At 41.1% G+C, this 115,343-nt stretch carries 97 protein-coding genes (1 of these 97 running past the window's edge); 62 read left to right on the top strand and 35 right to left on the bottom strand.

What is annotated here, in order from left to right:
* The first annotated feature begins 1,517 nt into the window (after positions 1-1,517).
* From LDO51_RS15425 to LDO51_RS15440, 4 genes are all read left to right on the top strand, one after another.
* Positions 1,518-2,093: a fimbrial protein gene (locus tag LDO51_RS15425; RefSeq protein WP_225575266.1), complete on the top strand. Its 576-nt coding sequence runs from the start codon at positions 1,518-1,520 to the stop codon at positions 2,091-2,093.
* Between the two features lie 88 nt (positions 2,094-2,181).
* On the top strand, positions 2,182-2,883 hold the full coding sequence (locus LDO51_RS15430; protein ID WP_225575267.1) for a fimbrial biogenesis chaperone: 702 nt from the start codon (positions 2,182-2,184) through the stop codon (positions 2,881-2,883).
* Between the two features lie 8 nt (positions 2,884-2,891).
* Entirely contained in the window at positions 2,892-5,366 is a 2,475-nt protein-coding gene (locus LDO51_RS15435; protein ID WP_225575268.1) for a fimbria/pilus outer membrane usher protein, read from the top strand.
* Positions 5,357-6,367: a fimbrial protein gene (locus tag LDO51_RS15440; RefSeq protein ID WP_225575269.1), complete on the top strand. Its 1,011-nt coding sequence runs from the start codon at positions 5,357-5,359 to the stop codon at positions 6,365-6,367. Before LDO51_RS15435 ends, LDO51_RS15440 begins: the two co-directional genes overlap by 10 nt.
* Positions 6,368-6,598: 231 nt before the next feature.
* Here the strand turns inward: LDO51_RS15440 and LDO51_RS15445 are convergent, their stop codons facing one another.
* A complete protein-coding gene (locus tag LDO51_RS15445; protein ID WP_225575270.1) occupies positions 6,599-6,910 on the bottom strand; it encodes a helix-turn-helix domain-containing protein in 312 nt (103 codons plus the stop codon).
* A gap of 594 nt (positions 6,911-7,504) precedes the next feature.
* Between LDO51_RS15445 and grxB the strand changes: the two genes are divergently transcribed.
* Positions 7,505-8,149, top strand: a complete 645-nt coding sequence (gene grxB / locus LDO51_RS15450; RefSeq protein WP_225575271.1) for a glutaredoxin 2 — start codon at positions 7,505-7,507, stop codon at positions 8,147-8,149.
* Positions 8,150-8,231: 82 nt separating this feature from the next.
* On the opposite strand, the gene LDO51_RS15455 is transcribed toward grxB, so the two are convergent.
* Complete coding sequence (locus tag LDO51_RS15455; RefSeq protein ID WP_225575272.1) at positions 8,232-8,669, bottom strand: META domain-containing protein; 438 nt, start codon at positions 8,667-8,669, stop codon at positions 8,232-8,234.
* A gap of 14 nt (positions 8,670-8,683) precedes the next feature.
* Positions 8,684-9,682, bottom strand: coding sequence for a 2-hydroxyacid dehydrogenase (locus tag LDO51_RS15460; RefSeq protein ID WP_225575273.1), 999 nt, complete (start codon positions 9,680-9,682; stop codon positions 8,684-8,686).
* Between the two features lie 845 nt (positions 9,683-10,527).
* On the opposite strand from LDO51_RS15460, the gene LDO51_RS15465 reads away from it, so the two are divergent.
* The 3 genes from LDO51_RS15465 to LDO51_RS15475 are packed head-to-tail and all read left to right on the top strand — an operon-like array spanning position 10,528 to position 13,720.
* Positions 10,528-13,170 carry a YdbH family protein gene (locus LDO51_RS15465; RefSeq protein ID WP_225575274.1) on the top strand — a complete coding sequence of 881 codons (2,643 nt, stop codon included), beginning with the start codon at positions 10,528-10,530 and terminating at the stop codon, positions 13,168-13,170.
* Between the two features lie 41 nt (positions 13,171-13,211).
* The gene (locus LDO51_RS15470; protein ID WP_423810985.1) at positions 13,212-13,394 is read left to right on the top strand and encodes a YnbE family lipoprotein; all 183 of its coding nucleotides are present in this window, start codon (positions 13,212-13,214) and stop codon (positions 13,392-13,394) included.
* Positions 13,391-13,720, top strand: coding sequence for a YdbL family protein (locus LDO51_RS15475; RefSeq protein ID WP_225575276.1), 330 nt, complete (start codon positions 13,391-13,393; stop codon positions 13,718-13,720). Before LDO51_RS15470 ends, LDO51_RS15475 begins: the two co-directional genes overlap by 4 nt.
* Positions 13,721-13,819: 99 nt before the next feature.
* Here LDO51_RS15475 and LDO51_RS15480 read toward each other — a convergent pair whose 3' ends face one another.
* A complete protein-coding gene (locus tag LDO51_RS15480; RefSeq protein ID WP_225575277.1) occupies positions 13,820-14,419 on the bottom strand; it encodes an FMN-dependent NADH-azoreductase in 600 nt (199 codons plus the stop codon).
* A gap of 222 nt (positions 14,420-14,641) precedes the next feature.
* On the opposite strand from LDO51_RS15480, the gene hrpA reads away from it, so the two are divergent.
* A complete protein-coding gene (hrpA, locus tag LDO51_RS15485) occupies positions 14,642-18,541 on the top strand; it encodes an ATP-dependent RNA helicase HrpA (RefSeq protein WP_225575278.1) in 3,900 nt (1,299 codons plus the stop codon).
* A 212-nt stretch (positions 18,542-18,753) separates the two neighbouring features.
* Here hrpA and LDO51_RS15490 read toward each other — a convergent pair whose 3' ends face one another.
* From LDO51_RS15490 to ydgH, 3 genes are all read right to left on the bottom strand, one after another.
* On the bottom strand, positions 18,754-18,999 hold the full coding sequence (locus LDO51_RS15490; RefSeq protein WP_225575279.1) for a hypothetical protein: 246 nt from the start codon (positions 18,997-18,999) through the stop codon (positions 18,754-18,756).
* A gap of 155 nt (positions 19,000-19,154) precedes the next feature.
* Positions 19,155-20,546, bottom strand: a complete 1,392-nt coding sequence (locus LDO51_RS15495; RefSeq protein ID WP_225575280.1) for an amino acid permease — start codon at positions 20,544-20,546, stop codon at positions 19,155-19,157.
* Between the two features lie 333 nt (positions 20,547-20,879).
* Positions 20,880-21,830: a DUF1471 family protein YdgH gene (gene ydgH, locus LDO51_RS15500; protein ID WP_225575281.1), complete on the bottom strand. Its 951-nt coding sequence runs from the start codon at positions 21,828-21,830 to the stop codon at positions 20,880-20,882.
* A gap of 387 nt (positions 21,831-22,217) precedes the next feature.
* Here ydgH and pntA point away from each other — a divergent pair, with 387 nt between their 5' ends.
* Positions 22,218-23,747 (top strand): Re/Si-specific NAD(P)(+) transhydrogenase subunit alpha, encoded by a 1,530-nt coding sequence (pntA, locus tag LDO51_RS15505; protein WP_225575282.1) that lies wholly within the window; start codon positions 22,218-22,220, stop codon positions 23,745-23,747.
* 13 nt (positions 23,748-23,760) lie between these two features.
* On the top strand, positions 23,761-25,149 hold the full coding sequence (gene pntB, locus LDO51_RS15510; protein ID WP_225577288.1) for a Re/Si-specific NAD(P)(+) transhydrogenase subunit beta: 1,389 nt from the start codon (positions 23,761-23,763) through the stop codon (positions 25,147-25,149).
* A 171-nt stretch (positions 25,150-25,320) separates the two neighbouring features.
* On the opposite strand, the gene uspE is transcribed toward pntB, so the two are convergent.
* Positions 25,321-26,265 carry a universal stress protein UspE gene (gene uspE, locus LDO51_RS15515; protein ID WP_225575283.1) on the bottom strand — a complete coding sequence of 315 codons (945 nt, stop codon included), beginning with the start codon at positions 26,263-26,265 and terminating at the stop codon, positions 25,321-25,323.
* Between the two features lie 126 nt (positions 26,266-26,391).
* On the bottom strand, positions 26,392-27,147 hold the full coding sequence (locus LDO51_RS15520) for an FNR family transcription factor (protein WP_225575284.1): 756 nt from the start codon (positions 27,145-27,147) through the stop codon (positions 26,392-26,394).
* Between the two features lie 341 nt (positions 27,148-27,488).
* Here LDO51_RS15520 and LDO51_RS15525 point away from each other — a divergent pair, with 341 nt between their 5' ends.
* From LDO51_RS15525 to ahpF, 11 genes are all read left to right on the top strand, one after another.
* Positions 27,489-28,499, top strand: coding sequence for an NAD(P)H-quinone oxidoreductase (locus LDO51_RS15525; protein ID WP_225575285.1), 1,011 nt, complete (start codon positions 27,489-27,491; stop codon positions 28,497-28,499).
* Between the two features lie 402 nt (positions 28,500-28,901).
* Complete coding sequence (locus LDO51_RS15530) at positions 28,902-30,842, top strand: pyridoxal phosphate-dependent decarboxylase family protein (RefSeq protein ID WP_225575286.1); 1,941 nt, start codon at positions 28,902-28,904, stop codon at positions 30,840-30,842.
* Positions 30,843-30,924: 82 nt separating this feature from the next.
* Positions 30,925-32,073: a tyrosine transporter TyrP gene (gene tyrP / locus LDO51_RS15535; RefSeq protein WP_263869906.1), complete on the top strand. Its 1,149-nt coding sequence runs from the start codon at positions 30,925-30,927 to the stop codon at positions 32,071-32,073.
* A 249-nt stretch (positions 32,074-32,322) separates the two neighbouring features.
* Positions 32,323-32,919, top strand: a complete 597-nt coding sequence (locus tag LDO51_RS15540; RefSeq protein ID WP_225575287.1) for a PadR family transcriptional regulator — start codon at positions 32,323-32,325, stop codon at positions 32,917-32,919.
* A gap of 1 nt (position 32,920) precedes the next feature.
* Entirely contained in the window at positions 32,921-33,139 is a 219-nt protein-coding gene (locus tag LDO51_RS15545; RefSeq protein ID WP_225575288.1) for a DEAD/DEAH box helicase, read from the top strand.
* Between the two features lie 612 nt (positions 33,140-33,751).
* Positions 33,752-34,228 (top strand): GNAT family N-acetyltransferase, encoded by a 477-nt coding sequence (locus tag LDO51_RS15550; RefSeq protein ID WP_225575289.1) that lies wholly within the window; start codon positions 33,752-33,754, stop codon positions 34,226-34,228.
* Between the two features lie 400 nt (positions 34,229-34,628).
* Positions 34,629-35,699 (top strand): HlyD family secretion protein, encoded by a 1,071-nt coding sequence (locus tag LDO51_RS15555; protein WP_225575290.1) that lies wholly within the window; start codon positions 34,629-34,631, stop codon positions 35,697-35,699.
* Positions 35,696-38,452, top strand: a complete 2,757-nt coding sequence (gene rbbA, locus LDO51_RS15560; RefSeq protein ID WP_225575291.1) for a ribosome-associated ATPase/putative transporter RbbA — start codon at positions 35,696-35,698, stop codon at positions 38,450-38,452. Before LDO51_RS15555 ends, rbbA begins: the two co-directional genes overlap by 4 nt.
* 2 nt (positions 38,453-38,454) lie before the next feature.
* Positions 38,455-39,582, top strand: coding sequence for an ABC transporter permease (locus tag LDO51_RS15565; RefSeq protein ID WP_225575292.1), 1,128 nt, complete (start codon positions 38,455-38,457; stop codon positions 39,580-39,582).
* Between the two features lie 205 nt (positions 39,583-39,787).
* Positions 39,788-40,351: an alkyl hydroperoxide reductase subunit C gene (gene ahpC / locus LDO51_RS15570; RefSeq protein WP_006659869.1), complete on the top strand. Its 564-nt coding sequence runs from the start codon at positions 39,788-39,790 to the stop codon at positions 40,349-40,351.
* Between the two features lie 126 nt (positions 40,352-40,477).
* Complete coding sequence (gene ahpF, locus LDO51_RS15575) at positions 40,478-42,052, top strand: alkyl hydroperoxide reductase subunit F (protein WP_225575293.1); 1,575 nt, start codon at positions 40,478-40,480, stop codon at positions 42,050-42,052.
* Positions 42,053-42,160: 108 nt separating this feature from the next.
* Here ahpF and LDO51_RS19795 read toward each other — a convergent pair whose 3' ends face one another.
* The 3 genes from LDO51_RS19795 to LDO51_RS15590 all read right to left on the bottom strand — a co-directional run bounded on the left by LDO51_RS19795 (position 42,161) and on the right by LDO51_RS15590 (position 44,897).
* Positions 42,161-42,487, bottom strand: coding sequence for a hypothetical protein (locus tag LDO51_RS19795; protein ID WP_225575294.1), 327 nt, complete (start codon positions 42,485-42,487; stop codon positions 42,161-42,163).
* Between the two features lie 245 nt (positions 42,488-42,732).
* Complete coding sequence (locus tag LDO51_RS15585; protein WP_225575295.1) at positions 42,733-43,314, bottom strand: YebB family permuted papain-like enzyme; 582 nt, start codon at positions 43,312-43,314, stop codon at positions 42,733-42,735.
* Between the two features lie 95 nt (positions 43,315-43,409).
* The gene (locus LDO51_RS15590) at positions 43,410-44,897 is read right to left on the bottom strand and encodes a PLP-dependent aminotransferase family protein (protein ID WP_225575296.1); all 1,488 of its coding nucleotides are present in this window, start codon (positions 44,895-44,897) and stop codon (positions 43,410-43,412) included.
* A gap of 102 nt (positions 44,898-44,999) precedes the next feature.
* Here LDO51_RS15590 and LDO51_RS15595 point away from each other — a divergent pair, with 102 nt between their 5' ends.
* Positions 45,000-45,458: a GNAT family N-acetyltransferase gene (locus tag LDO51_RS15595; protein ID WP_225575297.1), complete on the top strand. Its 459-nt coding sequence runs from the start codon at positions 45,000-45,002 to the stop codon at positions 45,456-45,458.
* 62 nt (positions 45,459-45,520) lie between these two features.
* On the opposite strand, the gene LDO51_RS15600 is transcribed toward LDO51_RS15595, so the two are convergent.
* The gene (locus LDO51_RS15600; RefSeq protein WP_225575298.1) at positions 45,521-46,060 is read right to left on the bottom strand and encodes an NADAR family protein; all 540 of its coding nucleotides are present in this window, start codon (positions 46,058-46,060) and stop codon (positions 45,521-45,523) included.
* Positions 46,061-46,276: 216 nt separating this feature from the next.
* Here LDO51_RS15600 and LDO51_RS15605 point away from each other — a divergent pair, with 216 nt between their 5' ends.
* Positions 46,277-47,185, top strand: a complete 909-nt coding sequence (locus tag LDO51_RS15605) for an AEC family transporter (protein ID WP_225575299.1) — start codon at positions 46,277-46,279, stop codon at positions 47,183-47,185.
* Positions 47,186-47,263: 78 nt separating this feature from the next.
* Here LDO51_RS15605 and LDO51_RS15610 read toward each other — a convergent pair whose 3' ends face one another.
* Complete coding sequence (locus tag LDO51_RS15610) at positions 47,264-47,596, bottom strand: MliC family protein (RefSeq protein ID WP_225575300.1); 333 nt, start codon at positions 47,594-47,596, stop codon at positions 47,264-47,266.
* Between the two features lie 368 nt (positions 47,597-47,964).
* On the opposite strand from LDO51_RS15610, the gene LDO51_RS15615 reads away from it, so the two are divergent.
* The 12 genes from LDO51_RS15615 to LDO51_RS15670 all read left to right on the top strand — a co-directional run bounded on the left by LDO51_RS15615 (position 47,965) and on the right by LDO51_RS15670 (position 59,360).
* A complete protein-coding gene (locus tag LDO51_RS15615; RefSeq protein ID WP_225575301.1) occupies positions 47,965-49,431 on the top strand; it encodes an AMP nucleosidase in 1,467 nt (488 codons plus the stop codon).
* An 18-nt stretch (positions 49,432-49,449) separates the two neighbouring features.
* Positions 49,450-49,977: a GNAT family N-acetyltransferase gene (locus LDO51_RS15620; RefSeq protein WP_225575302.1), complete on the top strand. Its 528-nt coding sequence runs from the start codon at positions 49,450-49,452 to the stop codon at positions 49,975-49,977.
* A 1,325-nt stretch (positions 49,978-51,302) separates the two neighbouring features.
* Positions 51,303-51,833 carry a fimbrial protein gene (locus LDO51_RS15625; protein ID WP_225575303.1) on the top strand — a complete coding sequence of 177 codons (531 nt, stop codon included), beginning with the start codon at positions 51,303-51,305 and terminating at the stop codon, positions 51,831-51,833.
* 172 nt (positions 51,834-52,005) lie between these two features.
* Positions 52,006-52,446 (top strand): fimbrial protein, encoded by a 441-nt coding sequence (locus LDO51_RS15630; protein ID WP_225575304.1) that lies wholly within the window; start codon positions 52,006-52,008, stop codon positions 52,444-52,446.
* A 100-nt stretch (positions 52,447-52,546) separates the two neighbouring features.
* Positions 52,547-55,117 carry an outer membrane usher protein gene (locus LDO51_RS15635; protein ID WP_225575305.1) on the top strand — a complete coding sequence of 857 codons (2,571 nt, stop codon included), beginning with the start codon at positions 52,547-52,549 and terminating at the stop codon, positions 55,115-55,117.
* A 155-nt stretch (positions 55,118-55,272) separates the two neighbouring features.
* The gene (locus LDO51_RS15640) at positions 55,273-56,046 is read left to right on the top strand and encodes a fimbria/pilus periplasmic chaperone (RefSeq protein WP_423810942.1); all 774 of its coding nucleotides are present in this window, start codon (positions 55,273-55,275) and stop codon (positions 56,044-56,046) included.
* 50 nt (positions 56,047-56,096) lie between these two features.
* Complete coding sequence (locus LDO51_RS15645) at positions 56,097-56,705, top strand: fimbrial protein (protein ID WP_225575306.1); 609 nt, start codon at positions 56,097-56,099, stop codon at positions 56,703-56,705.
* A 6-nt stretch (positions 56,706-56,711) separates the two neighbouring features.
* On the top strand, positions 56,712-57,251 hold the full coding sequence (locus tag LDO51_RS15650; protein WP_225575307.1) for a fimbrial protein: 540 nt from the start codon (positions 56,712-56,714) through the stop codon (positions 57,249-57,251).
* Positions 57,252-57,266: 15 nt separating this feature from the next.
* Entirely contained in the window at positions 57,267-57,764 is a 498-nt protein-coding gene (locus LDO51_RS15655) for a fimbrial protein (RefSeq protein WP_225575308.1), read from the top strand.
* 10 nt (positions 57,765-57,774) lie between these two features.
* The gene (locus LDO51_RS15660) at positions 57,775-58,272 is read left to right on the top strand and encodes a fimbrial protein (protein WP_225575309.1); all 498 of its coding nucleotides are present in this window, start codon (positions 57,775-57,777) and stop codon (positions 58,270-58,272) included.
* A gap of 62 nt (positions 58,273-58,334) precedes the next feature.
* Positions 58,335-58,793 carry a fimbrial protein gene (locus LDO51_RS15665; RefSeq protein WP_336432171.1) on the top strand — a complete coding sequence of 153 codons (459 nt, stop codon included), beginning with the start codon at positions 58,335-58,337 and terminating at the stop codon, positions 58,791-58,793.
* Between the two features lie 24 nt (positions 58,794-58,817).
* Entirely contained in the window at positions 58,818-59,360 is a 543-nt protein-coding gene (locus LDO51_RS15670) for a fimbrial protein (protein WP_225575311.1), read from the top strand.
* Between the two features lie 595 nt (positions 59,361-59,955).
* Here LDO51_RS15670 and LDO51_RS15675 read toward each other — a convergent pair.
* The 3 genes from LDO51_RS15675 to LDO51_RS15685 all read right to left on the bottom strand — a co-directional run bounded on the left by LDO51_RS15675 (position 59,956) and on the right by LDO51_RS15685 (position 61,538).
* Positions 59,956-60,423 (bottom strand): DUF1456 family protein, encoded by a 468-nt coding sequence (locus LDO51_RS15675; RefSeq protein WP_036948092.1) that lies wholly within the window; start codon positions 60,421-60,423, stop codon positions 59,956-59,958.
* A gap of 102 nt (positions 60,424-60,525) precedes the next feature.
* On the bottom strand, positions 60,526-60,840 hold the full coding sequence (locus LDO51_RS15680; RefSeq protein WP_225575312.1) for an AzlD domain-containing protein: 315 nt from the start codon (positions 60,838-60,840) through the stop codon (positions 60,526-60,528).
* Positions 60,837-61,538 carry an AzlC family ABC transporter permease gene (locus tag LDO51_RS15685; protein ID WP_225575313.1) on the bottom strand — a complete coding sequence of 234 codons (702 nt, stop codon included), beginning with the start codon at positions 61,536-61,538 and terminating at the stop codon, positions 60,837-60,839. The genes LDO51_RS15680 and LDO51_RS15685 overlap by 4 nt, the downstream gene beginning before the upstream one ends.
* Positions 61,539-61,998: 460 nt before the next feature.
* On the opposite strand from LDO51_RS15685, the gene leuE reads away from it, so the two are divergent.
* From leuE to ddlA, 4 genes are all read left to right on the top strand, one after another.
* Positions 61,999-62,640 (top strand): leucine efflux protein LeuE, encoded by a 642-nt coding sequence (leuE, locus tag LDO51_RS15690; protein ID WP_225575314.1) that lies wholly within the window; start codon positions 61,999-62,001, stop codon positions 62,638-62,640.
* Positions 62,641-63,012: 372 nt separating this feature from the next.
* Positions 63,013-63,612, top strand: a complete 600-nt coding sequence (locus LDO51_RS15695) for a tetratricopeptide repeat protein (RefSeq protein ID WP_225575315.1) — start codon at positions 63,013-63,015, stop codon at positions 63,610-63,612.
* Positions 63,613-63,926: 314 nt separating this feature from the next.
* Positions 63,927-64,358 (top strand): hypothetical protein, encoded by a 432-nt coding sequence (locus tag LDO51_RS15700; protein ID WP_225575316.1) that lies wholly within the window; start codon positions 63,927-63,929, stop codon positions 64,356-64,358.
* A 182-nt stretch (positions 64,359-64,540) separates the two neighbouring features.
* The gene (gene ddlA, locus LDO51_RS15705) at positions 64,541-65,644 is read left to right on the top strand and encodes a D-alanine--D-alanine ligase (RefSeq protein WP_225575317.1); all 1,104 of its coding nucleotides are present in this window, start codon (positions 64,541-64,543) and stop codon (positions 65,642-65,644) included.
* 69 nt (positions 65,645-65,713) lie between these two features.
* Here the strand turns inward: ddlA and LDO51_RS15710 are convergent, their stop codons facing one another.
* Positions 65,714-66,502 (bottom strand): GNAT family N-acetyltransferase, encoded by a 789-nt coding sequence (locus LDO51_RS15710; RefSeq protein ID WP_225575318.1) that lies wholly within the window; start codon positions 66,500-66,502, stop codon positions 65,714-65,716.
* Between the two features lie 765 nt (positions 66,503-67,267).
* Between LDO51_RS15710 and yqfB the strand changes: the two genes are divergently transcribed.
* Positions 67,268-67,606, top strand: a complete 339-nt coding sequence (gene yqfB, locus LDO51_RS15715; protein ID WP_225575319.1) for a N(4)-acetylcytidine aminohydrolase — start codon at positions 67,268-67,270, stop codon at positions 67,604-67,606.
* Positions 67,607-67,751: 145 nt separating this feature from the next.
* Here yqfB and LDO51_RS15720 read toward each other — a convergent pair whose 3' ends face one another.
* The 3 genes from LDO51_RS15720 to LDO51_RS15730 all read right to left on the bottom strand — a co-directional run bounded on the left by LDO51_RS15720 (position 67,752) and on the right by LDO51_RS15730 (position 71,405).
* On the bottom strand, positions 67,752-68,741 hold the full coding sequence (locus LDO51_RS15720) for a D-cysteine desulfhydrase (protein ID WP_225575320.1): 990 nt from the start codon (positions 68,739-68,741) through the stop codon (positions 67,752-67,754).
* A 15-nt stretch (positions 68,742-68,756) separates the two neighbouring features.
* Positions 68,757-70,184 (bottom strand): Na+/H+ antiporter NhaC family protein, encoded by a 1,428-nt coding sequence (locus LDO51_RS15725; RefSeq protein ID WP_225575321.1) that lies wholly within the window; start codon positions 70,182-70,184, stop codon positions 68,757-68,759.
* A 321-nt stretch (positions 70,185-70,505) separates the two neighbouring features.
* A complete protein-coding gene (locus tag LDO51_RS15730; protein WP_225575322.1) occupies positions 70,506-71,405 on the bottom strand; it encodes a LysR family transcriptional regulator in 900 nt (299 codons plus the stop codon).
* 107 nt (positions 71,406-71,512) lie between these two features.
* On the opposite strand from LDO51_RS15730, the gene LDO51_RS15735 reads away from it, so the two are divergent.
* On the top strand, positions 71,513-72,697 hold the full coding sequence (locus LDO51_RS15735) for an MFS transporter (RefSeq protein WP_225575323.1): 1,185 nt from the start codon (positions 71,513-71,515) through the stop codon (positions 72,695-72,697).
* Between the two features lie 223 nt (positions 72,698-72,920).
* Here LDO51_RS15735 and ydeE read toward each other — a convergent pair whose 3' ends face one another.
* From ydeE to LDO51_RS15750, 3 genes are all read right to left on the bottom strand, one after another.
* Complete coding sequence (gene ydeE / locus LDO51_RS15740) at positions 72,921-74,108, bottom strand: efflux MFS transporter YdeE (protein ID WP_225575324.1); 1,188 nt, start codon at positions 74,106-74,108, stop codon at positions 72,921-72,923.
* Between the two features lie 235 nt (positions 74,109-74,343).
* Entirely contained in the window at positions 74,344-74,817 is a 474-nt protein-coding gene (locus LDO51_RS15745) for a hypothetical protein (protein ID WP_225575325.1), read from the bottom strand.
* A 186-nt stretch (positions 74,818-75,003) separates the two neighbouring features.
* Complete coding sequence (locus tag LDO51_RS15750; RefSeq protein ID WP_225575326.1) at positions 75,004-76,161, bottom strand: iron-containing alcohol dehydrogenase; 1,158 nt, start codon at positions 76,159-76,161, stop codon at positions 75,004-75,006.
* A 370-nt stretch (positions 76,162-76,531) separates the two neighbouring features.
* Between LDO51_RS15750 and LDO51_RS15755 the strand changes: the two genes are divergently transcribed.
* On the top strand, positions 76,532-77,416 hold the full coding sequence (locus LDO51_RS15755) for a 4Fe-4S binding protein (protein ID WP_225575327.1): 885 nt from the start codon (positions 76,532-76,534) through the stop codon (positions 77,414-77,416).
* A 63-nt stretch (positions 77,417-77,479) separates the two neighbouring features.
* Here the strand turns inward: LDO51_RS15755 and LDO51_RS15760 are convergent, their stop codons facing one another.
* From LDO51_RS15760 to LDO51_RS15775, 4 genes are all read right to left on the bottom strand, one after another.
* A complete protein-coding gene (locus tag LDO51_RS15760) occupies positions 77,480-78,373 on the bottom strand; it encodes an alpha/beta fold hydrolase (protein ID WP_225575328.1) in 894 nt (297 codons plus the stop codon).
* A gap of 228 nt (positions 78,374-78,601) precedes the next feature.
* A complete protein-coding gene (locus LDO51_RS15765; protein ID WP_225575329.1) occupies positions 78,602-79,231 on the bottom strand; it encodes a helix-turn-helix transcriptional regulator in 630 nt (209 codons plus the stop codon).
* An 85-nt stretch (positions 79,232-79,316) separates the two neighbouring features.
* A complete protein-coding gene (locus LDO51_RS15770; RefSeq protein ID WP_225575330.1) occupies positions 79,317-80,285 on the bottom strand; it encodes a threo-3-hydroxy-L-aspartate ammonia-lyase in 969 nt (322 codons plus the stop codon).
* 44 nt (positions 80,286-80,329) lie between these two features.
* Positions 80,330-80,761, bottom strand: a complete 432-nt coding sequence (locus LDO51_RS15775) for a RidA family protein (protein WP_225575331.1) — start codon at positions 80,759-80,761, stop codon at positions 80,330-80,332.
* A gap of 388 nt (positions 80,762-81,149) precedes the next feature.
* On the opposite strand from LDO51_RS15775, the gene LDO51_RS15780 reads away from it, so the two are divergent.
* The 5 genes from LDO51_RS15780 to LDO51_RS15800 all read left to right on the top strand — a co-directional run bounded on the left by LDO51_RS15780 (position 81,150) and on the right by LDO51_RS15800 (position 91,906).
* A complete protein-coding gene (locus LDO51_RS15780) occupies positions 81,150-84,884 on the top strand; it encodes a DUF4132 domain-containing protein (protein ID WP_225575332.1) in 3,735 nt (1,244 codons plus the stop codon).
* A 38-nt stretch (positions 84,885-84,922) separates the two neighbouring features.
* The gene (locus tag LDO51_RS15785) at positions 84,923-86,032 is read left to right on the top strand and encodes an ATP-binding protein (protein ID WP_225575333.1); all 1,110 of its coding nucleotides are present in this window, start codon (positions 84,923-84,925) and stop codon (positions 86,030-86,032) included.
* A gap of 81 nt (positions 86,033-86,113) precedes the next feature.
* Positions 86,114-88,672, top strand: coding sequence for a DUF5682 family protein (locus LDO51_RS15790; RefSeq protein WP_225575334.1), 2,559 nt, complete (start codon positions 86,114-86,116; stop codon positions 88,670-88,672).
* On the top strand, positions 88,665-89,825 hold the full coding sequence (locus LDO51_RS15795) for a VWA domain-containing protein (RefSeq protein WP_225575335.1): 1,161 nt from the start codon (positions 88,665-88,667) through the stop codon (positions 89,823-89,825). The genes LDO51_RS15790 and LDO51_RS15795 overlap by 8 nt, the downstream gene beginning before the upstream one ends.
* The gene (locus LDO51_RS15800) at positions 89,822-91,906 is read left to right on the top strand and encodes an SWIM zinc finger family protein (protein WP_225575336.1); all 2,085 of its coding nucleotides are present in this window, start codon (positions 89,822-89,824) and stop codon (positions 91,904-91,906) included. The genes LDO51_RS15795 and LDO51_RS15800 overlap by 4 nt, the downstream gene beginning before the upstream one ends.
* 49 nt (positions 91,907-91,955) lie before the next feature.
* Here LDO51_RS15800 and LDO51_RS15805 read toward each other — a convergent pair whose 3' ends face one another.
* Positions 91,956-92,441: a MarR family winged helix-turn-helix transcriptional regulator gene (locus tag LDO51_RS15805; RefSeq protein ID WP_225575337.1), complete on the bottom strand. Its 486-nt coding sequence runs from the start codon at positions 92,439-92,441 to the stop codon at positions 91,956-91,958.
* Between the two features lie 84 nt (positions 92,442-92,525).
* Here LDO51_RS15805 and LDO51_RS15810 point away from each other — a divergent pair, with 84 nt between their 5' ends.
* The 3 genes from LDO51_RS15810 (at position 92,526) to LDO51_RS15820 (ending at position 95,240) form a co-directional block, all read left to right on the top strand.
* Positions 92,526-93,404, top strand: coding sequence for an EamA family transporter (locus LDO51_RS15810; RefSeq protein WP_225575338.1), 879 nt, complete (start codon positions 92,526-92,528; stop codon positions 93,402-93,404).
* A 66-nt stretch (positions 93,405-93,470) separates the two neighbouring features.
* Complete coding sequence (alkB, locus tag LDO51_RS15815) at positions 93,471-94,112, top strand: DNA oxidative demethylase AlkB (protein ID WP_225575339.1); 642 nt, start codon at positions 93,471-93,473, stop codon at positions 94,110-94,112.
* A 102-nt stretch (positions 94,113-94,214) separates the two neighbouring features.
* The gene (locus LDO51_RS15820; protein WP_225575340.1) at positions 94,215-95,240 is read left to right on the top strand and encodes a threonine aldolase family protein; all 1,026 of its coding nucleotides are present in this window, start codon (positions 94,215-94,217) and stop codon (positions 95,238-95,240) included.
* Positions 95,241-95,297: 57 nt separating this feature from the next.
* Here the strand turns inward: LDO51_RS15820 and LDO51_RS15825 are convergent, their stop codons facing one another.
* On the bottom strand, positions 95,298-95,885 hold the full coding sequence (locus tag LDO51_RS15825) for a TetR/AcrR family transcriptional regulator (RefSeq protein WP_225575341.1): 588 nt from the start codon (positions 95,883-95,885) through the stop codon (positions 95,298-95,300).
* 111 nt (positions 95,886-95,996) lie between these two features.
* Between LDO51_RS15825 and LDO51_RS15830 the strand changes: the two genes are divergently transcribed.
* The 3 genes from LDO51_RS15830 (at position 95,997) to LDO51_RS15840 (ending at position 98,488) form a co-directional block, all read left to right on the top strand.
* Positions 95,997-97,202 carry an MFS transporter gene (locus LDO51_RS15830; RefSeq protein WP_225575342.1) on the top strand — a complete coding sequence of 402 codons (1,206 nt, stop codon included), beginning with the start codon at positions 95,997-95,999 and terminating at the stop codon, positions 97,200-97,202.
* A 70-nt stretch (positions 97,203-97,272) separates the two neighbouring features.
* Positions 97,273-97,731, top strand: a complete 459-nt coding sequence (locus tag LDO51_RS15835) for a YaiI/YqxD family protein (protein WP_154603793.1) — start codon at positions 97,273-97,275, stop codon at positions 97,729-97,731.
* A gap of 112 nt (positions 97,732-97,843) precedes the next feature.
* Positions 97,844-98,488, top strand: coding sequence for a homoserine/threonine efflux transporter (locus LDO51_RS15840; RefSeq protein ID WP_225577291.1), 645 nt, complete (start codon positions 97,844-97,846; stop codon positions 98,486-98,488).
* A 256-nt stretch (positions 98,489-98,744) separates the two neighbouring features.
* On the opposite strand, the gene mnmH is transcribed toward LDO51_RS15840, so the two are convergent.
* A complete protein-coding gene (mnmH, locus tag LDO51_RS15845) occupies positions 98,745-99,839 on the bottom strand; it encodes a tRNA 2-selenouridine(34) synthase MnmH (protein ID WP_225575343.1) in 1,095 nt (364 codons plus the stop codon).
* A gap of 144 nt (positions 99,840-99,983) precedes the next feature.
* Between mnmH and LDO51_RS15850 the strand changes: the two genes are divergently transcribed.
* Positions 99,984-100,247, top strand: a complete 264-nt coding sequence (locus tag LDO51_RS15850) for a DUF3811 domain-containing protein (protein WP_132495964.1) — start codon at positions 99,984-99,986, stop codon at positions 100,245-100,247.
* 173 nt (positions 100,248-100,420) lie between these two features.
* A complete protein-coding gene (gene gss, locus LDO51_RS15855) occupies positions 100,421-102,298 on the top strand; it encodes a bifunctional glutathionylspermidine amidase/synthase (RefSeq protein ID WP_225575344.1) in 1,878 nt (625 codons plus the stop codon).
* 70 nt (positions 102,299-102,368) lie between these two features.
* Here the strand turns inward: gss and LDO51_RS15860 are convergent, their stop codons facing one another.
* Complete coding sequence (locus tag LDO51_RS15860) at positions 102,369-103,463, bottom strand: porin (protein ID WP_225575345.1); 1,095 nt, start codon at positions 103,461-103,463, stop codon at positions 102,369-102,371.
* Positions 103,464-103,755: 292 nt separating this feature from the next.
* Between LDO51_RS15860 and LDO51_RS15865 the strand changes: the two genes are divergently transcribed.
* The 3 genes from LDO51_RS15865 (at position 103,756) to LDO51_RS15875 (ending at position 107,126) form a co-directional block, all read left to right on the top strand.
* The gene (locus LDO51_RS15865; RefSeq protein ID WP_225575346.1) at positions 103,756-104,505 is read left to right on the top strand and encodes a DUF4184 family protein; all 750 of its coding nucleotides are present in this window, start codon (positions 103,756-103,758) and stop codon (positions 104,503-104,505) included.
* A gap of 377 nt (positions 104,506-104,882) precedes the next feature.
* A complete protein-coding gene (yjjJ, locus tag LDO51_RS15870; protein ID WP_225575347.1) occupies positions 104,883-106,196 on the top strand; it encodes a type II toxin-antitoxin system HipA family toxin YjjJ in 1,314 nt (437 codons plus the stop codon).
* Between the two features lie 48 nt (positions 106,197-106,244).
* Positions 106,245-107,126 carry a LysR family transcriptional regulator gene (locus LDO51_RS15875; RefSeq protein ID WP_225575348.1) on the top strand — a complete coding sequence of 294 codons (882 nt, stop codon included), beginning with the start codon at positions 106,245-106,247 and terminating at the stop codon, positions 107,124-107,126.
* Here the strand turns inward: LDO51_RS15875 and LDO51_RS15880 are convergent.
* Positions 107,115-107,831, bottom strand: coding sequence for a sulfite exporter TauE/SafE family protein (locus LDO51_RS15880; protein ID WP_225575349.1), 717 nt, complete (start codon positions 107,829-107,831; stop codon positions 107,115-107,117). The genes LDO51_RS15875 and LDO51_RS15880 overlap by 12 nt on opposite strands.
* Positions 107,832-108,287: 456 nt before the next feature.
* Here LDO51_RS15880 and LDO51_RS15885 point away from each other — a divergent pair, with 456 nt between their 5' ends.
* The 3 genes from LDO51_RS15885 (at position 108,288) to LDO51_RS15895 (ending at position 112,363) form a co-directional block, all read left to right on the top strand.
* Complete coding sequence (locus LDO51_RS15885; protein ID WP_225575350.1) at positions 108,288-109,688, top strand: ISNCY family transposase; 1,401 nt, start codon at positions 108,288-108,290, stop codon at positions 109,686-109,688.
* 86 nt (positions 109,689-109,774) lie between these two features.
* Complete coding sequence (locus LDO51_RS19800; RefSeq protein WP_225575351.1) at positions 109,775-111,010, top strand: phosphoribosyltransferase-like protein; 1,236 nt, start codon at positions 109,775-109,777, stop codon at positions 111,008-111,010.
* Positions 111,011-111,199: 189 nt separating this feature from the next.
* Positions 111,200-112,363: a reverse transcriptase family protein gene (locus LDO51_RS15895; RefSeq protein ID WP_225575352.1), complete on the top strand. Its 1,164-nt coding sequence runs from the start codon at positions 111,200-111,202 to the stop codon at positions 112,361-112,363.
* 79 nt (positions 112,364-112,442) lie between these two features.
* Here LDO51_RS15895 and LDO51_RS15900 read toward each other — a convergent pair whose 3' ends face one another.
* Positions 112,443-114,365, bottom strand: coding sequence for a UvrD-helicase domain-containing protein (locus LDO51_RS15900; RefSeq protein ID WP_225575353.1), 1,923 nt, complete (start codon positions 114,363-114,365; stop codon positions 112,443-112,445).
* A 10-nt stretch (positions 114,366-114,375) separates the two neighbouring features.
* A protein-coding gene (locus LDO51_RS15905; RefSeq protein WP_225575354.1) for an ATP-dependent nuclease crosses the window boundary here: on the bottom strand, positions 114,376-115,343 show its end. 991 nt of this gene lie beyond the right edge of the window; only the last 968 of its 1,959 coding nucleotides appear in the window; its start codon lies off the right edge, out of view; its stop codon occupies positions 114,376-114,378.

The following is a 115,343-nucleotide window of genomic DNA, read 5'->3' on the forward strand; positions in this document are numbered from 1 at the left end:
TTGTTATAAATAAGAAATCTGCACCTTGTGGATCCTATTAAAATAGATTTTTCAAAAACGAAAACTAATTTGGCTTATATTTAATCACCTTCAAAGGTTAAATATTCTTTAATAAAAAGCATATAAGTATTTAAATACTATTTAGTCAGCCTAATTCACACACATAGTGATTTTAAGTTTTAATTCGATAGAATATTGAAATAATATACTTTTCTTGTCCTGTTGTGCTCAAATATCATATTGTCATTCAAGAACTAATTTAATGAGCCAACGTTATCTAAATGGAATTATGATTAACGTTATTGTCACGTTAGTTCACTGAAAAGAGGGGTAGAATAGGTAGTGTTAAAATCGATTAGCACTTAACATTAAATGCTTTTTTGCTCAAAATGAAGACATAAGGCAAATCAAAAACCCATAAAATACGTTTTTAGGAATATTCCTAATATGCGTTTTTTAGGCAATTATTATAAATTTGGTCGAATTGTTATTTTTAAAAATAATCTTATATATCAATTTGTTATGTCAATGATTGAAATTTTGACCTAGATCAGATTTTTTTTAAAAAAGTACTACTTATTTAGTATTGCTAGATCATAAATGATTATTTCCGCTTACATAGCCTCATGCCTTGATACTCTTAATAAGATTGAATTGTCAAAATCTTATTATATGACAGGAGCATTATCTTGCGATATTTATGATTTTTTATCATAAATATTTACCCAGTCTCGTTACCGTGCTTTTTCTATTGCTTCTGCGATAGAGTTAGTCACTGAAAAGTTATTATTATATAACTTTTTATTTCACTCTAAATCACAATAAAGTTATAGGTAATCATTTTACGCACAATGAAGGTTAATTGTGCATTAGAATAATAATTCGATATTTAATTTTATTTATTGGCAAATGTTTCAATATGAACATCGAACAATTATATAAAAATAATTTATCAATAATGTGTTTTTAACACGTATTCCGTGAATCGGGTTTGTAATAAAAAGACTAGAAAAAGTGTCTAAATGTAAATAAAAATACAAAATTTAACTTATATTCCAGTTCTGAGATTTTCATGAAAGTCTGTTGAATAGAGCGATTGCGATATTAAATTCTGTATTTTTAAGAATGTATTATTCCATTATCTGATTTCATCTCTAAATATGACTTATTGAGTGTGATTAATATATTGATATTTTCGATTGATTGATAAACTGCAATAGGTTGCATCTATCAAAATGTTAATAAGCTAAGATAAAAACGATTTAATGAAACTTAAGTTTTTATGTATTCTTGGCTCCGAATTAAATGGTCATACAACTTGTTGGTCAAAAAACAGAATGCACTGAGCTATTTCTTGTTTGTGCATTACGGTGATCCGTTGACGCTCTATATATGCTGATTTCTGGCCGTATTTTAATACGGCCGGGCTCTGTTTTTGCTGCTACCCAAGACTGAATAAAAGACCTCTTAATAATTCGTATAAGCAATAAATAAAAAACTCATCTTAGGAATTGAAAATGAAAAAAGTTTTACTGACTGCTATCGCAGCAACAGTTCTTGGTTTCACAACAGCAAACGCAGCAACTTCAGTTGGCGGTGGCCAAGTTAACTTTAACGGTAAAGTTATGGATGTTTCTTGTAACGTTTCCGTTGATGGTCAAGGTAGCGATGCAACCGTGTATTTAGCACCGATTTCGTTAAACGAAGTCAAAAAAGGCGGTGCAGATACAATTTTAAAACCAAAAACATTTACTATTTCAATCAGCGAATGTGCTCAAGGTGAAAACGCAATTGCTGATGGCGAAAAATTAGGTGTTCGTTGGACTGGTGGTAACTTAGCCGCTAACACAAGCGGTAGCTTAGCTAACACACTGTCAACTGGTGCGAAAAATATCCAATTGGCACTGTCTATTGACGGAATGGCAAATAAGAAAATTTTCCCAGGTGATAACGAGCAACCAAAAACTAAAGGCTCAACTGTAGATGGCAATACTCTGTTTACTTACTATGTTGGCTATATCACTAACACGCCTGACACTGTCAGCGCGGGTGAAATCCAAAGCTACGCAACCTACGAAATTACTTATAACTAATTTTTCAGTCAGTTTTTATCGACATTTTCGATAAAAACATGAGTTAGTAAGCGGTGGGCAAACTGCCGCTTTTTGCTTTGAGGCCCACATGAAAGCCATTCTATTTAGCCTTTGCTTACTGTCGAGTGTGACAGCATTTGCAAATAACATCATCGTTAACGGTACTCGTTTTGTTTATCCTAGCGATGAGAAAGAAATCACTATCCAATTAAATAATACGGCTGACCGTCCGGCTATGGCCCAAGCATGGCTTGATACAGGTGATGCATCAGAAACACCTGATACCATTAAAACGCCATTTCAACTTACACCGCCGATTTCCCGAATTGAAGCGAAAGGTGGACAAACTATCCGCATTAAGCTGATGGATAAATCCGCCTTACCGCAAGACAGAGAATCCTTATGGTGGCTCAATCTGTTAGATATTCCACCAATGGTCAAAAATAAAGCAGAAGAAAATCAAAATGTGCTGCAATTGGCTATTCGTTCTCGTTTTAAATTTTTCTATCGCCCATCAGGCCTAGGCAGTCGCGAGCTTGCTCCTGAGCAGCTCGTTGTTAAAGCAGATGGCAGTAAGCTTAATATCGGCAACCCGTCGCCATACTTTATTACTATTACAAAAATTTCTACTGATGGTACTAACGGATTGAATAACGAAACAATTTTTTTAGAGCCTAAAAGCCAGTCAACAGTGACGCTCAAGCGAGCACTGACGTCAGGAACTAAGATTATTATGAACAATATCAATGATTACGGCTCAGATGTAGCGGTAAAAACTACCGTTAAATAGGATTTAGAATGAAGCAGAGAGAGTTAAAAAATAAATATATAAACTTACTCTCAGTGACAGGTTTAGTCACAGTCTGCGCTCTGCCGTCTTTTTATGCCTGGAGTGAAGAAGATACCACGTATGAATTTAACAGTGGTTTCATTATAGGTAGCCAAGAAAACGTTGATTTAGAAAGATTTAATACGACAGGGATCAGCCCAGGAAAATATTCCGTTGATGTGTATACCAATGGAAGTTGGAAAGGGCGATACGACCTTGATTTTGTCGCGAAAGAAAATGGACAGTTAGGAACCTGCTATACCCCAGCGCTGTTATCTGAGTTGGGTATTAATGTCGAAAAATTTGCACCGATGGCAAAACTCGATAGCAAAGAGTGCCTTTTTTTAACTCAGTGGAATAGTGACCCTGATGTTCGCGACACATTTCACTCATCAACATTACGAGTTGATATTTCTGTTCCTCAAATTTATGAGCAGAAATCATCTCGTGGCTATGTGTCTGAACAATTCTGGGAAACGGGGATCCCTGCGTTGAATCTAGGCTATATGAGTAACTATTATGATAGTCATTCAGATGGCAACAATAATGCGAGTGCTTATCTCGGATTAAATGCAGGATTAAGCTACGACGGCTGGCTATTAAAACATATTGGGAATTTAAGCTGGCAACATAACGATGGTACAAACTGGCACAGCAACCAAACGTATTTGCAACGCCCAATCGCCTCGTGGAAATCAAAAGCCACTGCGGGGCAGTTTTATACCGACGGTGACATGTTCGATAGCATCAGTTTATTAGGGGCAAAAATTGCCACTGACGATACGATGTATCCGGATAGCATGAGCACGTTTGTACCTGAAATTCGGGGTGTTGCACAAAGCAATGCCCTTGTTACCGTCAAACAAAATGATGTGGTTATTTATCAAACCTCCGTTTCTCCAGGGCCATTTAACCTCAATGATGTGTACCCATCCGGTTATGGTAATGACCTTGTCGTGACTATCAAAGAGGCAGATGGAAGTGAGTCTTCTTTTAGTGTGCCTTACACGTCGATGGCTCAGTTACTACGTCCCGGTTATACCCGCTATCAATTTTCAGGCGGTAAATCGGACGCTAAAGGTATCAGTAACCGACCATTTATTATGCAAGGTACTTTGCAGCACGGTTTAAATAACACCTTCACACTGTATGGTGGTGTCACGGCATTTGATGATTATCAGGCTTATTTATTAGGTGCAGGTGTGAACACGGTTATTGGCGCAGTTGCTCTGGATGTTACTCAATCAAGAGCGGTATTCAAGCAAAGAACGGATATGGGGCAAAGTTACCGATTCACGTTCAACAAATTGTTCTCTGAAACCGATACTAACCTTATGTTGGCGGCATACCGTTACTCAACAGAAGATTATTACAGCCTTTCAAATGCGCTTTATGCCATTGATGCAGATAAAAAAGGAAGAGATAGTTCATTAGGTCGCGAAAAAAACGGTTTTAGTTACACAATTAACCAAAACTTACCGTACGACTTAGGAAGTTTCTATTTCACTGGGCGTATTTCAAGCTATTGGAACCGCAGCGGCATCGAAAAACAGTATCAATTAAACTACAACAATCAATTTGGCCGTTTCTCTTACGGCATTTCGTTTATGCGGGTTTATTCAGATAACGCACAGGGAAGCCAAGATGATCGCATAAGTTTAAATGTTAACTTCCCACTCTATTTTGGGGATAACCGTTACGCGACGATTTCATCGAATACGACCTTTAATAACGATAAGTTTGACGTTTCGCAGGCGGGTATAAATGGCTCCTTTGATGCAGATAATAACTGGACTTACGGACTAAATACCTCAGTAGAAAATGGAGGCAACAAAAACCTTTCCATCACTACGGGTTACCAAACGCCGGTCGTGAGTACCAATGCCAACTACAGTCAGGGTCAAGGTTATCGTCAATATGGTGTTTCCGCTAACGGGTCAATGCTTGTGCACGCAGGTGGTGTGACTTTGTCACCAAATACCGCCTCGACCGTGGCATTAATTGAAGCCAAAGGTGCAGAAGGCGCAACGGTTATGGGCGCGCAGAATACCAAAATAGACAGTCAGGGTTATGCCGTAGCTCCATACGTTCGCCCTTATCGCATTAATAATGTAGAGCTTGATCCGAAAGGTAGCTCAGAAGATATCGTATTCATCAACACGACAGCACAAGTCGTACCTTATGAAGGCAGTGTGGTGAAAGTGACTTTTGGCACGAAAGTAGAAAAAAATGAAGTATATAACGTCGTGAGAGCAGGTAATAAACCGCTGCCTTTTGGTGCCAATGTCGTGAACGCAGGTGGCGATTATATTGGTATTGTAGGGCAAGGTGGTACGGTATTTATCACGAATAACGAATCTAAACTTGCAACCGTGAAATGGGACGGTGGTGAATGTTCATTCTCATTAACCGCTGGAAATAGTCAGGAGAGTCTATGTCAATAATCAAAAAATGGCGCTGGCTAATTGGGGCGAGTGTACTTTTTACAACACAATACGCCGCCGCATACTTTACAGGTTGGGATTATTGTGACAGAAGCAGTCAGCCCACTTATAAACTGAATATGGATATGGGACGAGTGGTTGTGAATGCAAACGTGCCAGTTGGTGGGGTTATCGCCAGTAAAACGTGGCCGTTGGATACCAGTAACCGTATTTATTTAACTTGTTACGGGCGCAATGTGATTAATGCGGATATTGTGATGCCGGGACTGCACGAAATTGAGAATAAAGTGTATCAATCCAGTGTTCCGGGTATTGGGATGAAATTTGAACGCGCAGGCCAAGTAAGTATGGTTTACCCCCATGAACATGTGGTCAATGGGGGGTGGGGAACAGACTACTATTTAGCAGGTTCTACATTCACGTTAAAGTTGATTAAAACAGCGGAGATCACCGGCTCTGGCACTATCGCAAAAGGGGAATATACCCAATATGGTTATAAAGGAAGCTCAAGACCCATTTTAACCACGTCGTTAAATGCCAATGCGATCACCATTGTTTCCCCTTCATGCATTATTGAAAGTGGTAAACAACAGAATGTGTATCTCGATACGATTAAGCGTTCCGATTTGACCACTCGGGATCATACGGCGGGACCGAAAAACTTTGATATTGTTTTGCGATGCAGTGGCGGAACAACGATGTCGGGGAATGCGGATATTAAGATGGACTTCAGTGCCAATAGTTCCGTCAGCGCGGTTGAAGGCGTATTAAAAAATGATGCGACGGGTTCTAGTGCTGCAAAAGGAGTTGGAATCCAAGTTATCGAAAGAGGTAGTTATGCGCCAGTCAACTTTGGTAAGCCTTTTCCTGTTGGGAAATTAACAAATTCTCAAGAAAGAGTATTTACCTTGCAGTTTATCGCGCGTTATTTCCAGTTTGCTGATTCAATTTCGGCAGGCGAAGTGAGATCTCACATGGTTTTCAATGTAACTTACGATTAAAAAGTATATTAAATTTCTATAGGAAATCGCATATTTTTAATAAAAGATGTGCGATTTTTTGTTTTTAAATTAATACTGGCAGTAGTGTGAGGTTAGATTTTTATTATATATATAATATGCAACTTTAATTTTTAGGAAGAAATAAAAATACCCATAAAGCTAAATTTAATCGATGAAGATTAATAGCTACATTAGCTTTATGGGTATTTTTTGATAATCAAAAAAAGATTATTATGTGTGATGTTTAGATGGAATAATTACACTTTCTGCTGCATATTGTAATTCTCTATTTGGAATATCGAATGAATGGTCATCACTATTATTAATTTCACTTCTATAACCGTTAAAAAACCATTCAATAGGGCACATTAAAATTTCAGAAATATCAAGGAGATGGTCAATTGGAATCTTGTTAATACCATTTTCATACCGTGATATTTGCTGCTGACTTAAATGTAACTTATTTGCTAAATTTGCACCTGACAAGCCTAGCTCTTTTCTCCGGGTTTTTATTCTAAGACCAATGACACTATGAATGTCCATATGACATGCTCAACTTATTATTAAGGTTATTATCAGTCGTTTTCACTATATATTATATTAAATTACAAGCTGTTTTAAAAGCTAATAATTAAAATTAACCTAAAATTAAAGTATTTAACTTTCAATGTCAGCCTTTCATTTAATGATAATCACATTCAAAATTTTTATGCTTGTTACTGTAATGTCATTTTGAATATTCTGAATTTAAATAACAATAAGAATATCCCGCTAGAATTATTCGGTTAAATCTGTCTATTTAATAAAATCGACAACTATTTATTTGTATGTTAATTGTTTAATAGATTGGTCAATTTGGTTAAATTGTTTCATTTTGGAACTTTCTTAATTTTGGGATGTTCCTCAATTTTTATTTTCATGGGGTTTCTTTGTTTTAAATTTAAATATAAACGTCAGGATTTTTTTTAAATTAAAGTTTAAATAATTTTTTTATTATCTTTTATTTTTATATTAAATATAACTAAATTTATTATATTAGATAATAAAAAGAAATTTCTTTAGCGCTACACTAAGTATAGATATCAAGTATACTTGAGTTAACTGAATTCGCTTTATCACTGAGTGTATGAGGGTAATATGAAACTGTATATTTATGATCATTGTCCATTTTTTGTTCGTGCCAGAATGATTTTTGGCTTGAAAAAGGTTGCGATAGAAGAGGTTATTTTGTTGGATAACGATATCGAAACCCCAACACGTATGATAGGACGTAAAATGGTACCTATTCTAGAGAAAGAAGATGGTCGCTATTTACCAGAGAGTTTGGACATTGTGCGTTATGTTGACCAATTAAGTGAACCTCGCCTAGCCGCAGGAGAAATTAGTCCTGAAATTGATAGCTGGTATAAAGCGGTTTCTTCGACGGTATCTAAATTAGTGACACCACGCTTTACGGAATCTGAATTTCCTGAGATAGCGACGGAGGAGGCTAAAGCTGCGTATATTCAGCGTGTTAGCAAGTTTCATGGCGATGACCTATCTGTGCTGCGTAAGGAAACACATACTCTATTGATTGAGTTAGAGCCGTATATGGATCGATTAGATGTATGGCTAGAAAAGCGTAACAAAGCACTTGTGGATATTAACGATTTTATTATATTCCCTGTGCTGCGTAGCTTAAGTATCGTGAAAGAAATAGGCTTTAGTACCACAATTCATGACTATATGGACCGTACATCAAAAGCGACGGGAATTAATTTGTTATTCAGCCAAGCCAAATAATATTTAAGTAACACCAATATAGAAAGATAAAAAAACCGCCAAATTAAGAATGGCGGTTTTTTATTTTGCAATAAAAGTAGAGTTACTGCATATAATCACTCAAAATATAAACAAGTTTATAATGCCCTTGCGTCAACGTTAAATGATCTTTGGTTAATGTTACTGTTGCACCATTTGTCAGCATACGGTTAATTAAGGTATCCCATCGTGAAAGATCTTCATCTACACACTCTAATTCTGTTTTACTTAATGTTTTAACTTTTAGTGTTGCATTATTAATTGCACCCATTCCGTTAAAGTCATTACACATAGAGGCAGAGACAAACATTTTTTCACCGAATGAAATGGACGGTGCGGTCTGTTTTTTGGCAATACGCTGACCATCCACTTCCGTTAAGACAAAATTATGATGCATCAGCTGCTGCTCAAGGGATTGCGGACTACTACCAGCATTTACTTGATGGGTTTGGCAAGCTGCAAGTAACAACCCAAAGAGCGTTAGAGGGATCAGTCTTTTCATGATGCAAGATCCAGCTAAGGCTTCACAACGTTCGGGCAATTTTCGCCACGACTGATCTGTTGAATATTACTCAGTGTTGTTAAGCTGATACTTGTTAAGGCTTCTTCGGTTAAAAACGCCTGATGGCCGGTAAATAATACGTTATGACAAGAAGATAATCGGCGGAAGACATCATCTTGAATTACATCATTAGATTTATCTTCAAAGAAGAGATCTCTTTCATTCTCATACACATCCATGCCCAATGCGCCAATCTTTTGGGATTTAAGTGCATTAATCGCGGCAGCCGAATCGACTAAAGCTCCACGGCTGGTATTGATGATCATCACGCCTGATTTCATGCGATTAAACGCATTTTCATCCAGCAAATGGTGGTTCTCTGGTGTTAAAGGGCAGTGCAGAGAAATAACATCAGATTCCCGATACAAGGTGTCTAAATCGACATATTCGGCACCCATATCAAGGACCGCTTGGTTAGGGTATGGGTCATGAGCCAGTAAGCGCATCCCAAATCCTTTTAAAATCCGTAAAGTGGCTTGGCCAATTTTGCCCGTACCAATAATGCCCGCGGTACGGTTATGCATATTAAAGCCAGTTAAACCTTCGAGAGAAAAGTTAGCATCACGCGTACGCTGATACGCGCGATGAATACGGCGATTCAAACATAGCATCATGCCAACAGCATGTTCTGCAACCGCTTCAGGAGAATAAGCCGGAACGCGAACGACTTGAATGCCCAACTCATTGGCGGCATCTAAATCAACATTATTAAAGCCGGCACAGCGTAAAGCGAGAATATGGACATCGAGAGCTGCGAGCTCTTCCAGCACCGCACGGTTCGCTTCATCATTAACAAAAATGCAAACTGCGTCAGCACCGACGGCATTTTTAGCTGTCTGAACCGTTAATGGAAAATCAAAGTATTCAATATTAAAATTAAACTCTGATTGTTGGTTGACCTGTTCCATATGTTTGCGATCATACTGTTTGGTGCTATAGGAAACAATTTTCATCAGAGGAACTCCATAATTTATAGGAACCAATAAATGACAAGCTGTAGGTAAAATAAACAAACCTACAAAAATATGCGTTCAGAATAAGACAATTAGTGGCGTAAATCACCTCTAAATTAAGAAAATATCTTACTGTTTACGTTTGATTTTCGTTTACACACTATCTTTAACAAAGATAGTCATTTTTAGTATTAAAATAATGCGATTATTAAGTTTTACTTTTTCTTTTAAAGAATAGATAGATTTTGGGTAATAGATAAAGCTAAGGAGCGGCGTGAAGTTTGCATAATTGGTCTATCAGGGGCAAGGGAAACAACGCTCGCTCAAAAGTTATCGGAAAAATTTAGTCTCCCTGCATAGGATTATGATGAAATTTATTGGGATAAACGCCAAATGAAGTATGTCAAAAACCTCAGGATAACATTAAATCTCTGGTCGCTGACATCAAGTATCAAGACAGCAGGATAGTGGAAAGGGCTTATGACAAGCCAATTTGATCAGCGATTGGATAAATTTTTTGCAGCTAATCCGGTATTTGCCGAAAAGATAAAGGTTGTGCATGATACACAATCATGTTCTTGTGAAATTGCCAACCATGCAGCATCACTAAGAACTGACTGAAAATAATGAAGTAACAGAGTGAACAGATAGGGTTAAGTTGTTCATTTCTGGTTTAAAAGATTAGAATATATTTATCTAAATAGAGAAAGTTATTATGGAAATGACCTACATCGCAATGCAAGTCGTCGAACTGCTCGTCCCAATGCATCCTTTCACTTTATTTTCGTCCATCTCATCAATGGTATTTATCGTTGCCTCATGAAGATGGTACTCAGAGAAGATTCATGAAACGGGCAATAAAAATACTGTTTTTCCTATTAGGGGTGAGTGTTGTGCTCCTAATCATATTATGGTCAACATTAACCCGTTGGGCGCCTGTTGTTGCTAAACATTTTTTACCTGAGCAGGTGACGCTGTCACTTTCTGAACCACAGTTTGTTAACCGCCAGATTAGACTTCCCAGCATAGGATTAAGTGCAAGTAATTGCTCTCTGGTGACAGTAACAGATGCTAGGGTCTCATTTTTCCCAATTAGAGCCAAAATTGATGAGCTTGATGTTAATGCGGAATGTTTGGATAGCATCAAAACAAGTGAGGAGTCACCAAGTTCTCCTATCAATATCACCGAGATACTGGATGCGCTCCCTCAATTTTCACTCGTCATTGATAAAGTCTCACTGCATTCTTGGGAACAATATCAAGGGAGTTTATGGTTACGCAGTACCGCTGACTCGCCACTTATGCTGGATTATCAAGGGGAAAATGTCCGGGTTTCTTCTTTTATTAATTTGCAAAATCAACTGATTGTGCAGCAATTTTCGGCTACGTTACCTCAGAGCACATTAGCGTTAGAAGAGTTGCAAGCGCTGGATCAACGTAAGCCACAAGAAGAGCCTCAACATATTGAATTAACCGCGCAATTGGCTTTACCTCTGACGACGGCTCAACTGCCTGAAACGGGAGATATCGAAGCTCAATTTAAGCTTATTGAGTTAAATAAACGCTTAAAGACAAAACTGCATTGGCAGCGCGACGAAGGCTTACTTACCGTTACGGATATTGAGCAGCAACAAGAATTATTCCATCTTCCATGGCAGGTTTCATCATCACAAGTGACCGTAACGGATGGTCGCTGGCGCTGGGATGATGCACAAATCCCGCTTCACGGTGGAATTGCATTTCAAATTGATAACTGGAATCAAACCCTGAGTGAGTTTGTGGTTTCAGGGCGTTTGAACATGTTGACTGATGCAAAAAAAGGAAAAGCTAACTTAGTCCTGACGCTTGAGCCTAGTCGTATCAATCTCCTCGATGCAGATATTGATTTTAGACTTAACGGTCAAGTGAAATACGATGACATGGTGCTGGATATCAATTTGCCAGCGAAAATTGCAGGTCAGCTGGTTTCACCCACCGTCGCATTTATGCCCGGTTCATTAATGAGAGCCTATGGGCAGGTTTCCCCGACAATTTTGTTACGGGAAATACGCTTGCCTTTGGCGGGGACGCGTTTAAATGCCGACGGAATTTCGGGGCGCTTACAAGCGATTTTAAAAGTAAAAGAACAGTATTGGGGTGACTTTGATATTCACCTCGATGGCAGTGCGAATAAGTTTAATATTGATAAAGGTAAATGGTTCTGGAATTACTGGGGAAATGCTCAGTTACCCGCGTTAGCCGCTCGTTGGGATGTGAAAGGTAACGGTAATTGGCAAGATACACAATTAACGCTCAATAGTTTAAATACCGGATTTGACCAAATTAAATATGGTTTACTCTCCATGTCTGCTCCGCGCCTTAAATTAACCTCGCCGTTGGTTTGGCAGCGAGATCAAGCAAAAGCTGATTTTTATGGTGTATTGCAATTAACCAGTGATCAAATGCTATTTGGCACAGACAGCTATTTACCTAAAATTACGGCGAATGCAGAACTTAAAGGAACATCCCCAGCCAGCTTTCAGTTAAAAGGGGATTTAAGTACTAAGCAAGTAGGGCCGATCGTCATATTTGGACGATGGGACGGTGAACGTCTGCGTGGTGAAGCGCGTTGGCCTGAACAGTCAGTTCAAGCATTTCAGACATTAATTCCGAAAGACTTAAATATTGAATTACGTGAGGGGAAACTATTTTCTCAAGCGGCTTTTTCCATGACGCCAGAAAATGGTTTTATTGCTGGTGGACATTGGCGAGTGCAAAATACGAGCTTATGGATGAAGGATGGTGAGCTGAATGGTTTGGATTTTGTCTTACCATGGAAATTACATAATAGTACGTGGACATTAGGTGAAAAATCACCCGTTGAATTACGTATCAAGCATATTTCGAATTTGTTTGAGTTTACCGATATTAAAGCGGATTTATCGGGAACATATCCTCCGACGGAAACCCACCCAATCCAACTGAGTAATGTTGGATTTAAAATGTTAGGCGGTGAAATCAATCTCGATGTACTTCGCTGGCCACAAAATAAACCCGCGACGATTAGTGTCCATCAAGTGGAGCTTAGCGAGCTATTCACAAAACTAAAAGTTTCACAATTTGCTGTTTCTGGTCGAGTAAATGGCGAGTTGCCATTTTACCTGAATAACCCTGATTGGATTATTAAAGGGGGGTGGATGGAAAATAACGGGCCTTTGACATTACGTTTAGAGACTAATTTTGTAGAGTCTATTGCCAAAGATAATATTTCAGCGGGATCGGCAATTGGATGGCTACAATACCTTGAAATTCAACGCAGCCGTACGGATGTGAATGTCACAAACTTGGGATTGCTCACGATGTCGACTATTCTTGAAGGGTATAACACCAAAGAAGCCAAGAAGCGTGAAGTTCACTTAAATTATCACCATGAAGAGAATATTTTTCAGTTATGGCGCAGTTTACGTTTTGGTACTAGCTTAGAAGAATGGCTCGAAAAGAATATATAAAAGGGAAAAGAACTAACGTGAAAACATTAAAATTGATCATAATGATGGCAATGGCATCGCTATTAACGGCATGTTTACGTGTAGAAGTCGCTACGCCAGATAAGCCAATTAACATCAATATGAATGTTAAGATTGAGCATGAAATCCAAATTAAAGCAGACCGACAAGTCGAAGAGTTATTAAAAGAAAACAGCGATCTATTCGGTGAGGTACCTGCGAAATGATGAACTGGTTTAAAGTCGTCACGTTATGTTCTACCTTAAGCATATTTTCTGCATTTGCACTGACGGTGGAAGAAGGTAAAACTCACGGTATTGTGGGGGAAACCTTATCAGGATATTTGGCGGTAATTGACCAAAGTAGTGCGGATGCAAAGCAATTGGTTGAACATATCAATGTCGAAAGAAAAAAACGATATACAGAAATTGCAGATAGAAATGGGCTTAAAACCAATGATGTCGCAAGAATGGCAGGACAGAAATTGATTGAACGTGCACCGACGGGAGAATATGTACGCGGTATTAATGGGCAGTGGATGCAGAAAAAATAAAAATGCGCACTATTTTCAATTCTAGATGCAACAAGTGCGCATTATTTTCGATTCTAAATTAAGAATGAGCAATCAAGCTTTATTTAACGAGGCATGCTGCTAAGCAATTAATGAATCAATATGGTTTTTCGCTTGTGATTGCGCTTTCTCTGCTGATTCAGCGCTTAATGCTGTACCTTCTGCGAAAACAAATTCAATATCTGTAATACCAATAAAATTCAAAAATAGGGTGATGTAAGGCACCATCGTATCGGTCGGAGTGTCTTTATAAATACCGCCACGGCTTGTCAGAACATATGCCCGTTTATTGTTTAATAAGCCTACAGGACCTTGCTCGGTATATTTAAAGGTATGCCCAGAGCGGGCGATAAAATCAAAGTAATGTTTCAGTTGAGATGGAACCGAAAAATTATACATCGGTGCGGTGATCACTAAAACATCGCTCTGTTTAATCTCATCAATGAGCTGATTTGATAGGTCTAAATGTGCTTGTTGCTGTTCGGTTTTAGTGTCAGTAGGTGCAAAAGCTGCTAAAATTTCGCCATCAATCGCAGGGATCGGCTGGTTAACTAAATCTCGAACTGTAAACGCATCATCGGGATTTTTTTCTTGCCACTGTTGGACAAAATAATCAGCCATTTTATTGCTGTGTGAATAATCTGCCAAAATGCTTGATTTCAATAGTAATACTTTACTCATTATTTTCCTCGAAACTCATGTGTCTATCTCATCAGATAATGATGATACTCGGTATATGGCAGATTAATAGGAAGAAATTTAGAAGTCATGCTTCAAAAAAATTGATGGTATTTGTATGAGATAACTAAAATCATAAAACAAACCAAAATATTATCTTTAGCCACCACATGATTATAGATTAACGAGTGGCGTTACAACGAATTGAAATATAAGGATTTAAGAATGGATCCCATTCTATCAGCATTATTTGCTGAAATTGAACAAACATCACTGCGTGATCAATGGCAACTGAAGAAGCGCCTTCACGGCATCGCAAAAATACAAGATCAAAAATCCCGCATGGCAGTTATCGAAGTCATCAAAGGGGATATTGAAAAGGCAAAACAGAAGGTTGAGAAAAAACGTCTGAATATGCCGAAAATTGTTTACCCTGAAAACTTACCCGTTAGCCAAAGAAAACAAGCTATTTTTGATGCGATTAATCAGCATCAAGTGGTGATCATTGCGGGTGAAACTGGGTCAGGTAAAACCACGCAGATCCCTAAAATTTGCTTAGAGCTGGGCCGCGGAGTGAAGGGCTTTATTGGTCATACTCAGCCAAGAAGATTGGCTGCACGCTCAGTGGCTTCGCGCCTTGCACAAGAGTTAGAGTGTGAGCTAGGTACAAATGTCGGTTATAAAGTCCGCTTTAGTGACCAAGTGAGTGATACCACCCAAGTTAAATTAATGACGGATGGTATTTTATTGGCGGAATTGCAGAATGATAAATTGTTGCTGCAATACGACACAATTATTATCGATGAAGCCCATGAACGCAGTTTAAATATTGATTTTATTTTAGGCTATTTGCGTCAATTATTACCTAAGCGCCCTGATTTAAAAGTCATTATTACATCAGCGACGATTGATCCAGAACGATTTTCTCGACACTTTGGTCATGCACCGATTGTTGAGGTTTCAGGACGGACATACCCGGTTGAAGTGCGTTATCGTCCAATTATGGGGGATGATAATGACAGTGAGCGTGACCAAATTGACGGTATTATCGATGCGGTTAATGAGTTAGGACGTGAAAGTGCCGGTGATATTCTGATATTTATGAGTGGTGAACGAGAGATTCGTGACACCGCTGATGCACTATCCAAGCTACAACTGCGTCATACGGAAGTCTTACCGCTGTTTGCACGGTTATCTAACAGTGAGCAAAACCGTATTTTTCACCCTCATGGTGGTCGCCGGATTATTCTTGCAACGAACGTGGCCGAAACCTCTCTGACGGTTCCGGGGATCAAATATGTGATTGATACGGGTTATGCGCGTATCAGCCGTTATAGTTATCGAACCAAGGTACAACGCTTACCTGTCGAAGCGATTTCACAAGCGTCTGCCAATCAGCGTAAAGGACGGTGTGGTCGTGTTTCAGACGGTATCTGTATCCGCTTGTATTCTGAAGAGGATTTCTTATCTCGACCAGAGTTTACCGATCCTGAAATCCTGAGAACCAACTTGGCATCGGTTATTTTACAGATGACCTCAATCGGGCTTGGGGATATCGCGGCATTTCCATTCGTTGAAGCGCCGGATAAGCGTAATATTCAAGATGGTGTCAAATTACTGGAAGAGCTTGGCGGGATCCAACCTCATAAAGATGCAGATAAAGGTTATCGATTAACCGATGTCGGGCGCCAGCTAGCACAATTACCCGTTGACCCACGTTTAGCGCGAATGGTGATTGAAGCCAGAAAGTATGGCGCGGTACGCGAAGCAATGGTGATCGTTTCGGCATTATCGATTCAAGATCCCCGAGAAAGACCGTTGGATAAGCAGCAAGCTTCTGATGAAAAACATCGACGTTTCCATGATAAGCAATCAGATTTTCTGGCGTTTTTAAATCTATGGGATTATTTAAAACAGCAGCAAGAGGAATTATCCAACGCACAATTTAGAAAAATGTGCCGTCAAGATTTCCTTAACTATTTGCGAATTCGCGAGTGGCAAGATCTCTACACGCAGTTGCGCCAAGTCGTGAAAGAACAAGGATTTGCTATCAACAGTGCCCCAGCAGATTTTCGCAGTATTCATGTCTCGCTATTGGCAGGGTTGCTCTCGCATATCGGTCAAAAAGATGCTGAAAAACACGAGTTTACAGGAGCAAGGAATGCTCGATTCACTATCTTTCCAGGTTCAGGTTTATTCAAAAAACCACCGAAGTGGACGATGGTCGCTGAACTGGTTGAAACATCAAAGCTGTGGGGACGAATTGCGGCTTCCATTGATCCTGAATGGATTGAACCACTCGCCGAGCATTTGGTAAAACATCACTATAGTGAGCCCCATTGGTCAAAATCAGAAGGTGCTGTGACAGCATCGGAAAAAGTGACTTTATATGGGCTGCCGATTGTGGCTTCACGCCAAGTCAATTATGGTTCGATTGATCCATTATTATGCCGCGAGCTATTTATTCGTCACGCGCTGGTGGAAGGTGACTGGAATACCCGTCACGCTTTCTTTAGAGCTAACCTAAAACTGTTATCAGAGGTGGAAGATTTGGAACACAAATCACGCCGCCGAGACATTTTAGTGGATGATGAAACGCTTTTTGCATTTTATGACCAACGTATCCCGAATGATGTGATTTCCTCTCGCCATTTTGATAAATGGTGGAAAACCGCATCAAAACAGCAACCTGATTTGCTCAGTTTTGAAAAAAATATGCTGATCAAAGAAGATGCAGGGAATGTATCGGCGCTTGATTACCCGAATTATTGGCATCAAGGTGACCTTAAATTCCGTTTAAGTTACCAGTTTGAGCCTGGCACTGACGCCGATGGAGTCACCATTCATATCCCATTAGCTATTTTGAATCAGGTGCAAAATGTGGGTTTTGACTGGCAAGTTCCGGGTCTGCGTCATGAATTAATCGTTGCGTTAATTAAATCATTGCCTAAACCTATTCGTCGTAATTTTGTGCCAGCGCCAAACTATGCCTCTGCATTTTTGGAGCGTGTTCCAACCCCTGAAGGCAGTGTGTTAGATAAGCTAGAGCGCGAACTTCGTCGAATGACGGGGGTAACGGTAGAGCGTGAGGCTTGGCAGTTAGATCAACTTCCAGTGCATTTAAAAATGACCTACCGAGTGGTGAATGACAAAAATAAAACCGTCGCGGAAGGGCAAGATCTGGATGCTTTAAAAGATAGCCTTAAGGAAAAAGTGCAAGAAACACTATCAGAGGTTGTGGATGATGGTATTGAACAAAGTGGATTGCATATTTGGAGTTTTGGTGAGTTACCACAACGTTATGAACAAAAACGCGGAGGATATTCAGTTAAAGCCTATCCTGCATTAGTGGATGAAAAGAACAGTGTGGGGATCCGTGTTTTTGAAACTGAATTCGAGCAACAGCAAGCAATGTGGGGCGGAGTTCGTCGGTTATTACTCTTAAATATTCCTTCGCCGATCAAGTATTTGCATGAAAAGCTGCCGAATAAATCCAAATTGGGGCTCTATTTTAACCCTTATGGCAAAGTGCTTGAACTCATTGATGATTGTATCGCATGCGGTATTGATCAACTGATTGCAACCTATGGCGGCGCGGTGTGGACGCAAGAGCAGTTCGAATCATTGAAAGAGTACGCGAGAGCGGAATTGAACGATGTGGTTGTAAATATCGCCAAGCAAGTTGAGCAGATCTTAACGGCGGTGTTTGCTATCAATAAACGGTTGAAAGGCCGCGTTGATTTTTCGATGGCGCTCGCATTATCTGATATCAAAGCTCAAATGTCTGGGTTGGTATTTAAAGGGTTTGTGACAGAGCAGGGCTGGAAACGATTACCGGATATTTTGCGCTACTTAAACGGTATTGAACGTCGGTTAGAAAAGTTAGCCATTGACCCAAATCGTGACCGTGCGCAGATGAGCAAAGTTGAACACGTACAAAGCATGTGGCAGCAGTGGATGAGTAAATTAACACCACTACAAAAGCAGTTACCGGAAGTACAGGAAGTTCGCTGGATGATTGAAGAGTTACGAGTGAGTTTGTTCGCCCAACAGCTAGGAACGCCATATCCGATATCGGATAAACGGATAATTCAAACTATGGAAAGTTTAACGCAGCAACTTTAGCTTGGGATCAATAGTAGCCTTAGGCTGACGATAATTTATTGGTTAATAAGATAAAAAATGCGCGATGTGGCAATGGTACCACTTGCGCATTTTTTATTGTGAAATTATGGCACTCAATTCTTATTTAGTTACAACATACTGTTGGGTTTCACTATTTCTACATTAACAGCCGAGTTGTCCGCAATATATAGCTAGCAAGTATTATTTTGGATTTATCGCTCAATGGCTGGTTCTATTCGCTGCTGAGTCGCTAATTTAAACTGAAAGCCTTCGGCACGCTCTTGCGCTTTAATTTCAGGTGATTTTTGCTGAAAGGGAGTTGGCTGTTGAGTCAGGAACGATTGGGTTACAGCCGCAATATTATGAGCCATTGAATGTGGCACTTCTGATGCTGAATGAATAAGAGCAGGGCGATCAGCAAATGTAACGGAACGCAGATTTGTTGGGGTTATGTGCATTTAAGTCTCCTCATTGGTGAATAGTCATTCAAAAACTACATCACAAAAAAGGATGATAATTGTAAAAAACGAGGCGGTTGAAAAGGTCAAAATAAAGATAATAAAAAATGAGCTAAATTCAATAGGTTAAATTTAGCTCATTAATAAAGAGTGGATCACGCTAATAGGGAATATAACGCCGGCACTGAGGCTATCGCAATCCCAAATGCTAAAATTTTCTCAATTAACTTCAGTGGCGCTTTTGCTGTTTGTTGTGAACGGGCATACAGAAAAATGATGATCCCCGGCGCATAGAGCACCACAGAGAGCATTAAGTTAATCAATCCTGACGCGTACAATAACCATAATCCATAGACCGCGGCAACAAAACCAACCGCAAGGAGGGCTTTACTATGACGTTGATAAGCAACTTTGACTAAGAAGGCGCCGACCAAAAAGTAAGGCACCAAAATCATCTCTGAAGCAATAGTCAGTAGAGTATTGTAGTTACTGCCACTTAACCAAATCAGCACTAATGATAGTTGAACCGCGCCGTTGGTTAACCATAAAGATGAAGATGGAGCATCATTCTTATTTAATTTATTGAAAATTTTAGGGAATGATTGGTATTGTGCGGCAATATACGGAACTTCAGCTGCCATAATTGTCCAGCTCAAATAGGCGCCACAAACAGAGATAATCAAACCTGCGGCAATAATGATGTCACCGCTAGAGCCAATCAAAGAGACCATTAAAGTTGCCATCGATGGGTTTTTAATTTCAGCCAGATCGGCGCGAGGCATGATCCCAAGTGATAAAAGCGTGACAAGAATATAGATAATTAACGCTGAACTTACCGCAAAAATGGTAGCTAGACCGACATCACGGCGATTTTTAGCTCGAGCAGAGACGACAACTGCTCCTTCAATACCAATAAAGACCCATAAAGTAATCAGCATGGTGTCTTTAACTTGCTCCCAAACGGGAATACCGAGGTCAATCCCGCTAAAATCGGCATCAAAAATATCGAGCTTAAAGGCAAAGAATGCGAGTACGATAAATAACCCAAGAGGGACTAATTTCGCCATCGTGGCGAGCTTGTTGATCCCCGCAGCAGTTTGTACACCGCGAAGAACTAAGTAATGCACAACCCACAGTAAGATAGATTCACCGATTAGAGCTTGCCAAGTATTACCATCGCCAAACACAATGTTATCCGGCGTGTCAGTAAAGAAGCTTATCGCGGCAAAGACAATCACTAAATAGGAAACGTTAGCGACAACAGCACACAGCCAATAGCCCCATGCGGAACAAAAGCCAATAAACTCACCGAATCCTACTTTTGCATAAGTAAATATTCCGCCATCTAGGTCAGGACGAATTCTGGAAAGGAGCAAAAGAGAGAATGCAAGAAATAAGATCCCGACGCCCGTGATGGACCAGCCGATAATTAATGCTAATGGGCTTGCCACTTCAGCCATATTCTGTGGAAGGCTAAATACACCAGCACCAACCATTGAGCTAAGAACTAGCGCGGTGAGTGCAGTAAGGCTTAATGTATTTTTCAATGTATATCCTGGTTGTTGTGCAATCAAAAGTTAAAATCACGTTAAGATAGCAATGCTATAAATGGATTCACTGTCACGGCTTTTAAATCCAGTTGGATCACCTGCTAAATTAGAGTGTGGATTCTACGAATGAAATGCGACAGATGCAATGGGAAAATATGCACAGAACAAGATGTTTTATTCACTTTCACTGCTTATGGTAAATAGGCACGCATTTTATAAAGTGCTAACTCGGGCTGTTCAGGAATAGGTATCAGGAAGTAGGGGGATTCAAACAAAAAAAGCCAGCTTGTGATATTTAAGCTGGCTTTCATAATAAAATAGAGCTATCGATTATTTGAATAGGTCTGCACTGATGGTGACGCTGCCACCATTAGACTGCCATTCACGAGTGATATGGTAGTATTTAGCACCTTTAGCTTCTGCGCGTTTGGCGATTTGATAACGAACTTCAGGGGTATTAGTGTAATAACCGGAGAAGGTAATGGAATCAAATGGAACCATCATAGCTGCTGCTGTTTTGTTCACTTCTTCAATGACATAGCCACTTGGTAATGTCACACTAGTACGACCTGGCTGGCTTGAGGAAGTTTCGAAGAAACGGCCAACCGCTTCGGTTGGTTCTTCAGAGCTTGCAACGCCTGGGATCAGAACTTTATCTGCAGCTTCACCACCTTGCGCTAACAGCGCACGACCAGATTCTGAATCAGCAGGAACAACCGCTTCCTCTTTTTGAATTTGGCGCTTAGGTGCATCTTTCTTATAGATATATGCGGTTGCTAAAGTGTTACCGCCATCATTCATGGCTACGTTGCGAACCACATAAAATGAGGCTGCATCTTTTTCTTTGGCTTTTTTCGCGATTGCTTCGTATAAGTCAGGTTCAGATGGGTAGAAACCACTTACAGTGACGGCATCAAAAGGTTGATACACTTTTGCGTCTGCTTTAGACATTTCTTCAACACCACCGAAAACTCGGCGAGCAGATTCTTCACGTTTTGATGCATCTTTTGCGTACACATCAGCAACAACACGCATGTTGCCACTGTCACCTACATCATCAAGGCTTTGAATGTAAAAGGCATAAGCCCCCATTTTATCAGCCCTACGGGAAACTGCATCGGATGCTTCATAGATAGCATTAAAACGCCCAGTGACGGTTATACGCTCATAAGGTTGTAATTCAGTAGCCTGTTTTGGCGTTAATTCAACAGCCGCCTGTGTAGCGGTTATACTAGTTAATGATAGCACCGCGGCTGCGATGACCGTAGTTTTCAGCTTCATACAAAATCCTTCCGCCTTGCGCAATTTATTATAAACATGCTGAATAATAGTTGTAACACATGGAAGTGATTATTACACGTAACTGCCCATGTTGTCGCACTATTTTATTTTTATAAGACACAAATAATGATTGACTAGTCAAATTTACCAGTTTTTTTAAAGTATCCAGTATTTTATTGACCTAAAACTAAGATTTTCACGGTGAATTCCATTTACTGTCTTAGAATCGTGATCAATTATGGATCAATAAGGCTAATTTCAGTAGGTTATTAGAACATTTTACAGCTGTTCAACGACAAAATAGGACTTTTCCTTTTGATAAGGCAGTCATTTTTTTGGCGAATAACCTACAACATAGATTACTTCGAGCTTTAAAAAGGGAATATTATGCGAATTGGTATACCAAGAGAACGACTTGCCAATGAAGCGCGTGTTGCCGCTACACCATCAACAGTTACCCAATTGTTAAAGTTGGGTTTTTCGGTGTGTGTCGAGCAAAATGCAGGACATTTAGCAAGTTTTGATGATGCAGCTTATGAGCAAGCTGGTGCAGAAATTGTCTCTCGTGAGAGTGCGTTTTCCGCGGATATTGTGTTTAAAGTGAATGCGCCATTAGCGGACGAAATTCCTTTATTAAAAGAAGGGGCGACTTTGGTCAGTTTTATTTGGCCAGCGCAGAATCCTGAGTTAATGGAGGCGTTAAAAGCCCGTAATATCAATGTAATGGCAATGGATGCAGTGCCGCGTATCTCTCGGGCACAATCACTCGATGCATTGAGTTCAATGGCAAATATCGCCGGTTACCGCGCGATTGTGGAAGCGGCTCATGAATTCGGGCGCTTCTTCACCGGACAAATTACTGCCGCAGGTAAAGTACCACCAGCAAAAGTGATGATCATCGGGGCGGGTGTAGCGGGATTGGCTGCGATTGGGGCGGCAGGTAGCTTAGGCGCGATTGTTCGCGCATTTGATACCCGACCTGAAGTGAAAGAGCAAGTTCAAAGTATGGGTGCCGAGTTCCTCGAATTAGATTTTAAAGAGGATGCGGGTAGTGGTGATGGTTACGCGAAAGTGATGTCTGAAGCCTTTATTAAGGCAGAAATGGCACTATTTGCTGCACAAGCAAAAGATGTGGATATCATTGTAACGACAGCACTTATTCCGGGCAGACCTGCACCGAAATTGATCACCAAAGAGATGGTTGAATCAATGAAGCCGGGCAGTGTGGTAGTTGATCTTGCCGCACAAACGGGGGGTAACTGTGAGCTGACTCAAGCTGATAAATTAGTTGTCACTGATAATGGTGTCAAAATCATCGGTTATACCGATTTACCAAGCCGTTTACCGACGCAATCTTCTCAGTTATATGGTACTAACCTTGTTAACTTGATGAAGCTGTTGTGCAAAGAAAAAGATGGCGAAATCACGATTGATTTTGATGATTTAGTCATTCGAGGAGTCACCGTTATCAAGCAAGGTGAGATCACCTGGCCAGCACCACCAATTCAAGTTTCAGCTCAGCCACAAGCGAAGCCGAAAGCCGTTGAAAAGGTGAAAGCGCCAGAGAAAAAAATGTCACCAGTAACCAAGATGGTGTTGATGGCACTGGCTATCATCCTGTTTGGATGGTTCGCCAATTCAGCTCCAGCAGAGTTTTTATCGCACTTTACTGTCTTTGCACTTGCTTGTGTGGTGGGGTACTACGTGGTGTGGAACGTCACCCACGCGCTACATACCCCATTGATGTCGGTCACTAACGCCATATCAGGGATTATTGTTGTTGGTGCATTGCTGCAAATTGGCAGTGGTGGCTGGGTAAGTTTCTTATCCTTTATTGCGATCTTGATCGCAAGCATCAATATTTTCGGTGGGTTCACAGTAACTCAACGCATGTTAAAAATGTTTCGTAAGGGATAAGGGGTAACTTATGTTGTCAAGTGGAGTTGTGACAGCAGCCTACATCGTTGCTGCTATCCTATTTATTTTCAGCCTCGCGGGGCTATCTCGCCATGAAAGTTCTCAGCGTGGGAACACATACGGCATTATCGGTATGGGGATCGCCCTGATTGCAACCATCTTAGGACCTCATAGCGCCAATGTGGGTTGGATGATTGTGGCAATGGTGATCGGTGCCGTGATTGGTATTCGTTTAGCCAAAAAAGTCGAAATGACCGAAATGCCTGAGCTGGTTGCTATTTTGCACAGCTTTGTGGGCTTGGCCGCGGTACTTGTGGGCTTCAACAGCTTTATTGCAAGTGAAGGTCATGCAAGCAGCGTGATGGAAAATATTCATTTAACGGAAGTTTTCTTGGGTATTTTCATCGGTGCGGTCACGTTTACAGGCTCAATTGTGGCTTATGGCAAACTGTCAGGAAAAATGTCATCGAAGCCGATGATGTTACCAAATCGCCATAAACTTAACCTTGCGGCCTTAGTTGTTTCATTTATTTTGCTGGTTATTTTTGTTAAAACTGACAGCGTTGGCTTGCAAGTGTTTGTTATGTTGATCATGACCGCGATTGCATTAGCCTTCGGTTGGCATTTAGTTGCCTCTATCGGCGGTGCAGATATGCCAGTGGTTGTTTCCATGCTGAACTCATACTCAGGATGGGCCGCCGCAGCGGCAGGTTTCATGCTTAGTAATGACTTGCTGATCGTGACAGGGGCCTTAGTCGGTTCTTCGGGTGCCATCCTTTCTTATATTATGTGCAAAGCGATGAACCGTTCGTTTGTGAGTGTTATTGCCGGCGGATTTGGTACTGATGGTTCCTCAACGGGCTCTGAAGAAGAGATGGGCGAGTACCGCGAAACTACGGCGGAAGAAGTTGCTGAAATGTTGAAAAACTCAACCTCAGTGATCATCACTCCGGGCTATGGTCTGGCGGTGGCTCAAGCTCAATATCCGGTACATGATATTACGGCAAAACTGCGTGAACGAGGCATTAAGGTTCGCTTCGGTATTCACCCTGTTGCAGGGCGCTTACCGGGACACATGAACGTACTGTTAGCGGAAGCGAAAGTTCCTTATGACATCGTGTTAGAAATGGATGAAATCAATGATGATTTCGCCGAAACCGATACGGTGCTGGTTATCGGTGCGAATGATACCGTGAACCCAGCGGCACAAGAAGATCCAAACAGCCCAATTGCAGGTATGCCTGTATTAGAAGTTTGGAAAGCGAATAATGTCATTGTGTTTAAGCGTTCAATGAATACAGGGTATGCAGGGGTACAAAATCCACTGTTCTTTAAAGAAAATACTCAAATGTTATTTGGTGATGCGAAAGCAAGTGTGGATGCAATTTTAAAAGCGCTGTAATTGCTCATCATTGACGGTATAAAATAAAACGCCCTGAATTCAGGGCGTTTTTATATTTGAATATTTTCTTTTTTATTATTAATTGAATTATGAGTAGTTAAGATAATAATAAAAAGTTCACAATAATATCTATTTACGAGCCTCTAAATTTGATTACTATTGCAAATTTAATTAATCATCTGCGGCACTAATAGGGCATACAAAACCGTCAGGTTTGATCGCTAATAAATCGCATTTTAGTTTATCAATAACATGTTCAGCTGTATTACCTAAGAACGCAGCAGAAAGCCCAGTGCGACCTAATATGCCGAGCACCACGACACCCGCATGTAGCTCTTCACACATGTCAGGAATGATTTTTTCAGGTAGCCCTTCACGAACATGCGTGTATTTTTCATCAATGGCAAACTTCTGCCGCAGGCTTTTCATGGCTATCAGATGCTGGCCGCGTAGGGCATTGTTATACAAGCTTGGGTCAAAATCAGGCAGTTCAATGGCAATATTCATTGGTGCAATTGGGTAAGCGCTGACTAAATGAATTTTCTGCTCTTTAATGATCCTTTGCGCGAGATCTTGGGTTTTTTCAACCAATTTGATATTTAGGTCATCATGGTAAGACTCTTCATTAGAAAGATTCACCGCAACTACCACAGAGCCATGATCTGGCCAAACTTTATCTTTCACCATCCAAACAGGACACGGGCATTTTCTTAATAAATGCCAGTCTAGCGGAGTAAAAATGATGGATTCTAAGTTGTCAGTTTGGTGTGCCATTTTCAGTAGAAGGTCATGTTGACCGCTAATCACTTCTTGAATGATGGCTTCATAAGGCTTGTTGTGCCAAATGACTTTAATTTCTATCTCAATACCTGCTTCTAAATAAAAATGGGCTTGCTGCTTGATCCAAGCGGCTTTTTGACTGATAACCCCTTTACGCATCGCATTGCGCTCTTCAGGAGAAAGCAGGGTGGTCATGTCATAAGATAGGTCATAGATAGGCAGGAAGGCTTTTATCCGTCCGCCATTACGCTGCACAATATAAACTGCACGCCTTAATGCCGGTTGATCATCCTGATTTGGGTCAATTGCTACTAAAAGATTTTTATAGTTAGCCATGCTGATATCCTCTCAATAAACGGATAGTTCCATCTCTCTAAACTATGTTATTGGGGATAAATACGCAAGAAATGTGATTGAAAAGTAACAACGGATCACAAAGTTTGTGACCCGTTTATAGGAATATTAGCAAGAAACAGAGGATACTTTACCAGCGATATCAGTCAGTTTTGCCATATCGTCGATGGTAATATATTTACCTTTAACGCTGAGCATACCGCTTTTTTGGAAGCGACCTAACAGACGGCTAATTGTCTCAACGGTTAAGCCAAGGTAATTACCAATATCACCACGAGTCATGGTGAGTCTGAATTCTCTTGGCGAGAAACCACGCTCAGCAAAACGATGAGATAGGTTAAGAATAAATGCAGCTAAACGTTCTTCCGCATTTTTCTTAGATAATAAGAGGATCATTTCTTGGTCCCCTTTAATTTCACCGCTCATCAGGCGCATAATTTGCTGGCGCAAGTTAGGCATTTTGCCAGATAAGTCGTCCAGTGTTTCAAATGGAATTTCACAAACCATTGAAGTTTCTAATGCTTGAGCAAAACTTGGGTGTTGCGTATGAATAATGGCATCAAAACCAACGAGGTCACCCGCTAAGTGGAAACCGGTGATTTGCTCATCGCCTTCTTCAGTAATGGTGTAGCTTTTAATTGTGCCAGAGCGAATAGCGTATAAAGAACGTAATTCATCGCCTGCTTTAAATAAAGCTTGGCCTTTTTGAATAGGTTTTTTACGTTCGATAATATTATCGAGTTGATCCAGTTCGTGTTCATTCAGTGTAAAAGGAATGCATAACTGACTAATACTACAATCCTGGCAATGAATAGCACAACCACCAGACTGGATGCGACGAACAACTCTTTTTTCTGGGATCATATTAAATGCTCAATCAGGTTAAAATTATTGATATGAGTCAATTTTAGCATAAGATAATTGAACAGGTAAGTGCTATATAAGACAGAAATGAGTTATTAAATAAAAAAGCAAAGAATGCTAAATTTACCAATCCAATAGATTCAGCAGATCATGCTAATTTACAGGATATTAGTAATTGCATGGTTTGACATACATTAAATACATAAATTTAATATATAAAAAGATGGATAAAAAACTTAATAAAATATGTTTTATTTTACGTAATTTATTAGCATTAAATTAACACAAGAATAAACAGAAAAATATCATTTTTTCCTATTAACCTATAAAAAGAGGTCATAATGAGTAACAATTTGATGTCGTTGCCCCCATTAATGACAGCTGTCGACATTATTGATCCGAGTGTTTCGGATGAACTGCAGCTAATAGAGATTCCGCTCCCTAAACTCCTTCCTGGACATTTAATCGTTAAAGTGGAAGCCGCAGGTGTTAACCGTCCTGATATTTTCCAACGAAAAGGCTCATACCCACCACCGCCAGATGCTTCGCCAATCATGGGGCTTGAGGTATCGGGTACGGTTGTGGCTAAAGCTGACGATGTGACTACATGGGCGATAGGCGACCGAATTTGTGCTCTAGTGGCAGGTGGTGGTTACGCCGAGTACTGCTTAGTGCATCAAGATATCGCTTTGCCATTAGGAAATTTATCCTTTGAAGACGGGGCGGCTATCCCAGAAAATTTTTTTACTGTTTGGGCGAATATGTTTCAGATTGGTCAGTTGAAGCAAGGGGAAACGGTACTTATTCATGGTGGTACCTCGGGTATTGGTAGTGTAGCCATCCAGCTTGCAAAAGCATTTGGGGCTACGGTGATAACGACGGTTGGTTCAGAAGATAAAGCGATAGCGGCGAAATCACTTGGTGCGGATTGTGTGATTAATTACCGAACAGACGATTTTGTTAAAGTCACACAGGAATATACAAATCATCATGGCGTGAATGTGGTCATTGATATTATTGGCGGTGATTATGTCAGCAAAAATTACGTGGTAGCAGCAAAATTTGGGCGGATCATCCAAATTGGCATGATGAAAGGAAACCCAACTCAGCTGAACATGATGCCAATGATGGTAAAACGTTTAACTCACACTGGGTCAACAATGCGCTCTCGTAGTAATGAAGAGAAAGCGCAAATCGCAAAAGAGCTGTATCAGCAAGTTTGGCGGATGTTACAGAACGGTAAGATAAAACCATTAATTAACAAAATATATATATTGTGTCAGGTGGAACGCGCACATCACTATATGGAATCGGGAGAGTTGATTGGTAAAGTTATATTAGTAAACAAATAGTTATTGCATATTTATTTTTTAAATTTTTATGTGATTAGATAATGGTTACGCAGGGTATTATTTTTATTTATAACAAATAATTTACATTATCAAGTCTTTTAAGCGTAAATATCTCTTTACAGATGATTAATTTTTGAATTTTTGTGCCTGTCCACAAATCCGAACAAAATTAAGACGAGTTTGTTAATGTTTTAATGAAGATGGATTATATCTATAGACAAGTTGGCTAATTAACGGCTTGTCTACTACTGAATATAAGTTAAGGATATAAGTGTAGTCATATCATTAACAAGTTGTCATTCGACACAGACATCCCCCCGTTATTGCACTTTCCAATGATAATAAGTTGAGTAACTTAATGCAGCTGGTGCCAGCCAGTTGTAGTTTGAAGGTGTAGTGAGAATGAATAATTTTAAAAATAAAAACATGAATGTAGATGCATTATTCCTCGGACCTAAATCTGAAAATGCGGTATTTTTCAGAGAAATGATGGAATACGCAGTGACTGAGCATATGCATTGGCGTTCTGGTTATCATCCCGAAGATCCCGATTTAATTACTACCGTCGATAGATATGCACCGGAATATCGGGATACGTTATATCGTACTGAAGGTATCCTTAATCAGCTGTCCTCGAAATTAAAAACTACGTCAGTGCCTTGGTTTTCACCGCGTTACATGGGGCATATGAACGCAGATACTCTGATGATCTCCAATCTCGCGTATGTCATGGCAATGATGTACAACCCAAATAACTGCGCTCAAGAATCTTCACCGACGACGACGGTATTAGAAATCGAAGCTGGGTTAGATTTATGCGGTATGTTTGGGTATGACGTGCAAAAATCTTGGGGGCACATTACCTCTGGTGGCACAGTAGCTAACTACGAAGGGTTATGGGTAGCAAGAAATATCAAAACCTTACCTTTAGCCATGGCATCCCATCCCCAAGCCAAACAACTTTTAACGAATGTTTCAGAAACCGCGTTACTGAATATGCGTACCAGTGATGTACTGGATCTAATTGATGAATTGAAAAAACAAGGGTTGTTTGAAGAGATCCGTAATCTGACTTGCCGAGGCACCGGTGTTGAACAAGGTAAACTCGGTAAATTATTAGTGCCGCAATCCAAGCATTATTCGTGGATGAAAGCGATGGATATCTTAGGGTTAGGGCAGCAAAACATTGTTCAACTTCCCGTTGATAAACGTTATCGTACGGATGTTTCGCAAATGAGGGACATTGTTTTCTCATTGATTGAAAAGGGCGAGCCTATTCTTGCGGTGGTGGCTGTTGTTGGGACTACTGAAACAGGTGCTATTGATAATGTCGCTGAAGTCATCAAATTACGAGAAGAATGTGAACAACGTTATGGCGTTTCATTCTATGTGCATATTGATGCCGCGTATGCAGGCTATGCCTGTGCGATGTTCCGTGATGAAAACAACCAATTCCTTGAATATGATGCACTTATTACGCGATACCATAACGAAGGGGTTTTCCCGCCAGATATCGTTTGGCCAAAACCCGATGTTTATCAAAGTTTCCGCGCTTTAAACCAAGCTGATTCCATCACAGTCGATCCGCATAAAGTCGGTTTTATTCCTTATGCGGCTGGGGCGATTTGTATGAAGGACAAACGCATTGTCGATTTGATTTCCTATCATGCGGCCTATGTGTTTGAAGAAGTGAAAGAAAGTAGCCGTAAAACCGATAAACAACAGAATGTATTATTGGGTTCATCAATTATGGAAGGCTCAAAAGCTGGCGCGACGGCAGCGGCAGTATGGGCTGCACATCGGTTAGTTCCGCTGAACTTATTGGGGTATGGCAAAGTCATCGCAGCTGGGGTAACAACTGCCAATTGGATGATTGAAAGAATCAATGCCAGCAAGCCGTTTGTTATTGATGGACGTGAGTTTACATTGGCGGCGATGCCTGCACCGGATTTCCACATGATCAACTTTATGTTTAGGGAAACAGGAAATACCTCATTAGAGAAGCAAAACCAGTTAAATAAACGTTTGTATGAACTTTGCTCTTATGCGGCAGGACGTACTTATACGAATGATTTTTTAACGTCGTCAACATCACTAACCTATGAAGAATACGGTGATAATCCTCAGAATTTGTGTCTAGAGGCGAATTTCAAGGAAGAGGAATGGCATAAAGTCCATTCAATTTATGTATTAAGGGCCGCAATTATGACCCATTGCCTGCGTGATAAACAGCACTTCGATAACTACTGGAATGAATTAAGAAACATCTTTGAAGACAAACTACAACAGCTCATTGATGAAGAAAATAAACGTAATCATTCCATTCAAAAAGTTAGTGTTTAATTAATTTTGTTAGGATCTCAATATGAAAAATCGCACACTTGGTAGTGTTTTTATTGTTGCAGGTACTACGATCGGCGCTGGAATGTTGGCGATGCCAATTGCAGCGGGAAGTAATGGGTTTTCAGTCAGTTTGGTGATGTTATTTGGCCTGTGGGCGTTAATGTGTTACACCGCATTATTGTTGGTTGAAGTTTACCAGCATGAATCCCATGAAACAGGGATAGGTAGTGTTGCTCAGCGCTATTTAGGCTCGAGTGGGAAGTTCATCACAGGTTTCAGTATGATGTTTTTAATGTATGCTTTAACCGCCGCCTATGTGACGGGAGCAGGGCAAATCATTACCTCTAATCTGAAAGGTAGCTTTGCCATTGAAATGGCAGACTGGATGGGCATTGTCGTCTTTACCATCATTGGTGGTGGGGTGGTTTGCTTTGGTACTTCATCCGTCGATTTTATTAACCGCATCTTATTTACTGCCAAGATTGTGTTCTTAGTGATCATTTTGGCGATGATGTTCCCACATGTTGAACAGTTAAATTTATTGTCAGCACCGACTGATAAAATCCTGATCCTCGCGGCTATTCCTGTCTTTTTTACCTCATTTGGTTTCCACGGAAGTGTACCAAGTGTCGTAAAATATATGGGCGGTGATGTCAAAAAACTGCGTATTATCTTTATATTAGGAAGTGCGATCCCGCTAGTTGCCTACATTCTATGGCAAATCGCAACACTGGGCAGCATTGGCACGAATACCTTTGTGGGGATTTTAGCTGAGAACTCTGGGTTAAATGGATTATTGGAAGCCATTAAAGCGGTTGCGCAGTCAGGTAAAACTGAATTCGTCGCACAAATGTTTATGAGTTTAGCATTAGCCACATCATTCCTTGGGGTTGCGCTAGGCTTATTTGATTTCTTAGCCGACTTGTTTAAGCGCCAAGATAACGCATCAGGGCGTCTTCAAACTGGGCTGATTACCTTTTTACCTCCGCTTGTTTTCGCATTATTTTACCCGAAAGGTTTCGTGATGGCGTTGGGTTATGCGGCAATCGCGTTATCTATCTTAGCGTTATTACTGCCAAGCGCGATGGCTCTGAAATCTCGTCATGTTAACCCTCGCAAATATCAAGTACTCGGTGGTAAGCCAGCATTAATGATTGTGTTCCTATGTGGTGTTGCCGTTATCGGAATCCAGCTCGGTATTGTCTTCAAGGTTCTGCCTGATATTGGCTAACACTAACGAGTTATTGTTTTGATTTAGAAAGCCAGTTCTCTCGCAGAACTGGCTTTTTTCACTTACAGGGATCACTAAAAACACTTTTTGTACGCTTAGACGTTAATTTTCTCGCTATCATAATGATAATGGTTATCATTAGCACGTAATGATAAAAACAGATATATCTAATTCTGGCATTATTTAAAAAACCGATTATGATATTAGATATATCGGTTTTTAACTTTTGCACATTCACTGAGAGATCAAATGGACAATCCAAAAAACCTCGATACATGTCTATGTGAGGGGAAAAGTGTTCGACGCATGTTTAATCCAAAACAACTGCGTATTTATATTTTGCATTTACTCTCAGGTGGCGTGAACTATGGTTATGAATTGATAAAAAAAATCAGTGAGGAAACAGCAGGATTTTATTGTCCAAGCCCCGGTGTGATTTATCCGACACTGACATTACTGGAAGAACTGGGTTTTATTTCAACCAGTAAGGAAACGGGCAAAGGGCGAAAATGTTTTGTGATCACACCAGAAGGTCGCTGCTTTTTACTTTTAAAAGCTCACATTCTGGCTGAAGTTAAAATGAAGCTAAATTATGCACAAGAGCTGAAAGCAGGTAACCAATTCGCCAATGAAATTGAGTTAGCGGTCGATAAATTCAAATCATTACTCCGGCATAAAATTGTGTTACAGCAGTTATCGAAACAAGAATCTACCCAAGTGGTGGATATTATCAACCAAGCCGTGAAGCGAATTGAGCAAGTGAACGAGGCGCTATTAGTATCCGAAAATAACGTCATCTCGGAAAATAATGCCGTTTTAGAAGAGAACGCAGTAGAAGGAAAATAACATGGCAAAAACCCGTCATATTATCCAAGTTAAAGAGCAAATTCAGATGAAAGAAACCGTACAGCCGGAACACGTTATTCAGCCCGAAGAAAACAAGCAAATTGAACAGGAAGAAAAGCACCCTGATTCAAAGGTGAAGAGCAAAGTAAAGTTTAAAGAAGTGGTCTGCCCAAGTGTACCAATGTCATACTTTAAACGAGCAAAGAAACAGAAATATTAAGCGAATATTATGGCAAAACAGTTATTCATAAACTGAGAGTAAATAGGGTGATTGGCCGCCATTTCACCGATAAGGATTTGCGTTACTTTATTAATAATTATTTTGTCACGGTATTGTTTTGTTATTGAAGCAATGAAAGCCCCTAGTGCACGTAGGCATCTAGGGGCTTGATTATTTTAGATCTCTAGTAAAGTTTGAATTCGTTTCATTTGCTCAATCCACTGCTGCTGAAAAAGATCATCTTCATGAGAATGATTTGAGCCTTTTCAGAAATTAAACTGGTTTGACTCTTTTCCAATTTGTTTTCTGAGAAGGCGGATTGTTTCTCTATCTTCTGGTAAATCCCTTCCAGACCCAGATACTCTTCCAAGCGATTATTATGAATACACCAATAACGCGAACGGCTGACCGTAATAACTTACGGAAATTGTAGGATGAAACTTTAGCTGTGTTTCATAACGCAGATCATTCACTCCATTTATCTGTTGCTGAGAGTCATTTGTTATAAATCATTCTTATAATGGCGTTACTTTGGTGAATAAAACTGCTGAGCGTTAGGGTTTAGCGCCATCGATGGTTAAAATTGAGCCTCAAACAACAAGAGAGATAATAATGGATATACAAATTAGAACGGCAACTCGTGAAGATGCCCCGCTGATTTTAGAGATGATTATTGAGTTAGCCGTCTATGAAAAAGCGCGTCATGAAGTAAAAGCCAGTGTTGCTGATATTGAAAACTCATTGTTCGCACCAGATTCCAAAACCGAAGCATTACTGTGTTACGTTGACGGTAAACCTGCAGGTTATGCCGTGTTTTTTACCAGTTATTCAACATGGTTAGGCAATAATGGGATTTATTTAGAGGATTTGTACGTTTCACCAGAATACCGTGGCGCGGGGGCAGGAAAAAAACTCCTCAAGCACATTGCTAAATTGGCTTTTGAACGTCAGTGCCAGCGCTTAGAGTGGAGTGTATTAGATTGGAATCAGCCAGCCATTGATTTTTACCAAAGCATCGGAGCACAACCACAAGACGAATGGGTGCGATATCGTATGGATGCTGAAACAATTGCGAAGTTTGCCAATTAATTTGCTAGCAAAGCGATATTAACTGCTAAAAAGTATTAACGCTTAAATAATATTTTCATCACCAAACTAAAGCCAGCAAATAACGTTGCTGGCTTTATTGTTACTTTTTTATATTCCTATCTACACTTGAAACAATCCCTTTTTTCGAGTGGGTGACTTTTTTGTGATATATAGCGACTTAACCTAAGCTAAATTCTGATAAAGTTATAATAAATAATAAGATAGCTTGGTGAAATGGCTGTTATATAGACTTTGTCCGTTATAAAAATAATAAAACAATAAAATGTAGATGATATTTATTTCAAGAAAAAACAGTTTTGTAATGTGACTAATTAATTTAATTAACGACCAAAAACAACTGTAGTTCACTAATTTATTCAATGAATAGAGAAGGGATGGTATGAAAATAAATAAGCGCAAAGTATCGTTTTATCTTATTTTGGTTCTGGCAATTATGGCTGCCGGATATTATTACTGGAGCCAAAATTCGAGTGGTCTTCCTGATGGTTTCGCACAAAGTAATGGCAGAATTGAAGCCACCGAGATAGATATTGCGACTAAAACAGCGGGGCGAATCGATACCATCCTTGTCAAAGAAGGGGATTTTGTCCAACAGGGGCAAGAACTCGCCCGTATGGATACCCGCGCGCTACAGGAACAACTCCATGAAGTACAAGCTCAGTTACGCCAAGCCATTAGTGCGGTTGCCACGGCAGAATCAGGATTAGTACAGCGCAAAAGTGAGAAATTGGCGGCTCAAGCCGTGGTTCGTCAACGTGAAGCTGAGTTAGATGCCGCACAAAAACGGTTAAATCGTTCTCGCGTCCTGGTTAAAACTAAAGCGGTCTCTCAACAACAAGTGGATGATGATACGGCACAAATGCAAGGCTCGAAGGCTGCTCTTGAAGCCTCAAAGGCTCAAGTTGCCGCATCCACTGCCGCCATTGACTCAGCGCAAGCGGGTATTGTCCAAGCGAAAAACCGTGTAGAAGCCGCAACGGCTACAGAAAGACGCATTACTGCTGATTTAGAAGACAGTATTCTAAAAGCACCGCGTAATGGTCGCATTCAATATCGAGTGGCGGAGCCGGGTGAAGTTCTAGGTTCTGGTGGTCGTGTGTTGAATATGGTGGATTTAAGCGATGTGTATATGACTTTTTTCTTACCAACGGAACAGGCTGGTAAGGTGGCTCTTGGAAGTGAGGTTCATATTATTCTCGATGCTGCCCCGAATATTGTGATCCCAGCCAAAACCACATTCGTTGCCAGTGTTGCGCAATTTACACCTAAAACAGTGGAAACCCAGAATGAACGATTGAAACTCATGTTCCGGGTTCGTGCACGCATTTCCCCAGAATTATTGGAAAAACACCTTGAATATGTCAAAACAGGTTTACCCGGAAAAGCGTATGTTCGCTTAGATGCACAAGTAGCATGGCCAACCGATCTTGAGGTGAGATTACCACAATGACCGATAAATTGATGGATGATGTGATTGTTGATTTACAGCATGTCAGCCAACATTACGGTGATAACTGTGCGTTGGATGACATCACTCTCGCAATTCCTGCTCGAAAAATGGTGGGGCTGATTGGTCCTGATGGCGTGGGAAAATCAAGCTTAATGTCACTGATTGCAGGCGCCCGCGTGATCCAGCAGGGGCAAGTCAACGTACTCAATGGAGACATGCATAACAGCGACCATCGTCGCAACGTCTGCCCCAAAATTGCTTACATGCCTCAAGGGTTAGGGAAAAACCTTTACCATACGCTTTCCGTGTATGAAAACGTGGATTTTTTCGGCAGACTATTTGGGCAATCCAACGAAGAGCGAGCGTATCGCATTCAGGATCTTCTTGAAAGTACTGGGCTCGCCCCCTTTAAAGATCGACCCGCAGGGAAGTTATCGGGCGGCATGAAACAAAAGTTGGGATTATGTTGCGCGTTAATTCATGACCCGGATTTATTAATTCTTGATGAACCGACAACGGGAGTGGACCCATTATCTCGAGCACAATTTTGGGATCTGATCGACCGCATTCGAGAACGACAAGCCAATATGAGCGTACTGGTGGCAACAGCCTATATGGAAGAGGCGGAGCGTTTTGACTGGTTGGTGGCGATGGATGATGGCAAAGTGATGGCGACTGGGCATGCTTCTGAATTAAAAGCCCAAACAGGCTGTGACGATCTCGAAGCGGCCTTTATCGCATTATTACCCGAAGAAAAACGTGCTGGTCACCAAAAAGTGGTTATTCCTCCTCGAGATACGCGAGGTGATGATGTTATCGCCATTGAAGCTAAAGATTTAACTATGCGTTTTGGCAACTTTGTGGCGGTGGATCATGTGAATTTTAAAATTCCAAAAGGGGAGATTTTCGGCTTTTTAGGCTCCAATGGCTGTGGTAAATCCACCACCATGAAAATGTTAACAGGCTTACTGCAAGCCAGTGAAGGGAAAGCGTGGCTTTTTGGGCAAGAAATTGACCCAAAAGATATTGAAACCCGCAAGCGCGTTGGGTACATGTCCCAAGCTTTCTCTTTGTACAGTGAATTAAGTGTTCAGCAAAATCTTGAATTACATGCCAAACTATTCCACATTCCTGAAGATAAAATTAACCAGCGCATCGATGAAATGTGCCAGCGTTTTGACTTGGATGATGTGCGTGAAACACTCCCTGATGACCTACCTCTAGGGATACGTCAACGCCTCTCTTTGGCCGTGGCAGTTATCCACCAGCCAGAAATGTTGATCCTCGATGAACCGACTTCTGGGGTTGACCCCGTCGCGCGAGATATGTTCTGGAACTTAATGGTGGATCTTTCGAGACGTGACGGTGTCACTATTTTTATCTCCACCCACTTTATGAACGAAGCCGAACGCTGTGACCGTATCTCATTGATGCATGCGGGCAAAGTACTGGATTGCGATACGCCAGAAAACCTAATTAAAAAGCGTGGGTTAGACACCTTAGAAGCCACATTTATTGCCTATTTGCAGGATGCAGTTGGAGATAAAGATTCGGGCAAAGAGAGCGCACCTGAGTTTCATGTCGATACCAAACTAAAAGAGCAAGCAGAGGATGCACTCAAAAAACGCTTCAGTTTACGACGCTTATTTAGCTATAGCATTCGTGAAGGTATGGAGCTACGGCGCGATCCTGTACGTTCCACATTAGCGTTATTAGGGACGGTGATCCTGATGTTTATCATGGGATATGGGATCAGTATGGACGTGGAAAACCTACGTTTTGCTGTGCTCGACCGAGACCAAACGGGCTTAAGCCAAGGCTATACGCTGAACTTAGCGGGCTCTCGCTACTTTATTGAGCAGCCTCCATTGCAAGATTATGAGCAGCTCGAATCAGGTATGCGTAGTGGAAAAATCACAGTAGCGATTGAAATTCCACCTAATTTTGCTCGTGATATTGCAAAAGGAAATAACGTTAAACTGGGGGTATGGATAGACGGTGCGATGCCAAACCGAGCGGAAACGGTACGTGGCTATGTGCAAGCGATGCATTTAGCGTGGTTAAGCACGATGGCGGCACGCCAGCCGGCAGGTGTTGCAGGAATTCCAGCTATTGATATCGAAACACGCTATCGCTATAACCCGGATGTTCGTAGCTTACCGGCGATTGTTCCTGCCGTTATTCCTCTGTTGTTGATGATGATCCCTGCGATGCTCAGCGCGCTCAGTGTAGTGCGTGAAAAAGAGTTGGGCTCAATTATTAACCTTTATGTCACCCCGATCACCAAATTAGAATTCCTGCTCGGTAAACAACTTCCTTATATTGTTTTAGGAATGTTCAACTTTGTTTTACTTTGCATTTTATCTGTCTATGTTTTTGGCGTGGAATTTAAAGGTAGTTTCTTGTCGTTGAGCTTAGCGGCATTTTTGTATATCACCATTGCAACTGGAATGGGGCTGCTGATTTCGTGTTTTATGAAAAGCCAAATCGCTGCCATTTTTGGGACCTCAATTATTACCTTGATCCCTGCGACACAATTCTCCGGCATGATAGACCCAGTCTCCTCCTTGGAAGGCATTGGTCGTTGGGTAGGGCAGATTTATCCGACATCCCATTTCTTAACCATTACCAGGGGAACCTTCTCTAAAGGGCTTAATTTCTTTGATTTACAAGCCTCATTTATCCCGTTAGCCATCACAATCCCGATTGTGATTGGCTTGAGTGTTTATTTCCTGAAAAAACAGGAGGCATAGGGATGTTCCGTAAAATACAGAATATTTTTAACTTGGGCGTGAAAGAATTACGAAGCTTAGGGCGCGATAAGGCAATGCTGGCGTTAATTATATTTGCGTTTACTGTCTCGATTTATTCATCTGCAACGGTAACGCCAGGTTCGCTGCATAATGCCCCGATAGCCATTGCTGATCAGGATAAATCTCAGCTTTCAAACCGTATCATTAATAGCTTCTATGAACCGTATTTCTTACCGCCTGCGGATATTGTGCCGAATGAAATAGATGGCTTACTGGATAGAGGTGCCTACACGTTTGCAATTGATATTCCCCCAAACTTTCAAAAGGATGTACTTGCAGGACGTCACCCTCAATTACAAGTTAATATCGATGCAACGCGCATGAGCCAGGCTTTTTTAGGAAATAGCTACATCCAAAATATTACTTTAGGAGAAGTGAACGAGTTTTTGGCAAAATACCGTAGCCAAGGGCGTTTACCCGTTGATCTTGAAGTGCGTATGCGGTTCAACCCAAACTTAACGCAATCTTGGTTTGGCTCGGTGATGGCTATCATTAACAACATCACAATGTTATCGATTGTTCTCACTGGTGCAGCGCTGATCCGGGAACGTGAACATGGCACTGTCGAGCACTTAATGGTGATGCCGTTAACGCCTTTTGAAATCATGATGTCAAAGATTTGGTCGATGGGATTAGTGGTACTGATTGCCTCGGCAGTTTCACTGTTGCTGGTGGTGAAAACCTTGCTGCAAGTACCGATTGAAGGGTCGATATTGCTGTTTATGTGTGGGGTTGCGCTCAGCCTGTTTGCCACCACATCGATAGGGATTTTTATGGGGACGATTGCGCGCTCAATGCCACAATTTGGTCTATTGATGATCTTAGTGTTATTACCATTAAACATGCTTTCTGGGGGGATGACAGCCCGTGAAAGTATGCCGCAACTGGTGCAAGACATCATGCTAACCATGCCGACAACCCACTTTGTTAGCCTAGCACAAGCCATTTTATATCGTGGTGCAGGATTCCAAATTGTGTGGCCGCAGTTTGTTATTTTGGTGGTCATTGGTAGCGTATTTTTCAGCTTTGCATTAATGCGCTTTCGCAAAACTATCGCCACGATGGCATAGCTTTTATTGCATTAGGTCGCATCACATCATATCGGACTATTTTTCACAAAACGCTTGCAGATTTTATCTGCAAGCGCTCTAATGCTGTGCCTATCAATTTTTAATTAATGATTAGATTTTGCCTATCAAATCGATAGCAACGACTGATTGGATTAAGTCTCTGCGAAACAGTAACTTAATAGTCAACCAAACAGGAGGACATCAAATGTCATTAATTAATACTCAAATCAAACCTTTTTCTAATCAAGCTTTTAAAGACGGCAAATTTATCGAAGTAACAGAGAAAGATGTTGCGGGTAAATGGAGCGTTTTCTTCTTCTATCCAGCGGACTTCACTTTCGTTTGCCCAACTGAATTAGGCGACATTGCTGACCATTACGCTGAATTCCAAAAAATGGGCGTAGATATCTACTCTGTATCGACTGACACCCACTTTACTCACAAAGCATGGCACGAAAGCTCTGAAACCATCGGTAAAATCAAATACGCGATGATCGGCGACCCAACAGGTGCTCTGACTCGTAACTTCGAAAACATGCGTGAAAACGAAGGTCTGGCTGACCGTGGTACATTCGTTGTTGACCCACAAGGTATCATCCAAGCTATCGAAATCACTGCGGAAGGCATTGGCCGTGACGCTGCTGACTTACTGCGTAAAGTTAAAGCTGCTCAATATGTTGCAAGCCACCCAGGTGAAGTTTGCCCAGCTAAATGGAAAGAAGGTGAAGCAACACTGTCTCCATCTTTAGATTTAGTCGGCAAAATCTAATCGATAACCCTCGATAAGAATATTGCAAAATAAGCCACGTTGCAGGTACTAAACACAATTAAGTAAAAGCCTGCAACGGGCTATTCGACGGGTATATGTACCCGATTTTATGACCAAGGGGATTACATGCTCGATAATAATTTACAGGCTCAATTAAAAGCCTATCTGGAAAGATTAACTAAACCCGTAGAGTTAGTGTCGAATTTAGATGACAGCGCAAAATCAATTGAAATAAAACAATTACTTGAACAAATTGCGTCGCTGTCTGACAAGGTGACTGTCCGTGAAGAGCACGATGCTGCACAAAGAACACCTTCATTTTTAATCACCAACCCAGGGACTCATATTGGCGTGCGTTTTGCAGGCTCACCATTAGGCCATGAATTTACCTCTTTAGTGCTGGCACTCCTGCAAGTGGGTGGTCATCCATCCAAAGAAGCACAAGAATTGTTGGATCAAGTGAAAGGGCTCGAAGGCGACTTTAACTTTGAAACTTACTATTCATTATCTTGCCATAACTGCCCTGACGTCGTGCAGGCGCTGAACTTAATGGCAGTATTGAATCCGAACATCAGCCATACGGCGATTGATGGTGCGCTGTTCCAAAACGAAATTGACGAACGCAACATCATGGGTGTTCCCGCTGTTTTCTTAAACGGCAAAGAATTTGGTCAAGGCCGCATGACATTAAGCGAAATCGTGAGCAAGGTGGATACCAATGCTGACGCGCGTGCGGCAAAAGCGATTAGCGAACGTGACCCATTTGAAGTTCTGATCATCGGTAGTGGTCCTGCGGGTGCATCCGCTGCGGTTTATACTGCGCGTAAAGGTATTCGTACTGGTGTTATTGGTGAGCGTTTCGGTGGGCAAGTCATGGATACCGTTGATATCGAAAACTATATTTCGGTATTAAAAACTGAAGGCGCAATTTTAGCTGGTGCTCTGAAAAATCATGTAGATAGCTACAAAGTGGATGTGATTGATGGTCAATCAGTGACTAAACTTATCCCTGCTGAAGAAATGGGCGGATATCATCAAATCGAAACCGCATCAGGCGGTGTGATGAAGGCGCGCAGTATCATTATCGCCACTGGTGCACGCTGGAGAAACATGGGTGTTCCGGGCGAACAAGAGTACCGCACAAAAGGGGTAACATTCTGTCCTCACTGTGATGGCCCACTGTTTAAAGGCAAGCGTGTTGCGGTAATCGGTGGCGGTAACTCCGGTATCGAAGCGGCTATCGATTTAGCAGGTATTGTTGAGCATGTGACGGTATTGGAATTCGCGTCAGAATTGAAAGCGGACTCCGTGTTACAAGCTAAAGCCCGTAGCATGAGCAATATCGATATTATTTTGAATGCACAAACCCTTGAAGTTAAAGGTGATGGTAGCAAAATGACCAGCTTAGAGTACAAAGACCGCACTGATGAAAGCGTGCACTCTTTGGAAGTGGCAGGTGCGTTTGTTCAAATCGGTTTATTACCAAATACCAATTGGTTAGGCGATACTGTTGCTCGCAACCGTATGGGTGAAATTGAAGTCGATGCTCGTAACGAAACCAGCGTGAAGGGTGTATTCGCTGCTGGCGACTGTACAACCGTGCCTTACAAACAAATTATCATTTCCGCCGGAGAGGGGGCCAAAGCCGCATTGAGCGCATTTGACTACCTTATCCGCACAAGTACCAGAACCGCTGAATAGCTCATAGTTTAGCGGGTTGTAGCCAAAAGGCACTCGGGGGCGAGTGCCTTTTTTTTGTGCGTCTAAGAATCAAGATAAAAAAGATAGTTCCATTAAGAAGAGTACCAATCACTTCACCCACACATCGATAACTCTCGCAACCACTGGCAGTAACTGCGTCAATATCACGCTGCCCACAAACCATAGGATGATTTTATTGGCGCTGGCGGCTAAAGCTTCTTTGGTGGAATAGTTGGATTTAATCACGGCGATATTGGTTTTAACTTCATGCAGATCATTTTTCATTTTATTGACCTCTTTTTCTAAGCTATTTAACTTTGAATCCATATTGTTTCCCCCATGAAGTGCCCTCTGGTGATGCGGTTTAAATGAATCATCGCTGTAAGAAACGAATAACATGAAAGGGGCTTGTTTTTCTCGGAATTGATTCGCCATTGCGTTTCTCCTCAATCCTTTAACTGAACGCGCTCATCCATTAATTGCGTTTTGAGCAAACGAATGGGCATAAAAATCGGTGTATGGGTAGGAGGGTATTTTGATGAAGAGAGAGAGTCAAAAAATAGTGTAAAGATAGCGCTGAAGTTACTCCTAAAAACGTTGAGTTGCTAGCTAAAGCCCTGTGGAGCAGGGCTCTTTATCAGTGTAGGCAGAATCAATCAATCGGTTGTTAAAGTACGAAATTAATGAATATCTTCGTGACTACGGTACACCAAAGAAAGCTCTGGATGATGCCATAAGCTAGCAGGGGTGACGGTCGTGCGCTCCCAAGGAATAGAACCAATAAACCACAGTTTCCAGAATTTTAATTTGGCATTCGGATTTTTTGTTAATAATTCTTGGAAAGTTTCGATTTCACCAATGCGAATAGATAAGGCGGACTGGTAAATATCGAATACAAATTTTGAGCAAAATTGGCGTGATGAATCGTATTTAAACCCGGTGTGATAAAACTTATTTAATCGTGGAAAAACTTGTGTCACTAACGCCTGTTTTTGTGCCTCGGTTAAATGTGTGGATAAGCGGCGCACACTGTAACGATGCTCAGATGAGCGGGCAATAAAACGGGATAATGTGGTAGTGCTCGATAAAGGAATGCGGCTTTCTGCCACTAAATAATCGTCACCATCATGGCCGATGATCATGCCCACATGGTTACTCCAACACTTTGAGGCAGAAGCGATTTGGCGAAAAACTTCAGTCCCAATACTAGTGAAAACAATGTCACCGATTTCCAGTTCATAGGGGTAATTAATTTTTGTCATAGTACACCTCAATAGGGTGAAAAGTTACATTGAGGTCATCTTATAAGTCGCCCAATATCGGCGGCAATCAGAATTGCGGCGAATATCATTTCTGTTTAACTTGGGTATATTTTCAGCAATGCATCACGTAGTAATTGAATATTCTGGACGATCTCGAGCTCGGTATGGGCGGCATATCCAAATAGAATGGCATCATTATTTTGGCTGTTAATACAATAACGAGATAACGGCTGCGCACCAAAACCAAGGTCATGGCACTGCTCTAAGATAATCTCTAAGTTATAGCCTTTTTTTACCCAACAGACGGTATGGATCCCTGAATCATTCATTTGTGCATCAAAAATGTGGGGGAGATATTGATTGATGGATTGGCAAAAAACAGATTGGCGTTCATAGCAAATTTTGCGGATCTTACGAATATGTCTCGCGTAATGACCTTCTTGAATAAACTGCGCTAAGGCGGCTTGCTCTAAATAGCTACAATGACTGTCACTGTAGTATTTCATCATCGTAAAAGCTTCACTCAGATTTTCTGGCACAATTAAAAATCCAAGGCGAAAACCGGGATACATCATTTTAGAAAATGTACCAGCATAAATAACACGTTGATGATTATCCAGCCCTTGCAAGGCTTGAATCGGTTTGGATAAAAAACGAAATTCGCTGTTGTAATCATCCTCAAATATCCAAGCATTATTTTGTTGCGCCCAATCTAATAATGCGAGGCGGCGGGGTAAGCTTAAGGTTGTTCCAAGTGGAAATTGATGAGATGGCGTGGTGTAAATCAGTTTGGCATCACTATGATGTGCGGCAGCGTATTCAATATTCATTCCTTCATTATCGAAAGGGATCGGTGAGACATTGGCACCGGCGGCGGTTAAAATAGCACGAGCACTGTCATAACCTGGGTCATCGAGCCAAACCGTATCATTTTGTTTTAATAAGACTTTTGCCACCAAATTTATCGCCTGTTGGGTTCCATTGACGATAATAATTTGTTTTTCATGACAATGAACGCCTCGGGTTGAACGCACATAATCAACCAATAATTTTTTGAGCGGTATATAACCATCAGGGTGATTATAGTGCGTGATATCATGTTTGGATTTTCGCCAAACTCGCCCTAATAACCGCCCCCAAAGGTCATGGGGAAACTGATCAACACAGCCAACGCCAATATTAAATATTGAGCGCTTATTGGTATTGGGGCGTGACTGTGCCCAAAGTGGTTGAAGGTTATCCAACATGGGGTTCAGATGAAGTGCAGGATTTTCTTGTTGGAAAGCAGCTTGATTGGTGGTTATTGTACGAACTAACTCATCAGGAATTTGTGCAGAAACATACGTTCCAGAGCCTTGCTTTGAATATAAATAGCCTTCATCTATTAGGCGTTCAAATCCCGCAATTACTGAATTACGAGAAATTGACATCATTTCAGCTAGCGCCCGAGTCGAAGGCAATTTTAGGCCAGTAGCAATTCGGCCATCCAATATTGCATTACGGATCGTATGGTAAACCCCTTCATTAATTCGACCTTGCTCAATTAATAACAATGGGAACTGAGCTTGCTGCTTTCGTCTCATAAGTGGATCCTAAATAAATAACAAAAGTGTATCTTATAGAGTACCAGATAGCTCTGTACTATAACCTCATTCAGTTATATGTCTACAAATGGAAGGGTTATTATGAATAATGCGGAACTACCGGTGTCTATTGAGTTTGTTTCCCTTGAGCACTACCCAGAATGGTTAGTTTATTGGTTGGAATATCAAAAGTTTTATCATGTGGATTTAAGCGAAGAAATCACATTAACAGCATGGGCGCGTTTCTTTGATGAAAAAGAGCCGATGCACTGTGCTGTAGCGTTAGAAGGGGGCAAAGTGGTTGGTTTTGTTAACTATCTTTACCACCGTTCCACTTGGGCAGAAAATGATTTTTGTTATTTAGAAGATCTTTATGTGACCCCTGAAGTTCGCGGTCGCCATGTGGGGAAACAGTTAATTGAGTTTGTTCAGCAACAAGCGCAACAGAAACAATGTGGACGTTTATATTGGCACACACAAGAAACCAATTTACGCGGACAAAAGCTATACAATTGGGTCGCAGAAAAACCGGGTGTTATTGAGTATAGAATGCCACTATGATGAGTAATTAATAAAATAAAGACCCGCTGTTTGATGGCAGCGGGATATTTATGCAGGAAATCTTAATTAGATAATTGTGCTCGTACTTCCATTAATGCAAAGCCCAATAAGTTTAAGCCTTTCCACGTGAGAGGATTTTCAATATTCTCCGCATCTTCCGCTAAACCAATTCCCCATATTTTATCGACAGGGCTAGCTTCCACAAGGACACGCTCATTTGTTGCCAACAAGAACTGCTTGAGTGCATCATTTTGAGAAAATTTGGCTAAATTAGCGTTTATAACAATATCAAATCGGTTTGTATCCCAAATATCTTGCTTAAAGCCACGAACTTCTCGTCCAAAAGCTTTTGCTGCACCAGGATTCGGAGCATGGATAATTTTTTGCAGGATTTCACTATCACCAAATAAACGCGCTTTTTCTGCCATCATAAAATGTTCGGCACTGGCGAAACGGTTACCATCAACGATAAACGGGGCGGGATACCATTGGCTAAAACAGCTTTTTGTAACTTGCTGTTGTTTGGTTTGATGCCCCCAGAAAAAGACATACTTAAATTTCTTACCCGTTCGGTAGAGCTTACAAAGATTTTTTATATCCATAGGACTAACTTGAAAAATAATAATTAGATTTAGTGAGAGTAACGATAAATAAATGTATTGGCTATCGGAATAACCTACACTGTATTTTTGAATAAAGCTCACACTCTGGAAAGGTATTTATCTGCATCGCTTTTTTTAACTAACATCTCATTGATTTTAACGATATAGTCACATTTATCAATTCATAATGGTTTGAAAAAAAAGAATTTCTTAATCATGGAAAAGATTTTACTCGTGTTGTGGCCGTTGTTTGCTCTCATCGCAATGGGTTTTGTTTTACGTAGAACAGCACTATTTTCTGCCGATTTTTGGCCTAGCGCAGAAAAACTCAATTACTTTATTTTATTCCCTGCATTATTAATAAATAGTTTAGCGAATGCGCCACTCAATAATCCCAAATTACCCTATCTTGCCTGCGCCATTTTTTTCATCCTTGCTGTAAGTTCACTGCTTGTCGTGGTAAATAAATATTTATTTAAAATACCCATTCCACGATTTGGGGCTCACATTCAAGGGATTATTCGTTTTAATACTTATTTAGGATTGGCGATTGTTGCCGATCTTTTTGGTTCAGAAGGAATTGCGATTTCAGCTGTGATTATGGCGATTTTAGTTCCTAGCTGTAATGTCATTGCGGTATTGTCGTTAAGTGCAGGAAAGAAAGTTTCACTGAAGCAGCTGGTCATGCCTATTGCTAAAAATCCATTGATTATTTCTTGTTTCATCGGAATTTTATTAAACTTATTACCGATAGGTTTACCATTTGGGTCTGACCAATTTTTAAAATTATTGGCCGCAGCCAGTTTGCCTTTAGGATTAATTTGTATTGGTGGGGCACTACAAACAGCAACGCTCAGGAAAGAGTTTAAACCTATTATGGTTTCAACATTATTTCGCTTGCTTGCTATGCCAGTTCTAGCTTCTTTTACAGCTTATTTATTTGAATTACCAACATTAGAAAGTGTGCTTTTAGTCATCTTTTTCTCTATACCTACTGCACCAACGTCCTATATTTTAACTAAGCAGCTTAATGGTGATAGCCAATTAATGGCAGGGATCATTACTTTCCAAACTATTCTTGCCGTTATTACATTACCACTAGTTTTAACACTAATTACTCAATAATATTGTTTTTATATAAAAAAGCAGCATCGTAATAATTATGATGCTGCTTTCTACGACTAAGTGAAGTTAGAGATGCAATTATTTAACCAGTTTACAATCACGACCTTTGTCATCAGAAACACGGTTGTTAACAGCATCATCTTCAGAAATAGTGGCTAAGTTTAAGCCTGCTTTGCTGCTCCATAGTTGAAAGTTTTCACCAACATAGCGAGCGCCACTCGCGGCTTCTTTGCTTTTCAGTAAAATCAATTCATCGCTGTAAAGCATCACTGCTGTATCTTGATTAGGAAAAGAAACTTTAATTTTTTGTCCATCACAGTTATAGGTTTGTGTTTTAGCTGCGAATGCAGATGAAGATGCAGCTAAAATTGATAATGCAGTAATAGAAGAAACTAAAAGTGTTTTTTTCATTGGGTTTCCTTAATACCTTTTAAGTATTTATACCAGCGTTCATAAACATTGAAGCTATAAGCTAGAGCATCATAATATTACGTTTAAATATACATTGCATAAACATTTAGTCACTACTTGATGAAATTTAATAATGTTCTTAATTCGGGTTTAATCTGTTTCATAAATAAAAATGTAAATACTTTAGATATTTTCATATTAAATTAATTCCGGGATTCGCAATAGGTGAAATAGTTAAATCACAAGTAGAATAAACTAAGATTTTAACTTATTAAATTCTCAAGAGTTAAATGCAATTTCTTGTGAGTGATCGATGAATAACATACACTGAAGGCGTAAATTTTACGTCATTTGATAAGGAGTTAAGCGTGTCTTTGGAACAATGCCGAAAATATGAAAATCTTTCTATAGAAGAGACAATCGAAACACTCTCATTACTCTATTCAAATGCCATTGAAGCCTTGAGAAATGCTATTGCAACCTACGTTGATAAAGGAACGTTACCCGATGCTAACGCCCGAAAAAATGGGTTGTTTGCCTACCCTGAGTTGTGCGTAACTTGGGAGGGAAAGGTTGACCATTGTGAAAAAACGCGAGCTTATGCCCGTTTTGTGAAACGGGGAGATTACAGTATTACAGTGACCCAACCTGACCTGTTTCGAGCTTACCTCGTTGAGCAATTAACTATTTTTCAGCAAGACTATGACGTATCTTTTGCAGTTCGTCCGTCTAAAACTGAAATTCCATATCCATTTGTTATTGATGGCTCAGATTTAATTCTTGATAGAAGTATGAGTAGCAGTTTGGCTGCGCATTTTCCTATCACAGATCTCTCTCATATCAGTGATGATATTACGGATGGTTTATATCATGTGACGGATGATATGCCATTGTCCCACTTTGATGCACTGCGCGTAGATTTCTCTTTAGCACGGTTAAAACATTATACAGGAACACCGCCTGAGCATGTTCAGCCTTATATTTTGTTTACCAACTATAACCGCTATGTTGATGAGTTTGTGAATTGGGCCTGTGAGCAAATTCGTGATCCAGACAGCCGTTATATCGCGTTATCTTGTGTAGGACATAACTATTTAACCGCTGAAAATGCCGATCCTCAATTTGCCACATCCGATTTAACGTGGAAAAAATTCCAAATGCCTGCATATCATCTGATTGCACGTGATGGCGCAGGAATTACATTAGTGAATATTGGTGTGGGTCCAGCAAACGCAAAAAATATTTGTGATCATTTAGCGGTATTGCGTCCTCACACTTGGTTAATGATTGGTCACTGTGGCGGACTGCGTGAAAGTCAAAAAATTGGTGACTATGTTTTAGCTCATGCCTATTTACGTGACGATCATATTTTAGATGATGTATTACCACCAGATATTCCTATTCCAAGTATTGCTGAAGTTCAGCGGGCGCTATATGACGCAACTAAGCAGGTGAGTAATATGCCTGGTGAGCTAGTTAAACAGCGTTTACGTACGGGAACAGTGGTCACAACGGATGACCGTAACTGGGAATTAAGATTTTTTGCAACCGCACGCAGATTCAGCCTTAGTCGAGCCGTTGCTGTGGATATGGAAAGTGCCACAATTGCCGCACAAGGTTACCGTTTCCGTGTCCCATATGGCACATTACTTTGCGTGTCTGATAAACCGATTCACGGGGAAATCAAACTGCCGGGACAAGCGAATAGTTTTTATGAAGGCGCAATATCGGAGCATCTACAAATTGGGATCCGTGCCATCGACCTGCTACGACAAGAAGGTGATAAGCTACACTCCCGAAAATTAAGAACATTCGACGAGCCGCCATTTAGATAATCTAGAGGAGGGGAATACGTGATCCCTAAACTTGAAACAGATAGATTAATTTTAGCAAAACATGAGGTGAGTGATTTTTCAGCGCTTTCTCAGTTATGGGGACAACGCTCAATGGTTCAACATATTGGCGGTGTTCCTTCAACGGAGCGTGAATCATGGATGCGCATGCTTGCATATGGCGGGCTTTGGCCTCTACTCGGGTTTGGCTATTGGGCGGTGAGAGAAAAAGCGACAGGAAATTATGTGGGAGACCTTGGGTTTGCCGATTTTCACCGCATTGTTGAACCTCACGTTAAAGGTATTCCTGAAGCGGGATGGGTCATTGCGCCTGAATATCAAGGCAAAGGTTACGCGACGGAGGCGATGCAAGCTGCATTGTCTTGGTTAATTACGCAGCAGAAATACCAAGAAAGTATCTGCTTTATAGGGCCCCAAAATATACCTTCACTGCGTGTCGCTGAAAAGTTAGGGTATATACAAGATAAAGAAGTATTTATGAACGGCAGTATCTCGGTATTATTACGTAAAAATCTGATTCAATTGTAATTATCCCACTTTTGATAACGGTCAATCCTATTCTTATTTATAGAATAGGATTGACCCTCTCAGTAGACGCTTAAAATTATTTGGTCGATTTTAAGAACACGATGTCTAGCCATTTTCTTGCGTTCGAAAAACCTATTTTTGAGCTTCATGAAAAAATTGAAGCATTTTACCGTAAGCGGATAGACTGGCGTAAAAAGACTGTGTGGTGGTCGATGCCATGCAACCCGTTTTAGCTAAATCACCACTAATGGCTCGTTCCGTCGTGAATTTTTAAATGCATATTTATTTGAATCATTGAGCTAAGTCCGAGAATTAGCGTGATTTTGGCAGTAAGATTATAACCAAAATCGAACTCATGACAGTTTAAATCACCTCCCGCCAGAGGCGATCACTCTAATTTGGTGTGTCTTAATGAATGGAGTGTGGACATCTACAATTGTGAAATTCTTAATTAATGAATTGATAATTAATGATTATTTATTTACTTATTTGTTTATTTTATTGATGCCAAAATAATAACTCCAAATAGGTGTATTTCTCATTTTTTTGTAACTTCTTGATATTAGTTTATAAAAAATGTTTATTTTAGGTGAAAGTTTTGTTTTTTTATTTAATCGCAAATGATAATGCTAACATTGGCGTATCAAAATCTGATTGATTAAAGTTTTCATAAATAACCAACCAAACTTAATTATTTGGTATGTAAAGTGATTTAATAATTTTTATAAACTGTAACATTATGGCATGTAAGGAAAAGTACGAGATGTGAGGGTTTGCTTTTAAGTTCTAGCTCTTTATAATTGAACTCACTTAGCCAATCAGGTACGAATGTTTTATATATTTATTTAATTTCTAATTACTAATTAATATTTGGTAATTGGTGATTATTTTTATTTTTTTTTGTGTAAATTGCTAATTTAGTATTTAAAGAAAATGAAATCAACAATAAGCACGAAAATTGTAATGAGAAAACTTCTATTTTCTGTGGATTTTTCATTAAAAAAACAGAAAAAATGAAATGACTGACACTGAACTAGTAAATGAATAAAATGTTTTACAACAACAGATATCTCAATATGAATGAGATATTAATAAGGTCTCAGTGGGTAGGTTAGTTAATTTATCAATATCATTGAACTTTCTATTTTAGAAAGTACTTAAACATTTTTACTTGAGATGGGAAAATCAAATTCTGATGACGTATCAATGTTAAAAAAATTGATATCGGCTTCCGATACTGTCTACTTTTATTAATTATAGTAGAGAAATATTTTCTAGTAATAGAAATAAATCAAGTTGTTTATTTATAATTCATTGAGGAATATATGAAGAAGTTATTTTTATTAGCATTAGTTTCTAGTGCTATGAGCACCTCTGTAATTGCTGCGGATATGGGCCACGGAAAAGTAAATTTTAAAGGTGCCATTATTGATGCGCCATGTTCTATTTCACCAGATTCGATTGATCAAACTGTTGAGCTTGGACAAATATCAAACATGGCGTTAGTGGATGGCGGTAAGTCTAGTCCACAAAATTTTGATATTGCTTTAGAGAATTGCGATATCACTGCATTAAACAAAGGTGTTCAATTAACATTTAGTGGTGCAGCGGCTTCATTTGATAATACAAATAAAACATTAGGTATCGTGGGTACTGGTGCAGGAGCAGGCGTACAAATTACGAATGGTAGCGGGAATATCATTACTTTAGGTACACCAACACCATTCCAAAATATTCAAGATGGTAATAATACTCTGCGTTTTTCTGCGTATTTAATGGGTAATGGCGGTGATATTAAAACTATCACTGCGGGTGAATTTAGCTCAGTAGCTGACTTTACGCTGTCATACGAATAATTAATGTTTAATAGCCAGTAAAAAAGGATATTTTGCTGGTTTATTTCAAATGGAAGCCTGCGTAGAAGAGGAAGCAATGAAATATTTAACGGCCAGTAAGCTGCTTTTATGGAGTCTTAGTATATATGTCCTCATAAATATTTCCCCTGCAAATGCGTTAAGCTCGGTAAAGATGACTGGCAGTATCATTGAAACGGCCTGCGCTATTGATGTAGGAAGTCGTGACCAAACCATTAATATGGGAAGCCTCTCTCTAAGTGATATCCGTCGAGATGGACAAGGGCCAGTACATCCGTTTGTTATTAAGTTAGTTAATTGTGTTCTTGAGCGTCAAAACCCGAATAAACCTAATTGGCAATACTTTAGAGTCACTTTTGATGGTGCACATCAAAGCGGATTATTTAGTGTGAATGGACAAGCCAAAGGTGTCGGACTACAAATTCAGCGTAATGACGACGGAACAATTATTGTTCCAGGACAGGCTCTGTCTGATCAAATTTTGACGAAAGGCTCCCGTGATTTAGCTTACAGCTTAAGGTTGGTTGCTAATCATTCTCCATTAGTTTCAGGACAGTATTACAGCCAATTACGCTTTAAATTGGATTATGAATAATCGAATAATTGATTTTATATCTAAAAATCAATACTTGGTTTTGCATGAAAATTAAAAGCTAAATGATTTTATTAATAAAAAAAGAAATAAGAAGGTCGAGATGATGGCCCTAGGTTATATTCATATGCCGTTGTTACGGATAAGCCGTCCTCGGTTGATGGGACTCCTTGTTGCTTTGTCCTTATTAAGTTGTAACAGCTACGCTGAGCAGATTGAATTTAATACGGATATTTTAGATGTCAATGACCGTGCAAATATTGATTTAGCCCAGTTTTCACGTCCGGGCTTTTTAATGCCAGGTGAATATCGTTTTTCTATTTTTATAAATAAACATCAATTACCTGAACAAAACGTATTTTATTACGTACCCGACGATAAGCCAGATGAAAGTATTGCCTGTTTAAGCCCTACGTTAATTGAACAACTGGCGCTTAAACCCGATTTATTGTCAACCTTAAAATGGTGGCATGATGGCATGTGTTTATCACTGGACAGCTTACCGGGTACGGAAGTCAAAGGGGATTTAGCTGCTTCTGCTTTATATATCAATTTACCTCAAGCGTATTTGGAATATACAGACGAAAACTGGGATCCGCCTGCACGTTGGGAGGATGGGTTACCCGGTGCTATTTTTGATTATAACCTCAATGCACAGGTTGGTCAGCAAACTCGTAGCGAGCAGCGAACAAATGCCAATGTCAGTGGTAATGGTGTTGCGGGTGTGAACTTAGGTGTGTGGCGTATGCGTGCAGATTGGCAAATGCGTTTAGACAAGCAGCAAGGCCAAGGCACGGTGAGTTCATTGGATTGGAGTCGATATTATGTCTATCGTGCAATTAAATCTCTCGGGGCAAAACTCACCTTAGGTGAAGATTATTTAGCCTCAGATATTTTTGACAGCTTTCGCTTTACGGGGCTTAGCCTGATCACTGACATCAATATGTTACCGCCTAATTTACGGGGATATGCCCCCGAAATAACGGGGGTAGCCCAAAGTAATGCTACCGTTATCGTGAGCCAGCAAGACCGTATTATTTATCAAACACAAGTTGCAGCCGGTCCTTTTCGTATTCAAGACTTAAATGATGCACTCTCCGGTGAGATTAATGTTGAAGTTAAAGAACAAGATGGGTCGACTCAAAAGTTTACGGTGAATACAGCCAGTGTTCCTTACCTCACTCGCCCAGGGCAATTACGTTATAAGCTTGCCGCTGGACGCCCAACAGATTGGCGCCACCAGGTGAGTGGTGAAACATTTGCGAGTGGTGAGTTTTCGTGGGGAGTGAATAATGGTTGGTCACTATATGGTGGCGGTATTGCAGCCGAGAATTACGCTTCCGCTGCAGTCGGTATCGGCCGAGATCTGATGATGTTTGGCGCGCTCTCTTTTGATATCACCCATGCGCGCTCGCGGTTAAAAGGGTTAACTGAAATCGGCGATAAAACGTATCAGGGTAATTCATATCGTTTGAGTTATTCGAAGCGATTTGATGCCTACAATAGCCAAGTGACGTTTGCGGGATATCGTTTTGCTGAGCAAGGTTTTATGAGTATGTCTGAGTACTTAAATGCGCAGTCCATGGGGGCCCGTCAGTATAACAGTAAGGAAATGTATACCGTTTCCTATAACCAACAATTTCCGGAGTTAGGGCTCAGTGCTTATGTAAATTATTACCATCAAACCTACTGGGATCAGCCTGATAATGATCGTTATAGCCTGTCTTTAGCTCGCTATTTTGATATCGGAAAATGGAAAAATCTAAGTGTTAACTTGACCGCTTATCGAAATAGTTATCGGCAGACTAATGATGATGGCGCCTATCTTTCCCTTTCATTACCTTGGGGGGATAGAGGCTCGATTAGCATGAACAGCAGTTGGGATAAGAGTGATAATTCTCAACGGATCAGTTATTACGACCGATTAGATGAGCGTAGTAACTATCAATTAAGCACCGGATGGTCTCGTTCTGGTGGATTAATGAGTGGTTATTACACGCATCAAGCTGATTTAGCGCAAATCAATGCAAATGCCACTTATCAGCAAGATAGATATCGTTCGGCTGGCTTATCACTTCAAGGTGGTTTTACGGCGATAAAGCAAGGTGTTGCGATGCATCGTAGTAATCAGTTAGGTGGGACTCGAATTTTTGTCGATACCGATAGTGTTCCTGATATCCCATTACGAGGTCATGGCTCAACTATCCGAACAAACTATTTGGGGCAGGCCGTATTAACAGACGTGAACAGTTATTACCGTAATCAGGTCAGGGTAGATTTAAATACATTACCTGATGAGGCTCAGGTATCACAATCGATTAAGCAAGGTACCTTAACAGAAGGCGCGATTGGTTACCGAAAGTTCGATGTTGTCGCTGGACACAGTGCAATGGCCTTGTTGCGTTTATCTGATAATAGTGTTCCTCCATTTGGTGCACAAGTTTTCAATACAAAAGGCCAACAAGTAGGAATGGTGGGGGATGATGGGAATACGTATTTAACTGGGCTCAACCCTAACGATAGGTTGCAAGTTCGTTGGGATGATAAAGCACAATGCGAAATCACCTTGCCTAAAATATTACCGCAGAGCGACACGTTGTTAACGAATTGGTTATTACCGTGCCATGCGACTGGCATCTTACCTCTCGAGCAGACACAGACGGTCGCTGAATAGAATACGGTAAGTTTACCATCATTATCTATGCCTCATTCATCAATGTTTGGGGCATCGAATAAATCAGGTTTGGTCAGCTCACCGAGCTGGTGAAGAAAATAAAAAATGACATGATTGAAGAGGGTTATTCCTTCTTAATACTAAGGTAAAAGAATATGTTACAGAGTAATAAAATCAATAAAAGAAATCATCATCCTATAGCCCCTTTTTTGGTTGGAGCCATGTTGATATCTGCGACATTGTCGTCCGCGCAAGCCGCAGTCGCTTTAGATCGCACCCGTGCAATTATGACAGGTGAAGATAAATCCATTAGTTTAAATATTAGTAATGAAAATAAGCAATTACCTTATTTAGCACAAGGCTGGATTGAAAATGCCCAAGGTGAAAAAATCACTGAACCCTTTACGGTATTACCTCCCGTTCAGCGTATTGAGCCTGGCGCTAAAAGCCAAGTGAAAATTCAAGCATTGCCGAGTATCGCATCACTGCCGCAAGACAGGGAATCCGTTTATTATTTCAATTTGCGTGAAATTCCACCTAAGAGTGATAAACCCAACACACTTCAGCTGGCGTTGCAAACGCGAATTAAGTTGTTCTATCGTCCAAAAGCGATTATTCCAACTCGCCAACAGATGGAGAATCCATGGCAAGAAAAAATCACCCTCACTCGTCAAGGTGACCAATACAGTGTGGAGAATCCAACGCCATATTTTGTGACTATTGTTGATGCAGCTTCAGAGAAAGACGGAAAAACAGTCGCGGGATTTGAACCGTTGATGGTTGCCCCTAAAAGCAGTTTGTTAATGGGGGGAAGTGCAAAAGCCTTAGAAAGTAAGCCTGTTCTTACTTATATCAATGACTACGGTGGACGACCAACATTGACGTTTACTTGTCAAGATAATCACTGTCGTGTGGTATCAGATAAATAGTAACTTCAAACGAAATGGAGTTAAAGCCGATTTCAACGCAGGAGAGCATCATGAAAGAAGCCAATAAGATACCTCATTATATGATGGTGTACGGTTTAGGGTTGTGCTTACTCAGTAGCACAGCGCTCAGTACTGAACTCGACAAAGTGGATAACTGGGATGTCGATGGTGCTAATGGCACATTGTATGTACACGGGGCTTTAACGGAAAGTGCTTGTCGATTAGCAATGTCTTCAGCACATCAAACAGTTGAACTGGGGTCATTAGGCTCGGGGCAATTACAGAAAGCCGGTCAAACAGGTACCCCTGTCGCGGTACAGCTGCGTTTAGAAGATTGTTTAAGTGGTGAAAGTCGTAATCGTAATAAACTCGGAAACTTATTGTGGAGCCATGGTATGCCTGCGATGAAAATTCGTTTTTTGGCAGAGGCAGACAATCAAAACCCGCAATTAGCTGCTGTTACGGGGGCGAAAGGGATTGCATTGCAGTTGAGCAATGCTTCTTATAATCCCATTGCAATAGGGCAATACAGTACTCCTGAGCTAGTTTCTCCGGGACAGAATCAATTGACTTATTATATTACCCCGACCCGTACTACAGCAGGATTAAGTTCGGGAGCTTATCAGGCAATTATTCGGTTTCAGGTAAGTTATGATTAGGAGTCAATGATGTTATTAATGCAGCATATGGCCATAGGAATTAAAGGCCTTATTGTGTTCAGCTTTCTTTTTTTTAGCTCACTATTATTTGGCAGTTTATTCCAGGTCGTACGTGCCGATACAGCAAATCTGAATTTAACGTTGACCATTACGGTACCTCCACAGTGCACGTTTAGTAATGATAGCTTAATGCAAGTTGTGCGTTTTGGAGATGTACAACAAGGATTAATTGATGGGGTGAGTTATAAGCGAACCCCCATTGATACCGGATTATCTTGCAGTAACTTAGAAAAAAATGCGTTGAATATGGGGTTATCATGGGATTCCACAACTGTTAACGGCGTTTCTGCTATCAGGACAAACCGAACAAATTTAGGTATTACTATTTATCAGGATTCGACTCGCTTAAGTAACGGAGCATCAATTAACTTTACCCATGGTGAGTCTCCGAACTTGTATGCGGTACCGATAAAACCTAGCGGTGTAATGCTCAGTGATGCGGGAGCGTTCACTGGCACAATGACCGTGACGTTAAATTATCAATAAAAGCGGGGAGATCTCATGAATAATACTCTCTTTATTCGGTGCTTTATCGGCCTGATTTATTTGTTAAGTCCGGTATTATCACAAGCATTGGATGTCTATTTTACAGGAACACTGGTTGTTACACCGCCAGAGTGTACCGTGAATAGCGGTACGGTTGCGGATGTCAATTTTGGCGATATCCATGAAACACTGATTGACAATAGCAGCTATAAACGCACGCGGATTGATTACACCTTAAATTGTACGAATGTTTATAGCAATGCATTAAAAATGACGGTCAGTTGGAGCCCGATTACGCTCAATGGACAAAATGTCATTCGTACAAATAGGACTAATTTAGGGATCGCTGTTTATCAGGATTCTACTCGTTTAAGTAATGGTGATGTTGTTAATTTTACCTATGGTAGCAGTGAGCCTACGCTTTATGCGGTGCCAGTAAAACCCTCGGGAACGGTATTAACAGATGGCGGAGATTTCAATGGGACATTAACTTTTGTGGTGGATTACCGTTAAGGAGAACAAGATGAAATTTATTCACCGACAACAAGTAGTACTCTGTTTTTTCTGTGTAATAAGCAATCCATTTGCGCTGGGATTAGAGGCAAATCTTTACGGTAATTTAATTGTGACACCACCAGAATGTATTCTCAATAATAATAATCAAGCCGCAATTCATTTTGGTGATATTTTATTAACACGTATTGACGGTAATAACTACTCACAAACATTACCATTGAATCTATCGTGTACAGGATTAGCAAAAAATAATCTAACATTGACTTTAGAAGGTGATGGGACATCGTTTAATAGCGATGGTGCATTAAAAACAAGTAACAATAAATTAGGCGTTGCTTTTTATATCAATAATGTTCGACAAGCGATTAATCAGCCAGTGAATATTAATTATACGTCTTTGCCTTCTTTAAAAGCCGCGCCGATTAAAAATATGACCGCGGGGTTTAATGATACAGATGGTGGTAGTTTTACTGCGTTGGCGACATTAAAGGTGAACTATCAATGAAAAAATTACTGATAAGCACAAGTCAACGTTATTGTTATTTATGTAGTTTAGGGGGGCTATTCATGATGATGTCCTCATCAGTAGAAGCCAATTGGTCTTTTGATGGCACGCTAGTACTGCCTCCCGTTTGTGAATTAGGGCAAACTAATCCTATACGCGTTTCTTTTGGAAAGGTGGGGGTGCGTAAAGTGGATGGGAATCTATTTAAACAAGACATTCCGTATCAATTGAATTGTCAAGGTGACTTAAGTCAACCGTGGAATGTGACATTGACCTTCAGTGGGACACTTGCTGGTACGGGATTTGATAACGCGACATTACTAGCAAGTAGCCCTTTGAATAACGGAAAATTAGGTCTTCAAATTCAAAAGGATGGAATACCGTTAGAACTGAATAAAGCGTTTGCAATTGATAGTTCAAATCCACCAAGATTATCTGCGGTTCCAATTAAGCGCGCAGGAGCGGAACTGGTTGGTGATAATTTTACTGCGACTGGGACATTGACAATCGATTTTCAATGACACGATGAAAGGGAAATAAGAAAAATGCAAATACCATTACGTCAATTATGGCCTTTAGTCTTGTCACTCAGTTTAGTGGGCGCCCCATTTTGTGCACAGTCGGAAACCGTACAATTTGATGGAACGTTAGTTGAGGACGCTTGTGAAGTATACCCTGGTGATGAAAATATCGAATTGGATTTTGGCACCATTGTAGACAAATATCTGTACTTGAACACACGAACACACAGTCAGCCATTTACAATTCGGTTAATTAATTGTGATTTAGTGTTGGGTAAAGAAGTTCAAGTAACTTTTATGGGCACTGAAAGTGCAGCATTACCGGGGTTGTTAGCGCTTAATGCTGGGAGTCAAGCGAGTGGGATCGCTATTGGGCTAGAAACTGGAAATGGCACACCAATTTTATTGAATAAAGCAAAAAACTATATTCAGCAATTGCATACGGGGAATGGTAATAATCTCAACCTGAAAGCATATGTAGAGGGAGAGCCAACTCGCTTACTAACTAAAACAATAGGACGTGGAGCCTTTGAGGCGACCGCAACCTTTATGTTGGAGTATGAATAATATTAATGTGAATTGGAAACAGTTTTAGAGATTATTTTCGGTTTTATTAAGTTAACTTCCATTAAAAATGGGAGGATTAACGATGCATGTGAAGTTTATCCCAGGGATGAAAATATTGAATTAAATTTTGGGGCAGTGATGGATAACCCAAACGAATTGCTAACAAAAATTATTAAGTATAGTCAGTTTAGTATTATAAATATTTTTATTAGAGTACGAGTCGTTATTATTTAAAAATCATGACTAATGATAAATCATTTATTTTTAGACCCAAAAGGAGATAAGGAAAATTATGTAAAAATTTTCCTTATCTATTATTTTTCTATTTTACCCAATAATACCATTTGTGGTCCTCATGCCCCGATTTAATAAGTGGGGCATGGTGAGGGTGATATGTTGGCATTCGTAATCAGGTAAGGTATGACGCTGTTGGGCGAGCCATCGTTCGGGCCTTTCAGACTGCAAGCACTACACGCTGGATTATATTTCTCTTAAATGTCCCCAGTGCTGATTGAGTTACTGACTGAAAAACAACTAGGCTGACATTGCTATCAGCCTCTTGCCATAATGTTTACGAATATTATGGTGTTCTAAATTATTTATTTCCACGTAGGCGCAACGTTAAGCCTTTTAATAGGTAACGAAGTAGTTGGTCGCCACATTCACGATAATTTTTATGTTCTGGGTTACGGAAAATAGCACTTAATTCTGGTTTTGAAACTCGGAAATCAACAGACTGGTAAATTTCCAGTAAATCAACGTCTTTCAGTTCAAAGGCGACACGCAACTTTTTGAAAATAATATTGTTATTGATTCTATCTTCAACTTCTGGAGCTGGACGACTTTCATCTTTACCACGGCGATGATAAATCAATCCATTAAGAAAGTGACCAAGCACAAGGTCGCTACATTCAACATAGTCTGGATCGGTATCTTTCTTTAGCCAAAGGCTCATTTCTTCTTTTGTGACTGAAAAGTCTGCAAGTTTTACGATTTCAACCATCTGAGCATCGCTCAAATCCAACATATAACGAACACTTCGTAAAACGTAATTATTTAGCATGGGGTTAATTATCCAACGGATCGATTAAAAAAACAGGCTTCTATTAGCCATGAAACGTTATTATAAAGCAAAGGTGGCTACCGATGCTTTATAAATTATTGTTTAGCCCATAAAGTAAATAAGTCCAAAGAAAAAGGCTAATGTTAATCCGACGGTGATCAACATATTTTTCAGTAAGGATGCCGCCACAACACAAAATAGTGCTCCCCAAAGATAAGGATTATCAGGAAAACTACGTAATTCATGATTTTCTAATAAGATTACAGGAGCACAAATTGCGGTAAGCAAACAGGGGGCTGAATAACTGAGTGCTTGGCGTACAATTAATGGTAATCGTATTGGTAATTGGGGGATCAGAAAAATATAACGTAGGGAGAAAACGACAGCCGTTAAACTGATAATTAAAATCCAGATCATTTTTCTTCCCTTAATAAACGAGAGACACCTACAGAAACAAACATCCCACCAACACCGGCAATCACTATTGCACTACTGATCGAATACATTGATAGGGTAATCGCAGTAATTAATGAAAATAAAACACCGCAGGCGGTACTGATTTTTTTAGTGAGTGGAACGACGATAGCTAATAGCGTTGCGACTACTGAAAAATCTAAATGTAATTTGCTTAAATCACCCACTAAATTTGCCATCACAATGCCGCACAAGCTAGTCACTAACCATACAATATAAAAACTAAATCCGGCGCCAAATAAATAGGAAAAACTGAGAGGTTGACGTTTGGCTGCACTAATTGCGAATAGCTCATCAGTTAATAGAAAGCCAATGCTTACACGTTGTGGTGTCGTGAAATCTTTTACGTGAGGGCGCATGGTTAGCCCATATAAAAGATGTTGAGATGTAATAAAAAAAACAGAAATCACAATCGTAATATAGCCCGCCCCTGAATTGAGTAAACCTAGGGTGACTAATTGACCTGCGCCTGCAAAAACCATTGCAGACATTGCGATGCTTTGCCAAAAAGAAAGTCCTGTTTCAATGGCCATGGAGCCAGCAAGAACCCCCCATGGAATAACTGCAAGGTTTAAGGGTAATGTGTGGATGGCTCCATCCATCATTGTGCGCTGCCATGGCTTTGGTTGTTGGGACGACATTGATGTGCACCTGTATGTTGAAATGTCATTCATTGAATAAAAGTCTAAAAAGAGACAAGGTTGATTTAACTACAGGTATTTAGAGTACAAATCATTATTCGATACGCTGTAGGCATCCATTGTTATATCGTGAAATGTGAAATAAATCACTATCTCTACCTACAACCTTTCAATAGCATTAAAAACTTATTTTTTGTTCATTATTGAAGCTTCGTGTCATTTAAAGGATATTTTTAGTTGGCTTCTGATTAAGTGTTTTTATTTGAAGTTTTGTTTCAATTTAAGGTATTAAAATCAACATAAATAACTAGTTTAATGTCAAATTAATGGTTTTGTAGTTTGTATTTAAGGTGTTTGATGGTGGTATCTTTTATTAAAAATAAAAGCTGTGTATCATAGTATCTATTAAGCCAAAATGTGAATTAATTGTTATAACTTTTATTGGGTTAGCGGGTTTATTATGCTTGAAAATTTAGGTATTACAAACTTATGGACTTATCTTATCGGTGTGATTTTTATTACATTGGTACCAGGCCCTAATTCTCTATTTGTTTTAACGAGTAGCGCAAAATATGGTGTGAAAAATGGTTATAAAGCAGCACTTGGTGTGTTTACTGGCGATGCATTGCTCATTTTTTTATCATTTTTAGGTGTCGCGTCTTTAGTCAAAACGTCTCCTCTATTTTTTAGCGTGATCAAATATGCGGGTGCTGCCTATCTATTTTACTTAGGTATTAAAACGTTATATTCAGTATTGCATAAAAAAGAATCTGCAACAGATGTCGATGGGATCATATTAGAAACAAAAGGGACGTATAAGAAAGCCGTCTTTTTAAGTTTGCTAAATCCAAAAATGATCATTTTTTATGTTTCATTTTTCATTCAATTTATTGACCCAGCGTACCCAAGTGCAGGGGTGCCATTCTTCGTACTCGGCGTAATATTAGAAGTATGTAGCATGTTTTATCTATCAATGCTGATATTTGGTGCTGTTGCAGTGACCAACATGGTCAAACACAATAAAAAATTATCTAAATTTTCAAATAGCTGTATTGGTGCCGTCTTTTTAATGTTCGGTGCGAAATTAGCATTAACAGCCTAATTTATTGATTTATCAATTTTTATCAAAGGGTAGCTGGCGAATATGCCAGCTATTTTTTTGTTTTTAATTTAGCTTTTCAGGTTTTTTCCTGTTTGCCTTCAGAGTGATGCCTGTCATGATGGTGCTAATTTAGTCACGACTAAGTAAGCCGCTGTACAAGGAAGTATAAGTACGGCCATATACAAAACCATCGAGTTGATACTGATTGAGGTTGTTATGCACATTCTGGGATTATTAATCTATTTTATTCCTGCGATTTATTTCGCTGTTCATTCAATAAAGAGTAATCAAAACTCTTATTGGTTATTCATTTTATTTGTTTTTCCAATTTTGGGCTCGGTTGTTTATGCGCTGGTCATTTGGATGCCGGCTATGCGTTATTCCCGCCATGGATATAAGTTAGAAAGAGCGATTAAAAAACAATTAGCACCCAATAAAAGCATCAATCAAGCTCTAAAAGAGTATGAATTAAACCCGACCACGAATAGTTGTGTGACACTGGCAGACGCCTATACGGATAAAGGGGATTATCAAAATGCGATTAAATACTATCAGGAATCACTGCAAGGAATTAATCAGTATTCACCAGATATTATGTTGAAATATGCTGATGTACTGTATGAAGCGGGTGAATACGCACGTTGTAAAGAGACGCTAGACTTATTGTGTGAAAAAAATCCAACGTTCAACTCGAATACAGGGCATTTTTTATATGCTCGTTCTTTAGCACGTCTAGGGTTGGTTACAGAAGCTGATAATGAATTTCGTGCCTTATTAAATCATCGTGACCATATTGAATATAAGGTCGCTTACGCTGAGTTTTTATTTGAACAAAAACGAGTGATTGAAGCGATGCCATTAATTGATGAAGTGATTAAAACTTATTCACTTTTACCTAAAGCGGCACAGAATTATAATAAGCACTGGTATCAAACAGCAGTAAAATTAAAAAATAGTAAGTTAATAGAGTAAGTTATTTTTTAAAAACGTTCATTAAAACATTTCGTTACTGGCTCTCCATCGTTGATATGGAGAGCCAAATTATTGTAATTATTCTTACCCGCGTTTTATATCTCTACCGAATGGAGTGACTGATGTACATTTCCCGAATAGTGGCAATGTTTTCTGTTTCAAATCATCCATCAAGCTATAAATAACAGGAACAAACAGTAAGCTGAGAACGGTTGAACTCATCAAGATACTGATAATTTTATCCATAATAAATTGATAATTTTATCAGCAATACCCTGAAATCACCGTGCACTTAATTGCCGCAGGTGGTCCTATTGATTTTAATAAGGCGGGGCGATCTTGTTCTTCGTCGTAATGATTTCACGTGGGATGACAATATTTATGCGAAGAAAATATGTGCAGAGTGGACGGGTATTATCAAGAAAAGTGATAGCCAACCCTATCATGAGATAAATTTGCTCGTACCAGCCTCCTGGCCCAAAGTTTGGCGTACATGGCAAGCCCGCAGTGGCATCAATTTACAACATAATAAACAAATTAATTTCGAACATTTCTACCTATGTTTGCAGGCTGCATTAGCAGATCAGGGCGTCGCTATCGCATCTTTTCTCATGGTTGCTGATGAAATTAGTACACAACAATTCATGGCTCCAGAAGGGTTTATTGAAGATGGCTCGGCATATTATTTACTTTCACCTAAAGAAATAAAAGCAGATACCCAGCGGCTATTTTTATGGAGTGGTTAGAAACAAATGTGAATCAAACCCTGTTGTTGACTCTGCAATCAGCATAAAATTTGTATAATTTTAAGGGTTTGGTCATTTAATCACCGAACCTACTTGCGTAGTGAAGTTTTTATGCCCTAACTATTTCGCTGCGTGCTATATTTCCAAGAATCGTTTTTGATGTCTTTATGTTGGAGTAAATAATGAGCAAAATTCGGGTTGGTGTCATTTTCGGTGGTAAATCCACTGAGCATGAAGTTTCGTTGCAATCAGCTAAAAATATTATTAATGGATTAGATCGTAGTAAGTTTGATGTTTGCCTTATTGGTATTAATAAAGAAGGGCAATGGCATGAATATGATGAGGCGAGCTTCCTATTACATGGTGATGATCCTGCTCATATCGCGTTAAATACTCCAAAACGTAGCATTGCAGTTGTTCCAGGTAAACAAAGTGAACAATTCATTTCTCTAGAAGATGCTAAGCCTCTCCCGCAAATAGATGTTATTTTCCCAATTGTCCACGGTAACTTAGGTGAAGATGGTTCTCTACAAGGTTTACTGCGTATGGCGAACTTGCCGTTTGTTGGACCGGGTGTTCTAGGCTCATCGGCTTGCATGGATAAAGATGTCACCAAACGCCTTTTAAGGGATGCAGGGTTACATATTGCACCATTTATTACGCTATTGAAAAGTGGTCGTGGTGAAATCAGCTATGCTGCAACGGTTGAGAAACTGGGCTTACCATTATTTATTAAACCGGCTAACCAAGGTTCATCGGTTGGGATCAGTAAAGTTAATAATGAAAGCGAGTTTAACGCAGCATTAGATTTTGCATTCTTATTCGACGTAAAAGTACTGATTGAAAGCGCAGTAAAAGGGCGTGAAATCGAGTGTGCGGTGCTTGGAAATGAACATCCACTCGCTAGTCCATGTGGTGAAATCGTGCTGCATGACAGCTTCTATGCTTATCATACTAAGTATATTGATGAAAATGGAGCGTCTGTTGTTGCTCCGGCGGATTTAGAGCAGGATGTGAGTGAAAAAATCCGCACAATTGCGCTTGAAGCTTATCAAGCTTTAAACTGCAGTGGTATGTCACGCGTTGATGTATTTTTAACAGAAACGAATGATGTTGTGATTAATGAAATCAACACATTACCGGGTTTCACAAATATCAGTATGTATCCGAAACTATGGCAACAAGGTGGTATGACTTATCAAGAACTGATCAGTCGTTTAATTGAACTTGGGATTGAAAAATTCCAGCAAACAGCCGCGTTAAAAACAGCCTGTGATGAAATTTAATCTCTGATATTTATGTAAGCTTTGCCGATAGCAGACAGCTATCGGCAATATCACTATAAAGTTAACGCATTAATTCACTAGGTTTTTGTTGCACCAAACATAATTGATGTAACGGAACAACGGCTCAAATCCAAATTTTTTATATAAATCAAATCCTGCTTCTGAAGCATCTAAAAAGCAATGCTCGACTCGTTGCTGGCGACAAAATGCGAGAGCATAATCAATAAGCTGAGAAGCATAGCCTTTACCCTGAAACTTAGGTTCAGTACCGATATCGTCGAAACGCGCCAATTCGCCTTCAATGGTCACCGTCATGGATGTTGCGGGCTCTCCATTCACTAATAAGACTAGATGGAATTGTGGTGCGCCTTGCTGCAAGGCATCTTCGTGGTAGCGAACATACTCTTGGATCACTGTATCGTGCTCTTCTGAAAGATAGAAGGCAGAAACTAATGGTTTAGCCCAAAGAGATAAATCATGGTTTGCAAGTACGATATCTACCTGATTATCAGGCAAATCAACTTCTTTTTGCTGTGACAAAGTTAGCGCCATTGCTGTAGTGACGCTGTCACGTTTATAGTTAAGTGCTTCAATATCTTTGACGACTTTTGGTAACATCTCTTCAGGGATCACCAAGGTGTGGTTCTTTTTCTGTGATACAAAGAGGTTGTACGCTTGCATAAAAGCATGATGGGTAGAGTCGGGTTGCAGATAGATAAAATTGAACGCTGGGGAATTTAATGGCGTTAAATAACAAATTGTATGTTGTGCAATCTGGATACTGTGCTCACAAATCGAAGTCCAAAACGTCTTTTCGATCGATTGGTAATGTCGTAAATAGTAGAGCGGTATGTTCATTAGTCAGTTACCTGATACAAAATGTGTTAGTTAAAATGGAGCAAATAACAAATCTGACCCCATGTAAAATTCTGTTAACTTATTGGCAGTAAAGCCTTTGTGATCTATCTATTGATAATAACTAAACCTTTAAAATCAGCAACCGTTGCGGTAGTTGTCATCCTATTTTTGGCTTTAGATCTCACTCTTGTGCAACGCTTTCACTGTTATTAATCAATATCTATAAAGTAAATTTAAAGATGAGTTAAGGCGTTTCGTGCGATATGCAGATAGATTGTCATTTGATGCTATCTTACATTGCTCATTTACTCTATAAAATGTCATGTAAATTTATAAAAAGCTTTGTAACTCAATGAGATTATCTTACTAATTTTTCTATTATGATAGTAGAAATAAAGAGATCGTACCTGCATAAATATGCTAAATAGAGTGACGTAAATAAGATGAATGGCGTTATAAATCGCGACTACTCAGGATTGGTATACAAAATTAAATATCAAAAAATAAGTTTGATAGATGCCCAACTAAAGAGTTTTTAGCTTAGTAAAATAGGCAAGCGTATTTGGCTCTACATGATGCGTCTTTAGGCAAATAGCAGTCCAAAAAACATTGTCTAAGGAGTAAAAACACACTTCGTTGTGAGTCATTTTATGGGATCCTAATAAATTAACTGAAAGTTCCTAGTCTATTGATGAAATTGAGATTGCTGTCACCATAGTACATGGGATAGCATTTATTGAATTAAGAGAAGATTAAGGAATTTTTGTGAATAATATCCCCGAAACCATTACGTTCTTTGAGCGTTTATTACCACTGGTTGTTTCTGGTGAAAAAGTGATCACTATTCGTGATGAAAGTGAGAGTCATTATGTGCCAGGCTCGGTTGTCAAAGTCTATGCTTTAGAAACCGGTGATTACTACACCGATATTGAAATACTTTCTGTTGAGCCGCTTAACTACGATGATATTTCAGAGTATCACGCGACTCAAGAAGCGATGACATTGGAGACGTTGAAAGCCTTAATTCGTGAAATTTATCCAACAGAAAATTGCCTGTATGTTATTCATTATCGATTAACAACGGTAAAAGCCGAATCACGATAACGGTTTTTCACTGCGTTATAAATGCTTTTGTGGCTGGAGATACATCACTGTAATATTTGGTATTATCAAGGTAGGGGTAACTAATAAATACCGAGTATAAAATAGACGCTCTATGGAAATAACTGACGCCATAGAGCGATATTTATTATTTAATGGTTTTGTTGATTTCTGAATAGGCGAAAAGGGCTTGAGCGCCGCCAGTATGGACAAATAATACCGATGTTTTTTCAGAGGAATTGTCTAAATAATCAATTAAACCCGCCATCGCTTTACCAGTATAAACTGGGTCAAGAAGGATCCCTTCTTTTTGAGCTAATAGCGCTATTGCATCTAAGCCACCACGATTTGGCATGCCATACATTGGCGCAAAAAAATCATCCCAAAGTGTAATTTCCGGTGTGTTTTTAATTTGCAGTAATTCTGCTAACTCATTTTGCAGCTTTTCAACTTTTGGCGCCTGATCTTGCTGTGTACGAGAAACGGTGACACCAATGAGTTGTGAAGTAGGGAGTAATTCTTGTAAGCCGATCGCTAAGCCAGCGTGAGTTCCAGCGCTACCAGAAGCCACAATCACTTTATCAAATTCAATATTGGTCGGTTTTTGTTGGGCAATTTCAATCGCACATTGAACGTAACCTAATGCGCCCAGACCGTTAGAGCCGCCGACAGGGACGATATAAGCATCTTGCAAGTCTAACGATTTAATTAACTCTGCCATTTGTGCTTGTGGATCGGTTAATTCATCACACATTATGCATTGAGTACCAAATAAATCGGTGAGTAGTTTATTGCCATTATGCAGGAAATTGCTGTCTTCACTTTGAATAGGATTTTCTAATAAAGCGACACATTTTAGCCCGTACATTGCCGCTACGGCAGCAGTTTGACGGACATGGTTAGATTGAATTGCACCCGCTGTCACGATAATCTTTGCATTTTGGGCTAAGGCATCCGCCATTAAAAACTCAAGTTTACGCAACTTATTTCCGCCCATTGCTAACGGCGTCATATCATCGCGTTTAATGTAGATTTCTCGACCATATAAACGCGATAAATTATCGAGTCGATTTAATGGGGTCGATGCTTTAAGCAAGTCAACTTTTGCGAATTGAGTTAATTTTTGTTGAAGAGACATCTAAATTCCCCTGTATTAATTGGTAAAGCCTAAATAGAGATAAATGGCAAGTACGAAGCTTGCGGTCACTAATGCATAAGGCATTTGAGTGCGAATATGTTCAATATGATCACAATCGGTGGCCATAGAGGCAACAATGGCATCGGCAGAAATTGGTGAAGTCATGTCACCGAAAATAGACCCTGAAATGGCTGCACCAATCATATACTCAATTGGCATGCCGACGGATAGGCCTAATTGGACGCCAATTGGGATCATTATGGCGAAAGTTCCCCATGACGTCCCCGTTGCCAACGACATAATGGCACTAATAATAAAGATAAAACCGATAGAAAAACCGGGAGCCATGATCCCTTGGGTAACTTCAGCAATATAAGCACCCGTATTCAATTCAGAAGATACATTTCCCATTAGGAAAGCTAAAATCATGATGGAGCTGATTTTTAACATGCTGGCATAGCCAATAAATAGCTCTTTAAAGAAGTTATCGATATTTAATAACCTTCTTCCTATAAACCAGCAGAAAGAAACAGCGGTACCGAACATGACCCCCCAATAAACGGATGTTGAACCACTTCCTTTACTGAAATCACCATTGCCTGTGATATATAAGGCAACTGGAACCATTAAGACAGTCGAAAGAATAGGGATGAAAAAGTTCAAGGCTGAATGGGCATTTGGATGCTCAATAATTTCTTCCTCTTCATTTTTAAGAGAGGATTCGGTTAATTTTCCGGCTATGAAATTTTCTTGATATTTCACTTCGGCTTTTTTCATTGGTCCCCACGAAACATTGGTGAACACATAGAATAAAATGGTGGCCAATGATAGCCATGCCATTAAGTTGTAGCCGATAGATTTAATTAAAATATCGAAGGGTTCACCTGAAATAAGACCTTGGGAAATTTGTACACCAATTAGCCCCATAATAACCGCACCCCAACCATTTATAATGGCTGATGAACAAACGGAAACGCAGGCTGTTTGAATAAGATAGGACATCTTTTCAGGGGCAACGCCATATTGTCTGGCTAAATTCTTAGTGGATGCCCCCGCGACTAACTGGTTAATCGAACTTTCAATAAAAATTAAGGCAGTGATAACAATGGCGAGTAATTGTGTCGCCGTTCTATTCTTAATTAATTTTGTTTTATTTGTTAGTAACTGAACTAATGCACGAACGCCGCCTGTGACGACGACTAGGCGCATGATCCCACCAATCATAACCATAAAGACGATGGTGCGAGTATTACCTGCGGAGGAAAATGTATCGATGATCCCATCCACAGTTCCGCGAATGCCGAGTAATACATTGTGGTCATTAATGACGGTAAAACCGACTAAAATGCCTAGCATTAATGAAAGCATCACCTGGCGAGTGAGGATAGCCAAAAGGATAGTGACAATTGGTGTGATAATTGTCCAAATACCATAGTCGTGCATGTGTTTACCTTGGATATTTTTATTGTATGACGTGTGGTTTGTAAGTATCCGGAAATCATAGCATTAATGGGAGTAGGCTGTCGGATATTTTCATTATATTGCAGTAGATTGTTACAAAATCCATGCTAAAAGTCAGATAAACTGCAAGATTATGGCATTGAAGGATTACGCTATCTTTTTGAGATAACGTAATAAGGGTAATTAAACTTGTGACTGCCATTATTGATGAATTAATTTTTGAAGATATTTCGTATTTATGCCGCCGTTTTAAACAACATACAGGTACGATATTAAGTGAGTTTAAAAAAGAGTGAATAATAATTAACTCGGGTCGATTTTTGTCGAATATTTTTTAATAAAATCAATAAAGCAACGTAGTCTTGGTGAAACGGCGTGATTGCGATAATAGACAGCATTAATCGGCTGTTTTATTGTTACCGTTTTTTGTTCTAGCACCTTCACGAGCCCGCCATTGGCAAAAGCATCTAAACTTACAAAATCGGAAGACGAGAGAATACCCGTCCCTTGCAGTGCTAAGTGATGCAGTACTTCGCCGCTGGCACAGGCGATATTGGGGGTAATTTTGAGTAAGCTGCCATCGGCGTTTTCAAGTGGCCAGTAATTTAATGACTCTGGCGTGGTGAAACCGAGCAAACAATGCTTATTGAGATCCTCTATCGTTTCCGGTATTCCATATTTTTCTAAGTAAGCAGGGCTAGCAACCAGCCTTTTTTGGGTATAACCCAATAGTGTTGCACTGAGTGAAGAATCCTTTAACGTACCAATTCTAAACGCGACATCCGTCTTTTTCTCTAATAGGTTTGTCACACCTTCATAGTTATTTATTTCTAATTCAACCTGGGGATAGCGCTCATAAAATAATGGGATCAGCGGAGCGATAACATGGGTTAAAAATGGGGTTGAGGCATCAATGCGTAGCTTACCTGATGGAATTGATTGGCGAGCAGACAGCAAATCTTCTGCTTCTTGAGCTAGCCTGACTATTTCTCGCGCTTTTTGCAAAAATGCGGCACCTTCATCACTGAGTTTAATTGCGCGAGTAGTTCGGTAAAGCAGCGTAGTGTTGACTTTCTCTTCTAAGCGCAATAATGCGCGACTAACGGTAGATATCGTCATGCACTGCTGGTCGGCTGCCGCCGTAATGGAGCCATAATCGACCACGCTGATAAATGTCTGGAGCTCTTCTAATGTAATTTTCATTATTGCAGTTTCCGCAAAAGTTATTCTCACCATAAAGGGTTTTTCACTCGCTTTCAATATGGAAGAATTGCCGCCGGTCAATTGAGATTGGTTTATAAGGCATAAAAATGAGAATAAATACAGCATTGCTCGCGTTATCTGTTGGGGCATTCGCCATTGGCATTACCGAATTTTCTCCGATGGGAATGCTTCCCTATATCGCTGAAAACCTTAATGAAAGTATTCCTTCTGTCGGTGCGATTGTGGTGATTTATGCGCTAGGGGTAATGATTGGAGCACCGATCATGACGCTATTGCTAGTGAGTCAGCGTCCAAAAATTGCGTTGGTTTTTTTAATGGCGATTTTCACGGTGGGGAATTTATTATCGGGTTTAGCGCCCAACTTGGTGACGCTGTCACTTTCAAGGTTGATTACTAGCCTAAATCACGGTGCATTTTTTGGTTTAGGTGCAATTGTGGCGGCCAGTGTGGTTCCTGCGGGTAAACAAGCGAGTGCGATTGCGGCGATGTTTATGGGGCTGACCATCGCGGGCATTGGTGGAGTTCCATTAGTCACTAAAATAACGCAATTAATCGGTTGGCGTGAGGCATTCTATTTAATTTCGGGTATTGGATTACTCACAATCGCTAGTTTAATTTTTGCTATTCCTGCGCATCTACAAGGTAGTCAGGTTAACGTTAAAAACGAATTGCGTATATTAAGACGCCCATTAGTGATGTTAGGTATGTTATCGACGGTACTCGGAGCAAGTGCAATGTTTACCTTATATACGTTTATAACGCCAATGTTGATGAGTTTTATTCAAGCATCAGATCAGACAATTACAATGATGTTAATGGTAATTGGCGTTGGTTTTAGTATCGGTAATTATCTTGGTGGCTATTTTGCGGATAAAAATTTATATCCAACCTTATTAACCTTGTTTGTATTATCGGCAATAAGCATGATGGTGTTCCCGATAATTGCGACAAATATCGCTGGTGCAACCATTGGTTTATTATTCTGGAGCATTGTCAGCTTTGCATTAGTGCCACCAATTCAAATTTTAGTGATGAATGCGGCCGTTGGCGCGCAAGCGCTAGCATCCTCCGTGAATATTGGAGCATTTAATTTGGGAAATGCCATTGGAGCGGCTGTTGGTGCGGCGATTTTATCCCATGGCTACAGCTACATGATGATGAGTTTTATGGGAGCATTATTGGCGATAGTCGGGTTTATGGTGATTTTGCTGATCGTGCGTCGAAAAAACAGTGAAATACAAACGCAGGACATGATGTGTAGTGCGAATTAAAAAGCAAGGTTTAGAGTGTTCGGCATATAATAACTAGAAATACTGATCACGGTAAAATCAGTAAAGGGTTAAATAAATGTCGACGAAAAATTAATGTATCACAAATGAGTAGCCTTCAAGATGAGCATCTTGAAATAGAAAAAAGAAACCCGCTAATGATAGCCATTAGCGGGCAAGTAAGTATAAGGAATATCATCTATACAGCGGATTACGTTTACCGCAATTACAATGCGAGCGTTTGTTTATTTTTAATTCGCATGCCGTTAAGCATACTCAGCCATGCCAGCACTGTCACCGCCATTAATATAATAAAGATAAAATACGGAGGAAGTTCAGTTAGAACGAAGCCCGTCATCATTGGGTTAAATGCTCCGCCAAGTAACCCCAACGATTGAGCAGAAAAATAGCTGGATTTCATGCCTTCAGGGGCAATGCTGTCAATTAACATATATTCCCCCGGTGCGTAAATCAATTCTCCCAAAGTGAAGATAAATGAGCCTAACGCCCATAAATAGAGGTTATCTCCAGAACCCATAAAGACCGATAACCCCCCTAAAAAGAATATGCTACCAATGGTCATCAAGCGTCTTAAGTTATCCTGCGTAATGCGCTTGCCCACCGTATATTGCAGTGTGACAACGACGACGGCATTGACGGGTAAAATTACGCCAATCACCGCTTGTGCAAAGTCACTGTTAGCAATGGTGATCACATATTGGGAGATCCACGTGGTAAAAGAGCCGAAAACGAGTGAACCGAGAAATGTGGAGAGAATAAACCAAGCCAGTGCACGGTCGTGGAGCATCGCTTTGGGGTTCCACACTCTAGGTTGACCATCGACATGGCTAGCAGGTTTAGTGCTTTGAACAAAACGCTGGATAAAAAAGATTGGGGCGGCAGCGGACACAGCGGCCAGCCAAAAAGGTAAATTAATGCTGTACATTAATAGCCATGTACCTATTGGCGGTCCTACTGTCCAGCCGATATTGATAAAGGTGTAGTTGAGCGAAAACACTTTGGTTTTTAAGGATAAAGCCAAAGTATCTGCAAAATAACCTTTTAAAACAGTCGAAAAAACAGAATAAGAGCAGTTAATCAGCGAGAAAAATATAATCACCAATAGTGCATTGTTCATGAGCGGAATTGCGATAAATCCACAAATAAACGCGACCACGGCAATCAGCATGCAGCGTTTTTTATCGACTTTGTCCGCCAGCATGCCAAATCCCATACTGAATAATACACCGACCGTTAAGGCGATAGTCATAGCAATACCGACGATGTCGATCGCCATATGGTATTGACGTGTCAGATAAATCGCCATAAATGGTAATGTGGCGCCGCGTCCGATGGTTAATAGCAGCGAAGACGCGAGCAGTGCAGTATTAGAGATATTGGATTTCGAAAACATGGCTCACGACCTAAGGTGCTATATTTTTATAAAAACGACAGCTATAAAAATGTGTTATGTAATTTTGTTATATAAAATACATAAAATTACAGCGCCAAGAAACGGGTTATTGGGGCGGGAAATCAAAACAATATTTTGATCACGCTATTGTCCCATAGCCAACCAATTATCTGGCTAAAGATGGCGGCGGCACAGATAGTAGAGTTATCTGCTATCAGCTTAACTGCATAAAAAATCAATTAATTATTGACTCATCATCCGATTTAATCGGCATATAAACCAATAGCCGGTTGCCTTTCTCAATATCAAAAGTCAGCGAGGTGTAATCATATTGCTGAGCGCGATTTTGATAAATAATATCTCTGACTCCAGTACATGGCTGGTAAATCTCATGGCGATGCCATAAATCATAGAATATAGATGATTCCGTACTTAACGTTTCAATGAGTTTTTTAATATTAGGATCGTGTTTGGTACGTGCATAATCTCGGCGGAAACTGGCTAATAGTTGCTGTGCGACCTGTGACCAGTTTGCAAATAGCTCTTGATAACGCGGGTCCATAAACAATAAATACAAAAAATTACGGTAGTAAGGTTCGGCTTGTGAGAAATGGAAATATTCGTCTGCTTGTGAGTTATAGGCCAGTACATAGGCGCAGCCGTTGGTGCGACGGTTGCTTCGGTGATCTTGCAGTATGGATTGATCCATTTCGAAGAGGAAAACTCTCTAGAAACTTTACGTCAAGCAACCTGCTTAAGCTTGAGTTTCAATGTGATCATGGCGGTATGTGCGGCGTTGTTGCTGAAATGGTTGGTCAGGAAAGCGAACTTCAAACCCTGTTCGAATCATTAAAAAGAGCGCAAGAGAATGCGCTCTTTTGATAAAACAAGGTCGTTATAATGAGGCGAGATAAATTCGGCGGCTCACTTCAGGGGTAATATCACGATGCTCACCAAGTGTTACCATGCTATGCGCCACGAGGCTTTCGACTAAAGGCTCCACGATATCTTGGTGGAGCTGATAATCTTTAAAACGAGTTTTCACTTGCATCGCTTCGAAAAAATCTCTTGTTAATTCAATAGCTTTTAGTGCCTTCTCTTTTTCGCTGCCTTCACGGATATCCCAAACGCGTTCTGCATACTGTGCCATTTTCGCTTGTTTCTGAGGCAGTTTTTCTTCCATTAGGGAAGGCAGGATGATGGCTAAGGTTTGAGCATGATCTAAACCGTAGAGAACGGTGATTTCATGACCTAACATGTGGGTTGCCCAGTCTTGCGGTACGCCAACACCAATTAAACCATTTAACGCTAATGTTGCTGTCCACATTAAATTGGCGCGAACATCGTAATTGGTTGGATTTGCTAAGGCTTTCGGACCAATATCGATTAAGGTTCTCAATAAACCTTCAGCAAATGCGTCTTGAACATTAGCATTCACAGGGTAGGTGAGGTACTGCTCGATAACGTGAACAAATGCATCCACAACTCCATTACTGATTTGGCGAGGCGGTAATGTGTAGGTTTTAACGGGGTCTAAAATAGAAAATTGAGGGAAAACTTTGTCACTCATAAAGGCTAATTTTGCGTGTAATTCCTCACGGGTGATCACAGAGCCTTTGTTCATTTCAGAGCCAGTCGCTGGGAGGGTTAACACTGAACCAAAAGGTAATGCGTGCGCAATAGTGGCGCCGCCGCTGGTCACTACTTCCCATTTATCCCCAGCGTAATTGACTGCCGCAGCGATAAATTTAGTGCCATCAATGACGGAGCCACCGCCAACGGCCAGTAAAAAATCATAACCTTCGCGTTCAATTTGTGCGACAGCTTTGATTAACGTTTCATAACGAGGGTTAGCTTCAATTCCCCCAAAATAACCAATTTGGCGATTTTTCAATGCACTCGCAACTTCATCGAGGGTACCATTTTTGCGGGCACTTTCACCGCCAAATAGCACAAGGACTTTTGCATTCGAGGGGACCAATCGGTCTAATTCGCTTATTTTACCTTCACCAAAAACAATGCGCGTTGGGTTGTAAAACTCAAAATTATTCATATACAAACCTTTGATTGGGAATTGCAGGAGATGTCATTTGGCATCGATTAGGGTTAAAAATGTAGATATTGGTTAAGTATACACTCTAAATTATTCAAATATTGATCAAAAAGTTTGATGGGCCTTATTCTAGTAACCCTAATATTTAAAATGAAATGACTTTAAGCGAATGAAAAGGAGCCAAATGAATATCAGCGTATACTTTTATTGGACAAAATCCTAAAGCAAGTGAGTGTATTTGCCCGCAATGTCATCATATCTCGTTAATTTTTAATTTATGTCATGTTAATTTTAAGTCGTTGCATTAAGATGATAGAAAGCTATTAAGCTTGATCATCAAAGGTAAACATCAAAGGTAAACGAATACATTATGCGGCGGTTCATTCAGTTAGACCTTCCTCCAGAGCCTGTTATTAATGAAAAGTGTGTCCATAAGCGCTTGAAAAATAGTGTTTGTGGCAACTGTGCAAGCAGTTGCCCTGTAGGTGCGATTTCATTTGGTTTTATGGATGCGAAAATTGATAATGAGCTGTGTTATCAATGCGGTAACTGCCTGTTTAGCTGTCCTGTCGATGCCATTGAAAATATTCAACCCCATGAACGAACCTACCAAAATGGCTTTTTAGTTATCAGCCATGATGAGCCGCTTGCTAGCCCTGAAGAATTGATTGTTTGGCATCGCCAATATGCCATTCGCGGTATGCAAATTCCTGAACCGTTGGTGGACAAATGGTTACCCACTTTAGCGGCATTAAATTTAAAACTGGAAGTATTACAAGAGCCTATTTGGAGTTTGGCCATCACCAAACCTACGGAAGTAGACAGTGGGCGGCGCAGAATGCTTTTTCGTCAAAAATTAGATAGCCAACCATTAGATAGTGGCAAGGTCAAAACGGGATTGAATGCCAGAAAACAGTTTTATCCAGAAGATAGCTGGTTCCATATTGCGTTAGATACCGCAAGCTGCATTTTATGTGGCGCTTGCGCAAAAGTGTGTGATGAGCAGGCCATTGAGCTTAAAGATCATCAATTTAGTTTAGATGATAAGCGTTGTACCGGCTGTATGAGTTGCCAAGTAGTTTGTTTCCCAAAATCAATTCAAGTTCATCCTCACGTGGCAAAAAATAGTGAACCGTTGCATTTCCACTATTACGATGGAATATGTCAGAAGTGCCAATTGTCTTTTTCGGCATGGACTGCGGATGAAACGATGTGTCCAATTTGCAGGCAACATAAACAGCAAGGTTGGTTATAAATACACGATGAAACTTATAAATAAGCGCCTTTATTTAAGCGCTTATTTATAAAATGAAGTTTGTTATTTAACTTCACTATCTTGCATATTCTCAATAATCATTTCAGCAATTTGAGGGTTTAAGGCGGGTGGCGTATCGTGCCCCATACCATCAATCACTTCTAATTTTGCCGTTTCAATATTATCAAAAATATCCTGACCTGAAGTGACGGGGAATAATGGATCAACAGAACCGTGGATCACCAGCGTTGGGGCCGTGATGGCACTGAGGAGAGGCCTCAAATCACCCGTTACTGCAACGGCTGCAAGCTGACGTTTAGTGCCTTCAGGAGAGTAGTTTCGTTGGAATGCTTGTGTAATATAGTCACGACAATTTTCTTCATCAAACGGCACACATGTTGAGCCAATGCGGCGATAAAATTCGAGTTGCCCTACAACATAGCCTTCAAAATCCTGTTTAGGATCTACACTAGGAGACATCAGCATTTGCATGACGTCTGGTTCGCTTTGTGGCAATTGCGGATTGCCAGTTGATGACATAATTGGGCAAAGTGAAAGAATGCGGCTCGGAATTTTTGATGCAATCACTTGCGCTATCATTCCTCCCATCGAACGTCCCACAATATGGGCTTTCTCGATGGATAAGCTATCTAGCAAAGCGATAATATCATCGGCCATTTCGAATAAAGTGTAGGGAACATCAACATGTTCGCCGTTTTTTAAGCGTTCAGCTAATTCTCCGATATTCAATGGCGGGGCATTATCTAAATGCGGTGATAAGCCAGCATCACGGTTATCGGGACGGATAATATAAAAGCCTGCATCGGCAATTTGTTGGCAAAATTCTGATCTCCAACTGATGTTATGTCCACCTAATCCAGCAATAAGTACAACAGCAGGGTGTTCAGGCAGACCAAAGGTATCGTAATACAGTGTTAATGGTGCTGTTTTTGTCATTTTATTTCCCTATTTTTGGTGATAGCTATTTATGCAATAACTCAGCAAGAAAGGCTAGCGCTAAAAAAAACAATCGTTACTAATTTAAACGCCATTTACTTTAGTTATTAATAGGAAATCGACTTTGTTAGAGAACTTAGTGAGCTTTTTTCTGGTAATAATTGATCACTAACAGAGTAAGCTCAGCAACAAATGACCATATCGCGATACGTAAATTGCTAACGAATTTTAACTGTCTTTTTTGGCATATAAATAGACGGAAGCTCGTGAAACCCCAAGGTGTTGCGCGATGGTATCCATGGATTTTTTAATATCAAGAAGACCTTCTTTGCGTAAAATCTCGATTAAAGCAACGCGGTCATCAGCTTTCAGGGTTCGCGGTGTGGCGGCAATGGAAGCGGCATATTGATCGATGCGAGTACGGATCGCCTCGCTGCCATTAGGTTCCAGATGCTCTTTGACTGGGCTGGATCCTACTTCCGTAAATTGTGACAGCATGCTTTGCATACTGCGAAATTGGGTCATATCTAAGTTGAGGCACAATGCGGCAACATATTGCCCAGTTTCATCTTTGATGCCGATGGATGTGCTCTTGGCTGGGCGTCCATCTGGAAATTGATTGGCATAATTGGCGATGATATTGGGGAAATCGGTCGATTCAATACGGGCGAGACCCAATTCGGTTGTTGGTTGACCTTCTTGGCGTCCAGAGAGGTTGTTATGAATCGAAATAATCGAATGTTCTGGGTTTTTCAGGTCATGAACAACCACTTCACAGAAGGGGGCGAAGGTTTTACTTAACCCTTGTGCTATGGCTTCAATTTGCGCTAATAAACTGTTTTCTTGTAGTTTCGCCATGACTCTACCCCTTCATCTATTTTGGATATCTCTTTAAATATTAAACTATTTTTTTCAATTCTAATAGAGAAGGGGCATAAATTGCTTAAGCTAACATTAATTCTGCGAAGCGTTTAATGTCTACATTTCCGCCGCTGATAATAATCCCAACGCGTTTACCGTGCAGCTGTTCTTTCATTTTTAAGGCGGCAGCGAAAGAGAGGCAACCTGTCGGCTCCACAATTATTTTCATGCGTTCAGCGTAGAACTTCATGCGATCGACTAATTGCGCATCGGTCACGGTTAAAATGTCATCCACATTCTGTTTGATCAGCTCAAATGTGTAGTTCCCCACATGTTGAGTTTGTGCGCCATCCGCGATAGTTTTTGGTGTCTCGATGTGCACAATTTTTCCGCTCCGAAAAGATTGCTGCGCATCATTACCGGCTTCAGGTTCAACGCCATACACTTTGCAATTTGGTGATAATGCGCGCGCTGCGAGTGCGCATCCAGAAAGTAAGCCACCGCCGCCTAAGCACACAAATAGGGCATCCAGCTCGCCAACGTCCTCAAACAGCTCTTTAGCTGCAGTACCTTGACCCGCAATAATATCCACATGATCGTAAGGCGGAATGATGGTCAATCCTTCTTTCTCAGCAAGATCGCGACAAAGTTGCTCTCTATCTTGGGTATAACGGTCAAATTTAATCACGTTGGCACCGTAGCCTTGGGTGGCAGCAACTTTGACTTCTGGGGAGTCAATTGGCATCAAAATGGTGGCTGGAATGTTCAACATTTGCGCTGCTAGCGCGATACCTTGAGCATGGTTTCCTGAAGAAAATGCGATAACTCCCGCTTTCTTTTGCGCAGGGGTGAATTGTGATAGAGCGTTTAAAGCACCGCGAAACTTAAATGCCCCCATACGTTGGAAGTTTTCACATTTAAAGAATAACTCAGCGCCAAACTCATTGTTGACCGTTGTAGACGTCATCACTGGGGTTTTATGTGCAATACCTGCAATGCGCTGTGCTGCGGCTTCGACATCTTGATACGTCGGTAATGTTAATTCAGACATGATATACCCCATGATTAAATGGCTGATTGGTAATAACTTGATTTTTATAACAACGAGTTTACCGCTACAGCGGTCGCTTCAATTTCAATTTCTGCACCAAAATGCAGTTCATTGACACCCGCAACAGCGCGAGCAGGACGAAACTCGCCAATCCAATTGGCATAAATTTGATTAAACACCGGCCAGTTGTCCATATCCGCGATATAAACCCGAACTTGAACCAACTGTTGCCGACCGACACCACTGGCAGACAAGCAAGCATCTAAATTGGCTAGCACAAGTTCAGCTTGCTGAGCAAAGGAGGCATCCGCGTGGACATTCCCTTGGCTATCTGTGGGTAATTGCCCCGATACAAACACGAAACCATTAGCAGTAACTGTGTGTGAATAGTGTCCTCTTGGTGGGATCAACTGGGGAGCATTCGTGTAAATGATATCGGAGTAAACGATATTGGTAGAAACGGTATTTCGGCTCATTGACTTTCCTCATTCGGAAATTTTATTTATACAATAAGTCTAATATTAGATTATATGTTTAGTCAATGGCTTTTTTGCTGGTTAAATGAACTAAAAACTCTCGTCAATTTGCCGATGATACCTGAGCAGACCAGACTAAAAATGAGAAAAATTGTTATAGACGGCATTTTGCTCACAACTTCATACATGACTAGCCAATCTTCCATAATCGGGGGGATTTGAAGCAAGAATTGAGAAAATAACGGGGGAATAATTAAATTATTGGTATTTAATTCCAGATGAATAATTAAGCAATAAAGTTAAATAATCAGGAATAAGAATAATCAAATTGAGATGAATAACTAAAAATGATAAGAAGTTGTTATATAACTACATTTAGGAAATTAACATGGCTAAAATTACCTTTGACCTTCTGGCTATTTATGGCGAAAAAGGGGTGACCGCAGGATTACAATATTTACAAGAATCCCTGCTTCCTTTCGCTGCATTTGAAGAAAGCTTACCCAAATCGCTCTTTGATTATGTCATTGAGGGTAACTCCCCTGAAATTCTCATGAAACTGGGGCAGTTGGACAAAGAAAAAGCCACAATCTTATTAGACAAACCGGGAACGGTGGATTGGTGGTGGGGAAACCACAGTTTTGATGCCGGCTCGTATAGCAAAGTGATCCGTCAAGGTAAAAATGCTCGCCATAAACTGTATTCCAAAGTGGGTGATGATATTACGCCCGCGCAGATCGCCCGTTTTGCTAAAGTGCTCGCGGCAGCTTGCCAAGAGGTGAATATCAAAATTCTGACACCAGAATTGCCGTCTTGGATGCTGTATTTACTGTGTGATGCGTTTGTAACCACCTTTGAAAATTCACGGCATGCTAAATATGAACACCGTAAACATTGGAACTACGAGCTGCTCAGTCAGTTAGTGGAGAATGAAGCGGAACAAGCAGGTAACACCGTGCTATACGGTATTTTTGATAGACAAAACCTGTCTGATTATCACTACGAAAATATGGCGTTATTATTCGCTATTCCAGGTTTAAAAGAATACTTAATTGCTGAGCAAAGTTTTATTCGCCAAAGCCTGCTGAGCAATTTATCCGCCAGTGGTCAGATTCAATTGATTGACACACTGAAAAAAGACGAAGTTCTGTATAGCGAGTTTGCTGATGTTCTCGTGCTATTGGCAACCAGCTCACTGAAAACGGTGCGCTCAGCGGCTGAGCCAGTGATGTCTATCCTGCCGGAAGAGGGGGTTAAAACCCATTTAACCAAAGTGTTGCTTGAAGGAACACCGAAACAGCGTACGCAAGCGGCGGATCTGTTCGCCCGTATTGGTAAAGATAGAGATATTCTTGAAGCAGCGTTAAAAGTGGAAACCAACAAAACCGTCCTCAAGAGTATTGAAAGCGCAATTTCTCGTTTTGATGTAATGGATTGTGCAAGCGAAGTGGAAGCGGTAGAAATTCCAGACGTTATCCCGATGGAAGATACGCCATTGCCAGCGAGCGCAGTCGATATTTTGGTGTCTAACTTCCGTGAAATGCTGCAAAAAGCGAAAGAAAATGCTGAGCGTGAACGGGAAGAAAATAAGCAAGAAAAGCATAAATACACGTGGTCACAACGCCATTACAAAGAGTTTAGTCAACACAGTGAAGACGAATGTGCGGACTTATTAACTAAATTAAACTCGGGTGTTGGGGTGATCTCTGATCATGGATACAATGTCATCAAACACAAAGAGCGCATTAATAATTTACCGGAATTCACGCTATTCCACGCATTGCGTTTACTGAGTCATAACCGTTCTGATGTTGAACATTTTTCTCATTATCAACTCACTCGTGAAGTCCCTGTTCGTATCCTGTCGCAGCTCGATTTACGTCAATTAGAAAAAGGGCTTGAGCACTGTCATTTTAAAAACGCGAGCCGTTTAATTGCTGACTTATGCCTGCGCTCATACAGTGATGGATTAGGGCTATTTAGAGCGCCGGAACAAATTTGGCCGTTCTTTATGCAGTACCCTGATTTCCTAAGTGAAGCACTGGGTCTTATCCCGCAGCATCAAGGGCACCGTTCTTACCAAGAATATGATGCGTCCAACGCGGTAGCGATTTTAGGTAAATACCCGACCATTCCTGCACGATTTATTCCCCGCATTATGGAACTGGCATTGGGAGAAAATAAAACCCACCGCTTAAGCGCTCAAAAACTACTGGAAACCTTACCGAGTATTCACGTGAATGCGGCAGAAGGCCTTGATTCCGGTAAACAAGAGATCCGCGTTACTGCCATCGAATGGCTAGCTCGCTTAAAACACCCAGATTCACTAAAACCGCTGTACGCGTTGCTGAAAAAAGAGAAGCGCGAAGTGGTAAGAGCCGCATTATTAACGGCATTAGAGCAATTTGGCGAAGATATTTCCGGTTACTTAGCACCGAAAGTTCTGCTGGCAGAAGCGCAAAAAGGTTTAAAAGCCAAAGCACCAGCCAGCATGGCATGGTTTGATCTGGAAGCCATTCCAGCCATGGCCTGGCAAGATAATAAAAAGGTGGATGCGGACATCATCCGCTGGTGGATCATTCTGGCGGTGAAGTTAAAAATGCCGGCGGGTAATGGGCTATTACAGCGCTATATCAGCTTATTATCATTAGACAGCCAGCGTAAGTTAGGCAGCTTTATTCTCAACAGTTTTATTAGCCAAGATGTGGCGGGCCCGTCACTGGAAGCGGCGATGGCGGAAGCACAAAGAGACGCGCCATCACGCTTGAAAAACTACCAAGACTGGGTAAAACGTTGGCCAGAATACTATGCCAAGTATGAAAACTTCACCCTTGAGCAGACCATTAACGAGATTAAAAACGAAGTATTAGGTCGTTATTTAGGCTCAGCTATCAGTGAAAAAGGGATGCTCGCGCTGATTTGTGGGGTGGAAGGACATGTTGCCGTGACCATGCTGCGTAACTATATGCGTGACCATTACCAGCGCCGCGCTCAAATTGAAGCGATGATTGACGCGATTGCTGTCAGCAACGATCCGCTGATCATCCAGCTTTTATTATCATTATCGCGCCGTTATCGCACCGCATCAGTCCAAGAAAAGGCCCGTGGGCTCGTTGCGGATATCGCACAACGTAACGGTTGGAGCGCGGATGAATTGGCAGACAGAACCATTCCAACTGCGGGTATGGATGAAACGGGGACTTTAGTACTGGAATATGGCGATCGTACGTTTACTGCCAAACTCGATGCTCAGCAAAAACTGGTATTATTTAACCCAGAAGGTAAAGAGATCAAAGCACTGCCAGCTGCACGTAAAACTGACAACGAAGAGTTGATTAAAGAATCGAAAAAACTCCTGACGTCCAGCAAAAAAGAGCTTAAGCAAGTTATTGAATTACAAACTGCACGTCTGTACGAAGCGATGTGTGCAGAGCGTCTGTGGAGCACGGCAGATTGGCAGGAATATATTCAAAATCATCCCGTGATGCGTGGGTTGATTGAACGATTGGTTTGGTTAGAGGTGAAAGATGACCAAGTGATCAATCAATTCCGTCCATCCGATGATGGTTGCCTATTGAACCTTGATGACGATGAAGTTGAATTAAGTGCCGATTCCAGCATCAAGCTGGGTCATGGGGCGTTATTATCAGACGCAGACCGTACGGCGTGGATTGCTCACTTTAAAGATTACAAAGTCAAATTCCTATTCTCGCAGATGGATCACACCATTCCAGATCTGGCGCTAACGCTCACGGAAATCGAAGATAGAAAAGGCTGGCTAACGGATACCTTCACCTTGCGCAGCGTGTTAACCAAAATGGGTTATCAGCGCGGTCAAGCGGAAGACGGCGGAAGTTTCTGTCATTACTTCAAATATTTCTCCAGCCTAGATTGCTATGTGTATATGGAATTCAGTGGTAGCTATGTCCCAGAAGAAAATATCCCTGCGGTGTTGTATTCCTTGAGCTTCGACCAAGCACAAAAAAGCTCGTGGGATAGAGGCTATGTGGAGCTGAAAAACGTGCCGCCGATCCTGTTAGCCGAAAGCTATGCTGACTACCTGAAAGTCGCGGATGCCTGTAGCGGGTTTGACCCTGAATGGGAAAAGAAAACCCCGTGGTAATCATTGATTAAGCGACACATAAATTTAGGAAATTAAACATGGCTAAGGCGAAAAAAGTAACGGAAAGTGTTCTGCGTGAAAGCGCAGAAGTACGCTTTGCGGATGAATTAGAACGATTAACCCAAGCGGATAAAGACAACCCAAAACCACAAGGTTGGCTACGCTCCCCGCGGGCGGTACGTCAATTTATTCTTGGGGATGAAGCACTGCAAATTACCCCTAAATTTTTTGGTGACGATGCGCTGGTTGATCGCGCCATTGTAACTTTACTGGGTAAACAAGGGTTAATGCTGGTGGGGGAGCCGGGTACCGCAAAATCTATGTTGTCCGAGTTATTAGCGGCGGCGATCAGTGGTGACTCCGGTTTAACCATTCAAGGCACAGCGGGTACCACAGAAGATCATATTAAATATTCGTGGAACTACGCGCTGCTATTGGCGGAAGGTCCAACAGAAAAAGCCTTAGTGAGTTCACCGCTCTACCAAGGAATGCAACACGGCAAAATTGTACGTTTTGAAGAGATCACTCGCTGCCCACCTGAAATTCAGGATGTGCTGGTCAGCATGATGTCAGAAAAGCAAATGATGATCCCCGAGATGAAAGATAATGCACGGATCAGCGCCAAATCAGGCTTTAACTTGATTGGGACTGCCAACTTACGTGACCGCGGTGTACATGAAATGTCATCGGCACTTAAGCGTCGATTTAATTTCGAAACGGTCAAACCCATCCAAGATCCGGCATTTGAAATTGAACTGATCAACAAGCAATTGACCGTTGAACTGGGTGAGCTGGACGGCAAAGTGACTGTCCCAACAGATGTGATCGAATTATTAGTCACGACGTTCCAAGAATTACGTTCGGGCAATACCAAAGATGGCGGAAGTATTAAAACCCCAGATGCGGTGATGTCTACGGCGGAAGCGGTTAACATCGCCTATGCCTGTGCATTGGAAGCCCACTATTTGGGGGATGGAACACTGAGTGCAGGCGCTGTCGCGCGTCAGCTGATTGGTGTGGTACTCAAAGATAATGCGGATGATATCAAACGGATGCGTTATTACATTGATAACGTTGCCCGCGAACGTGCGAAACAGAGCGAAGCATGGAAAGCCTTTTTCGATGCATCCCGTGAATTCTGGCAATAATATCCGTTGTCGCAATAATATTCTTCGTCATAGTGTGGTGGTGAATACATCACCACACTGTCCCTATGAGAGACATCATCGGTGAGTTTATCAAACATCACATTGCCAGAACGGCTACAGCAGGCACTTGAACAGTGGAAAACACTGGGGGAGCAACAGCTCTATTTTGCGCCGGTTCGTCACCATAGTCCCGCCTGTGCTTACAGCGTATTGAGCTTAATTGAACAGGTTAAGCCTGACTATGTGCTGATAGAGGGTCCTGACAGTTTTAACCCATTAATTGCGGGTTTATTGGATGGTGATACACGTCCGCCCGTGGCGATTATGGGGCAGACTACCCTGAAAAGTGCGCCTACTGAATCAGATGAAAGTGACGCTGTCACGCGATCGGCGTATTTCCCATTTTGTGAATATTCCCCTGAATGGCAAGCATTACACGTCGGGCAACAGCATCAAGCTCAACTGCGTTTTATCGACTTGCCATGGACTGCGCAGGTGGAACTTGATCTGGCAGGCGAAAGCCAGCATCAAAGCCTGCAACGGGAACGCTACCTTGCTCATAGCTTATTTATTGCTCAGTTAGCGAAAAAGTGTGGGTGCCGTGACCACGATGAACTGTGGGAACATTTGTTTGAGTTGCGCCCGTTAACGTCGGTTGCCAATTGGACCGATTTCTTGCGCGATAGCTTTATTTGGTGTGCCTTGGCACGTTTGGATTACGAGCCGGAAGTATTGGCTTCGGAGGGTTCAATTCAGCGTGAAGTCCATATGCAAGCGCACATTCAAACCATTAAAGCCGCAGAGCCAAACGCGAAAATTGTGGTCGTGACGGGCGGGTTTCATACCTTGGCGCTGATTGAAGGGCTAGGGGATGCGGCGGCACAGCAATTTAAACTCTCTTCAGAGCAACAAAAGCAATTTACGGCTCAGCAAAAGTTGGCAGACCGCGACAGCGCTTGGCTTATCCGTTATAGCTTTGACCGACTCGATGCATTAAATGGTTACGCTTCCGGTATGCCTTCGCCAGCCTTTTATCAAAAAATGTGGGAAGGGATGCTGGCGCAACGCACCGATCAAGTTCAGCAAAAAGTGGTTGCCACGGTGGCTTATCGAAATCAGCTCGGCATTGAGTTTTTGGCTTACGTGGCTGAAGTGTTACGGGAAAAGCAATTTGATGCAGCGCCGGGTTTTTTATCCGTCAAACTCGCCGCAGAACAGAGCCTGAGACTTGCCGCATTTCGTGGGCACACGGGTGCTGGTCGCTATGATTTATTGGATGGGCTGCAAAGTGCGTTTATCAAAGGCAGCTTAGATGAAAGCCAAGATGAACTGTGGCAGCAAATCAAAACCTGTTTTTCTGGTTTTACCTTGGGGCAGATCCCCAAAGGAACCATCACACCGCCATTAGTTTCTGAAACCTATTCACTGGCGAAAGCGTTCCGCTTTAAACTGGACGACACGTTAACCAAAGTCAGCCGCTTAGACGTATATCGTAATAAGCAACACCGCTTGCGCAGCCGTTTTCTGCATCTTTTGAGTTTCTTAGAGATCCACTTCGCCAAACCGCTTTCTGGGCCTAATTTTCTTTCGGGTAACCAGATGGATTTACTGTTTGAAGAGTGGCAATACGCGTGGACGCCAAATGTGGAAGGGGAGCTGATCGCGCTTTCTGAAAAAGGCACCCAATTAAAAACCATTGCACTGAATAAAATTTTAGCGATGGAAAAGCAACTTGAAGAGCAAGGCGTCAGCCGCTCGAGCCAAAGTGCGGTGACATTGCTGATGCAAGCAGCATTGATTGGGCTTCATCAGCGCATTCCAACGTTATTTACGTTATTAGATAGCTATATTCAGCAAGATAGCCAGTTTGAATCATTGGTGGCCTGTGGTCATAAACTGGTACACCTATGGCGCGGGCGTAGCTTCTTTGATCTTGAAGAAGAAACGGGGATCAAACAGCGGATTGATAAAGTACTCTCTCAAGCCTTTTTCTGCTTAGATCAGGTGGCTCAAGGGGATGAACAGCAGCAAGAACACTATTTTAATGCGTTACTGTCTTGCCGTGAATTAATCACCTTTATGCCGGAAATTAACCGCGATACGGATTATTCCGCAGAATTTTATGCACAATTGAGCCGGTTGGATGGGCGACTTAATCACGTGCCGTTGATTAAAGGTGCGGTGGATGCCATTCGTTATCTGGGTGGGCAGATTGATGAATCGGTGCTGACCCAGGAAATTCAGCGAACGTTTAGTTTAGGTAGCGACCCAGAACTGGCTATCGGCTATTTTATCGGCATTATGCGCACCGCACCGGAATTAGTTGTGCGTTTACCCCTATTAATTGAGCTACTCAACGAACTATTGAGTGAGTGGGATGATGGGCGTTTCTTGCAAGTGTTACCGGATCTGCGCTTTGCGTTTAGCCAATTAACCCCGAAACAGAATGCACAAATGGCGCGGGTGGTCGCACAAAAATTATCGATGGATACTCAAGATTTAACTCTCCATCAGACACAATTTAATCAGCAACAATTACTCCAAGCCATGGAATTAGAACAAAAAATTCAGCATCAGCTTGAAAATCAAGGGTTAACCGAGTGGTTTGAACTGCAACATGAGGGGCTATCTCATGGATAAACAGCCAGAAGACACGCAATTAACCGAAGAGCAGCTTCAATTAGCGAAACGCTGGCGCCTTATTTTAGGTCAATATGCGGATGGTGCATTGGGACAGGCGGCGCTAAATGGCGATGAGCTTAAAATCGAGCGGTCATTGGATTTTTTATATCGTCGTGAATATCAGCGTCGTGGTTTACGCCAAGAAGGCGGTCGCCATGGCTCGTTAGATGCTTCCCAATTGACGGCGGTGAACTGGTTGAATCAAGCCCGTAAATTGTTCCCAAACAGCACCTTTGAGCGAATGCAGTCACAGGCATTAGAGCGTTATGAAATCAGTAGCTTACTAAAAAGTCCGCAAGCCTTGAATGCGATGGAGCCCACCAAAGCTTTAGCCAAATCCTTATTAAGTTTGCGCGGTAAAATGAGCGAAGAGACGCGGGATGCGGTGAAGAATATTATTCGCAAAGTGGTGGATGATATTTTAAGCCAGATGCGAAACCAATTTCGTCAAGCGTTAACAGGGCGTCGTAACCGTTTTAAGCGATCGCTGCTCCCCAATAGCCGTAATTTCGATTGGCGAGCTACGATTGCTGCGAATCTAAAGAATTATGATCAACAAAATCAGCGCTTAGTAATTAAAACCCCGTATTTTAACTCCCGCCAGCAACAGCATTTACCGTGGGATGTGATTTTGTGCGTTGACCAAAGTGGATCGATGGCGAGTTCGATTATGTATGCGGCGGTGTGCGCCAGTATTTTAGCGGCATTACCGACGGTACGAGTCTCTTTGGTGGTATTTGATACCCAAGTGGTGGATCTCAGTCATTTAGCTCACGATCCGGTGGAAGTATTAATGACAGTACAGCTCGGCGGTGGGACGGATATCGCCAAAGCGATGCATTATTGCGAGAGTTTGATCCGCAACCCGAAACGCACGGTGATTTCCCTGATCAGCGACTTTGAAGAAGGCGGGGCGTTGAATAACCTGCTTAATTGCACGGAGCGTTTGAATAGCCAGCAAGTGAAATTGTTGGGACTCGCCGCTTTAGATGATGATGCATTGCCGGTTTATGATACAGAGATTGCCCAGAAGCTGGCGGATCGCGGTATGAGTGTGGCGGCGTTAACCCCGGAGCATTTTGCTCACTGGCTGGCTGAGGTGATGCAATGAGTTGGAAAACCGTTTATTTACATTATGATGACGACGCATTAGCCATATTTGCCAACGTCGGATTGCTGCGCCGCGCCCGTAAGGATCTGGAAAGTGGTAAAGTTTCTCCGGTTTGTTTAGCGGATGGAACTTTTACCAGTGACGGTCAGCAAGTCACGTTAGATCCTCAAGGGGTGCAAAAAGCCAGCTGCGACTGTTCGGCCTCGGGTTGCTGCAAACATATTCTGGCTGCGGTGCTTTGGGTACAAACAAACAGCGATGAACAATCGATTGATTCTACAGAAGATAGTTTGGAATCTGTCGATATTGAACCACTATTACCCGAGCTGCTGGCATTCGATGTTCCCGCATTAATCAAGCAAAACAGTAAGCCAGATTGCCGCTTGGCAGTGAAGATCTTGCAGGATTGGCAAGATCATGCAGTGATCTTGGACGACCAATCGAATCAGTTGAAAATAACTATCCCTCATTATGATGAGCCAATTATCTATATTCGGGGTAATGGCTTTCAAGGAATGCTGTCTTCATTACCGGAGAAGCAGCAAAAAGCCCTCCATTTGGCGGCGATCGCTAAGGTATTTCTTCAGCATAACCAGCCGTGGAATTGGCCTGACGATCTCATGCCTAACCGCGAGGTTACGTTAGCATTAAGTGACGATGAGCAAGTAGTCATTGCGACTATCCAGCGTTTTATTCACGATATGCTGCGTCAGGGGCTTTCCCATATAAGTCAAAGCAGCGCTGCGCAATTGCATTTATTGAATATGTCGGCGCGTGCGGAAGGTTTGCCTCGCTTGGCGAACTATTTAAAGCGTTTAAGCTATCAAGTGAAATTATTAGCCCAGCGCCATTTCACGATGGATGAAGGGCAAGTTTTGCGGTTTATCGCGCAGATCAGTGGCTATCTTTACCAATTAACCCACGCCAACGACGATAAAATTGCGCAATTGCGCGCTTTTGGTCGTCGCCAATATGATAGTAAAACGGACATTCTCTCTTTGATCCCAATTAATGCCGAATGGTGGCAAACCCAAAGTGGCGCTATTGGGGGAACGTTTAGTTTTTGGGATAACCAAGAGAAAAAAGTGGTGCAGTGTAGCCAAGCGCGCGCCAATACCCTCGACCCGAATTTCACCCGTCACAGTGTCTGGCAAACGTTAGCCATTTGGAAGCAGACGGCAGATAACCTGATGCGCAGCGGCTTTGAACTGCATAATCCGCGCTTATCCGATGAAGGTAAACTTGCGGTTAGCGGCGATAGTTATGCCGTCAGTAACAGTGCAGTTAGCCAAGCGCCGCACATTTCATTCGATGATTACCAAGCATTGAAAAGTGAGCTGGGGTTTAAGGATTGGAAAGCAGCTACGGCCTATTTCAATGCGCTCACCGATGATACCCAGTTTGAGCCTGTTGTGCTGCATATCGATAGCTACGAACCGCTACATTGGAATGAAATCGAGCAGTGCGTCAGTTGGGCGGTGCTGGATGGGAACCAGAATCGGGCATTTTTGCGATTAAATTGGCAAGGCACAGAAAATCACAAAATTGAAGAACTGCGTTTTATCACTCAGAAAGGTTGGGAAATTAGTGCGGTATCTGTTCAAGTCAGCGAGTCTCAGCAGCAATTACAGCTTACGCCGAAAACCCTTTGGTTGAAAAAAGAGCAGGGTATCGAGCTATTCTACCTCGATTTTGAATCGGTACCTCGGAAAAAACAGTCATCCAAGTTTATGACGTCGATTGCCGAATATATGGCGAAAAAGCAGCAAGACCGCACGGCATTTGCGCCAGTGCCAACACTGGCACAGCAGATTACCCGTCCAATCTTGGCGGTATTGGAAACACAAAGCTGCACGGGGCGTGCGCAGTTATCAGCAAGTCAAATTGACGAGTTAAACTTTGTGGTCAGTACATTGCAGGATTTGGGGATGTTGTGGTTTGCCAAGCAACTGGCGCATTATTTAAAACAGGAAAGTTTAAAACGGGAAAATCAAACCGCCGAAAATTTATTGCGCTTGGTGTATCTTTGCGATCAATTTGAGCGTTCGCAAAAATTGATGCCTTTTGAGCTGAATAGCTAATTTAGCCCGTAAAAACAGAGAGGGGAAAAGGAATTCCCCTCTAAAAGTTTCATGATTCTAAATGACCTAGAAACGTTCGTAATAGCTGATTCAACGCTTGCTGCTCTTCATTCGACAGTGACGCCACCAAACGGGATTGATTTTCGGTATGGGCGGTGACCACTTGGTTAATTATATCTAACCCTTCAGTTGTTAAACTCACCAAAAAACCGCGCCCATCATCCGGGTTCACATGACGCGCGACATAACCGGCTTTCTCGAGCTGATCGATACGGTTGGTCATGGTGCCCGATGTCACCATCAAGGTGGAGAGCATCTCACTGGGAGATAGTGTGTAGGGGGAACCTGCACGGCGCAAAGTGGCAAGCACGTCAAAACTTGATCGGTTTAGACCAAATTGGGCAAATACCTTTTCCATTTCACGGGTCAGGTGATGGGCAACGTTGCCTAAGCGACCAATCAGCCCCATGGCGCTGATATCAAGATCGGGGCGTTCACGTTCCCACTGTTGAGTGATTTTATCGATTCTATCCATCGGCAAATCATACAATAATCTATCTTGACGTCAAGGTAGTTTGAATTTATCTTGACCTCAAGATAAATCAACGTGAGCGTATACATGAATAGATATTGGGTTCTGTTTTTAACGGCATTAGCACCGATTGTATGGGGAAGTACCTACTTGGTGACGACGGAAATGCTGCCTACGGGTATGCCGTTGACGTTAGCCATGCTCCGCGCCTTACCCGCAGGATTGTTACTTTTACTATTTTTACGCAAATTACCTCAGGGGATTTGGTGGGGACGGGTACTGATTCTCGGCATTTTAAATTTCTCGTTATTTTGGTGGCTATTGTTTATCTCCGCATACCGTTTACCGGGTGGCGTGGCGGCAACGGTGGGGGCGATTCAACCGCTGATAGTGTTATTCCTTAGCCGTTGGCTATTAAGCAGCCCGCTATCGAGTATTTCGATATTTGCCGCACTGAGCGGGATTTTCGGGGTGGCTATTTTATTATTGACGCCAAGTGCCGCGTTAGATTTAACCGGGATTATTGCAGGTTTAGCTGGGGCATTTTCTATGGCAGCAGGAACGGTATTGAGCCGTCGCTGGCAGCCACCCGTTTCAGCATTAACCTTTACCTCGTGGCAATTAACCGCAGGTGGATTAGTCTTACTGCCGTTTGCGCTGTTACTTGAACCTGCGTTACCTTCCTTGAGTGTGTTAAATATCGCGGGGCTGAGTTATTTAACCTTGATTGGTGGCGCACTGACGTATGCATTATGGTTCAGAGGCCTCGCTATATTAGGGCCAGGTTCGGTAGCATCACTCGGTTTTTTAAGCCCGATGAGTGCGGTTATTCTCGGGTGGCTATGGCTTGACCAGCAGCTGAGTCCGTTACAGTTGCTCGGCATGTTGGTGATTTTACTCAGCGTTTGGGGGAGCCAAAAAGCAGAGCGTAAATTGGCATTGAAAAGGCAGCAACAAGCCGTTTAAATATCAAGGGTACTTCTAGGTGCCCATTTTTAATGCGTGGTGGCTATATGTGTGGGTGTGGTGACTATGTTATTTCCTGATGAAGAAAATACGATTGAGATTGCGCCAGACGCTTACCTCCTTAAGGGCTTTTTGCTTGGGCAAGGGGAGCCGCTATTGGCTGCATTGTTTGAGGTGATTGCTCAAGCGCCTTTGCGTCATATGCAAACCCCTGGCGGGTACGCCATGTCTGTGGCGATGACCAATTGCGGTGATTGGGGCTGGGTGACGGATAATAAAGGCTACCGATATTCCTCTGTAGACCCGATGACTCAGCAGCCATGGCCCATTATGCCCGCATTATTTCAACAGCTGGCGATAAATGCGGCTGAAAAAGCGGGATTCTCTCACTTTGTTCCTGATGCCTGCCTCATTAACCGCTATGGTGTGGGGGCTAAAATGTCGCTACATCAAGATAAAGATGAAGCGGATTTTTCCCAGCCGATTGTCTCTTTTTCATTAGGGTTGCCGACTATTTTTGATTTTGGTGGCGAGATGCGAGAACATCCGCGCCAAACAATTCTGTTGGAGCATGGTGATGTTTTGGTGTGGGGCGGACGTTCGCGGCTCTATTACCACGGAGTACGTCAAATTAAATCAGGTGTTCATCCTCAGCTTGGGGCTTATCGTTTTAATCTGACCTTCAGGCGTTCGCAATCAATAATATAATGCCAATGTGAGCATCTAAAAAATATCATTGAATATTGAATGAGATACGCATATAACTGTTGGCCTGTTTTTAATACAACATGACTTAACGGTAGGTCGCCAATGTACAGTTTTATTAATGATTATAATGAAATAGCGCATCCAGCAGTAATGGAAGAACTCAACAGTTTGGCGGGCAAGCGCTTTGAAGGGTATGGTACCGATACGTTATGTGCCAGTGTCGCTGAGCAAATTAAACAGCGCATTGGACGCCCAGATGCAGATATCCATTTCTTTAATGGTGGCACGATCACTAATTTAACGACTATTTCCCATGTATTAAGACCTCATCAGGCGGCTATCGCGGTAGATTCAGGGCATATCGCGGTACATGAAACGGGGGCGATTGAAGCCACAGGGCATAAAGTTTTCACCGTTCCTTCCGCATCAGGTAAGTTAACCCCAGCGCTGATTGAACACGTTTTAGCACATCATACCGATGAGCACTGCGTACAGCCCAAATTGGTGTATATCAGCAACTCGACAGAGATTGGTACGGTATACCGTAAAGACGAACTGATTGCGCTGCGCAAAGTGTGTGATGAGCATGGTTTATGGCTGTTTATGGATGGTGCGCGTTTAGCCTCCGGCTTAATGTCCCATGCGAGCGACGTAACGATTGAAGATATCGCTCAGTTGACGGATATTTTTTATATCGGTGGCACTAAGATAGGTGCATTAACCGGTGAAATCCTGGTAATTTTAAACCCAAGCTTAAAATCTGATTTTCGCTTTAGCATCAAGCAAAAAGGGGGATTGCAGGCAAAAGGTTGGTTATTAGCGGCACAATTTAAAGCTTTGTTTGAAGATGACCTTTATTTCAAATTGGGTAAGCATCTCAATGATATGGCGATGCATTTAGCGGCATTCTTTACTCAGCAAGGTTTTGAGTTCTTAGCACCAGTTGAATCAAACCAAGTGTTTGTGGTGCTACCGGATGATTTAGCGAAAAAGTTATTAGAACATTACGTATTAAGTAGCATGCCTGCGCCAGAAGCAGGTAAAACCTGCGTGCGCCTGTGTACTTCATGGTCCACAAGCGAACAAGATGTTGAAAAATTTATTAGCGTATTTAAGTCACTGCGTTAATTGAGCCACGGGTAAGCCCACTATGTGGACTTTGGGCTTACCTTCGTTATCTGGGATTTATTTAGCAGGGGCTTTTAATCCATTCAGTAACACATCAATGCTAGCAATACTCTGTTTTAACCGCATTTCACTTTTATCTTGTGCTATCCAGTACGCTGCTTCGGATAACCCCCCATTCAGTAATGCTGCGAGGGCGCGAGGCTCTACGTTGGCAATAACATTATCTTCTACCAGCTTGGCGATGATTTTTTCAATGGCATCCGCACATTGTAAGTTAGATTTTGTGATGGCTTCCCCTAACACCGCTTTGGCATCGCGTAAGATCACTTGCTGATATTCAGGTTCGAGTGCCATTTCTAAATAGGCGTGACAGCGTTGTTGAAAGCTTGACCACAGATCATCGCTGTTGTCCGTAATTGTCTGTAAACGTTGGTTCATTTCAGCATCAATCTGTTCGACAACCGCCAAGAATAACCCCTGTTTGCCCCCAAAGTGGTGGTATAGCGCACCGCGAGTCAGTTCAACACTGGCCGTTAAATCATCCATTGATGTTTCTGCATAACCTAAACGGCAGAAGAAATCCCGTGCTGTCGCCAGTAATAGGGCGCGAGTTTGTTCCATTTGGGCTTGTGTTCGTCTTGCCATAAAACCTCTTACATACATTGTGTATGATTATTTACATTCACCTCGTATCAATATATCATTTTTATACATACGCACCGTATATATATTTAATTTTTATTATGGAGAGACTGCATGCTAAGCCGATACCAACAACTTTTTCACGCTTCAGGAAGCATCCAATTTGCCTTAGCAGGGCTTTTGGCTCGTTTAGCGTTACCCATGATGGGCATAGGAATTATTACCCTGTTGTCCATGCTGCAAGGTAGTTATGCACTGGCAGGCGGTGTGTCGGCGACGTTTGTTCTGACATACGCCTTATTATCGCCGCAGGTTTCTCGCTGGGTGGATAGCCATGGTCAGTTTCGCGTATTGCCGTTAGTGACTTTTATTAGTGTTCTGGGCATGGGGCTGATCGTGATGTCAACGTGGTTAGAGCTTTCTTATATTTGGTTATTTTTAGGGGCGTTTCTGTCGGGCTTTATGCCGAGTATGTCGGCGATGATCCGCGCGAGATGGACGCAAATCTATAAAAGGGATCCGCTACTACAAACTGCGTATTCATTGGAAACCGTACTCGATGATTTAACATTTATTGTAGGGCCTCCCTTATCCGTCGGACTGACCGTGGCACTGTTTCCACAAGCGGGAATTATGATTGCGGGTATTTTATTATTGTTGGGCGTTTTACTTTTAGTTTCTCAACGTAAAACGGAGCCTACCTTAGTCGATAGGCACCAGATGATGAGCACGAAGGCGTCTATTCTGCGCCTGCCAAGTTTGCAACTGTTGATTATTCTGATGATTTCGCTGGGTGTGATTGTGGGAACCGTTGATATTCTGAGTGTGACGCTGGCACAGATGCAAGGACAGCCGGCGATGGCGAGTTTAGTGTTATCGCTGTATGCCATTGGTTCTTGTGTGATGGGGGTGCTATTTGGCGGAATGCGTTTATCAATGCCTTTGCCGCGTATGTTACTAATCAGTGGTGTTCTGACATTGCTGTCGATTATTCCGTTGCTTTGGGTTGGGGGAATTTGGTCACTGGCGATGGTAATGTTTATATCAGGGTTATTTTTTGCACCAACGATGATTATCGGTATGTCGCTGGTGGAGAATATTGTTCCCGATCACCGTTTAACGGAAGGGATGACATGGCTGCTAGCGGGACTGAATATTGGCGTGGCATTCGGGGCGATGCTTTCAGGTAAAATGGTGGATGAGCTCGGAATTTATGCAGGATATTGGGTTGCTATTGCTGGCGGTATTTTGGTGGTGCTGTGCTCACTCGTGAGTTACGGGTTATTGACGCGACAAGAAACGGCAGTTTGTTCCTCTTAAAAGACTGCGTCATGCTATTATGCTCACCATTAATTTTTTAAAGATGAAATAGATAGGTTATATGTCAATGATGGTGATTTGGGTGGATGCGGATGCATGCCCTAAAGTGATTAAAGAAGTGCTATATCGCGCAGCAGATAGAGAAAAAGTGCAAATTACATTTGTGGCGAACCAGCGTTTATCGGTTCCTCCTTCTTTATTTTTAAAAACGCTGCAAGTTCCCGCAGGGTTTGATGTTGCAGATAATGAGATTGTTTTACGCGCTCAAGCAGGCGATTTAGTGATTACTGCCGATATTCCGTTAGCGGCGGAAGTGATGGAAAAGGGCGCGGTAGCGTTGAATCCTCGAGGTGAGCGTTACAGTGAAGCTACTATCCGTGAACGTCTGACCATTAGAGATTTTATGGATACGATGCGAGCTAGCGGCGTGCAAACAGGGGGGCCTGCTAGCTTAAACCAACGTGATCGCCAACAATTTGCAAATGAATTGGATAAGTGGCTGCTGCAACGTCGAAAATCGTTGGGATAGTGTTTTTAGTTCGTTCACATACGGTGGATTTTCAATAACCTGACGTAGGTTGCACCACGAAGGGTTATCCCTGTCTATAATAAAAAATCCTCCGTTAATGTGAGACACCATGATGGATCCACTACACAGCATTCTGATTACGTTGTTTTTGTTTGTTTTGACCTTTTTTAACCCCGGTGCCAACTTATTTACGGTGGTTCAGACGACATTAAGTTCAGGTAAAAAAGCCGGATTAACTTGTGGTTTTGGGGTTGTTCTGGGGGATGCGATTTATTCAGGATTAGGGCTATTTGGGCTGGTGGCATTAATGACCCAGTTTGAGTCGCTATTTTCTCTGATTAAGATTTTGGGTGGATTATATTTATTGTATTACGCGATCAGTGTCTTTCGAAATAAAACGCAACTGTCTCTTGCCACCGGAAAAAATACAGAAAATTTTCCAACAGGTGTTTATTTTCGTCGAGGGTTAATTGCTGACTTATCTAACCCTCAAACCGTTCTATTTTTCATGAGTATTTTCTCTACTACGATTTCATCTTCGACACCATTATGGACTAAACTTTTGATTTGGCTAGGAATCGTGGTGGTTTCTCTAATTTGGCGTATTATCTTATGCCAGACATTTTCATTATCTTCGGTAAGACGCACTTATTCCCGTATCCATAAAGTGATAGGCAAAGTAGTCGGATTGGTTTTAGGCGGGTTAGCGTCTAAATTAATTTACCAAGGTATCACTGAGATTGCCTTTAAAAAATAAGTCTCGATGAAAGGGTTATTAATGGGAATAACTGCATTGTATTTGGTGGCTGTTCTGACATGAATAGCGGTAATATTCCCACTGTTCAAAAGCCGCTTCAAAGGCAATAGCGATCTATTTTGGGATGTCAGTTCCGGGTGCTGTTTGATATTGGGTTCACTGTTTTTCGTGGGCGAGTTATTGCGTTAAACAGACTTAAAATGGTCAATAAGGTGACGCTGTCACCTTATTTTGATATTGAAGAACATGTATAACATTATTCAGCGGTGGACTGCACCCACTCAGTGACTTCTTCAAATGTTCCTTTGAAAACAATTCGATCCTGTTTTTTGCTCAACTGATAGCGGTACATCGGGTCATAATATTCATGAAGAAGTGGTGTAAGCCATGAGAAATGAACGTCTGTTTTTTTCGTTTTACGTTGAGCAATCAGCGCATCATCAAGGAGCTTAGTTAGCTCGATTGCTCGCTGGGAACCTAAACGTTTACGGATGGCATGCAGACCATGGTGTAGGTATTCACTGTAGGCATTCCAACCATGTTCTTCACCAAATGCAGCAAGAAAATCGTGAGTCATTCGGTCAAAATATTCCTCTTTTAACCTTTCCATCCGGCGCTCAATTGGGTCTTCAACCACCGCAATTGTTGCTGTTTCCATTGCTTGGCGTAGTGAATCGGGAAGGCTGTTCACGCCAATGGCTCGTCCTTCATCTTCAAGTACCCAGCGATTATGATTAGGGGATTTTTTTAACATGGAAACCGCTAAATGATTTTCAAAGGTGGCCTGAGAAAATTGGGCTTCTAAGGTACGACCAAAGGAGGAGCCACGATGATGAGCAATACCTTCTAGGTCAATACTATCTTCAAGGCTTTGAACTAATAGCGTTTTGCCATTTCCGGTGCAACCACCAATTAATATTACTGGGCGCTGAGCGAGTTCGTTAATGGCATCAATGGCTGTTTGGCGTAAATTTTTATAACCCCCATTAATAAGCGGATATTCGATACCCGCTTCTTTTAACCATTGTTGAGCTATATGGGAACGCATTCCGCCACGCGCACAGCAGAGATAACCTTCAGGGTGTTGTTGACAGGCAGTTTTCCACGCATTAATCCGGTTTTCACGTAATTCACCAGAGACTAATTGATGACCCATTTCGACGGCTTTATCGGAACCTTTCTGTTTATAACAGGTTCCAACGGCGGTACGTTCATCGTCATTCATTAAGGGTAAATTGAGTGCAGATGGCATTGAACCTTGTTGAAATTCAATAGGTGCACGAACATCGATGATTGGAGTGTCAGAAGCAAGGATCTGGCGAATTTCAGGTGTGGAGAGCGCTAATTCCATAATAAATAAAATGATTCATATCAATTCGGATTTCGATAAAGGCTACTATACTCCTAAATAGGGATGATGGCACCTTATCTGGGACGAAAAGAGAACGGAGTGCTATATTGGAAGGCGTCTTTCAACTTTCGAAGGAGTAATGACATGAAAACCCTAACACTGCAAGAGATGACTGAAACGCAAAGAATGCGGGTGAGGCAACGGCTGGCTCAAGAACGTAAAAGTTTAGGGCGCGAGTTGACCAATTCAGAAGAAAGCAAAGTCAAAAAATTGATCATTACCGAAATCTCGGCAGAAGTTGAAAAAGAGGCCAAAGCCTTGAGAACCCAGAAGAAAAAAGAGCGTGTAACAGGAAGCAATGCGACCTATAACTGGTCATCTAATAACCATACTCGCGGTTATCGCTAACGAAATTTTCGCATAAAATTCAACATCGACACCACAAAGCACCTACTTACTAGGTGCTTTTTTTATGCTATGAAAAAACGCAGTGTTTTGATTATTACAAGCGTATACTGATTATTAGCATCCTTATAATTGCAATTTAAATAATGTCAGTGAGCTGTAATAGGAGTCTGATCATGACAGAAAAACACGAACCGTTTGGCACTTTACTTGGCTACGCCCCCGGTGGTGTTGCAATTTACTCTTCCAATTACAGTTCCATTCCCGATCTAGGTGAACGGGACGATATCTCATTTCGCAGTTACATCCATAATGAATACATGGGATATAAATGGCAATGCGTTGAATTTGCTCGTCGTTTTCTCTATCTCAATTATGGTGTGGTATTCACAGATGTTGGCATGGCGTATGAGATTTTTGCATTACGTTTCTTGCGTCATGTAGTGGATGACAGCATCTTGCCATTACGCGCGTATCAAAATGGCGGCCAAATGAAACCTACCGCAGGAAGTTTACTGATTTGGGCTGAAGGGGGGGAATTTGAGCGTACAGGGCATGTTGCGATTATTACCCAAGTTCTTGATAACAAAGTTCGAATTGTTGAACAAAATGTTTTACATCATAAACTCCCTGCGGGTCAGCAGTGGACTCGAGAGCTACCGTTAAACACCGATAATGGAAGTTATACGTTGTCTGATACATTCACCGATACCACGATCCTCGGTTGGATGATACAAACGGATAATAGTCAGTACGCCTATAAAGAACCTGAAATTAATCCGCAATTGATGGAACTGCACGCGACTCAGTTAGATAGCCAAGTCAACTTCAATCAAAGCTGGTTAGATGAATCTAACCCGATTGAATTAGCCTATGTGAAAGCTAACCATGGGCATAAACTGAATGCCAACCCTCACGAATATTTCACGATTTCCAGTACTGCCGAAAATCAGCTAATGCAGGCAACAAATGAAGTTCATTTGATGTATTTGCATGCGACTGAAAAAGTCCTTAAAGATGACAACTTACTGAAACTTTTCAATATCCCCGAAATTCTCTGGCCGCGTTTGCGTTTATCATGGCAAAACCGCCGTCATGATATGGTGACGGGGCGCCTTGATTTTTGTATGGATCATCGAGGATTGAAAGTTTATGAATACAATGCAGATTCAGCGTCTTGCCATACTGAAACAGGGTTAATTATTGATAAATGGTCAAAAGTAGGCAATATCACCGCGGGCTGGAATCCTGGTGAACGACTGCAAGAATTACTTACGGATACATGGATACACACCACGGCAAAACCGTTTATTCACATCATGCAAGATAAGGATAGCGAAGAGGATTATCACGCTCTGTTTATGGCTCAATCCATTAAAGCAGCGGGATTTGAGTGTAAAATTATCCATGGTTTGGATGAGTTAGTCTGGAATGAAACGGGTCAAGTGGTGGATGGTGAAGGGCGGGTGCTTCAATGTGTATGGAAAACATGGGCATGGGAAACTGCTCTGGAGCAGTTACGCCAAGAGAGTGAAAGTGACCTTTCTGGTTTACCTATCCGAACCGGTCATCCACATCATAATGATGTCCGGCTGATTGATGTGCTGTTGCGTCCAGAAATTCGTGTTTTTGAACCGTTATGGACGGTGATCCCCGGTAATAAATCAATTCTGCCGATTCTATGGTCACTGTTCCCGCATCATCCATATTTATTGGATACGGATTTTGAGATTAACGATGAGCTACGCCAAACAGGGTATGCCGTGAAGCCTATTGCGGGGCGCTGTGGTAATAATATTGGGCTGGTTGATCATCAAGACGATATTCTGGATGAAACTTGTGGGCAATTTGCCCATCAAGAGAATGTTTATCAGCAATTATGGTGTTTACCGAAAGTAGCAGAACGTTATATTCAGGTCTGTACATTTACGGTGGGTGGGCATTATGGTGGTGCATGTTTACGTTCTGATCCTTCTTTAGTCATTAAGAAGGACAGCGATATAGAACCGCTTTGGGTGCTTGACGACGATGACTACCTAAAACAAAACCAATAAAAATAATAATAAAAGTAAAGAAATGGCGCTATCTTGAATACTGAAGATAGCGCCACTTTCGAGATATAGATTAGAACTGGTACACTAAGCCTAGGCCTAAGACATTATCCGTATTGATGTTGTGATCACGAGTAAACTCATTTTTATTCAATAAGTTAATTTTGTAATCAACGACAGCGGACATATTGTTGTTGAACTCATAAGCGGCGCCAACAGCCAGGTATTTCACTAAATCTTTGCTGCCATATTCGCCAAGATCTTTCCCTTTAGATTGGTTATAACCAATTGAAGGGGTCAAACCGAAATCTAAGGTATAAGTTGCAACAACTTCTAAGTTTTCTGTTTTATTGGCAACAGCTTCGGCATCATCTTCTCCGTAGCGAGTCGCATTCAGTGCTTGACCATACATAGCTGCGATGTAAAGGTCTTCCCACTCAAATTTACCCCCGACGTTCCACACTTGCGCGCGTTCGCCTTTTGCACCAATAGCGCCATCACGTTGGCTTGGTGTACGACTTGAGTTTGCATAGCTGCCTCCTAAGGTGACGCCGTAACCTAATTCATAAGCGGTGGATAAACCATAACCATCACCGTTATTTTTCAGTGCATCTTCACCAGAGGATTTGTTGTGATCGCCGTTTTTACCTTGGTATTGCAGGGCGAAGCTTAAGCCATCAACATAACCGAACATATTATTGTTACGATAAGTCAACAAATTACGGTTGCGTCCCATCATGAAGTTATCTTCTTGATCCATAGTGTCTGCGCCCCAAAGTGGGAGAACATCAGTCCATGCATTGATATCGTAGTTCACACCATAATTGCGTCCGTAATCCAATGAACCAAAATCAGCAAATTTTAAACCAGCATAAGCTAAACGGTTTTGGTTTTCATGGTCACTTTCTGATTTATTGGTTGGAGTTTCCCATTCAAAACGGCCATAACCTGTGAGTTGATCGTTGATTTGCGTATCACCACGGAACCCTAAACGAACGCGTGAATCATCACCATCTTCACCACTTTTTGAGTCGGCAATATAGTGGCGAACATCAATTTGTCCATAGACATCAAATTTGTTGCCGTCCTTGTTATAAACTTCTGCCGCATTAGCTGTGCTTGCGACTGCCAGAGTTGTGATAAGTGTTGCTAATTTATTGTATTTCATATGAAAACCCTTTAAACCACATATAAATAAGTTGATTTTGTGTATGCATGGGAAATAAACCGCATATATTATCAATGGAAGAGGATAATTTAGGCAATAAATAATTAAATGAGAATCATTCAATAAGCAGATTCCACTGAACGAAATATAATTACTCGTAAATTATTTTGTAAAACTGCTATTTGGGGAGTGCAGATGGAGGAAGGGGATTTCAGGATTATCGTATAGTGAATTAGAGTGGCAACATTTAGAATACGTGCTATGCCAGATGATCATAGAAGGATAATCGCTTATGCCATGGACGTTTTCTCATCCTGCTGTTGTTTTTCCTATTAAGCATTCATTTTTGGGTAAATGGCTAAGTTTACCGGCGATGATCCTTGGAAGTTTAAGTCCAGATTTATTATATTCGTTTGGCTTATATCGATTAGCATCAGAAGCCCACCATATTGTGGGATGGTTATCTATTGGGCTACCACTTTGTTTTCTTATTTATGCCATTATTCTTGAGCTGGCTTCGCCATTATCAACCGTCATACCGTTTGTGATTAAAAAAAAGCAGGGTTGGTCTATCCGCAGTATTTGTATTCTTGCAACATCTTTCTTTATTGGCGCATTAACGCACATTGTTTGGGATTCTTTTACTCACGATACGGGCACGATGGTGCGGTCATGGTCATTTTTGCAATTCAATTTATCCATGACTGATAAACAAGAAATTGCTATCTATAAAATTTTACAACATTCAGGTTCATTATTAGGTTTGCTCTATTTAAGTTATCAATATTGGCGATATCATCGAAAACAACCAAAAATACAGCAGCACATTGATAACCAAAAACTCAAAAAAATAATGGAGATAGGTGTTGTTTCCGCGCTATTCGCACTGCCTATTGCCTATTACCTCACACCGAAATCACCCAGTTTTCATTTTAACCGTTTCGTTTATTTAGAACTTACCGTGATGGTGCCATTTTTCTTTGGCGGTTTGATTATTTATGGGATGTGGGTAAATTTCTATCAGCGCGGTAAACAGTCTTAAATATCCCCGGCTATCAATATTTATCTGAAATTAGCTGTCGATTTGTCTGTTTTATCCATACTACGACGAAGCCATAGCATCACGGAAAAAATAGTTACGCCAACAATAAATCCAATCATATTGGTCACTTGCCAACCGACAAAATAAAAAACAATACCCGCTAATCTAGACCTTAGTTATTTGTTTTGTATGGGATATCGGACCACATAAAAAAACCGTTTTAAAAATCAGATAATTTTTGATACAGGATCCTGAATATCAGGATGGTTGAGAGAGCAAAAGTTAGAATGCTCAGAAAGATGACAATACTGGAAATAGCTGCTAAATTATCTATTCATATATCTATTCATTTATTTATTCACTAGGCGGTTAATATCATGACTAATCGATCTGAGATGATACGTCAATTGCTCCGTAACGGGCCAACAACAGCAAGGCAACTAATTGATATAATGAATGTTAGTCAGCCAACGTTGTCTCGGGCGCTAAAAGCATTAGGTGACGATATTGTCCGGATTGGTGCTGCATCCTCTATTCAATATGCATTGCGTGATACGTTTCGAGGGTTTAATTCTGCTCCTATTTATCGAATCACAGAAGAGGGTACATTACGATCTCTAGGTCAGTTGATTCCGGTTTATCCCGATGGATTTGTTATGGAGCAGGTTGATGGCGTCTGCCTTCATAGTGATGGTTTACCATGGTGGCTATTTGATATGCGACCACAAGGGTACCTTGGTCGAGCTTATGCATCCGCCTATTCAACGCAACTTGGAATATCGCCAAATCCAGATCGCTGGTCAGACTCCGATATTATAAGAGCCTTGCTCGCTCATGGGCATGATGCAGTAGGAAACTTATTAATTGGGGAACAGGCAAGAAACCAATTTCTGGAAATGCAGGCACCAACTCCCGTTGATCGAGCCACTGTGTATCCTACATTAGCACGAGCAGTAAGCTCTGGAGAGGCTCCAGGATCATCCGCAGGTGGTGAGCAACCTAAGTTTTGTACCTACACTGAACGGGGTCATGTCATCGTAAAATTTACGGCGCAAGATGATAACCCAATCAGTGAACGTTGGCGTGATTTGTTACAGGCGGAGCACCTTGCTTTAAAGGTACTTGGAGTAGAAACAGAGGTATTTGATTTTGAAGGACAACGCTTCCTTGAAATTCCTCGCTTCGATCGCGTTGGGTTACTCGGTCGTCGAGGGCTTTTTTCTTTACAAGCTCTGGATGCAGAATTTGTGGGGAGGGCAAGGGAGCCTTGGCCTGTATTGGTCAATGAATTAGTTAAGCAAAAACATGTACATCCCGATGCTATCATCCGTACAGCACGGCTTTGGGCATTTGGTATGCTCATCGGTAATACCGATATGCATCATGGTAATTTATCGTTTATTAGTAGTCATGGTCGTCCATACCATCTTGCGCCGGCTTACGATATCCTGCCTATGGGGTTTGCGCCTAAGTCGGGGGGGGAAATCGTCAATACCCTTAGACCAGTGACCTTACTTGAGGGGATCAGTGGAGAAACTTGGCGGGAAGCGTTGGAGTTAGCCGAGACGTTTTTTGCTTTAGCCAATGATTGTCACTGTTTTTCTGAAAACTTTGCTTTATGCTTACAAGCGTTACGCCGTCACATTGATGAGGCTAGTTCTCGGATATCACGCCTTGCTGGTGAGTTATGATGCTGAAACTTATTCTAAGCATGGGCTATAAACATTTTCGGAGCAGTTATGCGTTTTGATATGGTTGATTTACGTTTATTTGTAAATACCCATAAAGCTGGGAGTATTACAGCGGGGGCCAATTTATCTAATTTAAGCTTACAATCAGCCAGTGAACGTATTCGGGGCATGGAAAGTGAGCTTGGTGTTTTATTATTGACGCGCTCTTCGTCGGGAATAAGGCTGACAAATGCAGGGATAGCATTATTAAATCACGCCAATCAGGTGCTATTGCAAATTGACCATATGCGCAGTGAATTGCGTCAATACAGCCAAGGTTTACGAGGGTATATTGATCTATTATGCAATTCTTCGGCACAAGCCGGTTTTCTTCCCAAAAAATTAGCGGACTATCTGCAAAAATACGCGAATATTAGCGTTGGGATCCGTGAAATGCCAAGTGAAAAAATCATCAATAGCCTTAATAATCAAATGGCAAACTTAGGCATTGTTGCAAATCCGTCGTCATTGTATGACTTAGAATTTAAATATTTATGTGATGACCATTTGGTTATTTTCGCACCACCATCCAATGATTTGAATGATCACAGCATCTCTTCATTAAACCAGATTGGCAGCTATGATTTTATTGGACTTTCTCAAGGTAATGCATTGCAGGATTATATTGACAGTCATGCACTGAGCGAAGGAATTTCACTTAATTACAGAATGCGTTTAGCAACGATGGACGCGGTGATGCAATTAGTGAGTGAGGGGCTTGGCTATGCCATTTTACCGCAACAAGTCATACTGAGGTTTATCGGAATATATCCAGGAAATATCATTCCTTTATCTGACGAATGGGCAAAACGCAAACTGTACATTTGCGCCCGAAGATTTGATGAATTACCGAGTTATATGGATGAGTTTGTTAAGTTTTTACTTGAATAACATGTAAATGCCTAAAGCGATCAACCCTAAGAAAAAACAGCGTCTAAATATTTTTTCACTGATTAAATTTCTGCAATATTGACCAATATACATACCAATAATTGCGGGAATAAGTGCGATTGAAGATGTGTAATAATCTATAGTCTCTCTATTATTCTCCCTGAATAATAAGATGGCCAATGCAATTGTTGAAGTGGTAAATGCAAGACCTAATGTTTGTATTAGTTCATTTTTATTAAGTTTTAGCGATTGTAAATAAGGAACAGCAGGGATCACAAAAACCCCCGTGGCTGCGGTAATAACTCCAGTGATATAACCAATTAGTGGGGATAACCACCGTTCATTTTTACCCGATGTTGACGATTTCGGGAGGAACATGGCCACTAATCCATAGATGATTAATATCAGACCCAATGCAGGAAATACCCACTCTGATGCAGAGCTCAGTTTTGGTAATGGGCTATAAATGGTGCCAATAAATATAGCGATAATAAATAAGTAAAATCGTCGAATTAAGTTTAAAAACTTACCACCGGCCATAAGCTGCCATATATTGGTGACAAAAGATGGAATAATCAGAATGCTTGCCGCAACAGCAGGTTCCATGAGCGTTGTTAACAAACCCATTGATAATGTTGGCAAGCCTAGTCCAATAACTCCTTTAACAAATCCCGCCAAAAGGAAGATCAATAAAATTAACGTCATATAGGGTTTACCTTTGAATTGATAAGTATTACTTAAAGGGTAATCAATTCAATAAAAACAACCTATATGGATTATTTTTAGGGGGACTTCGGAAAATACAGAGAACGATTTTCAGCAAGTTACAGCTATTCAAGTTAGTGCGGATTTTCTTGTACATGCTGAAAAACAAGAGTGATTGTTCAGACATGCCGGTTATAGAAAAATCACCATCAGTGAAAAAGGGCATAGGGTGCTTGCTAAATACGTTGATATCCGTTGGCTGGTCAGTATAGTCTAGTTTTATCGCTTAATATCGTATTTAACATAATATGCATTATGCGAACCAAGGCTGTAGAGGCTCAATGCTAATGTCTATTCCTGGCTCAATCTAAATGTCTGCACTATATTTATCTATGGGGTTAACCTTTCTTTTTTCGACGTGGGGAAAGAAAAAGGATATTTCCTGGAGAAATGGTCATGAGTGCAGAAAGCTCAGGACGATTCACGTTGAAAGAATTAAATCGCATTAAGGTTCTACAAGATGTCATTGATCGTAAAATGACTCCAGGTCGTGCGGCCGTGGTACTCGGCATTACACCACGCCATTGTAGCCGACTGATAAAACGTTACCGCGAGCATGGCCCTTTAGGCATGAATAACATTGCTCGAGGTAATCCCAGCAATCGTTTATTGCCAAAATCATTCACTGACCAAATTGTAGATATCGTTAAGAAAAATTATCCTGACTTTGGACCTACGCTAGCACGCGAAAAACTAGAAGAAATACATGGGCTGACTATTGGTAAAGAAACACTTCGTAGGCTGATGATCCGTGCAGGTTTATGGATCCCGAGAAAAATGCGAGCCCCAAAAATTCACCAACCCCGGTATCGACGCCCTTGTACCGGTGAATTGATCCAAATTGATGGCTGTGACCATGATTGGTTTGAAGGACGTGGTCCAAAATGCACAGCATTAGTCTATGTTGATGATGCGACGAGTAAAATCATGGAGCTCCTTTTTGTCCAGACTGAATCCACATTTACATACTTTAATGCCACTCGGCGTTATATTGAAAGACATGGAAAACCATTGGCATTTTACAGCGATAAGGCTGGCACATTTAGAATTAATAACAAAAATGCTATTGGTGGCGACGGTCATACTCAGTTTGGTCGGGCTATGCATGAGTTAAGTATTCAAACCATTTGTGCAGAAACCAGCCAAGCAAAAGGTCGTGTTGAACGTGCACATAGCACACTTCAAGATCGCTTGGTTAAAGAGTTTCGCCTTAAGAACATCAGTTCAATCGAGGCTGCAAATGCATTTACTGATGAGTTTATGGCTGATTATAATCATCGCTTTGGTAAGCTCCCGCACCATGAATATGATGTCCATCGACCGCTAGAACAAGATGAGGATTTGGATACTATTCTAACCATCAGAGAATACAGAAAAGTCTCTAAAAACTTAACTATTCAATATGATAAGATCGTTTATCTGATTGAGGATAGTGAATATAGCTGGCGAGCTATTGGTAAATGCATCGATGTTTATCACTATCCAGACGAACGTAAAGAACTACGGTTGAATGGCATCCCCCTTCCCTTTATCACGTATGACCGACTGTCTGATGTTGACCAAGGTGCTATTGTGGACAACAAACGGCTTGGTCGAACTCTCGAACTCATTAAAACAGTTGTCGATGATAAGAGAGATAACCGGCGCTCACAATCTGTGCCAGCTGGAAATGGGCCGTCACGACGCAAAGAAAAAGCGCAAGGCAAAAAATCCCAGCGCTCTATCGATCAAAATGACATGCTAGAAGCCCTCATTAAACTTCAAGGGCGTTCAAAGGAGATTTTTGACAAAAGCTAGAATTTATGGCTTATTTAGACTAGTACGGTGAACCTCTTACAAAAAGCTTTACCATCATTAGTTTTATGTAATGAGCGAAAATTATTATGATGCCGGTAAAAATGAAACTATCTGACAAACCTAAACTTAAACAACTTTCAATAGAAAAAATTGAAACCTCTTACGAAATAACACAGTGGCTTACCCAATTTAGCGATAGTGAACAATCTTTTGCTAAACTTATATTGAGTAAATTAATCTTTGTTAGCAGAGATGAGTATACGAAATGGCTGCGAAAAGCGATTTCTAGTTTACCAAATAACCATAAACATGCCCTATTTTCAGTTAGGAAATTACCGAAAGAAAATCATATACTATGGGATTCTCAAGGTGAAATTGTCGATAGACCGGGCTGTTCTCTAGGAAGCGAGGACTTAGTATATTCAATCATTTCCAATCTGGTACGCTCAAATAAAGACTTTTTGATAGAGCACCCATCTCTAAATGAACTAAAAAGACATAAGATTCATAATTATATTCTTATTGATGACGCTATAGGTAGTGGTGACAGGGTATCTGAATTTATTAATGCCATGCTTAGCAATCCCACTTTTTTAAGTTGGTGGAGCTTAGGGATAATAAAATTTACTTTACTTTCATTTGCTCGCACACAAGGTTCAGAGTGTAATATAATTAATAAAATCCGAGGTTCAGATCATGGCATCAGAAAATTCAGAAAATCAGATAAAATAAATTTCATAAGCGAAATTGTTTATAATGAGAAATGGTTGGAAACTCGTTGGGGAAAACAATATGATGAAGTTATAAATCTTTGTCATAAGAAAAAACAGATCAAGCTGTGGGCTCGGCTTGGATATGGTGAAGTATTATCGAATATTATCTTTTATCATAGCGTACCGAACAACATCCCCGGGATGCTGTGGTTTACAAATAAAAAGTGGCAAGGTCTTATGCCCGATAGAGCGATTCCTAGTTGGTTACTTGATTTAATAGAAAATGATTATAAACAAGAAATATCTGCTTCATCACCCTTATCGCCTGAAATATTGAAATTACTAACACTCATCAAACGTGGTATGAGAGATAAAAAAAGTTTAGCTTTGCGTTTGAATATTGACTGTTCTTATGTAGAAAATTTAATTCAGTATTCGGAAACACTAGGGCTATTGACAACTCAAAAACGTTTGACTAAAGTTGGACTCGATTTACTTATAGCTTCTAAGCATATTGAAAACAATAATGTATGGGACTTTAGTCTATACATTCCAGAATCTTGGTGTGCTGATCGGTATTCTATTCAGCCGTTAAACAAGAATGAGTGATTTATCACCACTTGTTTGACAGATTCTGTTGTAGCTTCTGTTACAATAGATGGGGATGTTGGAGAAACGTCTCTGGTAAGATCTAACGCTAAGGCGGCTACGCCGCCCTTCAATGTCATACCTTATGGGCCTTCGAAGACTCGGAAAATGTACGACACTGATGGCCCCCTGGGCTCAAAGGATAGGTGAATGGAAATCTGGTCAGTACACCAACTTTATCAAGAAGCAGAGGCGTCTTTAGATAAAGAATCAGCATTAAATTTAAGAAATTACGCAAATAACCTGAAAAAAAGAAATTTCCCTGTTATTTTTAGTTTACGGCATCTTTCAATAATTACAGGTGTTGATTATAGCGTATTACGTTCGACAGTAGCACGCAGACGAGAATCAGCTAATTATCGCATGTTTGCCATTAAAAAACGTTCAGGTGGGCGACGTCATATACATGCCGTAACTAGCGAATTATTCAAAGTTCAACACTTCATCAATAGTGTAATACTACAAAAGATAAAACCCCACAATGCTTCTTATGCTTTCCACTCAGATGGCGGAGTTAGAAAATGTGCAGAGCAACATTGTGGTGCCCGTTGGCTGTTTCAATTTGATATTGCTGATTTTTTTTATTCTATTAACGAATCAGATATTTATAATATTTTCGTTAGTGCTGGATATCGCCCATTGTTAGCATTTGAACTGTCAAGATTATGCACTACTTTGCGACTACCTACACATTTACGTTCTTTAATTTTATTACCAAAATACTCAGTAAAAGAATATAAATTTTATAATCAATATAATACCAACCACCACTCACGGATAATACCAGAGCCTTTTCCTTTAGGTGTACTTCCCCAAGGAGCACCAAGTAGCCCAATGCTCAGTAATTTGGCTTCCGAAAAACTCGATGTTTCTTTAGCCGATTATGCTGATAAAAATGGTTTCATCTATACCCGATATGCCGATGATATAACATTCTCTTGTGGTAATGATCTAGCGGATGGAGTTTCAGTTAAAAAAGTTAGGCGAGATGTCATAAGTATCATTCGTAAACATCATTTTATTGAAAACACAAATAAAATAAGAATATCTGGCCCAGGCTCTAAAAAGGTCGTTTTAGGGTTACTTGTTGATGGTAACGCACCAAGATTATCCAAGGAAACCTATAAACGTATTGACCGCCATCTTTATGCAATTCAAAAATTTGGTCTTAATGAAGTTGCAAAATATGAAAAATTCGACTCTCCAATAGGTTTTTATAACCATGTAGCTGGTTTGATTGCGTATGTTAAAGATGTTGATAATGCAAGATGGTTGCAATTTCATCAAAGATTTTCCATTATAAACCATCCATAATAATCTTATGTAACGCACACAATTATCATATGTCTTTATTTATCTTTGAACACATGAAGTAACATTTCACATGTAAATACTAAGTCACTATTTCGATATTCCACCCTTTAGCTGTAAGTATGTCGACCAGTTCCTTTGAAACACGATTCTCATTTGCGGCAAGACACAGTAGTTTCGTTGGACGGGACATCGCTACATAAAGGTTTCTCATTTGCGCCTGCTGTGTTTTGGGGAGTTTTGAAATATCTTTTTTTGCTGTCCCAGTGATGTATTCAAGCCCCAATGCAACATCGAACTTACGGCTAGTCCCTCCGTAGGACTCTAAAATCAAAGATGCAGCATGAGTTTCTCCCTTCATTCCAGCAACCGTACCTAACCCAATGTTTATATATCTTTCATTATGGTTAATTTCATATTCAGCTGAAGTAGAACTATTTGATGTATCTATATCTAGAGTGTCTTCAAAAACATTCAATCCTTTGAATATATTAAAATTCATATCTATAGGAAGGTATGGTTCAAGTTCAGTAAATAGTAATCTAATAAGGGTGTCTCTTTGATCACGTGAAGAAAGATCTTCACTAAAAAGTACAAGTTGTCGCGTTAGCTTATTAATATTTTTTTCTGTTATTGCGGTATTCAATATGCGTGGTAATGCTCGTGCATCACGAATATCTTGTACAAGTGATGAACCTGCTGCGCGCAAAACAAGCAGTAATGACCTGCGTATATCATAACATCTTGAATTAAATGATTTTTTATTTAAAGTATCTTTGCTATTGCCAACAAGGCCCCAGAAACTTTCAGACCTTACTCGTGTGCTTGATGTTCCTCCTCTATAACTCGGGCAATAGTCGAGAAGATGGCGTCCTACATCAACATTACCTTCTCCTCTTTTGCGTGCACTCATTGCTTTCACTTCTCGAGCACCTATATCGCTTTCGCTAAGCTGCTCGATAACCATTCGACCGAAATACGGAACTACTTTGGTAGCATCATTCGTTTTATACAAAAGTAAGGTTGGAGCGTGAGTATCCCCTCCTTCACCAACAACTGCTTCACCACTGACTCGAACACATCCTACTGCATCTGAAATTGCTTTACCGAAACGTTTGCTAGTACTTATGCATCCATACCCTTCTCTGGGGAATGTGAGTAGCTCCGTATGTTCCTCGTTCGGAATAATTTTCTGATCTATGTCTCCAAAGCGTTGCATTGTAGAACGACCATCAAAAATACGATTCAACAATGATTCTTGTTCCCAGGAGGTATCTTGCATTTCATCGATGAATACAAATGGGAAACGACGATGAACAACATCAAGTAATCTCGGGCAGACCTTGAGCGCATAGTCTGCAAATGCAAACATGTCACTGTGTCGAAAAATGCCTTGCTCAGTAAGCATTTCTTTAAGGGCTATAAGAGATCTGTACGAGTTTGTGTGTGGTGCAGGTAAACTACCGGCTTCAACATGCACTTTAAGCTCAGCTGTTCGATAGAACATCGTTGTAGCTATTACATCACCATTCATCTGATTTTCCAGATAAAAGCGAAGTTTTGAAAATTTCCCCATCCGCAGCAGTGATCTAGCTTTATCTGCGAATACATCATCATCAATAACGTCAACCTTCATTCCACAACTACGCAATAATGGTAAAGAAAAGAAGTGATTGACGAAACTATGGATAGTACCAATGAAATGAGGATAGCTTAGAAGTTGAGCGCCCTCAGTCGTACTGGCAAGTCGATCTGCAATTTCATTGCGAGCCACATTAGTATGGCTTAAGACGCAAATTCCACGGCGTGAATGAGTCCACTTTTTAGCGAGTAATAACAATTTCGCAGCAAGAAGTGATGTTTTTCCGCTACCAGGAACTGCATTAAAGTCACGAGACCCGTTTTCAAGCAAAGCTGAACGACGTTCAGTGTCATCGAAGTTCAAATCTTTAACTAGCATCTTCAACTCGACTAAATCGATTGGAGATAGATACACGGTATTCATTAGTTACCCCCTACACACCGATTGATGTCTCTGTATCGGTTTTTGCTCTAAGAACCGATAGAGTTGTCAGATGTGATAGAGCTGTTTGTAGGTAAGGTGGAAGTTTACTGAACAGTTCTTCATTCGTACCATATTCACCAGTACAGATTAGATGGGCTGCATACTGAGCAGCAATTGCTTTTGAAGCATCCTTTTCTTGTAAAGGTTGATAAATGATTGCAGCGAGCTCTTCGGCACTATGTCCCGCCCCCTCCAGTATTGACCATTCTGCTTCAGCTGCGGCAAGAGTGTCAGTTTCGTCACTTTCCTCAAGCCTTTCATCTCCGGATTTAGCTTTAACAGCTAAGGATATAGCAAGATACATTAATTTAGCGCAGCCATACAATGCCAGATCATATTCTAGTGTCCATCTGTCCGATACGCAGACGATTGTTGCTCCGCCTTCTGCTCGCTCTTTCTTTCTCTGTACAACTATCTCTATTTCACCAGCAGTATAATCAGTATCAAAGCGCTTTCCCTTGGCTGGTGCTGAAACATACGTTTTTGCGACATTTGGTACAATATCACGGTCTGTCAGGCAGACAACAGGAATTGGAATTTCTGGACCAATCCCTTCTCGCTGTAGAATACGAGCGTAATGGTAAAGACCTGTATTACCAACATTAACAATCGATACTCCATGCTCAGATAAAGAACGACCACACATCTCTGCAATAGCTGGGAGTAAAATTGCCTCGGCAGGCCCTTCTACCATTATGACTCCTCGAGCAAAAAAAAGATTAGCTTTAGTCGCATCAATAAAGCGGCGCAAGAAAGAGTAATCAGTTCGTTTGAGCTTAGTTTTACCAATAGCTAGAGGAAATGTTTGAGCTCGGTAGACTAACGTCATATCTTCGATATTTGCAGTTGATACCAAAGATGGGCTATGAGTCGTCATTATTACTTGTACTCGTTTTTGTTCATGACTTTCTTTTGAAT

Source organism: Providencia alcalifaciens, assembly GCF_020271745.1.
Classification (GTDB): domain Bacteria; phylum Pseudomonadota; class Gammaproteobacteria; order Enterobacterales; family Enterobacteriaceae; genus Providencia; species Providencia alcalifaciens_B.

What these genes read in the sequence shown, in the direction of transcription:
- LDO51_RS15425 (WP_225575266.1), top strand. Translation starts at nt 1,518, where the DNA reads ATGAAAAAAGTTTTACTGACTGCTATCGCAGCAACAGTTCTTGGTTTC.
- LDO51_RS15430 (WP_225575267.1), top strand. Translation starts at nt 2,182, where the DNA reads ATGAAAGCCATTCTATTTAGCCTTTGCTTACTGTCGAGTGTGACAGCA.
- LDO51_RS15435 (WP_225575268.1), top strand. Translation starts at nt 2,892, where the DNA reads ATGAAGCAGAGAGAGTTAAAAAATAAATATATAAACTTACTCTCAGTG.
- LDO51_RS15440 (WP_225575269.1), top strand. Translation starts at nt 5,357, where the DNA reads ATGTCAATAATCAAAAAATGGCGCTGGCTAATTGGGGCGAGTGTACTT.
- LDO51_RS15445 (WP_225575270.1), bottom strand. Translation starts at nt 6,910, where the DNA reads ATGGACATTCATAGTGTCATTGGTCTTAGAATAAAAACCCGGAGAAAA.
- grxB (WP_225575271.1), top strand. Translation starts at nt 7,505, where the DNA reads ATGAAACTGTATATTTATGATCATTGTCCATTTTTTGTTCGTGCCAGA.
- LDO51_RS15455 (WP_225575272.1), bottom strand. Translation starts at nt 8,669, where the DNA reads ATGAAAAGACTGATCCCTCTAACGCTCTTTGGGTTGTTACTTGCAGCT.
- LDO51_RS15460 (WP_225575273.1), bottom strand. Translation starts at nt 9,682, where the DNA reads ATGAAAATTGTTTCCTATAGCACCAAACAGTATGATCGCAAACATATG.
- LDO51_RS15465 (WP_225575274.1), top strand. Translation starts at nt 10,528, where the DNA reads ATGAAACGGGCAATAAAAATACTGTTTTTCCTATTAGGGGTGAGTGTT.
- LDO51_RS15470 (WP_423810985.1), top strand. Translation starts at nt 13,212, where the DNA reads ATGATGGCAATGGCATCGCTATTAACGGCATGTTTACGTGTAGAAGTC.
- LDO51_RS15475 (WP_225575276.1), top strand. Translation starts at nt 13,391, where the DNA reads ATGATGAACTGGTTTAAAGTCGTCACGTTATGTTCTACCTTAAGCATA.
- LDO51_RS15480 (WP_225575277.1), bottom strand. Translation starts at nt 14,419, where the DNA reads ATGAGTAAAGTATTACTATTGAAATCAAGCATTTTGGCAGATTATTCA.
- hrpA (WP_225575278.1), top strand. Translation starts at nt 14,642, where the DNA reads ATGGATCCCATTCTATCAGCATTATTTGCTGAAATTGAACAAACATCA.
- LDO51_RS15490 (WP_225575279.1), bottom strand. Translation starts at nt 18,999, where the DNA reads ATGCACATAACCCCAACAAATCTGCGTTCCGTTACATTTGCTGATCGC.
- ydgH (WP_225575281.1), bottom strand. Translation starts at nt 21,830, where the DNA reads ATGAAGCTGAAAACTACGGTCATCGCAGCCGCGGTGCTATCATTAACT.
- pntA (WP_225575282.1), top strand. Translation starts at nt 22,218, where the DNA reads ATGCGAATTGGTATACCAAGAGAACGACTTGCCAATGAAGCGCGTGTT.
- uspE (WP_225575283.1), bottom strand. Translation starts at nt 26,265, where the DNA reads ATGGCTAACTATAAAAATCTTTTAGTAGCAATTGACCCAAATCAGGAT.
- LDO51_RS15520 (WP_225575284.1), bottom strand. Translation starts at nt 27,147, where the DNA reads ATGATCCCAGAAAAAAGAGTTGTTCGTCGCATCCAGTCTGGTGGTTGT.
- LDO51_RS15525 (WP_225575285.1), top strand. Translation starts at nt 27,489, where the DNA reads ATGAGTAACAATTTGATGTCGTTGCCCCCATTAATGACAGCTGTCGAC.
- LDO51_RS15530 (WP_225575286.1), top strand. Translation starts at nt 28,902, where the DNA reads ATGAATAATTTTAAAAATAAAAACATGAATGTAGATGCATTATTCCTC.
- tyrP (WP_263869906.1), top strand. Translation starts at nt 30,925, where the DNA reads ATGTTGGCGATGCCAATTGCAGCGGGAAGTAATGGGTTTTCAGTCAGT.
- LDO51_RS15540 (WP_225575287.1), top strand. Translation starts at nt 32,323, where the DNA reads ATGGACAATCCAAAAAACCTCGATACATGTCTATGTGAGGGGAAAAGT.
- LDO51_RS15545 (WP_225575288.1), top strand. Translation starts at nt 32,921, where the DNA reads ATGGCAAAAACCCGTCATATTATCCAAGTTAAAGAGCAAATTCAGATG.
- LDO51_RS15550 (WP_225575289.1), top strand. Translation starts at nt 33,752, where the DNA reads ATGGATATACAAATTAGAACGGCAACTCGTGAAGATGCCCCGCTGATT.
- LDO51_RS15555 (WP_225575290.1), top strand. Translation starts at nt 34,629, where the DNA reads ATGAAAATAAATAAGCGCAAAGTATCGTTTTATCTTATTTTGGTTCTG.
- rbbA (WP_225575291.1), top strand. Translation starts at nt 35,696, where the DNA reads ATGACCGATAAATTGATGGATGATGTGATTGTTGATTTACAGCATGTC.
- LDO51_RS15565 (WP_225575292.1), top strand. Translation starts at nt 38,455, where the DNA reads ATGTTCCGTAAAATACAGAATATTTTTAACTTGGGCGTGAAAGAATTA.
- ahpC (WP_006659869.1), top strand. Translation starts at nt 39,788, where the DNA reads ATGTCATTAATTAATACTCAAATCAAACCTTTTTCTAATCAAGCTTTT.
- ahpF (WP_225575293.1), top strand. Translation starts at nt 40,478, where the DNA reads ATGCTCGATAATAATTTACAGGCTCAATTAAAAGCCTATCTGGAAAGA.
- LDO51_RS19795 (WP_225575294.1), bottom strand. Translation starts at nt 42,487, where the DNA reads ATGGCGAATCAATTCCGAGAAAAACAAGCCCCTTTCATGTTATTCGTT.
- LDO51_RS15585 (WP_225575295.1), bottom strand. Translation starts at nt 43,314, where the DNA reads ATGACAAAAATTAATTACCCCTATGAACTGGAAATCGGTGACATTGTT.
- LDO51_RS15590 (WP_225575296.1), bottom strand. Translation starts at nt 44,897, where the DNA reads ATGAGACGAAAGCAGCAAGCTCAGTTCCCATTGTTATTAATTGAGCAA.
- LDO51_RS15595 (WP_225575297.1), top strand. Translation starts at nt 45,000, where the DNA reads ATGAATAATGCGGAACTACCGGTGTCTATTGAGTTTGTTTCCCTTGAG.
- LDO51_RS15600 (WP_225575298.1), bottom strand. Translation starts at nt 46,060, where the DNA reads ATGGATATAAAAAATCTTTGTAAGCTCTACCGAACGGGTAAGAAATTT.
- LDO51_RS15605 (WP_225575299.1), top strand. Translation starts at nt 46,277, where the DNA reads ATGGAAAAGATTTTACTCGTGTTGTGGCCGTTGTTTGCTCTCATCGCA.
- LDO51_RS15610 (WP_225575300.1), bottom strand. Translation starts at nt 47,596, where the DNA reads ATGAAAAAAACACTTTTAGTTTCTTCTATTACTGCATTATCAATTTTA.
- LDO51_RS15625 (WP_225575303.1), top strand. Translation starts at nt 51,303, where the DNA reads ATGAAGAAGTTATTTTTATTAGCATTAGTTTCTAGTGCTATGAGCACC.
- LDO51_RS15630 (WP_225575304.1), top strand. Translation starts at nt 52,006, where the DNA reads ATGACTGGCAGTATCATTGAAACGGCCTGCGCTATTGATGTAGGAAGT.
- LDO51_RS15635 (WP_225575305.1), top strand. Translation starts at nt 52,547, where the DNA reads ATGATGGCCCTAGGTTATATTCATATGCCGTTGTTACGGATAAGCCGT.
- LDO51_RS15640 (WP_423810942.1), top strand. Translation starts at nt 55,273, where the DNA reads ATGTTACAGAGTAATAAAATCAATAAAAGAAATCATCATCCTATAGCC.
- LDO51_RS15645 (WP_225575306.1), top strand. Translation starts at nt 56,097, where the DNA reads ATGAAAGAAGCCAATAAGATACCTCATTATATGATGGTGTACGGTTTA.
- LDO51_RS15650 (WP_225575307.1), top strand. Translation starts at nt 56,712, where the DNA reads ATGATGTTATTAATGCAGCATATGGCCATAGGAATTAAAGGCCTTATT.
- LDO51_RS15655 (WP_225575308.1), top strand. Translation starts at nt 57,267, where the DNA reads ATGAATAATACTCTCTTTATTCGGTGCTTTATCGGCCTGATTTATTTG.
- LDO51_RS15660 (WP_225575309.1), top strand. Translation starts at nt 57,775, where the DNA reads ATGAAATTTATTCACCGACAACAAGTAGTACTCTGTTTTTTCTGTGTA.
- LDO51_RS15665 (WP_336432171.1), top strand. Translation starts at nt 58,335, where the DNA reads ATGATGATGTCCTCATCAGTAGAAGCCAATTGGTCTTTTGATGGCACG.
- LDO51_RS15670 (WP_225575311.1), top strand. Translation starts at nt 58,818, where the DNA reads ATGCAAATACCATTACGTCAATTATGGCCTTTAGTCTTGTCACTCAGT.
- LDO51_RS15675 (WP_036948092.1), bottom strand. Translation starts at nt 60,423, where the DNA reads ATGCTAAATAATTACGTTTTACGAAGTGTTCGTTATATGTTGGATTTG.
- LDO51_RS15680 (WP_225575312.1), bottom strand. Translation starts at nt 60,840, where the DNA reads ATGATCTGGATTTTAATTATCAGTTTAACGGCTGTCGTTTTCTCCCTA.
- LDO51_RS15685 (WP_225575313.1), bottom strand. Translation starts at nt 61,538, where the DNA reads ATGTCGTCCCAACAACCAAAGCCATGGCAGCGCACAATGATGGATGGA.
- leuE (WP_225575314.1), top strand. Translation starts at nt 61,999, where the DNA reads ATGCTTGAAAATTTAGGTATTACAAACTTATGGACTTATCTTATCGGT.
- LDO51_RS15695 (WP_225575315.1), top strand. Translation starts at nt 63,013, where the DNA reads ATGCGTTATTCCCGCCATGGATATAAGTTAGAAAGAGCGATTAAAAAA.
- ddlA (WP_225575317.1), top strand. Translation starts at nt 64,541, where the DNA reads ATGAGCAAAATTCGGGTTGGTGTCATTTTCGGTGGTAAATCCACTGAG.
- LDO51_RS15710 (WP_225575318.1), bottom strand. Translation starts at nt 66,502, where the DNA reads ATGAACATACCGCTCTACTATTTACGACATTACCAATCGATCGAAAAG.
- LDO51_RS15720 (WP_225575320.1), bottom strand. Translation starts at nt 68,741, where the DNA reads ATGTCTCTTCAACAAAAATTAACTCAATTCGCAAAAGTTGACTTGCTT.
- LDO51_RS15725 (WP_225575321.1), bottom strand. Translation starts at nt 70,184, where the DNA reads ATGCACGACTATGGTATTTGGACAATTATCACACCAATTGTCACTATC.
- LDO51_RS15730 (WP_225575322.1), bottom strand. Translation starts at nt 71,405, where the DNA reads ATGAAAATTACATTAGAAGAGCTCCAGACATTTATCAGCGTGGTCGAT.
- LDO51_RS15735 (WP_225575323.1), top strand. Translation starts at nt 71,513, where the DNA reads ATGAGAATAAATACAGCATTGCTCGCGTTATCTGTTGGGGCATTCGCC.
- ydeE (WP_225575324.1), bottom strand. Translation starts at nt 74,108, where the DNA reads ATGTTTTCGAAATCCAATATCTCTAATACTGCACTGCTCGCGTCTTCG.
- LDO51_RS15745 (WP_225575325.1), bottom strand. Translation starts at nt 74,817, where the DNA reads ATGGATCAATCCATACTGCAAGATCACCGAAGCAACCGTCGCACCAAC.
- LDO51_RS15750 (WP_225575326.1), bottom strand. Translation starts at nt 76,161, where the DNA reads ATGAATAATTTTGAGTTTTACAACCCAACGCGCATTGTTTTTGGTGAA.
- LDO51_RS15755 (WP_225575327.1), top strand. Translation starts at nt 76,532, where the DNA reads ATGCGGCGGTTCATTCAGTTAGACCTTCCTCCAGAGCCTGTTATTAAT.
- LDO51_RS15760 (WP_225575328.1), bottom strand. Translation starts at nt 78,373, where the DNA reads ATGACAAAAACAGCACCATTAACACTGTATTACGATACCTTTGGTCTG.
- LDO51_RS15765 (WP_225575329.1), bottom strand. Translation starts at nt 79,231, where the DNA reads ATGGCGAAACTACAAGAAAACAGTTTATTAGCGCAAATTGAAGCCATA.
- LDO51_RS15770 (WP_225575330.1), bottom strand. Translation starts at nt 80,285, where the DNA reads ATGTCTGAATTAACATTACCGACGTATCAAGATGTCGAAGCCGCAGCA.
- LDO51_RS15775 (WP_225575331.1), bottom strand. Translation starts at nt 80,761, where the DNA reads ATGAGCCGAAATACCGTTTCTACCAATATCGTTTACTCCGATATCATT.
- LDO51_RS15780 (WP_225575332.1), top strand. Translation starts at nt 81,150, where the DNA reads ATGGCTAAAATTACCTTTGACCTTCTGGCTATTTATGGCGAAAAAGGG.
- LDO51_RS15785 (WP_225575333.1), top strand. Translation starts at nt 84,923, where the DNA reads ATGGCTAAGGCGAAAAAAGTAACGGAAAGTGTTCTGCGTGAAAGCGCA.
- LDO51_RS15795 (WP_225575335.1), top strand. Translation starts at nt 88,665, where the DNA reads ATGGATAAACAGCCAGAAGACACGCAATTAACCGAAGAGCAGCTTCAA.
- LDO51_RS15800 (WP_225575336.1), top strand. Translation starts at nt 89,822, where the DNA reads ATGAGTTGGAAAACCGTTTATTTACATTATGATGACGACGCATTAGCC.
- LDO51_RS15805 (WP_225575337.1), bottom strand. Translation starts at nt 92,441, where the DNA reads ATGGATAGAATCGATAAAATCACTCAACAGTGGGAACGTGAACGCCCC.
- LDO51_RS15810 (WP_225575338.1), top strand. Translation starts at nt 92,526, where the DNA reads ATGAATAGATATTGGGTTCTGTTTTTAACGGCATTAGCACCGATTGTA.
- alkB (WP_225575339.1), top strand. Translation starts at nt 93,471, where the DNA reads ATGTTATTTCCTGATGAAGAAAATACGATTGAGATTGCGCCAGACGCT.
- LDO51_RS15820 (WP_225575340.1), top strand. Translation starts at nt 94,215, where the DNA reads ATGTACAGTTTTATTAATGATTATAATGAAATAGCGCATCCAGCAGTA.
- LDO51_RS15825 (WP_225575341.1), bottom strand. Translation starts at nt 95,885, where the DNA reads ATGGCAAGACGAACACAAGCCCAAATGGAACAAACTCGCGCCCTATTA.
- LDO51_RS15830 (WP_225575342.1), top strand. Translation starts at nt 95,997, where the DNA reads ATGCTAAGCCGATACCAACAACTTTTTCACGCTTCAGGAAGCATCCAA.
- LDO51_RS15835 (WP_154603793.1), top strand. Translation starts at nt 97,273, where the DNA reads ATGGTGATTTGGGTGGATGCGGATGCATGCCCTAAAGTGATTAAAGAA.
- LDO51_RS15840 (WP_225577291.1), top strand. Translation starts at nt 97,844, where the DNA reads ATGGATCCACTACACAGCATTCTGATTACGTTGTTTTTGTTTGTTTTG.
- mnmH (WP_225575343.1), bottom strand. Translation starts at nt 99,839, where the DNA reads ATGGAATTAGCGCTCTCCACACCTGAAATTCGCCAGATCCTTGCTTCT.
- LDO51_RS15850 (WP_132495964.1), top strand. Translation starts at nt 99,984, where the DNA reads ATGAAAACCCTAACACTGCAAGAGATGACTGAAACGCAAAGAATGCGG.
- gss (WP_225575344.1), top strand. Translation starts at nt 100,421, where the DNA reads ATGACAGAAAAACACGAACCGTTTGGCACTTTACTTGGCTACGCCCCC.
- LDO51_RS15860 (WP_225575345.1), bottom strand. Translation starts at nt 103,463, where the DNA reads ATGAAATACAATAAATTAGCAACACTTATCACAACTCTGGCAGTCGCA.
- LDO51_RS15865 (WP_225575346.1), top strand. Translation starts at nt 103,756, where the DNA reads ATGCCATGGACGTTTTCTCATCCTGCTGTTGTTTTTCCTATTAAGCAT.
- yjjJ (WP_225575347.1), top strand. Translation starts at nt 104,883, where the DNA reads ATGACTAATCGATCTGAGATGATACGTCAATTGCTCCGTAACGGGCCA.
- LDO51_RS15875 (WP_225575348.1), top strand. Translation starts at nt 106,245, where the DNA reads ATGCGTTTTGATATGGTTGATTTACGTTTATTTGTAAATACCCATAAA.
- LDO51_RS15880 (WP_225575349.1), bottom strand. Translation starts at nt 107,831, where the DNA reads ATGACGTTAATTTTATTGATCTTCCTTTTGGCGGGATTTGTTAAAGGA.
- LDO51_RS15885 (WP_225575350.1), top strand. Translation starts at nt 108,288, where the DNA reads ATGAGTGCAGAAAGCTCAGGACGATTCACGTTGAAAGAATTAAATCGC.
- LDO51_RS19800 (WP_225575351.1), top strand. Translation starts at nt 109,775, where the DNA reads ATGATGCCGGTAAAAATGAAACTATCTGACAAACCTAAACTTAAACAA.
- LDO51_RS15895 (WP_225575352.1), top strand. Translation starts at nt 111,200, where the DNA reads ATGGAAATCTGGTCAGTACACCAACTTTATCAAGAAGCAGAGGCGTCT.
- LDO51_RS15900 (WP_225575353.1), bottom strand. Translation starts at nt 114,365, where the DNA reads ATGAATACCGTGTATCTATCTCCAATCGATTTAGTCGAGTTGAAGATG.